The organism is Pseudomonas sp. BCA17 (assembly GCF_004519405.1).
In the GTDB taxonomy this organism is placed as follows: Bacteria; Pseudomonadota; Gammaproteobacteria; order Pseudomonadales; family Pseudomonadaceae; genus Aquipseudomonas.
The window spans coordinates 1,488,489-1,603,831 of record NZ_SGWI01000001.1; the positions used below are offsets into that span (position 1 = coordinate 1,488,489).

The window sequence follows — 115,343 nt, forward strand, 5'->3', positions numbered from 1 at the left end:
CTTTGGAAAAGCCGGAATGCCGGCCCAGCCCAAAGTAACCAAAGGGCTCTTGCCCCACCACTCGGCACCTCGCTCAGGCTCGGTGTGCCCGAACACAGACTTGAATCCGTGGGCCGCAGCGTTTTGCTTTCCTGTGGGAGCTGGCTTGCCTGCGCTACACAGAGTATCTACACAACTTTGGTGCGGCCATGAACCTGTGGCGAGGGAGCTTGCTCCCGTGACGGCTCGGAAGCCGGCGACTAACCCTTAGTGGCCGTGGCTTGGATAACCGATATGTCACGATCAACCGGACACTCAGATCCCCCGATACCGCTCATTCAACGCATACAGAACCGCGCACGTTTGCGCATCTAGAAACCCGCAATAATCCTGCGGCCGAAAGTGCATCTGAAACGCCCGGGTTCGTTGTTCGAATGCCCGGCGATTTTTCGCCGGTGCGTATCCGTAGCGCTGGAAAGCCCGTTCCACTTCCACCTCCGGCGGCAGCCCGAGGCAAAACCGGCGTTGGTACATAGCCCGCGTGGCCTCGTCGAACCAAGCGCCGATGCCCGCTTCGTACAAGCGCCGCCAAGGCAATTGCGGCCCAGGGTCGCTTTTGCGCCAATACGCCACATCCGAGTGGCCAAGCACGTCGGTCGGCCCGATCTGTGGGTAGCGACCCAGAATGTCACGAAGCAGGGCAACCAACATGTCGACCTGCGCCTCCGGGTACGCCGGAAAGGTGAACACGCCCCCAGCATCCCGCGCCAGGTTGACGATCTCGATGCCGATCGCCCGGCCGTTGAGATTGTCTCGCCCCTCCCAATGGCTTGTACCGGCGTGCCAGGCGCGCTTGTCTTCGGGCACCAGGCGAAATACCCGCAACTCAAGATAACCGCCGGCGCGATAGGCCGGCTCATTCGGATCCGGCAACAGGTAGTGCGCGCTGACGCCGCCCTGGGTCAGCGTATTCAGGGATGAGGTGAACGGCGCGGCGGTGTAATGCAGCACCACCTGCCGCACGGGCTCGCCGTTACGTTCGTTGAAATCGCTGGAAGGAAAACTGCTATCGATGACCAACATAAGGACCGTCCTTTTTCAATACAGGCCGAATCATTCAACCCGTTGGAGCACAAAAAAATTACCGCCATCCTGAAGCGCGCACGTTCAGGTTGGCGGTAACTATTTGGTCCTTGAAAAAGAAGGCTCAGTTGAAGCTTTTTGTAGAGCGAGCTTGCTCGCGAAAAACTCACAGGCGCCGCGCCCATTCAGGCAACACGCGTTATCGTTGAGGTTTTTCGCGGGCAAGCCCGCTCCTACAGATGGCCGCTCAGCGCCGCAGTGGCATCCCGAGGTCCACCCGCAGGCCGTCCGGCCGGCTGTCGAACTTCAGCGAGCAGGAACAACGCTGGACGATGGCCTGCACAATCGCCAGGCCCAGGCCGCAGCCCTCGCTGTTGCCGTTGCGCCAGAACCGTTGCGTCAGGTACTGCAGGTCCTCGCTGGAGATCTGCTTGCCATGGTCACGGACCCGGAAGACTACGTTATCGGTCGCGGTCAGCACGCTCAGTTCCACCCGCGTATCCGCAGGGGTGTGACGCAGGGCGTTGTCCAGCAGGTTGCGCAGCGCCGCGACCGCCAGGCCCACCGGCATTTCAACCGGGGTGGCCGAGAGGTTGTCGGGCAGGATCAGGTCAATACGCCGGTTGTCCCCCGCGTTGGCATCCTGGATCGCCAGGCGCGCCACTTCCTCGGCCGTGGAGTGCAGGCCGTCATCGAACGACAGGTTGCCCTCCACCCGCGCCAACAGCAGCAATTGCTCCAAGGTCCGGTGCAGACGGTCGGCACCTTCCTCGGCATGCGCCAGGGACTGGTCGCGGGCTGCACCTTCGGTCATGCGGGCCACTTGCAGGTGGGTCTTGATCGCCGTGAGTGGGCTGCGCAGTTCATGGGCGGCGTCGCCGGTGAGGCGGCGTTCGCGCTCAATGGTCTTGGCAATCCGTTGCAGCAGCTGGTTCTGGGTGTCGAGCAGCGGCTTGAGTTCGCTGGGCAACGGGTGGATCTGCAGCGGCTCAAGGGAGTCGGCACTGCGCCGCATCAAGGCATCGCGCATGCGATTGAGCGGCACCAGGCTCTGGCCGATGCCCAGCCACAACAGGCACAGGCAACCCAGCAAGGCCACGCCCACCGGCACGGACGCCGCCAGCAGGATCGACAGGTTCAACGCTTCGCGCTCCACCTGGCGGTCGGCGGTGGTGATCAGCAAATCACCACGGGACAGGGTGAAACTGCGCCAGCCCACTCCGTCGATGACCTGGTCGCGAAAGCCGCTCTTGCGCGACTCCAGCCCTTCCTCCGGGGTGGTATGGCTGCGAGCCAGGATCTCGCCGCGCAACGAGCTGACCTGACAGGCCATGCCGCCCGGTACGTTCAGTTGTTCGGTGCGCAGGTGCGCACCGCCACTCACACTGGCCAGGCCCGGCATCTGCTCGGTCAGCCCCGCCACCATGCGTGCCGACGCGACCAGGCGTTGATCGAGGGAGAACATCATCTGGTTGCGCAAGTCGTTGAGCATCCAGGCGGCCGCCAGGGCCCAGATCAACACAAAAGCGGCGCCCAACTTGAATGTCAGGCGCAGGCGCAGGCTCATCACGAAGCGTTCTCTGCGTCATCCGCCGTGCCCAGGCGATAGCCCAGGCCGCGCACGGTCTCGACGATGCCATTACCCAATTTGCGCCGCAGGTGATGGATGTGCACGTTCAACGCGTTGCTTTCCAGTTCGTCGTTGAAGCCGTAGACGCTGTCCTTGAGTTGTTCGCTGGAGAGCACGCGGCCCTTGTTGTGCAGTAACGCTTGCAGCAGCGCCTGCTCGCGACGGGACAGGTCCACCGGCTGGCCGCCCAGGAAGGTCTCGCGGCTGCTGGGGTCGTAGGTCAGGCGGCCGTGTTCGATCAGGTTGACGCTGCGCCCCGCTACGCGCCGCAGCAGGGTTTGCAGGCGGGCGGCGAGTTCGCGCAGGTCAAAGGGCTTGAGCAGGTAGTCATCGGCACCGGCCTGCAGGCCGTCGACGCGGTTGGTCACGGAGTCCCGTGCCGTGAGGATCAGCACCGGGATTTCCAGGCCCTGGCTGCGCTGTTGCTGCAACAGTTTGAGGCCGTCTTCATCGGGCAGGCCGAGGTCGAGCACCATAATGTCGAACGTCGCGGCCTTGAGCATCGCCCGCGCGGCTGCGGCCGAGGCCACGCGCTCGACGGTAAAGCCTTGGGCGGTCAGGCCGGCCACGATGCCGCTGGCGATCAGTTCGTCGTCTTCACAGACCAGTACGTGCATGCTGAACCCTTCATGAAAGATGGGGAGATTAAAGGTTGGCCGGATTAAGCGCAGATTATGCCGTGAAAAGAGACGCGCCCAGACTTTCCCTACACTCTAGAATAGCGCCGGTTAATCATCGGTTAATCAACGCCACACATTGTGTGCCTCACTTGCATCGAACTAAGGCTTGACCATGCGGCATCTGTTTACCTTTTTGCTGGTGTTGTTCGCGGGGTTCGCCCAGGCCGCGCCAGGCAACCCGTTTGAGACCAAACCTGATTTCCTTCCGGTGGGCAAAGCCTTCACTTTTACCTCCGAGCGCCTGGAAAGTGGCGAGACCCAGCTGTACTGGCAGATTGCCGACGGTTATTACCTGTACAAGCAGCGCATGAAGTTCGATGGCCTGGCTGAAAAGCCCGCGCTGCCGCAAGGCGAGGCCCATAGCGATGAGTTCTTCGGCGATCAGGAAGTGTATCGCCAGGGCCTGGAAGTGAAGATTCCGGCCGGAGCCACCGGCCAGGTCAAGCTGGGCTGGCAAGGCTGTGCCGACGCGGGCCTGTGCTACCCGCCGCAATCGATCACCGTGGACCTGGGCGGCAACCCCGCCGTGGCTGCCACTGCTGAAGCCCAGGACCAGAGCCTGGCCAGCGGCCTGCAACAGCGCAGCCTGGGCTGGAGCCTGCTGGTGTTCTTTGGCTTGGGCCTGTTGCTGGCCTTTGCCCCCTGTTCGCTACCGATGCTGCCGATCCTTGCCGGCCTGGTAGTCGGCAGTGGCGCCAGCCCACGTCGCGGTTTTGCCCTGGCCAGCAGCTATGTGGTGTGCATGGCCCTGGTATATGCCGCACTCGGCGTGCTGGCCGCGCTGCTCGGCGGCAACCTGGCGGCGCTGCTGCAAACCCCTTGGATCCTGGGCAGTTTTGCCGCGCTGTTTGTGATCCTCGCCTTGCCGATGTTCGGTTTCTTTGAACTGCAACTGCCGGCCTTCCTGCGCGACCGCCTGGACAACGTCAGCCGCCAGCAAAGCGGTGGCAGCCTGGTGGGCGCGGGGGTTCTCGGCGCACTGTCCGGCCTGCTGGTGGGCCCGTGCATGACCGCCCCCCTGGCTGGCGCCCTGCTCTACATCGCCCAGAGCGGCAATGCACTGCACGGTGGCCTGATCCTGTTCGCCATGGGCATTGGCATCGGCGTGCCGCTGTTGCTGCTGGTGACGGTGGGCAACCGCTTCCTGCCCAAGCCGGGTACCTGGATGAACGTACTCAAGGGCATCTTCGGCTTCCTGTTCCTCGGTACCGCCGTGTTGATGATTCGCCCGGTGGTCGGCGAAAGCCTGTGGCTCGGCCTGTGGGGCGCACTGGCGTTGGTGATGGCCTACTGCGGCTGGACACTGGCCCGCGAATACGGGCTGGCCGCCAAGGTGTTTGGCGCCGGCTCCCTGGTGCTGGGCCTGTGGGGCGCGGTACTGGTGGTGGGCGCAGCCGGTGGCAGCGATGACCTGTGGCAACCGCTGAAGGTGTACAGCGGCTCGCGCGTCTCCGCCGCAACGACTGCCCACGATGCGTTCATGACCATTAACGACCCGGCCGTGCTGCAAAGCCAGCTCGACGCCGCCAAGGCCCAGGGGCAATGGGTACTGGTGGACTACTACGCCGACTGGTGCGTGTCGTGCAAGATCATGGAAAAGCAGGTATTCGGTAAACCCGAAGTCATGGATGCGCTGAAAGACGTGCGCCTGCTGCGCCTGGACGTCACCGCCGACAATGCCGCCAGCCGCGAGCTGCTCGGCCGCTATAAAGTCCCTGGCCCACCCAGCTTCGTGTGGATCGGCCCCGACGGTGAAGAGCGCCGTGCCCAACGCATCACCGGCGAAGTGGATGCCGCCGCCTTCCTGCAACGCTGGACGCAAACCCGGAACGCGCTCTGATGCTGACCCTGACCATCGGTACCTTCGCCATTGCCCTGAATCACATCCTGCTGATCAGCGCGCTGATTCTCGCCACGTTGGTGGGCTGGCGCGTGGCCAGGCGTGGCGGGGAAAACCCGGAATCGGTGCTGTTCAGCCTGTTCCTGCTGGGCATGCTGGTAGCACGCCTCAGCTTTGTGCTGATGTACTGGAGCGAGTACCGCAACGACTGGCTGCAGATGGTCGACCTGCGTGACGGCGGCTTTCTCGCCTGGCCCGGCGTGATTGCGCTGGTACTCGGCGCGCTGGCCTACGGCTGGCGTCGCCCTGCCCTGCGCAAGCCGCTGAGCGCCGGGGTGATCACCGGGCTGGTGTTCTGGAGCATGAGCAGCTTGTCCCTGAGCCTGTACGACAAGGGCTCGCAATTGCCCGACATCACCTTGCGCAACGCCAATGGCGAGGTGGTGCAACTGGCCGATTACAAAGGCGGCCCGCTGGTGATCAACCTGTGGGCCACCTGGTGCCCACCGTGCCGGCGGGAAATGCCGGTGCTGGAACGCGCCCAGCACCAACGGCCCGACGTGACCTTCCTGTTCGTCAACCAGGCCGAAAGCATGCAAAGCGTCAGTACCTTCCTCGCCACCCAAGGCCTGACCCTCGACAACGTGTTGTTTGACGCCAGTGGCCGCCTCGGCCAGGCCGTAGGTTCCATGGCGTTGCCGACCACCCTGTTCTACCAAGCCGATGGGAGGCTGATCAACAGCCACCTGGGCGAGCTGTCCCAGGCCAGCCTGGCCCGCGCCATGGAACCCTTCGACTCCGCTCCCGCCGCCACAAGGAAACCGACATGCCAAGCCTCCGCCACCTGCTGACCCTGCTGCCACTGACCCTGGCCGCTACCCTGGCCCAGGCCGAAGACTGGCCGGCGCCGATCAAACAGATCGAAGCCAAGGGTGCCAGGATCCTCGGCAAATTCGACGCGCCCAGCGGCCTCACCGGCTACGCCGCCCAGTATCAGAACCGTGGCATGGCGCTGTACCTGACCGCCGACGGCAAAAGCGTGCTCGCCGGCAACCTGTACGACGCCCAGGGCAATGACCTGAGCAGCGCGCCCCTGGAAAAACTGGTGTACGCGCCGATGGCCAAGGAAGTCTGGGCCAAGATGGAACACAGCAACTGGATTCAGGACGGCGATAAAAACGCGCCGCGCATCGTCTACCTGTTCAGCGACCCCAACTGCCCTTACTGCAACATGTTCTGGGAACAGGCCCGCCCGTGGGTGAAAGCCGGCAAGGTGCAACTGCGCCACATCATGGTCGGCATCATCCGCGAGGACAGCCCGGGCAAGTCGGCCGCGCTGTTCGCCGCCAAGGATCCGCAAAAAGCCCTGGAAGAACACGAAGCCGCCGGCAAGGGCAGCAAGTTGCAGGCACTGGACAAGATCCCGGCGGATATCGAGGCCAAGCTCGATGCCAATATGAAGTTGATGGATGAGTTGGAGTTATCGGCCACCCCGGCGATTTTTTATCTGGATGAAAAAGGTGGGCTGCAGCAACAGCAAGGGGCGCCTTCGCCGGAGAAGTTGGGGAAGATACTGGGAGCGAAATAAAAATAACCTCAATGCTTTAATAGGTAAGCCGCAACTTTTTATTAATAGAAAGTGCCACTGCGAGGCAGTGGCACTTCAAACTAGTTAAGCCAAAACGTAAAATTATCCAACCCAATCCATTCCGCCGTTGTAGTAGTGACGATTATCGAGGAAATACGCCCTCCAGAAGGGGCAGTAAAACTCACCCACTGGTCAACGTCCCCCCCCATCGCTTGACCATAGCGAGTGAAACTGCCCTGCAAAATATCTTGTTCGTCATAAAAAGAAAATTTTACGTCTGCGTCCAGCCACACCATACCGAATAAGGTGCGTACACAGCTGAACTTTAAGTTCATCCGTATCACCTGTGGGCCGGTGGTGTTGTATCCAATCATTAAACCAGGAGGAACATACTTATCCGGGCTCGCCTGATAGGGATAGTTCGCGATGCCAGACGTTCCCGCACCGCTGACATGCGAGATCGACATCCGTGGCGTTTCTATACGTCCACCTGCATAAACCAATTATGGGAAAGGAGTATCACTAAAATTCTCGTAGATTATTTTAGGAGGTAAAACGACTGTCAATTCCAATGATGGGAAACGCACTGCGTCCGTCGCACTTGAACTGCCGTCAGTCGTGACATCGCAAAAAACAGCCAACGAGCTGTGATTTTTCAATTTTTCTAATTCAGATCGAAGCAGTACTGCCGACAATCCATTGTAGACTTCATCTGAAGTTACGCGTGGGTCTATACGCACGTTGATCGTATAGGAGACACCGGTTTCGAGAGTCCCGACAGCACGCAGCCAAGCATTTTGCCCCTCAAGAGCAAACCACCACGCTTTGTCGAAGTTTGCGTCATACACGGTGATATGCGCCTCACCTGTAAAAGTCTGCAGATCTAAAACCCCGCCCTGGGTAGCCGGTGGAGTCGCCTCCGGCACCACCGGCGTTGGAAGTCTCGTCGGCACGCTGATCTTCAATGCCAACGTCTTCGACGGCGCCAGCTTACAAGTACTGGTCACTATGTAATTGATCGGGATGGTTTTACCTGCGCCCTGAATCACCGCTTCACGCGGGATCGCAAAATCCACATAGCCCGGATCGCTGTTGCCCGGTTTTGATTCCAACGGCAGGCTCGTGCCGTCCGCTCTGATCCACTTCAGCTGGATCGAGTGATGAGGGCTGATCCGTTCATACGCCACCCGCACCGTCACGCCATCCTGGCCGTTCCAGATCGTCAGTTGATCATCCACCGCTTCAAGCACCGTTGGGTGAGGCAGTACCCAAGCCTCTTGCTCGATGTTGAAAATCCGCACAGGAAACTCGATGGCCGTCTCCAGCGTGCGCTGGCCATCAAAGTTCACCGCGAAATGCAGCCTAAACTCGCTGCAATCGGCCAGTTGTTGCAGCTTGGCCCTGGAGATCGGTGTATCGACTCCATCGTGTAACCAGGCGGCTGTCAGCGGCTTGCCCTCCAACACATCAAACTTATAGGCGCTGCCATCCTCAAGGGTGCCGGTTACCCACATCCAGCAGCAGTTCCGCTCTATGGCGTAATCCCAGATGGGCACCACACCTGTTGCGTCATCGCTGAAGGTATTGAGATCCACCTTGTTGCCAGTGGCCTCTTCAATGCCCGGTCTGGTCAGTTGAGGCGCAAGTACCTTGATCACACGATCCGGAGAATGTTGGGGTTCGTAATTGTTGAATTGAAGGCTGTATTTCAGCGTCAATGTCTTATTAAAAAGGGTGGCGATGATTTCCGGGGCAACATCAAATGACAGGCTCGTTTCGCCCGTCTTCACATCCTTGCAACCGAGTGCCACTGGCCCGTAATTCGGCCCTGAGGCGTAGGCACACACGTGATCACCCTCGAACATGCCTTCATAACCCACAATGGCGTGCCCGCCATTGACCGTGTTGACAGGGTTGACCTGCCAGTGACCAGCAGGTTGCTCTACCGATTCGCGCAAGTGCGGCGGGTTCAGATCCTGTGCCGGATCAACCTGCAGCAACGAGGTGGTGCGCAGGTGGAAATCCTCGGCGTTAACAGGAAGCGGGTTTTCTAAAAGTGGATCGCCTGGCTCAGGGTACACAGGCTCTGTCGTATCCCAAATCACACCCAGGTGGGTGGTGATCGCCGAATAGTCTTCCAGCCTGGACAACCAGCCTCGCGCGAGAGCAAACCTGAAAACGTGGTCTGCATGAGCCTCATGTGCCTGCACCACATGATCCAACGCTATCCATATAAAGCGGTAAGGCGCGATATGCTGGTTACCGGCAACGGTGACAAACAGACGCTGGCCCTCGTAGATCATCGGCCAAGCCTTGATCTCGACAATTTCATCGCCGGTGAAGCTCTGCATCCTCAGCCACCAGGTGTTCCACTCGTTCTTGGAGTGAACAAATACCGGCCTCGATACAACCAAGTCTTGCTCGCTGATTTGCTGGACTTCCAACTCCAGCGTCAGGGATTTCTGTACACGGCCTCCAGCGATGGCCGTGTACTCGAAGAGCACCGTGTGCCCGATGCAGTAACTGATCAACTGCGCCGGAATATCGACGACGTCAACGCCATCCGCCACGGAAACAGGCTCGAAGACTGGCGCGGCCTGCCCCTTGATAGCCATGTAAAACATGACCCCGGAGGCCCCCGCCGGCAGTGTCAGTGTCGCAGACGTGCCATCGATAGCGTCGATGGGATAAAGCACACTGTTGTTCGCTGCGAACTTGATAACTGGGTAAGGCAGCTCTGCTTCGACCAATGTTTCTGTTGGCAGGGGGGACGTAACGCTTAAGGCTCGCGCGGAGGGTGTGCGTTTGGGGGTCGGTTTTTTAGACATGATAAGACTCCTGTCCAGCGTTAGATAACTATCGGGGTTGGCCATGAGGCCAGAAACTCGACTTATCAGATGCTTGGAGCAGGCGCCTGCCTACTGTCAGAATTGACAGTTCCGACGCAACGTCACGCTGTATCCGACCAACGGCCGCCTCAGAATCCCTCCAATTCCGCCATCAAATCACTCAACCTATCCACCTTCTCAGCACTGATCTCATTGGCCGCCAACCCGTCGATATACTCAGCCAGCTCCGCCACCGTGCTGCACTCGAACATCGCCCGCAGCGGTACATCGCGCTGCAAGGTCTTCTGCACCCGCGAGGCAATCTGCGTGGCCAGCAATGAATGCCCGCCGAGTTCGAAGAAGTTGTCGTGCACCCCAACACGCTCGACCTTGAGCACCTCGGCCCAGATATCGGCCAGGGTTTGCTCCAGCGCGTTGCGCGCAGCCAGGTAATCCTGGCTGTGCAACTGGCCGATCTCGAGGGCCGGCAAGGCGTTGCGGTCGAGTTTGCCGTTGGCGTTGAGCGGCAGGTGGTCGAGCCACAGCCAGTGCAGCGGCACCATGTATTCCGGCAGCTCGGCGCGCAGGCGTTGCTTGATGCGGTCCAGGCGATCACCGGGCTTGAGGCTCTCATCGGCGGCCACCAAGTAACCCACCAAGTGCTTGCCGTTGACGCCCTCCTGCACGCCGACGGCCGCATCGCGCACTTCCGGTTGTTCGTGCAGGCGCGCTTCGATTTCACCCAGTTCGATGCGGTAGCCGCGGATCTTCACCTGATGGTCGATACGCCCGACGTACTCCAGCACGCCATCGCTGCGCCGACGCGCCAGGTCACCCGTGCGGTAGAGACGTTCGCCCGGTGCGCCAAAGGGGTTCGGCACAAACACCGGCGCGGTGCGCAGCGGGTCGCTGACATAACCGCGACCGACGCCGGTGCCGGCAACGCACAGTTCACCCACAGCGCCTTGGGGCACCAACTCCAAGGCACCATCGAGCACGTACAAACGATTGTTGTCGGTCGGTGTACCAATCGGCAGGTAAGTACCGCGAGTAGCCGCCACGTCGACACGGAAAAACGCCACATCGTCCGAGCATTCCGCCGGGCCATAAGCATTCACCAAGCCAATCTGCGGGTAGCGCAGCAGCCATTGGTGCGCCAGTTCCGGCGGCATGGCCTCACCCGTCGGCAGCATCCAGCGCAGCCCATCCAGGCTCATGCGCTCCTGCGCCAGCATGCCCTGGATCAGCGATGGCACGCTTTCCAGCACGGTAATGCCGTGGGCCTGAACGTGCGCCAGCAATCCCTGCGGATCATGAGCGATGGCGTTCGGTACGATGTCCACCCGCGCGCCAAACAGCGGCGCGGCGAGGAACTGCCACACGGAAATATCGAAACTCTGCGAAGCGGTTTGCGCAATCACGTCAGCGTCGCCCAAGGCCAGGTACGGCACCTTGCTCAACTGGTTATTGAGCATGCCGCGCTGCTCCACCATCACGCCTTTGGGCAGACCCGTGGAGCCCGAGGTATAGATCACATAGGCGAGGTTATCCGGGGCGCTGTAGATGCCTGGGTTTTCCCCACGTGCCGGTACTTCCTCCCACACCAGCAACTGGCAGTCGAAGCCCTCCAGCAGTTCGATGGCCAGCTCGCGGCACGCCTCGGTGCACACCAGCAGCGGTGTGCGGCTCAAGTCGATGATGCTGCGCAGACGCTGGCTCGGCAGGCCCGGGTCGAGCGGCAGGTAGCCGGCACCGGCCTTGAAGCTGCCGATGATCATGCCCAGCAGGTCGAGGCTACGCTCGGCCAGCAACGCCACCGGTTGGTCCAGGCCGACGCCTGCGGCGATCAGCGCGTAGCCCAGGCCGTTACTGCGGCGGTTCAGCTCGTCATAGGTCCAACGCTGCTCCAGGCAACTGACGACAATCCGTTGTGGATGGGCAGCCACCTGTTCTTCGAACAGCTCGATATAGCTGCGTTCCAGCGGGTAGGCCTGTTTGCTCTGGTTACAGCCCTCCACCAGGAAATCGCGCTCCTGCTCGCCAATCAGTGGCAGGTCGGCCATGTCGCCATGGAAGCCCTGCACCAGCGCCAACAGCAGGCGCTTGAATTCGCCGAGCATGCCTTGCACGGTGGTTTCATCGAAATAACGCTGGTCATAGGACAGGTGCAAACCCAGGTCATCGCCGGGGTAGCACACGGCGGTCAACGGGAAGTTGGTGTGGGTGCGGCCGGAGTCCGAAGTGGCGTTCAGGCTTTGTGCGCGGTCCAGCACCGACACTTCCACCGGGGCGTTTTCGAACACGAACAGGCTGTCGAACAGCGGCTGGCCCTTGGGCAACTCACTGTGTTCCTGGATCGTCACCAGCGGCAGGTATTCGTATTCACGCAGCTGCATGTTGCTGTCGAGCAGGCCGCTCAACCACTGGCGCACGCTGCAGCGCTGATCGTCCTCAGGCAGTTTCACGCGCAACGCAATACTGTTGATGAACAGACCGACCGTGCGTTGCATCTCCGGCATTTCCACCGGGCGACCCGCCACGGTGACGCCGAACAGCACATCACGGTCGCCGCTCAGACGGCGCAACACCAAGGCCCACGCGGCCTGGGCGAAGGTATTGACGGTGAGCTGATGGGCCTGGGCCAGTTCGCGCAGTTGTGCGCCGTCGCGGGCATCGAGCCGGGTGTAGCAATCGCCCACCACCATGCCGCCGCTATGGCCTGCGTGTTCGCGCAGGAACGGCCGGTCGCTCGGGATCGGCGTGGTGCGCTCGAACCCTTGCAGGTTCTGCTGCCACCACTGGCGTGCCTCGTTGAGGTTCTGGCGTTGCAGCCAGGCGATGTAGTCGCGATAACGCGGCGGCGTGGCCAGTTGCGCTTCGCGGCCCTCCCCCAGTGCCATATAGATTTCGAAGAAGTCATTCATCAGCAACGAGCGGCACCAGGCATCGATGAGGATGTGGTGGTTGCTCATCATGAACCAGTAGCGCTCAGCGCCGACACGGATCAGACGCAAGTGGAACGGCGCCTGGTTGAGCAGATCGAAACCGGCTTCGCGCTCAGCCTTGAGCAAGGCTTGCAGGCGCGGTTCCTGCTCCTCCTCAGGGTCTTTGCTCCAGTCCAGGTATTCAATCGGCGTGCTGCCCGGCTTGTGGATCACTTGCAGCATGTCTTCGCCGACGTTCCAGCAGAACGACGCACGCAAGGCTTCGTGACGGGAGATCACTGCCTGCCAGGCCTGGGCGAAACGCTGCGGGTCCAGGGCGCTGTTGATGCGGTAGCGGTCCTGCATGTAGTAGAGACCGGTGCCCGGTTCCAGCAAGGTATGCAGCAACAGGCCCTCTTGCATCGGCGTCAGCGGGTAGACGTCCTCGATGGCATTGGCGGGAACCGGCAAGCCATCCAGTTGTGCCTGGGTCAGGTGCGCCAGGGGGAAGTCGGACGGCGTGAGGCCACCGGCATCGTCTTTGAGGCAGTGCGCGATCAGGCTGTGCAATTCGGCCAGGTACCCATCGGCCAGTTGGCGGATGGTCTGAGGGTCGTGACGCTCACGGCTGAAGGTCCAGCGCAGTACCAGCTCCCCGCCGTAGACCTGGCTGTCGACGCTCAGCTCATTGGGCAGCGGTGCATCCGGGTCATGGGCCAGGCCGGCGGACTCATCCAGCGGATGGAACAGTGCATCGGCACCGAAGCTCTGGTCAAACTGGCCAAGGTAGTTGAAGGTGATGTCAGCGTCTGGCAATGCCGCCATGCTGCGTTTGCACAGGTCGTCCGCCAGATAGCGCAGCACACCGTAGCCCAACCCTTTGTGCGGCACGCCGCGCAGTTGCTCCTTGATTGCCTTGATCGATGCGCCCTGCTCTTCAAGCGGAGTGAGGCGCAGCGGATAGGCACTGGTGAACCAACCCACCGTGCGGGTCAGGTCGACCTCGTCGAACAGCGCTTCGCGCCCATGGCCTTCCAACTGAATCAATGCCGAATCGTGACCGCTCCAGCGACACAAAACACGCGCCAGGGCCGTCAACAGCAAATCATTGACCTGGGTGCGATAGGCACTCGGCGCCTGTTGCAGCAGTTGCCGGGTGGACTCGGCATCCAGCCGCACACTGACCGTATCAGCATCGCGGTTGCGCAGCGAACCGTGCGGGCGATCCACCGGCAACGCCACCGATGGGCCTGCCAGTTGCGCCTGCCATACACCCAATTCTTCGCGCAGGGACTCGCTGCCGGCATACGCCTGCAAGCGTGCCGCCCAATCGCGTAGCGCACTGGTCTTGGCCGGCAGGCTGACGGACTGGCCGTCGCTCAGTTGGCGGTAGACCGTTTGCAGGTCTTCGAGCAATACACGCCACGACACGCCGTCCACCACCAGGTGATGGATCGCGATCAGCAGCCGTTGTTGACCTTGCGGGCCATCCACCAGCAAGGCACGCAGCAGCGGCCCGTTGGCCAGGTCGAGGCTGCGCTGAGTGTCGGTGAACAGCGCCGTGCATTGATCCATATCGCGCACGTGCGCCTGCATCAGCACACCGCCTTCGGGTACCGCCAAGTGCTCGGCGTGCCATTGGGCATCGCGTTGGGTGAAGCTCAGGCGCAGGGCGTCGTGGTGTTCCAACACCGCCAGCAAGGCTTGCTCCAGGCGGCGCGGGTCGAGCAGTTGCAGAGGCTGGAGCAGCAGCGCCTGGTTCCAGTGCTGGCGGTTGGGAATCTCGGTTTCGAAGAACCAATGCTGGATCGGCGTGAGCCCCGAGCTGCCGGTGAGCAGGCCCTGTTCGGCGGTGATCCGCTCAGAGCGCGTGGCAACGGCGGCCAGGGTGTGCACCGTCTGGTGCTGGAACAGATCGCGCGGGCTGAAATGAATCCCCGCCTGCCGCGCACGGCTGACCACCTGGATCGACAGGATCGAATCACCGCCCAGCTCGAAAAAGTTATCGTCCAGCCCGACTGGCTGCACGTTCAATACCGCGCCCCAGATCGCCGCCAGGGTTTGCTCCAGCTCGCTACGCGGCGCTACGTACTGTTGGCGATTGGCTTCGGGGTCCGGTTGCGGCAGGGCGCGACGGTCGAGCTTGCCGTTGGCGGTCAATGGCATGCTGTCGAGCACGATCAGGTGCGCGGGCACCATGTAGTCCGGCAATTGCGCCCTGAGGTGAGTCTTGAGCGCTTCGCGCAAGCTGCCGTGGTCGGCGTCGCTGACCAGATACGCCACCAGTTGTTTGCCGCTCGGCGAGTCCAGCGCCAGCACCACGACTTCGCGCACGGCCGCGTGCTCCAGCAGGCGGGTTTCGATCTCACCCAGTTCGATGCGGAAGCCGCGGATCTTCACCTGATGATCGATACGGCCCAGATACTCCACCAGGCCGTCGGCGCGTTGGCGTACCAGGTCGCCGGTGCGATACAGGCGGCCGCCATGGGCCGCGAAGGGGTCGGCAACAAAACGTTCCGCCGTCATGCCCGCACGCTGGTGATAACCCTGGGCCAGGCCGGCACCGCCGACGTACAACTCACCCGTGGCGCCTTGGGGCACCAGGGCCAGGTCGGCGTCGAGAATGTACGCCACGCGGTCACCGATAATGCTGCCGATCGGCACGCTGGCGGCGCCCGCCTCCAACTGCTGCGGCGCCAGGCTGGCCAGCGGCATCACCACGGTTTCGGTCGGGCCGTAGGCGTTGAAGAACACCTCCGGTTGGAACGCCGCGCGAATGCGCTGCAAGTGCTCACCGGTCAGCGCTTCGCCTCCGGTGATGCACATGCGTACCGGCAAGGTCTGATGCTGGGTCGCCAGCCATTGCGCTAACTGGCTGCCGTAGCTCGGCGTGAAGCCCAGGATGTTGATGCGATGGGTGCGGATCAGCCCGCAGATTTCTTCAGCGTCCCATTGGCCTTGGGCGCGCAATACCACCTGCGCACCGCTGAGCAGCGGCACCAGCAAACGCTCGGTGGCGGCGTCGAAATTGATCGAATAAAAGTGCAGCTCACAGTCATCCGCCCGCATACCGAAACGTTCGATCACCGCCAGGCAATGCATGGCGATTTCGCCGTGGCACACCACCACGCCTTTGGGCTTGCCGGTGGAACCGGAGGTGTAGATCAGGTACGCCTGATGCTGTGGCAGGCTGATAAATGGCAGCTCGGTCGCCGGATAGTTGGCCAGCACTGGCAGGTCCTCTTCCAGGCACCAGCACGCCACCGTGGCCGGCAACTCGCCCAGGGCCGCGAACATCGCCGCATCACTGAGCAACAGGCCAATGCCGCTGTCTTCGATCATGTAGTGCAAACGGTCCAGCGGGTATTCCGGGTCCAGCGGCACATAGGCGCCACCGGCCTTGAGGATCGCCAGCAGGCCGACGACCATTTCCAGAGAACGTGGCAGCGCAAGACCCACGCGCACCTGCGGGCCAACACCGCGCTCGCGCAGCATCCAGGCCAGGCGATTGGCACGCTCATCCAGTTCGCGGTAGCTGAGGGTCTCCCCGGCAAAGGTCAGCGCGGGCGCATCGCCGCGCACCGCCGCCTGCCGGCCGAACAGGCCGTGGAGGCACTGGTCGAGACGGTGCTCGCCAGCCTCACGGCCCAAGCTGCCCTGCAACGCACGCTGCTCGTCAGCGGTGAGCAGCGGCAGCTCGCTGAGGCGCTGTTGCGGATCGCCGATCAAGGCTTCCAGCAAGTTGCGCCAATGCTCGGCCATGCGTGCAATACGCGGTTCGTCGAACAGGTCGGTGCTGTAGGTCAGGCAGCAACCCAAGCGCTGGTCGAGGTCGGTGACTTCCAGGTTCAAGTCAAACTTGGTGGCACGGGCATCGTTGGCCAGGTACTCGACAGTCATGCCGGCCAGTTGGCGGCTTTGCTGGAATTCCCAGCGCTGCACGTTGCACATCACCTGGAACAGCGGGTTGTATGCCGCGCTGCGGGTGGGTTGCAGGGCTTCCACCAGATGGTCGAACGGCAGGTCCTGGTGGGACTGGCCTTCGATCACGGTGTGGCGCACCTGCTCGAACAGCTCGCCGACACGCATCTGTCCATTGAGTTGGCAACGCAGTACCTGAGTGTTGAGGAACGCGCCGATCAACCCTTCGCTTTCCGGGCGGATACGGTTGGCCACCGGCGCGCCAATGCGCAGGTCGGTCTGGCCGCTGTAGCGGTAGAGCAGCACGGCCAAAGTGGCGGTCATGGTCATGAACAGGGTGAGGCCGCGCTCGGCATTGAACGCACGCACGCGGGCGGCCAATGCGTCGCTCAGGTCGAAGCGGTATAGCTCGCCCTGGTGACTTTGCACGGGGGGTCGCGGACGGTCGGCGGGCAGTTCGAGCAATGGATGCTCATGGCCCAGTTGCGCAATCCAGTAATCCAGCTGACGCTGACGCTCGCCGGACTCCAGCCACTGGCGCTGCCATACGCTGTAGTCCAGGTATTGCACCGGCAACGGCGCCAGTGGTGAATCGCGCTCGTCGATAAAAGCTTCATAGAGCGCGCTGAGTTCACGGGCAAAGATGTCCATGGCCCAGCCTTCGGTGACGATGTGATGCAGGGTCAGCACCAGGTAGTGTTCCTGCTCACCGGCCTTGACCAGGCATGCACGCAGCAACGGCCCGGTTTCCAGGTTGAAGGGGGTGTGGGCTTCATGGTCGGCCAGTTGCTGCAGGCGTTGCTGGCACTCGGCGGGAGTGAGCGCCGAGAAATCCCGCCAATCCATGCGCAGGCCGGTCTGGCGCGAGACCTTCTGATACGCCACGCCATCAACACTCGGGAAGGTAGTGCGCAGGGTTTCGTGGCGCATGACCAGGGCTTGCAACGCCGCCTCGAAACGCCCCACGTCCAGCACGCCACGCAGGCGCGCCATACCGCCGACGTTGTAGGCCGGGCTGTCCGGTTCCATCTGCCAGAGGAACCACATGCGTTGCTGGGAATAGGACAACGGCACGGGCGCGCTACGGTCGGCCCGGGTGATTGCCGCTTGCTGGTTGCGTTGGCCCGCCGCTTGGATCAGCCCGACTTGCTCGGCAAAAGCGCCCAACTCACTGGCTTCGAATAAAGTACGCAGCGGCAACTCGACGTCACACGCCTGGCGGGTGCGGGAAATGATTTGCGTGGCCAGCAACGAATGGCCACCTAGGGCGAAAAAGTCATCGCGCAGGCCGATACGGTGCAGGCCCAGCACCTCGCGCCAGATCGCGGCGATTTGCTGCTGCAGCGGGGTTTCGGGTTCGACGTGCTCACGCACCTGCCACGCCGGCTCCGGCAGTGCACGACGGTCGATCTTGCCGCTGGGGCTGAGTGGCATCGCGTCCAGGCGCATCAGCAGCGCGGGTACCATGTACTCCGGCAGCTCGGCGGCCAGGGCGCTTTTCACGGCCTGCTCGTCCAGCCCGGCCGGCGCGGTGTAGTAACCGATCAGCTTGGCGTCACGTACCAGCACCACGGCCTGGGCGATGCCATCAAGGGCCAGCAGGCGCGCTTCGATTTCTTCGGGCTCCACACGGAAGCCGCGCAGTTTTACCTGCTGGTCAAGCCGCCCCAGGTATTCCAGCACACCCTCGGCGCTCCAGCGGGCGCGGTCACCGGTGCGATACAGGCGGGTGCCCTGATGGTCCGCAACGAAACGCTCAGCCGTCAGCCCGGCGCGACCGAGGTAACCCCGGGCCAGGCCGATACCGCCGATGCACAACTCACCCGGCACACCCAGCGGCACGGAGTTGAACTGTTCATCCAATACGCGACAGATCACGTTGCCCAACGGCCGGCCAATCGGTGAGCGCTCGCCGTCTTCCACATGGCAGTGCCAGTGGGTGACATTGATCGCGGTTTCGGTCGGGCCATAGCGGTTGTGCAATTGCACGGCCGGCCATTGCGCCAACACGCGGTTGCGCAGCTCGGCGGACAACGCCTCGCCACCGGAGAACAGGCGACGCAGGCTGGTGCATTCAGCGGCGAGCGGCTCGTCGATAAACAGCTGTAACAGCGGCGGCACAAAGTGCAACGTGGTCACGCCGTGCTCTTGCACCAGTTGCGCAATGCGCTGCGGATCGCGATGTTCGCCCGGACCGGCCAGCACCAACCGGCAGCCGGTGATCAGTGGCCAGAAGCATTCCCATACCGACACGTCGAAACTGATCGGCGCCTTTTGCATCAGCACGTCGGTATCATCGAGTGCATAGGTGGCCTGCATCCACTGCAAGCGCTCGGCCAGGGCCGCATGGGTATTCCCCACGCCTTTGGGCTGGCCGGTGGAGCCTGAGGTGTAGATCACATAGGCAAGGTTGTCGCCGTGCAGGTGCAAGCCCGGCGCCTGGGTCGGCCAACTGTCGAGGTGCAGGCTGTCCATGGCGATCACACAGACATCGTCGGCCACCGGGAGTCGTTCGAGCAACGCCGTTTGGGTCAGCAACAAGTGTGCGCGACTGTCCTTGAGCATGTAGGCCAGGCGTTCGGCGGGGTAATCCGGGTCCAGCGGCACATAGGCGCCACCCGCCTTGACGATCGCCAGCAAGCCGATCAGCAGTTGCGGTGATCGTTCGGCGGCAATGGCTACGCACACGTCCGGACCAACGCCTTTGTCACGCAGGTAATGGGCCAGGCGGTTGGCCTGGGTGTGCAGTTGGGCGAAGGTCAGGCTGCCGTCCTGCCAGACCAGCGCCGTGTTGTCCGAAACCTGTTGATTGAGCCGTTCGGGCAGCCACTGTGTGGCCGGGGCGCACGGCGCTTCACTCCATGGAGCCTGCTCGTTGCCTTGCATCAGCTTCAGGTCGCCGATGGCTTGCTGTGGTTGCTCGCACGCGGCGCGCAGCAGGTTGATGAAGTGCTCGGCCAGACGCTCGATGCTGCGGCTTTCGAACAGTTCATCGGCGTAGTCGAACGACAGGCTCAGGCGCCCGTTGCGGTCTTCTTCGCTATGCAGTTGCAGGTCGAACTTGGCTTCGCGACTGTGCCATGGCAACTCATCGGCGAGCATGCCCGGCAGACGGCGCAGCGCGCTCAAGTCGCGTTGCTGGTGGTTGAACATCACCTGGAACAGGCCCTGCTCGCGGGCTTGAGGGAAGGCTTCGAGCAGTTGTTCGAACGGCAGATCCTGGTGGGCTTGCGCGCCCAGCGCCGATTGGCGCGTGGCAGCCAGCAATTGATTGAAAGGCAGGCGCCCGTCCACCTCGGCGCGCAGCACCAAGGTGTTGATGAAGAACCCGATCAAGCCTTGGGTTTCCTGGCGTGGGCGGTTGGCATTCGGCACACCGATGCGAATATCGCGCTGGCCACTGTAGCGGTAAAGCAGGCTTTGGAACGCCGCCAGCAACACCATGAACGGGGTCGACTCATTAGCCCGGGCGGTCCGGCGAACCGCCTCGCTGAGGTCCGCACTCAGGCGCACGCTATGGCGCGAAGCGCTGTGATTGCGCTGCGCCGAACGCGGATGGTCGGTGGCCAGGCTCAGGGCCGGATGCTCCTCACCCAACTGCGCCCGCCAGTACGCCAGTTGTCGCTGGCCTTCGCCCTCGTCCAGCCATTGGCGCTGCCAACTGCCGTAGTCGGCGTATTGCAGGGCCAGTGGCGGCAATTCCAGGGGCTGGCCCTGAGTCGCGGCAGCGTACAGGCGTGAGAATTCGTCGATCAGGATGTTCAGCGACCAGCCGTCGGCGATGATGTGGTGCAGGGTCACCCACAGTTGATGGTCTTCGTCGTCCAGGCGTACCAGGGTCACCCGCAGCAGCGGGCCCTTTTCCAGATCGAACGGAGTGCGCGCTTCGTCTTCACGAATCTTTCGGGCACGGGATTCCCGCTCGGCAACCGGCAGGTCGCTGAGGTCGATGATTGGCAGATCGAAATCGATGGTGTTATCGACACGCTGGAACGCCTGGCCCTCACGCTCGTAAAAGCGTATGCGCAGGGCTTCGTGGCGCTGGATCAGCTGCCGGAAGCTGAAACGCACGGCGTCTTCATCCAGCTCACCGCGCAGGCGCAGGGCGCCGGGAATGGTGTAGGCACTGCTTTGCGGGTCCAACTGCCAGGTGATCCACAGGCGGTTCTGTGCCAGGGATTGGGGCAGCTCGTCCTGACGCGACAGCGCATGAATCGCGCCTTGGGCTACGCCGCCGTCCTCTTGCAATTGCGCAACGTCGGCGGCAAACGCCGACAGGGTCGGCGCTTCGAACAGCATGCGCAGGTTCAGTTCCAGGCCCAGGGTTTCACGCAAACGCGCGACGACCTGCGTGGCGGTGATGGAGTTGCCGCCGAGCAGAAAGAAATGGTCGTCAGCCGCGACCGTGGCCACCTGCAACTGCTCGCACCAGATCGCCGCAATCTGCTTTTGCAGTTCCGATGCCAGTGCCGCATGGCTGGCTTCAGCTTGCACATCCGGGAACTGCGCATAGCTGTCGAGGCTGCCGTCGGCATGGCGAAGGGCGCACGCCGCGCGCTGCACCTTGCCGCTGGAGGTCTTCGGCAAGCCACCAGGATTAAGTAGCACCACCACGCTGGGCGCTTCTTGACAGGCCTCGGCCACGGCTTGGCGAATGGCTTTGATCAAAACTTCGGGCGGCAGGATTTTCTGCACGCTGCGGCTGATTTCTGCAGCGATACCGATGCCTTCCAGGCCGTGGTCCTGCACCGCGAACGCGGCGACCCGCCCCTTGCGCACCCCTTCAACTTCACGCTCGATGTTCTGTTCGATGTCCTGGGGATACAGGTTGTGGCCGCGCACGATCAGCAGGTCCTTGAGGCGGCCCGTGATGTACACCTCGCCGTCGCGGATAAAACCCAGGTCGCCGGTACGCAGCCAGGTACGACCGGCATGCTGCACAAAGGTCTTGGCGGTGGCTTCTGGATTGCGCCAGTAACCGTGGGCGATGCTCGGCCCGGTGGCCCAGAGTTCACCGATACAGTTATCAGGCAACTCGCTCAAGCTCTGCGGATCGGCGATCAGCACTGCATGTTCCGGTTGGCTGGTGCCGCAACTCATGATCGCACTGCCCTGCCCCGGCGCGGCGCGGTTGGCGGCCAGGGCCTGTTCATCCACACGCAAGGCCGGGATGCCGTGACCACGCGTGCCGCCGGCCACAAACAGGGTCGCTTCGGCCAGGCCGTAGGACGCGAAGAAACTGTCCGGGGTAAAACCGCAGGCCGCGAACTTCTCGGCGAAGCGTTCCAGGGTGTCGAGACGGATCGGTTCGGAGCCTGAATACGCCACGCGCCATTGGCTCAAATCCAGGCGTTCCAGGGCCGAGTCGCTGACCCGTTCACTGCACAGTCGATAGGCGAAATCCGGTCCGCCGCTGATGGTGCCGCCGTATTCGCTGATCGCTTCCAGCCAGCGCAATGGCCGCCCGAGAAAGTACGCCGGCGCCATCAATACGCAGGGCACGCCGCTGAAAATCGGTTGCAGCAGCCCGCCGATCAGGCCCATGTCGTGATACAGCGGCAGCCAGCTGACAATCACGTCGTCCGGGTTCAGGTCGATACCGAAACCGCGACGGATCAGTACTTCGTTGGCAACGAGGTTGCCATGGCTGACTTGCACGCCCTTGGGCAATGCGGTGGAACCTGAGGTGTATTGCAGGAAGGCAATGTCGTCAGCCTGCAGCTCGGGCTCAATCCAACGATCAGCGATAGCCGTGTCCAGGCTGTCGACGCTTAACACAGGCGGCGCGTTGTCGATCTGCGCCAGGCCATCGCCAAGGCTGGCGATGGTCAACAGCAGACGCGGCTCGGCGTCCTTGATGATCGACAGCAAGCGCTCCTGGTGATGCCGACGCGTGGACTCCGGCGGGTAGGCGGGCACCGCGATCACTCCGGCGTACAGGCAACCAAAGAACGCCGCGACGTAATCCGGGCCGCTGGGGAACAGCAGCACCGCACGGTCGCCCATTGCCGCATTGGCTTGCAAGGCAGCGGCGATGGTGCGGGCACGCTGGTCCAGGTCGCGGTAGCTGAGCACAACACAGTGCTCGGCGGATTCGGCGAGGAAGCGCAGGGCGACCTGGTCCGGGGTCTGCGCGGCGCGACGTTGTAGGGACTGAACCAGGGTGCGGGGAAGTTCGAAGGCGTCCATCATGGGGTTCCTGCCTGAAATCGGCTTACGGGAAAATCGGAAATTGGAAGGCGTTCAGCCGGCGATCCGCTGCCGCGCCGCGCCAGTGCGCCAGCGGGCCAGGTGCTCATCGGCATAGCGACGCAGGCAACGCAGCACCGCGCTTTCGTGCTGCACGAGAAAGAAGTGATGGCCGTCGAACATGTCCAGGGAGAAACCACTGGCGGCATCGATCTGCCAGTCCAGCAACTGGTCGGCACGCACGCTGTCTTGCTTGCCGCCGAACACATGGATGGGCATGCGCAGCGGCTCACGCTCGCCATAGCTGAAGCTGCCGCACAGCAGAAAATCGGCGCGCAGGATCGGCAGCATCAATTGCATCAATTCAGGGTTGGCCAGGGCTTCTTCGGCGGTGCCCTGCAGTTCTCGCAGGCGGGCGATCAGTTGTTCATCCGTCTTTTCGATGGCGTATTCGCTGACATCGCGACGGGCCGGGCCAGCCGTGCCGGAAGCGAACAGCGCCAGCGGCGCGGGCACATCGCGCAGGCTCAGTGCATGGGCCAACTCAAAGGCCAGCAGGCCACCGAGGCTATGACCGAAGAGCGCATAGGGACCGTCCAGGCTGCGGCTGATTTCATCGGCAAGCTGGGCCGCCAAGACCTTGATGTCACGCTGCAACGGCTCGTCCATGCGCATGCCGCGCCCTGGCAATTCCAGCGGGCACACGTGCAACCAGTCCGGCAAGGCGCGGCGCCAGCGGGCGTAAACCGAGGCGCTGGCACCCGAGTGGGGCAGGCAGAACAGGCGTAGACGGGTGGGCGTGCTCATGGTTTTAGGACTCCCCACTGAAACACGCTGCTTGCACGGTAAAAACCCATCTCGCCCTCCTGCGGGTGTTGATCCCTGGCCGTTTCGCTAACGGACCTGTCACCCATGAGAACGGACGGTGTCTTCAAATAATTAGTCCCCGAGGACGAGCGAGACGCGGTTCACACCTTGCAGATGAGCATAAGATTAGTTCTTCCTCTCATTTGACAATAATTATCATTAAGCATAATTTGTTGCCCGATGTGTAGGAGGCTTCAGCACGGACGCCCTCCCCTAACCTCTTTTGCGACAAGGTGATTTCCATGACGGAACAAGTATCCACAGGCAGGTGCGACTCACCGCTTCTCCAGGCGTTCGTCGACAATCGGCTGATCCTGGTGAAGATTGCGGCGCGAATTACCGGGTGTCGCTCCCGCGCTGAAGACGTCGTGCAAGACGCCTACTTTCGTCTGCAATCGGCGCCGACGATCACCTCATCGTTCAAGGCGCAACTGAGCTATCTGTTCCAGATCGTGCGCAACCTGGCGATCGATCACTACCGCAAGCAGGCGCTGGAACTCAAGTACTCGGGACCGGAAGAGGAAGGTCTGAATGTGGTGATTCACGGTGCATCACCCGAAACCTCCCACATTAATTTCAACACCCTGGAAAACATCGCCGACGCCCTGACCGAGTTGCCGCAGCGCACCCGCTATGCGTTCGAGATGTACCGCCTGCACGGCGTGCCGCAAAAGGACATCGCCAAGGAGCTGGGCGTGTCGCCGACCCTGGTGAATTTCATGATTCGGGATGCGCTGGTGCACTGCCGCAAGGTATCGGGCAGCCACAGCGATACGTTCGCTCGGCGGGTGTAGCTTCAGGGCACCGGCATCACATCAATGCGATACGGCTCGAAAATCTTCAGCATCTGGCCGTTATCGCGCAACTGCTTGAGCAACGCGGCGAACGCCTCCCCGGTGATCGGCGCTTTCGGGCGCAGCAAGGCGTAGTGGTGATACACCTGGTCGATGCGTTCCGATACCAGGAATTTCCCGGCCATGTCCGTGTTGCGCACCATGAAATCGCTCAGGTACGAACGCGTCACCAACGCAATATCGGCACGCCCACGCACGACCATCAGCAGGTTGCTGTCATGGGAATAGGTCAGCGTCGCATTGAAATGCTCGGCCAGGTATTTGGGGTCGGCGTTGAAGTTGGCGAACGCGTAGTGATAGCCGCTGAACACGGCCAGGCGTTTGCCGGCCAGGTCGGCGAAATACTGCTGGTCGCGATCAGGCTCGCGCTGGGCGACGAAGATTTCCGCGTCTTCCAGGCCCATGTCGACGCTGGTGTGGGCAATGCCCTGCCAGCCCCAATCGGGATTTTCGAAGATCGCCATGTCGACCCGACCCTGCTCGAAATCCCTGAAACGCCGTGGAATAGAGGTAGGCACCAGTACAAACTGGTAATCGCTTTGCAGCGTGTTCAGGGCTTCCACCAATTGCGGCAGTATGCCGGTGTCCGCCCCTTGTTCGGGACGCACGGTGTAGGGCGGAAAATGCGCAGCACCGATCCTCACCAATTGCGCAGCGGATGCCGGCATCCACCCTACGGTGCCCACTGCCCATAATGTAAGTCCTGCAGCCAGCCGCCATGGCGAAAACATCGAGGCACACACCGTTCAACACTTTGATGGCGATAAGCTAGGCGTTTTTCCCAGGCGAGACAACTTTCGGCGCCAAATTAATAGCTTGCGCCTCAATCGGCCTTCAGCACCATCAGCAGGGCTTCTTCAGCCAATTGCTCAAGCGTCAGGCTGCCCTGGGCACGAAACCACGTGGTGGTCCAGGACAACGCGCCGGTCAGGAAGCGCCGCGTAATAAACACATCGCCCCTGATATAACCGGCGGCCTTCGCCTCCCCCAGCACTTGCAGCCAGATAGCTTCGTACACATCGCGCAGGGCCAGCACCTGGGCCTGGCCTTCGGCCGACAACGAGCGCCATTCGTACACCAGCACCGCCATGGCCTCACCACTGCCCCCCATGATCGACTGCAATTCGCAGCGGATCAGCGCCAGCACGCGTTCGCGCACGTTCGTCGCGTCTTCAAGGGATGCACGCATCATCGCGGTGTTGTAGTGAATGGTTTCCTCCATCACCGCACGCAGGATCTCGTCCTTGCTCTTGAAGTGATGAAAGATGCTGCCGGACTGGATACCCACGGCGCTGGCCAGGTCGCGCACGGTGGTGCGTTCAAAGCCTTTGTTGCGAAACAGGTGAGCCGCGGTTTGCAGCAACTTGCCCCGGGCACTGTCGGGGTCGGTCAATTGGCCGCCATCGACCATGGTGCGCATCACCCGTTGGGCTTTGTGCTCATCCATGCTGCTCTCCTTCACTTCTACTGACGTCTTGGGCGGCAATTTAGGCTGTGACCGCCACCCAAGCAAGCGCTTGGGTAAAACTTGTGTCGAGAGTTTACAAACCAAGCGCTTGCTTGGTAGTCTCGACGTCAGCCATTCGAGGAAGGATTTCTCATGAGCAACACGGTTCGTATCGGCTGTGCCAGCGCTTTCTGGGGCGACACCAGCACTGCTGCCGCCCAGTTGGTGCAGGGCGGCGCGCTGGATTACCTGGTGTTTGACTACCTGGCGGAAGTCACGATGTCGATCCTCGCCGGGGCGCGAATGAAAAACGCCCAGGCCGGCTACGCCACCGACTTCGTCGACGTGCTCACGCCACTGCTGGCCGACATCCAGCGCCAGGGCATCCGCGTGATCAGCAACGCCGGTGGTATCCATCCGCAAGCGTGCGCCGCTGCCCTGCAAGCGGCCTGCGATAAAGCCCGGGTGCCCTTGAAAATCGCTGTGCTGCTGGGCGACGACCTGCACCCCCAGCTCAAACAGCTGCGCGGCATCACCGACATGTTCAACGGCGCGCCCCTGCCGCCAGCCTGTGTGTCCGCCAACGCTTATCTCGGCGCCCCGGGCATCGTCCAGGCGCTTGATCTGGGTGCCGATATCGTCATCACCGGCCGGGTGGTCGACAGCGCCGTGGTCAGCGCAGCGCTGGTGCATGAGTTCGGCTGGTCCTGGCAGGATTATGACCGCCTGGCCCAAGCCGCGCTGGCCGGGCACATTATCGAATGCGGCGCGCAGTGCACCGGCGGCAACTTCACCGATTGGCGCGACGTGCCGGACTACGAACACATCGGTTTCCCCATCGTCGAGGTGAGCGCCGACGGTCAGTTCACGGTGAACAAAGTCGACGGTACGGGCGGCTTGATCAGTGAACTCAGCGTGGCCGAACAACTGTTGTATGAAATCGGCGACCCGCGTGCGTACCTGTTGCCCGATGTGATCTGCGATTTCAGCCAGGTCCGATTGCAGCAACAGGGCAAAAACTGCGTCCGCCTGCACGGCGCCAAGGGTTTGCCGCCCACTGCGCAGTACAAAGTCAGCGCCACTTACCTCGACGGGTTCCGCTGCACCGCCAGTTGCCTGCTCGCCGGGATCGATGCGGTGGCCAAGGCCGACCGCGTCAGCCAGGCAATCATCCAAAAGACCTCGGAGCTGTTCATCCAGCGCGGCTGGGGCCCCTACAGTGAAGTGAATATCGAACTGCTGGGCAGCGAAGCCACCTACGGCGCCCACGCCCAACGCCACGACAGCCGCGAGGTGGTGGTGAAGCTCGCCGTACGGCACCCGAACAAGCAGGCGCTGGAGCTGTTCGCCCGTGAAATCGCCCAGGCGGCGACGGGCATGGCACCAGGCTTGACCGGTATCGTCGGCGGGCGGCCTTCGGTCTATCCGTTGATCCGGCTGTTTTCGTTCCTGATCGATAAAACGGCGTGTGAGCCGCTGATCGAGTTCCAGGGCCAGCGCCACGCCTGCGCGTTGCCGCCCGCTCATGCGCTCGTCACGCCCACCGCGCCGCTCGATCCGCCCAAGCCTCAGGGCCGTGCAGACGCCAGCGTACCGTTGGTGAAACTCGCCGTGGCGCGCTCCGGCGACAAGGGCAACCACAGTAATATCGGGGTGATCGCCCGTGACCCCGAATACCTGCCGTGGATCGCCGAAGTGCTGACCCCGGAGGTGATCGTCGATTGGATGGGCCATGTGCTCGACCCACTCCACGGCCGCGTCGAGCGCTGGTATTTGCCCGGCAGCCACAGCCTGAACTTCCTGTTGGAAAACGCTCTGGGCGGCGGCGGTATTGCCAGCCTGCGCATCGACCCGCAAGGCAAGGCGTTTGCCCAGCAACTGCTGGAAATCCCCATCGGCGTGCCGCAGCACATTGCCGACCAACTCAGCTAAAGGAGCGTTGCCGTGGCCTTCGACTCGATCTTCAAAGCCGACCTCTTCCAGGGGCAAACCGTCATAGTCACGGGAGGCGGCAGCGGCATAGGTCGTTGCACCGCCCATGAACTGGCGGCCCTGGGCGCCAACGTGATACTCATTGGGCGCAAACCGGAAAAACTGCAGACGGTGGCGGCGGAAATTGCCGAAGACGGCGGCAGCGCCCATTGGCTGGCTTGCGATATCCGCGATGAAGAGGCGGTGAAAACCCGGGTCAGCCAGATCATCGGCGAGCACGGCCCGATCCACGGGTTGGTGAATAACGCCGGCGGCCAGTACCCTGCGCCGCTGGCGTCGATCAACCAGAAAGGCTTTGAAACCGTACTGCGTACCAACCTGGTCGGCGGCTTTCTGATGGCCCGTGAAGTGTTCAACCAATCCATGAGCAAGCACGGCGGCGCCATCGTCAACATGCTTGCCGACATGTGGGGTGGCATGCCCGGCATGGGCCACTCCGGGGCGGCCCGTTCGGGCATGGATAACTTCACCAAGACCGCCGCGTTCGAATGGGGTTACGCCGGTGTGCGGGTCAATGCCGTCGCGCCGGGCTGGATCGCTTCCAGCGGCATGGACACCTACGAAGGTGCGTTCAAGGCGGTGATCCCGACGCTGCGCGAACATGTGCCGCTCAAGCGCATCGGCACCGAGTCGGAAGTCAGCGCCGCCATTGTGTTCCTGCTCAGCCCCGCCGCCGCCTTTATCAGCGGCAGCACGTTACGCATCGACGGCGCCGCCAGCCTGGGCAGCCGAGCCTGGCCGCTGAACAAGGCACAGCCACCCAGCGAGCCGTTCAATGGTTTTCACCGTGCGTATGTGCCCGATGTGCTCAAGGCGGAGCAATAAACCATGCCGGTGATCGAAACGCTGATCGACATCCATAGCCCGCAATTCGCGCAAAACCGTGAAGCCATGTTGACGAGTCTTCAGCAGTTGCGCCAACTGGAACAGAACCTGCTGAGCAAAGCACAGGATGCCAAGCCCAAGTTCGACAAACGCAACCAACTGCTGCCCCGCGAACGCCTCAACCTGCTGCTGGACCCTGGCGCACCGTTTCTCGAACTGGCCAGCCTGGCCGGCTACAAACTCCACGACGACAAAGACGGCAGCGCCGCCGGGGGCGGATTGATCGCCGGCATCGGTTACGTCAGCGGTGTGCGCATGCTGGTAGTGGCCAATAACAGCGCGATCAAGGGCGGGACTATTTCCCCCACGGGCCTGAAGAAGTCCCTGCGCCTGCAACAGATCGCCATGGAGAACAAACTGCCGGTGGTGACCCTGGCGGAAAGTGGCGGCGCAAACCTCAACTACGCTGCCGAGATTTTTGTCGAAGGGGCACGCAGCTTTGCCAACCAGGCGCGCATGTCGGCCATGGGCTTGCCGCAGATCACCGTGGTGCACGGCTCGGCCACGGCGGGCGGAGCCTATCAGCCGGGGCTGTCGGATTACGTGGTGGTAGTGCGCGGCAAAGCCAAGCTGTTCCTGGCCGGGCCGCCGCTGCTCAAGGCCGCCACCGGCGAAGTGGCGACCGATGAACAATTAGGTGGCGCCGAAATGCATGCGCAAACCGCCGGCACGGCAGAGTACCTGGCGGAAAATGATGCGGATGGCGTGCGTATCGTGCGCGAAATCGTCGACCTGCTGCCGTGGAATGATCGTCTGCCGCCCGCCTCGAAACGGCCTTACACAGAGCCGCTGTATCCCATCGACGAACTGCTGGGACTGATCCCCGATGACCCGAAAAAGCCCTACGACGTGCGTGAAATCCTCGCGCGCCTGGCCGACGGTTCGGCTTTCCTGGAATTCAAGGGCGAGTTCGATGCCCACACCGTCTGCGGCCACTTGCACATCCAGGGTCGTGCCGTTGGGGTGATCGGCAATAACGGCCCGATCACGCCCAAGGGTGCCAGCAAAGCGGCGCAGTTTATCCAGCTGTGCGACCAGAGCCGCACACCGCTGCTGTTTCTGCACAACACCACCGGTTTCATGGTCGGCACCGAATCGGAACAGCAAGGCGTGATCAAGCACGGCGCGAAGATGATTCAGGCGGTGGCCTCTGCGCGGGTGCCCAAGCTCACGATTGTGGTCGGCGGTTCCTACGGCGCCGGCAACTATGCCATGTGCGGCCGCGGCCTGGACCCGCGGTTCATCTTCGCCTGGCCCAACAGCCGCACGGCAGTGATGGGCGGCGCACAAGCGGGCAAGGTGCTGCGCATCGTCACCGAGGCCAAGCAATTGAAAGACGGCCTGGTGCCCGACCCCAAGGTGCTGGACATGCTGGAACAGGTGACCGCGCAGAAACTCGACAGTCAATCCACGGCACTGTATGGCAGCGCCAATCTGTGGGATGACGGGCTGATAGATCCCCGCGATACGCGCACGTTGCTGGGGCTGCTGCTGGATATCTGCCACGAAGCCGAGGTCAGGCAGTTGCAGCCCAACAGTTTTGGTGTAGCGCGTTTCTAACAGGAGAACAAACACGATGATCCTCACTCAGGAACACCAGGAACTGCGCCGCACCGTCCGCGCTTTTGTCGACCGCGAGATCAACCCTTACGTGGATGAATGGGAAAAAGCCGGGCGCTTTCCCATCCACGAGATCTTCCGCAAGGCCGGCAACCTCGGCCTGCTGGGCATTTCCAAGCCGGAGAAATTCGGCGGCATGGGCCTGGACTACAGCTACTCGATTGTCGCTGCCGAAGAATTCGGCACCATTCGTTGCGGCGGCATTCCCATGTCCATAGGCGTGCAAACCGACATGTGCACCCCGGCCCTCGCCCGCTTCGGCTGCGATGAACTGCGCGACGAATTCCTGCGCCCGGCCATCAGCGGCGAGCAAGTGGGCTGTATCGGCGTCTCGGAAACCGGCGCCGGGTCCGATGTGGCCGGGTTGAAAACCCATGCGCGCAAGGACGGCGGCGATTACGTGATCAACGGCAGTAAAATGTGGATCACCAACTCTCCCAGCGCCGACTTTATCTGCCTGCTGGCCAACACCTCCGACGACAAACCGCATATCAACAAATCGCTGATCATGGTGCCGATGAATACGCCCGGCATCAGCGTCAGCCCGCCGCTGGAAAAACTCGGCATGCACAGTTCCGAGACCGCCCAGGTGTTCTTCGACGACGTGCGCGTGCCCCAGCGCAACCGCATCGGCCAAGAAGGTGCGGGTTTCATGATGCAGATGCTGCAATTCCAGGAAGAACGCCTGTTTGGCGCGGCCAACATGATCAAGGGCCTGGAGTACTGCATCGACAGCACTATCGAGTACTGCAAGGAACGCCAGACGTTCGGCAAGGCCCTGATCGACAACCAGGTGATCCACTTTCGCATGGCGGAACTCGCCACTGAAATCGAATGCCTGCGTGCTCTGGTCTACCAGGCCACCGAGCAATACATCAAAGGCCAGGACGTGACGCGCCTCGCCTCCATGGCCAAGCTCAAGGCCGGGCGGCTGGGCCGCGAAGTCAGCGACAGTTGCCTGCAATACTGGGGCGGCATGGGCTACATGTGGGACAACCCGGTGGCCCGCGCCTACCGTGACGTGCGGCTGGTGTCGATCGGCGGCGGTGCCGATGAAATCATGCTGGGCATCATCTGCAAACTGATGGGCACCTTGCCCGGTAAAAAGCCATGAACACCCTGCTGCTCGAAGCCCATCACGGCGTGCTGCACATCACCCTCAACCGCCCCGAATGCCGCAATGCCATGAGCCTGGAAATGGTCAATGAACTGCGCACGGTGCTGGCGGGGTTGGACAGCCAGGTGCGCGCACTGGTGATCAGCGGGACCGGTGGGCATTTCTGTGCCGGTGCGGATGTAAAGGACATGATCCATGCCGGCGATCGATTACAGGCGCTGAATCGAGCGTTCGGCACGCTGCTGCAGGAGGTTGAAGCGGTGCCGCAGGTGGTGATCGTGGTGTTGCAAGGCGCAGTGCTGGGCGGTGGGTTTGGCTTGGCGTGTGTGAGTGATATTGCGATGGCTGATCATCAGGCGCAGTTCGGTTTGCCGGAGACCAGCCTGGGCCTGCTGCCGGCGCAGATTGCGCCGTTTGTGGTGAAGCGGATCGGGCTGACCCAGGCACGACGGTTGGCGCTGACGGCGGCACGGTTTGACGGGGTGGAGGCCGAGCGGTTGGGGGTCGTGCATTTTGTGGAGACGGACTCTCAGGCGCTGGCGCAGCGCTTGGACGAGGTGTTGGAGCAGGTGCTCAAGTGTGCGCCCGGGGCGAATGGACGCACAAAAGCGCTGTTGCTGGCCAGTGTCGATGAGCCCCTTGAGCGTGTATTGGATCGGGGCGCGCAGTGGTTTGCTGAGGCGGCGACCGGCGTCGAAGGGCTTGAGGGAACGCAGGCGTTTGTACAAAAGCGTAAGCCGGGGTGGTGCAAATGACGCCATCGGGAGCAGACACCCCATCAGCCGAGGGATAACTCAATGCCGCCATTCAGCAAAATCCTGATCGCCAACCGCGGCGAAATCGCCTGTCGTATCCAACGCACCGCCCAAACCCTGGGCTACCGCACCGTGGCCGTCTACAGCGACGCCGACGCCCAGGCCCTGCACGTCCAAATGGCCGATGAAGCCGTCAACATCGGCCCTGCGCCGGTACAACAGTCCTACCTGAACATCCCGGCCATCCTCGATGCCGCCAAAAAAACCGGCGCCGACGCCATCCACCCAGGCTACGGCTTCCTCTCCGAAAACGCCGCGTTCGCCAAGGCCTGCCTCAACGCAGGCCTGACCTTTATCGGCCCAAGCCCCGAAGCCATCGAACTGATGGGCAGCAAACGCCTGTCCAAACTCGCCATGCTCGATGCCGGCGTGCCCTGCATCAAGGGTTACCAAGGCACCCGACAAGACGACGCCACCTTACAGCAGGAGGCCAACCGCATTGGCTACCCCCTGATGATCAAAGCCAGCAGCGGCGGCGGCGGGCGCGGCATGCGCCTGGTGCACGATGCCGACGCCCTGCTGGAAAATCTCCACACCGCACGCTCCGAAGCAAAAAATGCGTTTGGCAGCGATGAATTGATCCTCGAACAAGCGCTGATCGACCCGCGTCACGTCGAGATCCAACTGTTCGGCGACCGTCATGGCAACCTCATCTACCTCGGCGAGCGCGACTGCTCCATTCAGCGCCGCCATCAGAAAGTCATCGAAGAAGCCCCCTGCCCCGTCATGACGCCCGAGTTGCGCCAGGCCATGGGTGAAGCCGCCCTCAAGGCCGGGGGCACCGTGAATTACGTCGGTGCGGGCACCGTGGAGTTTTTGCTCGACCGCGACGGCCGTTTCTACTTCCTCGAGATGAACACCCGCCTGCAAGTGGAACACCCGGTCACTGAACTGATCACGGGCTTGGACCTGGTGGACTGGCAGTTGAAAATCGCCGCCGGTGAACCGCTGCCGCTGAAACAGGTCGACGTGCTCCTGAGCGGCCATGCCATGGAAGTGCGTCTGTACGCCGAAGACCCGGCCCAGGGCTTTCTGCCGCAAACCGGCGATGTGCTGCGCTGGGAGCCGGCTGCCGGTGTGCGCATCGACCACGGCGTACTGCAGGGCCAGCGCATCAGCCCGTTCTATGACGCGATGCTCGGCAAGATCATCGCCCACGGCGCCACCCGCGAAGAAGCCCGACGCAAACTGCTGCGTGCGGTTGAGGACACCGTGCTGCTGGGAGTGACCACCAACCAGCGGTTGCTGGCCGATATGCTCAAACATTCAGACTTTATCGCGGGCGATTTCAGCACCGGCTTTGTCGCCGAGCATTTCAGCCAAATCCCGCCCCAGCCAGCGTCGCAAGAACAACTCGCCCTGGCCGCCGCGCTGTTTTATCAACACAGCGCCATCGCGCACTCACCTGGACTGGCGGGGTGGAGTAATAATGCACATGGCACTGCCACCGCGCCTTGGGCGTGCCGCCTGGAGGTCAACGGAGAAATCCATGACGTCAGTACCACGTCCCTGCACGTCACCACCGACGGCCAGCATGCCACCCTGGAATTCAATGGCATCCGCCGACGTATCGCCTACCACCTCAATGGCAACCGGTTGTGGCTGCCGGGCCTTACCATCACCAACTGCACCCAGCAAGTCGCCAGCCGCCAAGCCGGTGCCAGCAGCGGTACCGTCAAGGCGCCAATGGACGGTGCCATTGTCGACATACGTGTGAGCGTTGGCGAAACCGTCAGCAAAGGCCAACTGCTGCTGGTGCTCGAAGCCATGAAAATGGAGCATCCACTCACGGCCGGCATCGACGGTGTGATCAAGGGCCTGCAGGTCGTTGCTGGCGATCAGGTGCGCAATCGCCAGGTTCTGCTGGAGATCGAGTAGAAGCAGCCCTGGGACTTAATGCCAGTCAGCTAAGGGTGAACACTGTATGTGTGGCGAGGGAGCTTGCTCCCGTTGGACTGCGCAGCAGTCCCGGCTTTGTAAACACAAAGAGCGGGGCCGCTTCACGGCCCAACGGGAGCAAGCTCCCTCGCCACAGGTTACTTTTTAGCCTTACTCCTTTGACTGACTGGCACTAGCCTTGGGACTCAATGAAAAAGCAGCGCGGAACTACAAGGTCACGCTACGCTCTATCCCCATCAGGAAACGAAGAGTACGGGAACCTGCGCGATGCCTCATTGGCTGATTATTGACCTTGAAGCCACAACGGATGAAGGCGGCTGGCCCGTGACGGAAATGGAAGTCACCGAGATCGGCGCAAGCCTGGTCAACCGCCAGGGCCGCGAACTGGATCATTTCCAGCGCTTTGTGCGGCCGCTGCGTCGCCCATTGCTGACGCCCTTCTGCCGCCAGTTGACCCATATCACCCAGGCCAACATCGACGCTGCCGCCCCGTTCACCGAAGTGTGGTCGCTGTTCGAACGCTGGCTGGGCCAGCATCAAGCACGTCTGGAAAGCTGGGCCAGTTGGGGGGATTACGATCGTGTGCAGCTGGAACTGGAATGGCAGCGCCATGACCTGACCAGCGCCCTGGCGCAAACGCCCCATATCAACCTCAAGCAACGCTTCGCCAAGGCGCGGCGCCTGGACAAGCCGCTGGGGCTCAATGGTGCCCTGCAATTGGCGGGGATGCAGTTCCATGGCCAGCAGCATCGCGCGCTGGAAGATGCGCGCAACACCGCACGCCTGCTGCCGTTGATTTTACCGGTCTAGGCAGCTCCTCCGGGCTTGGGCATACTGGCCGACCTTTCCAGACCCTTTTCCGAGGATTCACCCATGTTTAAAGTCAATGAGTACTTCGACGGCACCGTCAAGTCGATCGCTTTCGGCACCGCAGAAGGTCCGGCGACTATCGGCGTGATGGCCCCGGGTGAATACGAATTCGGCACCGCCCAGAGCGAAATCATGCACGTGGTATCCGGCGCCCTGACGGTCAAACTGCCGGACGCCGGCGATTGGGAAACCTTCGCCGCCGGCAGCCGGTTCAACGTACCGGCCAACAGCAAGTTCCAGCTGAAGGTGGCGGTGGACACCGCTTACCTGTGCGAATACCGCGGCTGATTTTTCTGCCCGTCAAAAAAATGCCCGTCTCGCAGGAGACGGGCATTTTTTATTCCAGGATCATGACCGGCATGCCCACCTCGAGGTGGCCAATGCCGTCGTTGACCAGGTTCTGGCCGAACATCGCACCGTTCTCCGTCTTGCGATAGGAGTCGAGCGTGGCGAAAGGCTCGCGGTCAGCACTACGCTCGCCGGTTGCGGGGTCGATCGTGGTCAGAATGCAGCGTGAGCACGGCTTGACCACGCGAAACTCGACGTCGCCAATACGCAGGCGCTTCCATCCGTCCTCTGCGAAGGCTTCGCCTCCTTCGATCACCAGGTTGGGGCGAAAACGCAGCATCTCCATCGGGCGGCCAACGTGTTGCGAAAGATCGTCCAGCGACGCCTGGCCGATCAACAACAGCGGGTAGCCGTCGGCAAAGGCCACTTGGTCGTCATCCTTGCCGAAACCAGCCTCGGTGGTACGTGCCCGCGCCAGCGGCATCTGCACCAGCCGCGTGGGCTTGCCGATAAACTCGCTGACCCAGGCCGCCGCCTCATCCCCGGCATCCGGCACGCGCAAGGTGTCGCGCCAGAGGGTCACGCCACGCAACTCGGCGTCATTGCCGGGCAAAGCCACCGCAAGCGGCGCAACGCCTGGGGTGCTGAGGGTCAAGCCACCGGCAGCATTCCACAGCGCCGATAACTGGCTCATCTTCGCCACCGCCCGCTGCGTCAGGAAACGCCCGCTGGCTTCGTCCACCAGCATCCAGCGTCGGTCCCCTGCCAACCCCAGTTTATCCAGGCCGATCTGCTGCAAGACCTCGGCCTTGCCGGACTTCAAAGGGTAACGGTACAACGCGCTGAGACGAAGCATGGGCCTGCTTTCCTGGGGGGATAGAGCGCCACCCTATACGAGCAAGGCCACGGAATCAAAAACCATGGCTTTGTTTATGGTCAACGGGCCTGCCCCGCTCACTGCGCATCCAGCATCAAACGTTGGCGCACCACATCCACCAGTTTGTCCGGCTGGAACTTGGACAGGAAGTTGTCGCAGCCGACCTTCTTGACCATCGACTCGTTGAAGCTGCCCGACAACGAGGTGTGCAGCACCACGTAGAGCCCGCGCAAGCGTGGGTCGTTGCGGATCTCGGTGGTCAGGCGGTAGCCGTCCATCTCGGGCATTTCGGCGTCGGTGAAGATCATCAGCAGCTTGTCGGTCATCACCTGACCGCTGTCGGCCCACGCCTTGAGCATATTCAGTGCCTTGAGCCCGTCGCTGGCGATGTGCATCTTCACCCCGAGCTGCCCAAGGGTGTCGCGCAGTTGCGAAAGGGCTACGTTGGAGTCATCCACCAGCAGTACTTCGCGGCCACGGGCGCGTTCCAGCACCGGGTCTTCGAGTTTTTCACGGGAAACCTTGGCGTTGTACGGCACGATCTCAGCGAGGACTTTTTCCACGTCGATGATCTCCACCAACTGATCATCGACCTTGCTGATGGCGGTGAGGTAATGCTGGCGCCCGGCGCTGGTCGGCGGAGGCAGGATGGCTTCCCAGTTCATGTTGACGATGCGGTCCACGCCGCCCACCAGGAACGCCTGCACCGAGCGGTTGTACTCGGTGACGATTATGGTGCTGTTGGGCCCCGGCACCAGCGGGCGCATGCCGATGGCCTGGGATAGGTCGATCACCGGCAGCGTCTGGCCACGCAGGTTGACCACGCCGCACACGAATGGATGGCGCTGGGGCATCAGGGTCAACTTGGGCAGTTGCAGGACTTCCTGCACCTTGAACACATTGATCGCGAACAACTGCCGCCCGGCCAGGCGAAACATGAGAATCTCCAGGCGATTCTCACCCACCAGTTGCGTGCGTTGATCTACCGTGTCGAGAATGCCGGCCATTAAAAGCTCCTGATGTGCGCGCTTGATTCACGCTGAGAGAGTATGCAGCTCAGTTAAGTCTAGTTATCGGCGGCAAACGCCAGACCTTGACCCCCCCGTAAAATGCCATGTAAATCAGTTGATGTCACACTGACATCATGCTTTACTGAATCGCGCCTTCATGCGCCTTGCCGCAACGCCGCGCGACATCCAAATCGGCGCGGGGTTCCGCTGCGTAAGGGATTCCCCTATACGCAATCAGGTCCAACCTGATATTCGCGATATCTAATAGCCATTAATGTGACGCCATTCTCATTGCATGAATGGAGTCAGGCTTTTGTTTGCCACACCAAGCCCAAACCCCACGGGTCTTCCAGGCACTCTGTTGGCGGCAACTAACGTTGTGCAATTGCCCCGGACAACGCGGGTCACGCGCGGCTTTCGTGGTCAATTCAATAACGGTCCTACTGAAATCTCAGAACCGACCTACAGATCCCAGTCATATTTCAGCGGTAGTTTTACGCCATTCACCCGGTGCGACATCTCATCACCCGACCTTATGTTGTGGAGACTTACATGATGAATAGCGCAAACGAATGGCAAACTGCACTTCCCGAATTCCTGCTGGAAGCCGAAATGCTTCTGGCCAAATCGGAAGAGTGCTTGAGCCACCTGCATTTGATTCGCAACGACAGCGATGCCATCGACTGCATGAAAGCCAGCCTCGCCAAGCTGGCGGAAAAAGCCGAAGGCCTGGCACTGCAGGCAATCAGTGAATTCTCCAGGCATATCCAATACCTGATCGCCAACGCCGTGAACCCCATGCAATTGCATGATCAGGCCCTGGACGCCCTGCATGACTGCCTGACGTTGCTGGCCTGGCAATTGGAATTGATCGACACGCGCACCGGCGAACTGACGCTGGATGAAAGCGAACAAACAACATTGATCGCGACGGTCACCCTGCAAATCCCACAGAAAGACTTCGGCAATAAGCCGCAACAACGACTGCACCACAGGGTTTGAGCAATGATCAGGTCGTATTTAATACGTTAGTTATCTAAAAACGACCCTTTTGTTAGTCGCTCGAGACGATCTTGCGCGACAGATATGTCACTTAGCCATGTATGCAATAACGTTACAAACCAACTCTATTAGTACAACTACTCACTCACTTTGCACTCTGGGCTTATCACCTGGAATGTTTGCCTGGTTAATAAGCCTGCCGAGCAAGGCGCCAGGCGACCGACGATAACAGTGGTGGTACTATGCCCCGCTCGAAGTGGCTCAACTTCATCATGTCTACAAACGATTCGGCACCGTATTCCAAACAAGGGCCTGTCAGCCGCCATGACCGGCCTTCCCGCACCGAACCTTCATTGGCTCCATCCGCTATGTACGCCAGCCTCAAGTCACTCATCACAAGGTCCGTGTCCCGCAGCAATGCCCACCGCCTGGTCCTTGCCTTGTGCCTGTGCTCATCGTTGGTCAGCCTGTGGGCCTATATCGGCCGTGTGCCGCTGCCTTTATCGATCCTGTTGCTAAACCTGACCACCTTGATCGTGGTGGGTGTGTGGCAGTGGAACTCGCGCAAATCCATCAAGCTCCAGCCCCAGGAGCTGGCCGACCGCTTGCTGCAAGTCCAGGAAAACGAACGTCACCGGCTCAGCCGCGACTTGCATGATGATATTGGCCAGTTGCTGACCGCCGCCAAACTGCAAAGCGAATGGCTCAAGCGCCGACTGCCGGACGACCTGCAAAGCCAATGTGCGGTGCTGTGCAATACCTTGAATGAAACCCTGGCCAAAGTGCGCGATGTTTCGGCGATCCTCAATCCACGCCAGTTGGCCAGCCTGGGGCTGGAAGCCAGCCTGCGCGCGCACCTGCTCAAGACCCTGGAAAACACCCCGGTTCACTGGAGCCTGGAATGCCAGCAACGGTTGACCGGCATCCCCGAGGAAATGGCCGTGGCCGCCTTTCGCATCACCCAGGAAGCGGTGACCAACATGCTTCGCCATGCCCAGGCGCAGAACCTGCTGGTGCGCCTGCAACGACTCCCCGAAGGCTTGTCGCTGATGATCTGTGATGACGGCCAGGGCTTTTCACCGGCGCCCAACCCGGGCCTGGAAGGCCAGCGGGGTATGGCCGGCATGTCCGAACGGATCGATCAACTGGGAGGCTCCTTGTCCGTCAGCAGCCGGCCCGGCAAAGGCACGCGGATCGATGCACTTTTCCCCTGGGCGCCCCGCGCCCTCGAACGGGCCAGCGCCCCTAAGGCTGTTGAGTGACTTGCAAATTACTTCTGGTGGATGACCATGCCCTGATCCGGGCCGGCGTGCGCGCGCTGATCCTGGATATCCCCGGCTACACCGTGATTGGCGAAGCCAACGATGGTGCGCAACTACTGGAGGCATTCAGCACCCAGCAGCCGGATATCGTGCTGCTGGACCTGTCGATGAAACACACCGGTGGCCTGGACGCTTTGCAGCAACTCAAGGCGGCCTACCCCAAGAGCAAAGTGTTGATCCTGTCGATGCACACCGACCCCGAGCTGATCATGCGTGCGCTGGAGTCCGGCGCCCATGGCTACCTGCTCAAGGACACCACGACCAACGAGCTGGAACACGCCCTGCAGGCCCTGCGCAACAATGAGCGCTACCTGAGCCCCGCCATTGCCCACACCGTGATCAACCAGGCATTGATCCGCAGCCAGGGGCCGGCCTCGCCCGTCGCCCACAACCACACCCTCACGGCGCGCCAGCTGGAGATCCTGCGCCTGATCGTGCGCGGTAAATCCACCCGGGAAATCGCCCTGGGCCTGGGCTTGAGCATCAAGACCGTGGAAGCCCATCGCTCGCAGATTATGAAACGCCTGCAGATCTACGACGTCGCCGGCCTGGTGCTATTCGCCGTGCGCGAGCAGATCATCAGCCTGGACGACTAGGGGCGAACCCGTCGGCAAGTGCACGCGCAAGGCCTTGGGCAACGCACTGAAACGCAGGTCGTCGCCCTGCAGCGGTTCGCCGTCCAGGTTGATATACAACCCCTCGGCCACCTTGATCTCGACCCAGGGCAAGCGTGCCCGCACAAACATGTTATCCAGGCCCCAGCCGTCGCTCATCAGGGTGAGCAAGGTGCCGACCACCTCCTGGGGCGCCGGCAGGATGCTGATATCCAGCAAGCCATCATCGGCCAACGCGCCAGGGCACAGCACATGCCCACCGCCCGCTTGGCGGCCGTTGCCGATACCGAGCGCAAGCAAATCGCCTTTCCAGTGAAAACCGGGGCCTTCCAGCTCACCATACGCCGCCTTCAATTCGCTGAATCGCGTCAAACCGGTGAACAGGTAGGCGGCGCCGCCGAGGACTTTTTTCAGGTCTTCCGAGGTATTGGCGGTGACCTGGCTGCCGAAGCCGCCGGTGGCCATGTTGAGGAAGATTTGCCCGCCGACCTCGCCGAGGTCGATCGCCCGCGGTGGCACGTCCAGCAGTGCCAACGCTTGGGCGGGTTCCAGCGGCACGCCGGCGGCGCGGGCAAAGTCGTTGGCGGTGCCGAGGGGCATCAGGACCAGGCTGGCGTCGGTCTTGGCCAGGGCCATGGCTTCGGCGACGTCACGCAGGGTGCCATCGCCACCGCCGGCGATGATGTGGGTGTAGCCGTCGGTGAGGGCTTCGTTGACCAGGCGTTGGGCGTCGCCGCCTTCCCATGTGACCCGCACGGCCAATTCTCCACCCTGCTCGCGCCGGGCCTGTACGGCGGCGCGCACGTCCTCGTTCAGAGCTTGTTTGCCGTGGAGGATCAATAGTGCTTTAGGGGTGGTCATGGGTGGGTGACTCCGGGGGTTGAGGGTTCCTGAAGGATGTGGACATTGGGTCGGGGGGAAAAAGTCATTGGGGGGTGGAAATTAATTGGCCGGTTTATCGAGTACATTGGACTTGCCCCAGCACTCGGCACCTCGCCCAGGCTCGGTGTGCCCGCAATCCGACATTGATTTGGGGCGCCTGAGATCAAGATCAAAAGCGGCTCGCTTCGCATCGTGATGTGTGTAGACAGCCATGCTGTGCTGCAGCTTTTGCTTTCTGTGGGAGCTGGCTTGCCTGCGCTACACAACTTTGGTGTGGCCATGAACCTGTGGCGAGGGAGCTTGCTCCCGTGACGGCTCGGAAGCCGGCGACTATTCAACTGGCCCTCCGCGACGGGGTTCGCCCCCGTTGAGCCGACCAGGATGTTGGAGTGCAATGAGTACATATCCATTGCTGCGGTAACGACGGCTTAGGGTTCCGCCCTTACGGCGGGTCACTTTGGAAAAGCCCCAAAGTAACCAAAGGGCTCTTGCCCCACCACTCGGCACCTCGCTCAGGCTCGGTGTGCCCTCACTCCGGCTTGAATCCGTGGGCCGCCGTCATGGGCCATCCCTGGCCCAGGACGGCTAACCCGGCGTCCTGCCGGGTTACCCACGGATTCAAGCCTGCGTTCGGCCAGCGTGGTTTAACGGGGCGCCCAAGATCAAGATCAAAAGCCAGATCAAGAGCCAGATCAAGAGCAGATCAAGAGCAGATCAAGAGCAGATCAAGAGCAGATCAAGAGCAGATCAAGAGCAGATCAAGAGCAGACTGATGAGACCAGATTGTGGGAGGGGACAGTCAAATAGCTCCACTGGCGCCCTGCCCCATTTATAACCGAGTACATCGGTCAAAACCCCGGTCGGCTCTAAGGCCGCCGCGCTCTGGCTTTTGATCTGGGGCGCCCCGTCAAACACGCTGGCCGAACGCAGGTTTTGGAGCGTGGGTAACCCGGCAGGACGCCGGGTTAGCCGCACTGGGCCAGGGATGGCCCATTGCGGCGGCCCACGCTCCAAAGCCTGGGTTCGGGTACACCGAGCCTGGGCGAGGTGCCGAGTGTTGGGGCAAAGCGTTTTTGGTTACTTTTTGCGCTCTTCAAAAAGTGACCCGCTGTAAGAGCGGAACCGCCAGCCGCCATTACCGAAGAAACGGATATACACACAACCCCGAAAATCAGCCCTTGTGCAACTTACTCATCAACTGCGCCTCAGCCTGGGTCAACCCACACGACTGCGTCAGCTCATCCACCGTAGCCCCCATGCCCACCAACTTCGCCGCCTGAGCAAACGACAGGCTTGTCGGGTCACGCTGTTCAATCTGCGCCAGCTTGTCCGGCAACGGCCCGAGGATCGCGCGCAATTCATGCACCTCATCCCCCACCTTCACCGCACTTTTCTGGAAGTGGTCAACACGCTTGACCAGATCGATGATGCGTCGGTCACGCACAGCATCGCGCTCAGCCTGCTGCTGGGCCAATTCCCGTTGCTGGCGCATGTAGCGCAGCAGAAAAGTCAGAGTCCCGGCCCACAACAGGGCCAGGACTATCACCGCCGCCTCAAAGAACAATCAGATGCTCTCCAGTTCCGACCACTCTTCTTCGCTCATCATCTTGTCCAGCTCAACCAGAATCAGCAGTTCGCCGTTCTTGTTGCACACACCCTGGATAAACTTGGCGGATTCTTCGTTGCCCACGTTCGGCGCGGTTTCCACTTCCGATTGGCGCAGGTAAACCACTTCAGCCACGCTGTCGACCATGATCCCGACCACTTGCTTGTCGGCTTCGATGATCACGATGCGGGTGTTGTCGTTGACTTCGGTCGGTACCAGGCCGAAACGCTGGCGGGTGTCGATCACCGTCACCACGTTGCCGCGCAGGTTGATGATACCCAGCACGTAACTCGGCGCACCCGGCACCGGGGCGATCTCGGTGTAGCGCAGCACTTCCTGCACGCGCATGACGTTGATGCCATAGGACTCGTTGTCCAGTTTGAAGGTTACCCATTGCAGGATTGGATCATCCAAACCTTGTGCGGACGCTGACTTGTTCATTCTTCGGACCCCTTCAAATGCCGCTTTACCCGGCGTGTATGCTTCGCTGACCGCATTCGCATGCGGGCCTTATTGTTCAATCAACTGCGTTGGTTCTGCGCCATCAACTTCACGGCGCCGCTGGCGATCAACTCGGCCAGTTCGGCGACGTCGAGCAACGCGCACATATGCTCGATCACGGTGCCTGCCAGCCAAGGCCTTTGGCCACGGTGGCTGCGCCATTTGATTTCGTTCGGGTCCAGGCGCAATGAGCGGCTGACTTGATGCACCGCCAGCCCCCATTCATAACCCTGCACCGAGATCACGTACTGCAAGCCCTGGCGGAAATCGTCGCGGTAGCGGTCGGGCATCACCCAACGAGCGGTATCCAGGACTTTCAGGTTACCGGCCTGGCTGGGCAGGATGCCGAGGAACCACTCCGGTTGCCCGAACAGCGGCGTCAGTTCCTGGCCTTCCAAAGAATAGATCGAACCCAGGCAAACCAGCGGCACCGCGAGGGTCAGCCCGGCGACATCGAATAACAGGCATTCAAATGGCTCGGCGGCCCAGGATGGGCGGCCATCACCGGTTTCCGGCGGCGGTGTGATGCTTGGGGGCAGGTGCACGTCCGCAATGGGCTCAACCACTACTGGCTCGACCACGGCCAGCGCGACCGGTGCCACGATCGGCACCGCAACAGGGGCGACGACCACATGGGCATCACGCGCCTGCTCTTCCAATACGGCCAACTGGAATTCATCCAGCGCACTGTCCACTGCTATGACCGGTTCAAGTTCCAGAACCGGCTCCGGCAATTCTTGCGCGGTCGCATCCTGCAGCAAGGCATCCAGGTAGGATTCCAGCGCCAGTTGCGGCCGGGTCTTGAGTTTGACGGGACGGGTCATCAAGCCACCTGCGCCACAAGCTGCTGGGACAGCAGATGCTTGAGCAACGCGCGATAAGACAGCACGCCGCGGCTTTTGCCATCGAACTGCGAAGGTGTCAGCCCCGCGCGGCTGGCGTCACGCAGGCGCGTGTCCACCGGGATGTAGCCATTCCAGATGGTGTCCGGGTAGGCGTCACGCAATACACGCAAGGTGCCGAGAGACGCCTGGGTACGGCGATCGAACAAGGTCGGCACAATGCAGAACGGCAGCGCCTGTTTACGCGAACGGTTGATCATCGCCAGAGTGCTGACCATGCGCTCCAGGCCTTTGACTGCCAAGTGCTCGGTCTGCACCGGGATCACCAGTTGCTGGCTGGCCGCCAAGGCGTTGACCATCAGCACGCCAAGCAACGGTGGGCTGTCGATGATGGCGTAATCGAAGTCCTGCCACAGTTGCGCCAGGGTCTTGGCGATCACCAAGCCTAGACCGCTCTGCCCCGGCGACTGGCGCTCAAGGGTGGCCAGTGCGGTGCTGGACGGCAGCAGAGAGATGCTTTCATTGCTGGTGGGCAGCAGCAATTGCCCGGGCAAGTCGCTGGGTACGCTGCCCTTGTGCAGGAACAGGTCGTAACAGCTGTGCTCCAGCGCATCCGGATCGTAGCCGAAATAGCTGGTCATGGAACCATGGGGGTCGAGGTCGACCACGACCACACGCTTGCCCGCCTCGGCCAGCAAGCCGGCTAAGGCGATGGAGGTGGTGGTCTTGCCGACTCCACCTTTTTGATTGGCAACTGCCCAGACTCTCATTCGGTTGGTTCCTCCCGGTGGGCACAAGCGCGACCGAGACATTGCATACGTTATTGAGCCAGTGACGGGGAATTGACGCTACCCTGCCGAACCGGCGGCTTAACCACGGGCGGTGCAGTTTGTGTGCCAGCCCGCCTCAATGCCGCATCCGGTGTTGCATTAGCCGTCCCCGTGCCGGTCAGGCTACGGCGTACGTCCAGGTTGCGCGACACTACCAGTACCACACGACGGTTGCGTGCGCGCCCTTCTGCGGTCGCATTATTGGCCACCGGCTGAAATTCACCATAGCCTACCGACGCCAGGCGACCAGGGTTCACGCCCTGCATGGCCAGCATGCGCACAATACTCGCGGCACGGGCTGATGACAGCTCCCAGTTGGTCGGGTACTGCGCGGTATTGATGGGGAAGTTGTCGGTAAAGCCTTCGACGTGGATCGGGTTTTCAAACGGTTTGAGAATTGCCGCCACCTTGTCGATGATGGTGAACGCCTGGTCGCTGGGCATGGCATCGGCGCTGGCGAACAGCAGGCTGGAATTGAGCTCGATCTCCACCCACAGTTCATTACCGCGCACGGTCATCTGGTTCGAGCTGATCAGGTCACCGAACGCGGCGCTGATATCGTCGGCAATGCTTTTCAGCGGGTCACTGGTGCCGCCGATGCCGGCGGCGACTTCATCGCTGTCTTTGACCAGCGGCTTGGCCGGCGTCACAGTCTTGGGCCGCTCATCGCCGATGGGAATGGGCTTGATCGAACGGTCGGTGTCGTTGAACACCCCGATCAGCGCCTGGGAAATGACCTTGTACTTGCCTTCGTTGATCGACGAGATGGAATACATCACCACGAAAAATGCGAACAGCAAGGTGATGAAGTCCGCGTAGGACACCAGCCACCGCTCGTGATTGACATGTTCTTCAGGCTCGCGACGGCGACGGCTCACAGGCAGACACCTCTCTGGCCAGGATTGACCGCTTCATTGTGATTGTGGCGAGCGAGCTTGCTCGCGCTGGGACGCGAAGCGCCCCCAAAACCAGGCAACGCGCTCCATCTGAAGAAACATGTAGGCTGTATCGGGGCTGCTTCGCAGCCCAGCGCGAGCAAGCTCGCTCGCCACAGGTTGATAGCCATGGCCATTAATCCATGAAGCCTTGAAGCTTCAATTCGATGGAGCGCGGGTTCTCACCCTCGGCAATCGACAGCAAACCTTCCAGCAGCATCTCGCGGTAACGGGATTGGCGCATGGCTATCGACTTGAGCTTGCTCGCCACCGGCAACAGCACCAGGTTGGCACTGGCTACGCCATAGATGGTGGCGACGAATGCCACGGCAATGCCGCTGCCCAATTGCGACGGATCGGCCAGGTTGCCCATCACATGAATCAGGCCCATCACCGCACCGATGATGCCGATGGTCGGCGCGTAGCCGCCCATGCTTTCAAAGACCTTGGCCGCGTTGATGTCGCGGCTTTCCTGGGTGTAGAAATCCACTTCGAGGATGCTGCGGATCGCTTCCGGTTCGGCACCGTCCACCAGCAACTGCAAACCTTTGCGTGCGTAGCTGTCGGGCTCTGCATCGGCCACGCCTTCCAGGCCCAGCAGGCCCTCCTTGCGTGCGGTGAGGCTCCAGTTGACCACGCGATCGATGCCGCCGGGCAGGTCGACACGCGGCGGAAAAATGATCCACACCAGGATCTGCATGGCACGCTTGAACGAGCTCAGGGGCGATTGCAGCAACGCCGCGCCCACGGTGCCGCCGATCACGATCAACGCCGCCGGGCCGTTGGCCAAGGCGCCAAGGTGGCCGCCTTCGAGGAAGTTGCCGCCGATGATCGCGACAAACGCCAGGGTGATGCCGATCAAGCTCAATACATCCATCAGAGGCACGCCTCCGCCAGATGCTTGCCGATGTCGTCCAGGCTGTACACGGCGTCGGCCAGGTCGGCCTTGACGATGGCCATGGGCATGCCATAGATCACGCAACTGGCCTCATCCTGGGCCCAGATCGTGCTGCCACCCTGCTTGAGCAGACGGGCGCCTTCGCGGCCGTCGGCGCCCATGCCGGTGAGTACCACCGCCAGAACTTTGTCGCTGTAGGACTTGGCCGCCGAACCAAAGGTGATATCCACACACGGCTTGTAGTTCAGGCGTTCATCGCCCGGCAGGATTTTCACCGCGCCACGGCCATCCACCATCATCTGCTTGCCGCCTGGAGCCAGCAATGCCAGGCCAGGGCGCAGGATGTCGCCGTCTTCGGCTTCCTTGACGCTGATGCGGCACAGCTTGTCCAAGCGTTCGGCGAAGGCTTTGGTAAACGCCGCAGGCATATGCTGCACCAGCACGATCGGCGCCGGGAAGTTGGCCGGCAGTTGCGTCAATACGCGTTGCAGTGCAACCGGGCCGCCGGTGGAGGTACCGATAGCCACCAACTTGTAGGCCTTGCGCTTGGGCGCAGGCGAATGAGCGCTCGACGCCGGGGCGCGCGCCGGCGCCACGGCAGGTCGCGCCACAGGCGCAGGCGCCGGACGCGCAAACGAGGAAGTTGTCGGCGCAGGTGCCGCAACCGGCGCGGGCGCAGGCGTGCTGAACAGGCTACGACGGTTACTGCGGGAAATGCTGTGCACCTTCTCACACAGCATCTGCTTGACCTTCTCGGGGTTGCGCGAGATGTCCTCGAAATTCTTCGGCAGGAAGTCCACCGCCCCTGCGTCCAGCGCATCCAGGGTCACCCGGGCGCCTTCGTGGGTCAGCGAAGAGAACATCAACACCGGAGTCGGGCAGCGTTGCATGATGTGACGAACTGCCGTAATGCCATCCATCATCGGCATCTCGTAGTCCATGGTGATCACGTCCGGCTTCAACGCAATGGCTTGATCAATCGCCTCTTTGCCGTTGGTGGCCGTGCCGACTACCTGAATGGTTGGATCGGCGGAAAGAATTTCCGAGACGCGGCGGCGGAAGAAACCCGAATCGTCCACCACCAGGACCTTGACTGCCATAAACACTCCGTTAGGTGGGGCGGACAAGTCGCCCAAGCCCCACCAGAATCAAATACGCCGAGCGGCGTAACGCTTGAGCATGCTCGGAACATCGAGAATCAGCGCGATCCGACCGTCACCGGTGATGGTCGCACCCGACATGCCCGGGGTTCCCTGCAGCATTTTGCCCAAAGGCTTGATGACCACTTCTTCCTGGCCCACCAGTTGATCGACCACAAAGCCGATACGCTGGGTGCCCACGGACAGAATCACCACGTGGCCTTCGCGCTGCTCTTCATGGGCAGCCGATGCAACCAGCCAGCGCTTGAGGTAGAACAGCGGCAGCGCTTTATCGCGCACGATCACCACTTCCTGCCCGTCCACCACATTGGTACGTGACAGGTCGAGGTGGAAGATCTCGTTGACGTTGACCAGTGGGAACGCGAACGCCTGGTTGCCCAGCATCACCATCAGGGTCGGCATGATCGCCAAGGTCAACGGCACCTTGATCACGATCTTCGAGCCCTGGCCCTTGGTCGAGTAGATGTTGATCGAGCCGTTGAGCTGGCTGATCTTGGTCTTCACCACGTCCATGCCCACGCCACGACCGGACACGTCGGAAATCTCGGTCTTGGTCGAGAAGCCCGGAGCGAAGATCAGGTTGTAGCACTCGGTGTCGGTCAGGCGGTCGGCCGCATCTTTATCCATCACACCGCGCTTGACCGCGATATTGCGCAGGATGGTCGGATCCATACCCTTACCGTCATCGGTAATCGACAGCAGGATATGGTCGCCCTCTTGCTCGGCCGCCAGAATCACTTTGCCGCCGCGGGACTTGCCCGAAGCTTCACGTTCTTCAGGGGTTTCGACGCCGTGGTCGACCGCGTTGCGCACCAAGTGGACCAGCGGGTCGGCCAGGGCCTCGACGAGGTTTTTGTCCAGGTCGGTTTCTTCGCCCACCAGTTCCAGGTTGATCTCTTTCTTGAGCTGCCGCGCCAGGTCGCGTACCAGGCGTGGGAAGCGGCCGAAGACTTTCTTGATCGGCTGCATCCGCGTTTTCATCACAGCGGTCTGCAGGTCGGCAGTAACCACGTCGAGGTTCGACACGGCCTTCTGCATCGACTCGTCGCCACTGCTCAGGCCCAGGCGCACCAGGCGGTTACGTACCAGCACCAGTTCGCCGACCATGTTCATGATGTCGTCCAGCCGCGCCGTGTCCACACGCACGGTGGTTTCGGCTTCGCTGGCAGGCTTTTCGGCCACCGGAGCAGCGGCGGCACGCGCAGGGGCCGGCGCCGCTGCAGGGGCCGGGGCGGGCTTGGCAGCAGGTGCGGGTGCAGCAGCAGGTGCGGGTTTTGCCGCTACGGGAGTCGCGGTCGCGGCAGCCGCCGGGGCCACTTCGCCGAACTTGCCCTTGCCATGCAACTCATCGAGCAAGGCTTCGAATTCGTTCTCGGAAATCAGCCCGTTGCCGGCGGGCTCCGGGCTGGCAGCGGGCGCAGCAGCCGTCGCCGCGACTTCCGGCAGGGCTTCGGCCACAAACGTGCCTTTGCCGTGCAGTTGGTCGAGCAACGCTTCGAACTCGTCGTCGGTAATGTCGGTGCTGGCCGAGGCCGCAGGCGCTACAGGGGCTGCGGCAGGTGCCACGGCGTCGGCAGCGAACTGGCCCTTGCCATGCAACTGGTCGAGCAGGGATTCGAATTCGGCGTCGGTGATGTCTTCGCTGGTCGGTGCCGCGACAGGGGCCGCAGGCGCTTCAGCTTCGGCCTTCACGGCGCTGAGGGAATCGAGCAGTTGCTCGAACTCGCTATCCGTCACATCGGCCTCAGGCTCGGCAACCGGTTCCGGTGCCGCTTCCACAGCCGGCGCGGCCGAGGTGTCGGCAGGTTCCGCGTAGCGCGCCAGGGCGGCCAGCAGTTCAGGGGTGGCGGCAGTAATCGGTGCACGATCACGGACCTGGCTGAACATGCCGTTGACCGCATCCAGTGCTTCGAGAATCACGTCCATCAACTCCGAATCGACGTGACGCTCACCCTTGCGCAGGATGTCGAACACGTTCTCGGCGATGTGGCAGCACTCCACCAGCTCATGGAGCTGGAGGAAGCCGGCGCCCCCTTTTACAGTGTGAAAACCGCGAAAAATTGCATTGAGCAGGTTCGCATCATCCGGGCGGCTTTCCAGCTCGACCAGTTGCTCGGACAGTTGCTCTAAAATTTCGCCGGCCTCTACAAGGAAATCCTGAAGGATCTCTTCATCGGCGCCGAAGCTCATGTGGGTGCTCCTGTAGGTCCTGATAACGGCAAATGGCAGATCGCGCCCCGCAAGGCGCAAGCCGTCGTTATTCGTCGTTCATTTGGAAAAACCAAACCTCTCTCCTCATGCCTGGCCTTGCACCTTGCGGGGCGTGGCGTGACCGTCATTTGCCGTTATCAGGACCTAAAAGCCTAAACTGGACAGCAAATCGTCTACGTCATCTTGACCGGATACGACGTCTTCACGTTTATCGGCATGAATCTGCGGACCTTCACCCTTGGCGAGGTGTTTTTGTGGATCTTTTTCCGAAAGGATCGCTGCGCGGTCATGTTCGATACCGGCAAAGCGGTCGACCTGGCCGGCCATCAGCACCAATTTGAGCAAATTGCTTTCCACTTCGGTGACCAGTTGGGTCACCCGCTTGATCACTTGACCGGTGAGGTCCTGATAATCCTGGGCCAGCAGAATGTCGTTGAGGTTGCTGGAAACCGTGCGGTTATCCTGCTCACTGCGCGACAGGAAACCTTCAACCCGACGCGCCAACTCACGAAACTCTTCCGCGCCCACTTCCCGGCGCATGAAGCGGCCCCAGTCAACGCTGAGGGCCTGGGCTTCGTTGGCCATGCCGGTGACCAGAGGCGTGGCGTTTTCCACCAGGTCCATGGTGCGGTTGGCCGCCGCCTCAGTCAGCTTGACCACATAGGACAGGCGTTCGGTGGCATCGGTGATTTGCGAAATCTCTTCGGCCTGGGGCATGTGCGGGTCGATCTGGAAATTGACGATCGCACTGTGCAGCTCTCGCGTCAGCTTGCCCACTTCCTGATACAGGCCGCGGTCACGAGTCTGGTTGAGCTCATGGATTAACTGCACTGCGTCGCCGAACTGACCTTTTTCAAGGCACTCGACCAACTGAAGAGCATGCTTTTTCAGGGTCGACTCAAAGTCTCCCTGTGACGTTTCATTTTGCTCCATAGCGCCCCCGTGGCAGCATCAATGACCGATGCGTTCGAAGATTTTTTCGATCTTCTCTTTCAAGGCCAATGCGGTGAATGGTTTGACCACGTAACCGTTGACCCCGGCCTGGGCGGCTTCGATGATCTGTTCACGCTTGGCTTCAGCGGTCACCATCAGCACAGGCAGGCTGCGCAGTTTTTCATCGGCGCGCACGTGGCGCAGCAGCTCGATACCGGTCATGCCCGGCATGTTCCAGTCGGTTACCAGAAAGTCGATGGCCCCACTGTTGAGGATCGGAATCGCAGTCAGGCCGTCATCCGCCTCGATCGTGTTGGTGAACCCAAGGTCACGCAACAGATTTTTTATGATCCGCCGCATCGTTGAGAAGTCATCAACGATGAGGATTTTCATGTTCTTGTCCAATTCGACCTCCAAGCAGTCTTAAACGCGCCCAGCACCTGGACGCGCCATTTCAATCAACAGGCGTTACACAAAAAAGGACTGCCCAGGGCACCACGGCACGACCCCGCGAAAGCCTTCGACTTTCGCGGCGCGTCTGCAGTGTCCCCACACTGCCTGTCAGCGCGCGCGCCACTCTCCCAATCGCCCCCGCAAGCGGGCTGCGCACTGGCTATGCAGCTGGCTGACACGCGATTCGCTGACCCCCAGGACCTCACCGATTTCCTTGAGGTTCAGCTCTTCGTCGTAGTACAGCGCCAACACCAGTCGCTCACGCTCCGGCAAATTGGCAATCGCGTCCGCCAACGCCCCCTGGAAACGCTCATCTTCCAGGTCGCGCGACGGTTCGAGATGTGCACTCGCGCCGTCCTCGTGCAGCCCTTCGTGTTCGCCGTCCTGCAACAGGTCGTCGAAACTGAACAGGCGGCTGCCCAAGGTATCGTTCAAAATCCCGTAATAATCATCGAGACTCAATTGGAGTTCGGCCGCAACTTCATGATCTTTAGCGTCGCGACCGGTTTTTGCTTCAATTGCGCGAATTGCGTCACTGACCATTCGCGTATTGCGGTGTACCGAACGCGGCGCCCAATCCCCTTTACGCACTTCATCGAGCATCGCACCACGGATACGGATACCCGCATAGGTCTCGAAACTCGCGCCTTTGCTCGCGTCGTATTTGGTCGACACTTCGAGCAGGCCGATCATGCCGGCCTGGATCAGGTCCTCCACCTGCACACTGGCCGGCAGACGCGCCAGCAGGTGGTAGGCGATGCGCTTGACCAGGGGCGCGTAACGCTCGATCAATTCGCCTTGACTGTCACGCGCCGATTTTTTGTAAAGGTTGTAGCCGCTGGATGTCATAGCACCGGTCCTGCGCTCGTCTGATGCACCAATCGCTCGACGAAAAACTCCAGATGCCCACGCGGGTTGGCGGGCAACGGCCAGGTATCGACCTTCTGGGCAATCGCCTTGAACGCCAGCGCGCACTTGGAACGAGGAAACGCTTCATAGACTGCACGCTGCTTTTGCACAGCCTTGCGCACCGACTCGTCGTAGGGAACTGCGCCAACGTATTGTAAGGCCACATCGAGGAAACGGTCCGTGACCTTGGTCAACTTGGCGAACAGGTTTCGGCCTTCCTGCGGGCTTTGGGCCATGTTGGCCAGCACCCGGAAGCGGTTCATGCCGTAGTCACGGTTAAGCAGTTTGATCAGGGCGTAGGCGTCGGTGATCGAGGTGGGTTCATCGCAGACCACCAGCAACACTTCCTGCGCGGCGCGCACGAAGCTGACCACGGATTCGCCGATCCCGGCGGCGGTGTCGATCACCAGCACGTCGAGGTTGTCGCCGATATCACTGAACGCCTGGATCAGGCCGGCATGCTGCGCCGGGCTCAGGTGCACCATGCTCTGGGTGCCCGAGGCGGCCGGCACGATGCGAATGCCACCGGGGCCCTGCAGCAGCACATCGCGCAGCTCGCAGCGGCCCTCGATCACGTCGGCGAGGGTGTGTTTGGGTGTCAGCCCCAGCAGAACGTCAACGTTCGCCAGACCCAGGTCAGCATCCAACAGCATGACGCGACGGCCAAGCTCTGCCAGGGCCAGGGACAAATTCACCGACACGTTAGTTTTCCCGACGCCACCTTTGCCGCCGGTCACCGCGATCACCTGTACAGGATGCATGCTGCCCATTTTATTTCTTTACCTTGTCTTGCTTAGACGCAGGCTACATGGCGTGGTCGCGCGAATCGCTTGCAGACCATCAATGTAGATACATTTCACAGTGCTCATCATGCCTCACCCCACCCGTTTTGCCGGGTTGTGGTAAAGGTCGGCGAACATATCAGCCATCGCTTCCTCGCTAGGCTCTTCTTGCATTTGCACACTGACAGCACGGCTGACCAGCTGATGACGACGCGGCAGATGCAAATCATCTGGAATCCGCGGCCCGTCGGTCAGGTAGGCGACCGGTAATTCATGCCCGATAGCCAGGCTCAACACCTCGCCCAGGTTTGCAGTTTCGTCGAGTTTGGTGAGGATGCAACCGGCCAGGCCGCAGCGCTTGTAGCTATGGTACGCAGCGGTAAGAACCTGTTTCTGGCTGGTGGTTGCAAGCACCAGGTAATTTTTCGACTTGATGCCACGCCCGGCCAGGCTTTCCAGCTGCATGCGCAGCGCCGGATCGCTGGCTTGCAGGCCGGCGGTATCGATCAACACCACGCGCTTGCGCAACAGCGGGTCAAGGGCGTTGGCCAGGGACTGGCCCGGGTCGACGTGGGTCACCGGCACGTTCAGGATACGGCCCAGGGTCTTGAGCTGTTCCTGGGCGCCAATGCGATAACTGTCCATGCTCACCAGTGCGATGCTCGAAGCACCGTACTTGAGGACATAACGGGCGGCCAGCTTGGCCAGGGTGGTGGTCTTGCCCATGCCGGCGGGGCCGACCATAGCGATCACACCGCCCTCTTCCAGGGGCTCGAGCTCCGGGGTGACGATCATGCGAGCCAAGTGGGCCAGTAACATGCGCCACGCCTGGCGCGGCTCTTCGACTTCGGCAGTCAGCGCCAACAGGTCGCGGGACAACGGCCCCGACAGGCCGATACGCTGCAAGCGACGCCACAGGTTGGCTTGTTGCGGCTTGCTGCCTTGCAGTTGTGTCCAGGCCAATGAACCCAGCTGCACTTCAAGCAGTTCACGCAGACCATTGAGTTCGAAGCGCATCGAGTCGAACACACGCTGATCGACAGCAGCAGCCGGGGCTGGCGCGGCGGGACGTGGCGGTTCGACGAAAGTCGGCTCGACCAGCGGCTCAGCGGCTGTCAGCGGCAGGCCGGCGAATAATTGGCGATTGGTGGAAGCATCGCTGTCGCTGCGCATGCTCAGTTCAGCCTGGGCCGACACAATGCGCGAGGCGGTCTTGCGCAGCTCGTCTTCCAGTTCCATGTTCGGCACGCGCGGCGCCAACGCCGAGGGGGTGTAATCCAGGGCAGCCGTCAGCTCGACACCGCCGGCAATGCGACGGTTACCGATAATCGCGGCATCGGCGCCCAGCTCATCACGGACCAGTTTCATGGCCTGACGCATATCGGCGGCGAAAAAACGCTTAACTTGCATAACCCACTACCCTCAGCCGTTGGGCCCTACTGTCGCGACGATAGTCACTTGCTTATTGTCAGGAATTTCCTGATAAGCCAAAACGTGCAAATTCGGTACTGCCAGGCGTCCAAAGCGCGACAACATCGCTCGAACCGGGCCAGCCACCAGCAGAATTACCGGATTGCCCGCCATTTCCTGACGCTGCGCCGCTTCGATCAACGAGCGCTGGAGCTTTTCAGCCATGCTTGGCTCCAGCAGGACGCCCTCTTCCTGGCCTTGTCCGGCCTTCTGGATACTATTGAGCAATATTTGTTCCAACCTTGGTTCCAAGGTGATCACAGGCAGCTCGGACTCAATGCCTACAATGCTTTGCACGATGGCGCGGGACAAGCCGACGCGCACGGCCGCCACCAGAGCGGCAGTATCTTGACTCTTGGAGGCATTGTTGGCGATGGCCTCAGCGATGCTGCGAATGTCGCGCACCGGCACCTGTTCGGCGAGCAGCGCCTGCAGCACCTTGAGCAATTGCGACAGCGACAGCACACCCGGCACCAGCTCTTCAGCCAGTTTCGGCGAGGCTTTGGCCAGCAACCCCATCAATTGCTGGACTTCCTCATGGCCGATCAGCTCATGGGAGTGCTTGTACAGAATCTGGTTGAGGTGGGTAGCGACCACGGTGCTGGCGTCCACCACGGTGTACCCCAGGGATTGCGCCTGGCTGCGCTGGCTGACTTCGACCCACACCGCTTCCAGGCCAAAAGCCGGATCTTTGGCGGTAATGCCATTGAGTGTGCCGAACACCTGGCCAGGGTTGATCGCCAGCTCACGGTCCGGGTAGATCTCGGCTTCGGCGAGGATCACCCCCATCAGGGTCAGGCGGTAGGCGCTGGGGGCCAGGTCGAGGTTGTCACGGATATGCACGGTCGGCATCAGGAAGCCCAGGTCCTGGGACAGCTTTTTGCGGACCCCCTTGATGCGCGCCAGCAATTGGCCGCCCTGGTTGCGATCCACCAGCGGGATCAGGCGGTAGCCCACTTCCAGGCCGATCATGTCGATAGGGGTCACGTCATCCCAGCCAAGTTCCTTGGTTTCCTGGGCGCGGGCCGGGGATGGCAGCAGCTCCTGCTGGCGGGCGATTTCCTGCTGAGCCAGGACCTTCACCTGGTTCTGCTTGCGCCAGAACAGGTACGCCGCACCGCCCGCCATGACCGCCATGCTCAGGAACGACACGTGCGGCATGCCCGGCACGAGGCCCATGATGGCCATAATGGCTGCGGCTACCGCCAGCGCTTTAGGCGAGGCGAACATCTGGCGACTGATCTGCTTGCCCATGTCTTCGGAGCCCGAAGCGCGGGTAACCATGATGGCTGCAGCTGTAGATAACAACAGTGATGGCAATTGCGCCACTAAACCGTCACCAATGGTCAGCAATGCGTAGACCTTGCCCGCGTCACCGAAGGTCATGCCGTGCTGGAAGATACCCACCGCCATGCCGCCGATCAGGTTGATGAACAGAATCAGCAGACCCGCAATGGCGTCACCCCGCACGAATTTGCTCGCACCGTCCATGGAACCGTAGAACTCGGCTTCCTGGGCGACTTCCGCACGGCGGGCCTTGGCCTGGCCCTGGTCGATCAGACCGGCGTTGAGGTCGGCGTCGATGGCCATCTGTTTGCCAGGCATCGCATCGAGGGTAAACCGCGCACTCACCTCGGAAATCCGCCCGGCGCCCTTGGTCACCACCACGAAGTTGATGATCATCAGGATCGCGAACACCACGATACCGACCACGTAGTTACCGCCGATCACCACCTCACCGAAGGCCTGGATCACCTTACCGGCGGCGGCGTGGCCGTCCTGGCCGTGCAACATGACCACGCGGGTGGACGCCACGTTCAGCGCCAGGCGCAACAGCGTGGCAATCAGCAGGATCGTGGGGAAAACCGCGAAATCCAGTGGCCGCAGGGCGTAGACGCACACCAGCAGTACCACGACCGACAGGGCAATGTTGAAGGTAAAGAACACGTCCAGCAGGAACGGCGGCATCGGCAACATCATCATTGCCAGCATCACCAGCAACAGCAATGGCACACCCAGATTGCCCCGTGAGAGGTCAGTCAGGGTGCCACGGGCCGTGCTGAGCATTTGAGAGCGATCCACCGGTATTCCTCGTGTCCCTTGAAGCAAAGTTTTGACGCCCGCAGGCGCCCTGAAGGCCGGGTTGCAAGAAGCCTTCCAACTTTTACTTCAAGTAACAGATAGGCCCTGCAAGGGCCTGTTACCGGATGCTCTTTTACGCGGGGCGTACCTTTTCGGCCTGAGGGCCTTTCTGCCCCTGGGTTATCTCGAACTCCACCCTGCTACCTTCTTCAAGGGTCTTGAACCCGTCACCTTGAATCGCGGAATAGTGGACGAACACATCAGTTCCGCCACCGTCCTGAGTGATGAATCCAAAGCCTTTTTCCGCGTTGAACCACTTCACCGTACCTACTGCCATTGCCGTTCTCCTGACGTCTGATACGCACACTTGCATGGGCGTCGCTAGATTCGCTTGACGCTGGTGGCGAATATTCCATCGGGACGGTGGATTCTTTCGAATAACACCCTCTGGCCTTGCGCAAGCCGCACGCCAACCGACCCTTGAAGATCCACCGGTACGTTTTCTCCCTCACCGTCCGGCGCAATCAAGCCACTGCCTCTGTCCAGGTCATAGACCTTGATCGTCCCTTCCGCTACCGACTGCATGCCCCTCTCCCTGCCTCTGGTTGAACCACCTGCGCGCAGCGTAGGACGTCATGGAAGCGCGATAGCGGGAAGCTGGCTACTGTCAAAGTTGACAGGTAGACAAAAGTTGGTGACGAGCGGTAATGCCCCGACAAATCTTAGTCAAAAGAAAGGTGATGGTTTGCAGATCAGGAATCCCGACGCAATTCCGGCGGAATCGGCAGGTCCTTGAGCGGGTCCGGACGCTTGCCCTTGCCCGCGCGGTATTGGCGGATCTGATAGACATACGCCAGCACCTGGGCCACGGCCAGGTACAACCCTGCGGGGATTTCCTGGTCGAGATCGGTGGAATAAAAGATCGACCGGGCAAGCTCCGGCGATTCGAGCAGCAAAATATCGTTGGCCACGGCGATTTCGCGGATTTTCAGGGCAGTGAAGTCGCTGCCCTTGGCCAGCAGCATCGGCGCGCCGCCCTTCTCCGGGTCGTACTTGAGGGCCACGGCGTAGTGAGTCGGGTTGGTGATGACCACGTCGGCATCGGGCACCGCCGCCATCATCTTGCGCTGGGACATTTCACGCTGCAGTTGCCGGATACGCTGCTTGACCTCGGGACGCCCTTCCTGGTCCTTGTGCTCGTCGCGCACTTCCTGCTTGGTCATCAGCAGTTTCTTGTGGCTTTCCCACAACTGGATCGGCGCGTCCACCGCCGCGATAATGATCAGCCCGCAGGCCATCCACAAGGTACTCCAGCCCACCACTTGCACGCTGTGGATGATGGCCGACTCCAGCGGCTCGTGGGCAATGCGCAGCAAGTCGTCAATGTCGGATGACAACACCGTCAGCGCCACGAACAGAATCAGGATGAATTTGGCCAGCGCCTTGAGCAGTTCCACCAACGCCTTGCCGGAAAACATACGCTTGAGCCCAGGCCCCGGGTTCATCCGGCTGAACTTGGGCGCCATGCTGCCTGCGGCAAACAACCAGCCGCCCAAGGACACCGGGCCGATCAGCGCCGCCAGCAATAACGTGATCAGTACCGGCTGCACCGCCAGGAGAGCGATCTTGCCCGAGTGCAACAGGTACAGGCCCATGGCGCCGGGGCTCAGCAACACCTCACGCGGCAGGACGAAGTTGAGTTTCATCAACTCCATCAGGTCCAGCGCCAGGCCGCCACCGTAAATCAACAGGCCACCGGCGCCGGCCAACATCACCGCGAGTGTATTGAGCTCTTTGGAGCGGGCGATCTCGCCCTTTTCCCTGGATTCCTTTTTACGTTTATCCGTGGGGTCTTCTGTTTTGTCCTGACCACTCTCGCTCTCGGCCATGGCTCAGCGCGCCCGTGCCAGATCACGTAAGAACTGCAAGGCTTCGGTCGCCAGCGGTTGATACTGATTGAGAATGTCAGCCATGCCGACCCAGAAAATCCCCATGCCCAGCACCAGGGTCAAGGGGAAACCGATCGAGAAGATATTCAACTGCGGCGCCGCACGGGTCATCACGCCAAACGCGATGTTGACCACCAGCAAAGCGGTGATAGCCGGCAACACCAGCAACAGCGATGCACCCAGTACCCAGGTGAGGCGCCCCACCAATTCCCAGAAATGGCTGACCACCAAGCCCGAACCCACCGGCAAGGTGGTGAAACTCTCGGTCATGACCTCGAACACCACCAGGTGGCCGTTCATCGACAGGAACAGCAACGTCACCAGCATGGTCAGGAATTGCCCGATCACCGCCGCCGACACGCCGTTGGTGGGGTCGACCATGGACGCGAAGCCCATCCCCATCTGGATCGAGATGATTTGCCCGGCAATCACAAACGCCTGGAAGAACAATGTCAGCGAGAAGCCCAGCAGCGCGCCGATCAGGATCTGCTCGGCAATCAGCAACAACGCGCTGAGGTCCAGCGCATTCACCGGCGGCATCGGTGGCAGCCCGGGAACGATCACCACGGTAATGGCGAAGGCGAAATACAGGCGAATACGCCGCGGGACCAAGGTGGTGCCGAACACCGGCATGGTCATCAGCACTGCGGTTACGCGAAACATCGGCAAGATGAAAGACGCCACCCAGGTGCTGATCTGGGTGTCGGTCAACGCCAGCACGGACTGCATGGGGGGTCAGCCGATCAACTGCGGAATACTGCCGTACAACTGCAGGATGTATTCCATGAAAGTGCGCACCAGCCAAGGGCCGGCGACGATCAGCGTGATCAGCATCACCAGCAGGCGCGGCAGGAAGCTCAACGTCTGTTCGTTGATCTGGGTGGCGGCCTGGAACATCGCCACCAGCAGGCCGACCAACAGGCTCGGCACCACCAGCACGGCGACCATCATGGTGGTCAGCCACAACGCCTCACGGAACAGGTCGACGGCAACTTCTGGCGTCATCGCGCTATACCCCTCCGAAACTGCCGGCCAACGTGCCGATGATCAGCGCCCAGCCGTCCACCAGCACAAACAGCATGATCTTGAACGGCAGCGAGATGATCAGCGGCGACAGCATCATCATCCCCATGGCCATCAACACACTCGCCACCACCAGGTCGATGATCAGGAACGGGATGAAGATCATGAAGCCAATCTGGAACGCGGTCTTCAATTCGGACGTGACGAACGCCGGCACCAGGATGGTCAACGGCGCCTGATCCGGGGTGGCGATATCGGTACGCTTGGACAACCGCATGAACAACTCAAGGTCGCTGGAGCGGGTTTGCGAGAGCATGAAGTCTTTGATCGGCCCCTGGGCCTTGTCGATCGCGTCCTGGGCGCTGAGCTTTTCCGCCAGATACGGCTGCAGGGCTTGCTGGTTCACCTTGTCGAACACCGGTGCCATGATGAACAGCGTCAGGAACAGGGCCATGCCGGTGAGGATCTGGTTCGACGGCGTCTGCTGCAGACCCAGGGCCTGACGCAGGATCGAGAAGACAATAATGATCCGCGTGAAGCTGGTCATGAGCATGACAAACGCCGGGATAAAACTCAGCGCCGTCATGATCAGCAGGATCTGCAAGCTGACCGAATACTCCTGTGCCCCGGCGGCGTTGGTGCCCAGCGTGATCGCCGGAATCGACAACGGGTCGGCGGCCCACGCCAATGGCGCAGCCAGCAACATCATGAGCGTCAATAAAACGCGCATTACTTCTTATCCTTCTGATCCTTGCCCAGCAACTCCATCAGGCGCTGGGCGAATTCTGGCGTGGCAGCCTCGGTGCCGGCCACTTCCACCGGCTTCTTGAGCACATGCAGCGGGGTGATGCGGCCAGGAGTAATGCCCAGCAGAATCTGCTCCTCGCCGACCTGCACCAACACCAGACGATCACGCGGGCCAAGGGCGCGCGAGCCGATCATCTCGATGACCTGGGCATTTCCCGGGCCGATGCGCTGCACTCGGCGCATCAACCAGGCCAGCACGAAAATCAAGCCGACCACCAGCAACAGTCCCAGCACAAGCTGAGTCAACTGGCCGCCGACACTGCTGCTGACCACGGGGGCCGCCGCCACTTGCGCGACCGGCTCGGCCGCCATGGCGCTCAATGGCAGCGCCAGAAACAGTCCCGCCATCGAATACTTCATATCAGCGCAACTTCTTGATGCGTTCGCTCGGGCTGATCACGTCGGTCAGGCGGATACCGAACTTCTCGTTGACCACCACCACTTCGCCGTGGGCGATCAATGTGCCGTTGACCAGCACGTCCAGCGGCTCACCCGCCAGGCGGTCGAGCTCGATCACCGAACCCTGGTTGAGCTGCAACAGGTTGCGGATGTTGATTTCGGTGCTGCCCACTTCCATGGAAATCGATACCGGGATGTCGAGGATCACGTCCAGGTTCGGCCCGTCGAGGGTCACCGGTTCGTTGTTCTTCGGCACGCTGCCAAATTCTTCCATGGGCAGGCGGGAACCGGCCGACGAGGTCGCGGCGTCGGCGGCCAGCAGCGCATCGATATCGTCCTGGCCTACATCGCCGGTCTCTTCCAGGGCTGCTGCCCATTCGTCAGCCAGGGCCTGGTCTTCGGCGGAAGTGTTTTCGTGTTCGGTAGCCATTACATGTCCTCGGCGGAGCAAACATTCATCAATAAATTAGAGCGGATCAGCGACGGGTGATCGGCTCGATCACTTGCAACGCCAGGTTGCCCTTGTGGGAACCGAGCTTGACCTTGAACGATGGCACGCCATTGGCGCGCATGATCATTTCTTCCGGCAGTTCCACAGGAATGACGTCTCCCGGCTGCATGTGCAAAATGTCACGCAAACGCAGTTGGCGACGGGCCACAGTGGCGCTCAGAGGTACGTCGACGTCCAGCAGGTCTTCGCGCAGGGCCTTGACCCAGCGCTCGTCCTGATCGTCCAGGTCGGATTGGAAACCGGCGTCGAGCATCTCGCGCACCGGCTCGATCATCGAGTACGGCATGGTCACGTGCAGGTCGCCGCCACCGCCATCGAGTTCGATGTGGAAGGTGGAGACCACGATGGCTTCGCTGGGGCCGACGATGTTGGCCATGGCTGGGTTCACTTCCGAGTTGATGTACTCGAAATTGACTTCCATGATCGCCTGCCAGGCTTCCTTCAAGTCGATGAAGGCCTGCTCCAGCACCATGCGCACCACACGCAATTCGGTAGGGGTGAATTCACGGCCTTCGATCTTGGCGTGACGCCCGTCGCCGCCGAAGAAGTTGTCCACCAGCTTGAACACCAGTTTGGCGTCAAGGATGAACAGCGCGGTGCCGCGCAACGGCTTGATCTTGACCAGATTGAGGCTGGTGGGCACGTACAGCGAATGTACGTACTCGCCGAATTTCATCACCTGCACCCCGCCCACCGCCACGTCCGCCGAACGGCGCAGCATGTTGAACATGCTGATACGGGTGTAGCGGGCGAAACGCTCGTTGATCATTTCCAGGGTCGGCATGCGTCCACGGACGATGCGATCCTGGCTGGTCAGGTCGTAACTTTTGATGCTGCCAGGCTCGGCAGCCATGTCGGTCTGTACCAGACCATCATCGACGCCATGCAGCAGCGCATCGATTTCATCCTGGGACAGCAGGTCTTGCACGGCCATGTCGTGATCCTACTGCAATACGAAGTTAGTGAAGAGCGCCTGCTCAACCACGACTTTGCCGAGTTCTTTCTGGGCCACTTCCTGCACGCTGGCAGTGACCTTCTGACGCAGCATTTCCTGGCCGACCGGGGTGGCCAGGGTGTCGAAATTCTGTCCGGAGAACAGCATCACCAGGTTGTTGCGGATCACCGGCATATGCACCTTGAGGGCATCCAGATCCGCCTGGTTACGCGCCAGCAAGGTGATGCTCACCTGCAGGTAGCGTTGACGACCGTTCTGATTGAAGTTGGCGACAAAGGCTGGAAGCATCGGCTCGAAGATTGCCGGTTGCTTGACGTTAGTGGCGGTCTCGGCGGCGGGAGCCGGTTTGCTGGCACTGCTGTGCATGATGTACCACGTGCCGCCCACGGAGGCGCCAATGGCCAGGAGCAAGCCCAGCACAATCACCAGGATCAGCTTGAGCTTGCCTTTACCTTTGCCAGCGGGGGGAGTTGCTGCGTCGTCGCTCTTCGCCATGCCAATAATCCGTCACTATTCGGGAATTCATAGATCTACGGAAAGGCAAGAGCAAGTGTTATGCCAGAGTTGTCTGGCACGCAGGCAAGGCCAATCAAACAGGGGAGCGAGCCACTCCCACATGGGGTCGGTGCAAAGCACGAATCAGGCGTAATAATCGACCGCACTGGAGCCGATTACCGTAGAGGTGACCGGCGCCACCGCTTCAGCCACGTCGACGTGCCCACTGCCCTCGCCGCTGTCCCCGCGTCCGCCGCTACCACTCACGCGTGCCTGGGCCTGAGCCTGAGCTTGTTGCTGCTGCTCCTGGCCTCGGGACTGGTCGGAGACGTTGACGTCCACTTGCCCCATGCCCTGCTGGGCAAACATCTCCCGCAGGCGTCCGGACTGGCTTTCCAGGGCTTCACGCACCACCGCATGGCCACTCATGAAGTGGACCTGAGCCTGTTGGTCCGGCGTCATATTGACCTTGATATCCAGGCGCCCCAGCTCTGCCGGCTGCAACTGGATCTCGGCCGACTTGAGGTTGGCGCTGGACAGGTACATCACGCGGTTGACCACGTCTTCGGTCCAGCCGCTCTGGTGCATGGCCAACGGCGCGTTGGCAACCGACGGTAAGGCGTTCGCGGTTTTCGGCGTGGCGGCCTGGGTCAGCGCAGCCAGGCGGTTGGCGAAATCATCGACGCGAGTATCGCTGCTGGCGTCTTTCAAATCCTTAAGGCCACTTTCGATCAGCCCGCTGAAGGCTTTGTCGCCGCCGTCGGGGCTGTGCTTGGCAGTCTGCTGATCGACCATGTTGGCCAAGCCAGCCGCAAAATTCTGCGCGGCGGTCGGCTGATCCAGGTTCGACGCAGGCGCAGTTTTCTGCGGTGTCTGGCTGCTGGCCGATACGTGTCCGCCCTGCTCCATCGCCAAACGCACGGCCGGCATCGAATCCAGAGGGTCGGCCGACGGATCGAAAGGTGGTTGGTTGGCGTCATCGGTCGCCGCGACCGGTGCGGCAACAACCGGCTTGGCCTTGTCATCCTTCGCCTTGTCATCCTTGGTCGCGGCAGCAGGTACCGGTGTCTCCACGGGAACCGGCACAGCCACCGGTGTGACGGCTGCAATCACTGCAGGGTCGACCACGGGTGCGACGGGAGGTTGCTGAGCCAGGGCCGGGTCAGTGGGCTTGGTATCGTCACTGCTGGCGCTGTCGTCGGACTTGGCCGGCGGGTTGGCAGGCAAGGGATTGCCGCTATCGGCAACCGCTGGCTTGCTGGCGGCAGGCTTGTCGTTGTTGTCGGCAGACTTGGCGCTGGTATCGGCAGGCTTGTCACGGGTGGATTTAGTCGGGGTGTCGTCGGTCTTCACCGCCGGCTTCGAGCCTTGGCTGGCAAACACTTGAGCAAAGCCAGGGCCCTTGTCCTGCTGGGCCGCAGCCGCCGCCGGAGGTGTAGCGGCGGGCGCTTGGGGCTTGGCTGCGGGAGCAGCCTGAAGGAGCGAATTGGGGGCGACTGGCATAGGTAAAGGTCTCCACTGCACAGGGGTCGAGAGTGCTGTGCTGGGAGGTGGAGCAAGAGTTGGGCCAAGTTTGTGCAGGAGCGAGCTTGCTCGCGAAAAACGTCAACGATAACGCGGTGTCCTGGAGGAGCGCGGCGCCTGTAAGTTTTTCGCGAGCAAGCTCGCGCCTACAGGCGTCCACGTATTCTTCTTCAACAACTAAACCCCGAACCTCTGCCTCTCCGACTCATACAAAGGCCGAACCAGGGCGAACTCACTGTCAATCTGATCCACCAGCGCCCCCAGGTCCGCGGCAGCCCCGACTGACTCCACTTCCAGCCGCTGACACAACTGCGCCAACCGCACAGCCCCAAGGTTGCCGCTGCTGCCCTTGAAACTATGGGCAATCCGCCCCAGCGCCTTGGCATCATCCCGCGCCTTGCGTAGCGCTTCGACGCGCTTTTGCGAGTCGTCAAGAAAGGTTTCCAGCAACTTGGGGTACTCATCTTCCATGACGTCCTGCAAACCCGACAGCACCTCGGGGTCCAGATGAATCTCAGCCACTTGCTCGCTCCTTGATCAAGAATCAGCGGATTATGCCAGAGCCGTCCAGCAAAACTCCACGCAGACACTGCGCCCGCCGTCCGTCCAGCGTACATCGCTGCTCAACTGGCGCACCAGGCTCAAGCCTCGTCCAGACAGACGGTCGATATCCGGCGGCCGCGCCAGTACCTGATCCACATCGAAACCTGGACCACTGTCTTCGACGCGCAAGATCAACTTGCCGCCCTGGGTGGTCGGCACCACCTGCATATGCACCCGCACATAACCGCTGTCCAGTTGCGCCAGCCGCTCATTGCGCTGTCGGTAGTAGTCGGCAAAGCCCTGGGCATTGCGCTTGAGCTGCGAGTCCAGGCCCAGCACACCGTGCTCCAATGCATTGGAATACAGTTCGGCCATCACGCTGTAGAGCGCCCCGCTCTGCTCGCGCAGCCCCTGGATCTCCAGCAACAATTGCAGCAGATAGGGCAACGGGTTGTAGCACTTGAGCGTCTGGGCGCGATATTCGAAGCTCACCGACCAATCCAGAGGGCACGCCTGGCTGCCGTCGGTGTACGCAGGCTCGGACACACGCAGCGGCTGGCCGGGCTGCAAGGTGATTTCCACCATGCTGACGTCATCCCGTGCTTCACCACGAAAGGCCGCCAGAGCCTGCTCGATCTCTTCGAACAGGCGGTCGGGCTCGCAGTTGGCGGCGAACACCTGCTGCAAGCGCTCGGCGCCGAACAACTGGTCGTTGGCGTCAGCGGTCTCCAGCACACCGTCGGAGAGCAGAAATACCCGATCGCCAAGGGCCATGGGCAAAACGTCGATGCTGTCATCAAACGCCTCCATCGACAGCACACCCAACGGCAGATGCCGTGACTTCAACGGCGTGCGCTTGCCCGTAGCGACCTCATGCACATAACCCTCCGGCATGCCGCCATTCCATACCTCTACCACACGTCGCTGGGGGCTCAGGCACAACAGGGTGGCGCAGCAGAACATGTCCACCGGCAGGATGCGCTTGAGCCTGGCATTCATCTCACGCAGGGTCTGCGCCAGGTCATAACCCTTGGCGGTCATCCCGTAAAACACGTCAGCCAGGGGCATGGCACCAATCGCGGCGGGCAGGCCATGGCCGGTGAAATCGCCGAGCAGCACGTGCATGTCTCCAGACGGCGTATACGCCGCCAGTAACAGGTCGCCATTGAACAGCGCATAGGGTGATTGCAGATAGCGAATGTTCGGTGCGGCATTGATGCAGCCCGAATGGGCGACCTTGTCGAACACCGCCTTGGCCGCACGCTGCTCTTGCAGCAGGTATTCATGATGCCGGGCGATCTGATCGCGCTGCTGAAGGACCGTGGCCTGCAGACGCCGCAAACGGTCCATGGCATTGATCTTGGCGGCCAGGATCAGTGGGTTGTAGGGTTTGGGCAGAAAATCATCCCCACCGGCATCCAGGCACTCGGCCAGGTCGGCGCTTTCGCTGAGGGACGTAAGAAAGATCACGGGGACCAGCGCCTCCCCCGCCAATTGCTTGATCCACCGCGCGGCCAGGAAACCGTCCATCACCGGCATCATCGCGTCCATCAACACCAGTTGAGGTCGCTCACGCGCAAACACCTCAACGGCTTCCTCGCCGTTGGCTGCGGTGAGCACGTGATGCCCCTGGCGCCGCAAGATAGTCGCCAGCAGCAGCCGGTCGGTATCGCTGTCCTCGGCGATCAGGACAGTCAGCGGCTCGGACATCGGGGCCAGTACTCTCAATTGATGTCGAACAGCTTATCGAAGTTAGAGATGGCGAGGATCTTGCGCACGTCGGGACTGCAGTTGATCAGCGTGACCTGCGAGTCGTCACCGCCTGCGTGGTCACGCAACAACAGCAGCATGCCCAAGGCCGAGCTGTCCAGGTAGGTGGCTTCTCTCAGATCGACGGTGTAGGCGTCAGGGACCTTGTAGAAACGCTCGTAAGCCTCACGGAAATGCTGGTGGCTGCCGAAATCGAACCGGCCCTTGATTGCGATCGTCAACTTTTTCCCATCCAGGGATACTTCTGATGTCACCGACATACGACTGCTTCCTTGTCATTGGCCATGTGTAACAAGGTTTAGCAGGCGAACCCGATCTCGGCAAATGTGGGAACAGCCCCACACCTAATACTGCGACTGACGGGGCAGACGTTGTGACAGCTCATCCAGCAGCTTTTGCTCGCGTTTGTCCTCAATTGCCCGCGCTTCGTCGATATAGCGCTGTACCAGTTTGCGCAGCCCCTCGACCCGGGCAAACGCCTGCTGCCAGCTTTCGCGGGCCTTATCGAGGTTGTTCTGGTGCCAGGCCAGGCTTTGGCGCTGCTGGGCGACCGCCGTCTCCAACTGGTTGAGAAAGCCCTGATAGCCCATCAACCACTGGCCGGAAACGCCCTGGCTGCCGCGCTCGATCCACTGTTGCTGGTACTCGCCGCGAAAACGCTCCAGGTCGCCCAGCTTGCTTTCCGCCAGGCGGACCTGGCCTTGAAAATAGCCCAGCCGCTGGGCAGCGGTCTTTTCGGCCTTTTCGGCCATGTCCACCACCGGGGCCAGGCGCGAGGAGCGGGTGCTGGCCATGGCTTAGCCGCCTGGCGCCGGGGCGAAGATCGAGGCAAGGTGCGCTTCGCTTTCGCCCATGCTGATTTTGTCGTTGAGCCCCTGACGCAGGTACGTCACCAGTTGCGGCTGCAGGGCGATCGCCAGGTCGGTCTCACGATCGCCGCCGGCCACGTAGGCACCGACGCTGATCAGGTCGCGACTCTGCTGATAGCGTGACCACAACTGCTTGAAATGCTGCGCTCGCGCCATGTGCTCCGGCGTGACCACCGCCGGCATCACCCGGCTGATCGACGCTTCGATATCGATGGCAGGGTAGTGCCCCTCCTCCGCCAGGCGCCGTGACAAGACGATGTGGCCGTCGAGTACACCCCGCGCCGAGTCGGCAATCGGGTCCTGCTGGTCATCGCCTTCGGACAACACGGTATAGAACGCAGTGATCGAGCCACCCCCGGCCTCTGCGTTACCGGCACGCTCCACCAGCTTGGGCAGCTTGGCGAACACCGATGGCGGATAACCTTTGGTGGCAGGTGGTTCGCCGATGGCCAGGGCGATTTCCCGCTGGGCCTGGGCGAAACGCGTGAGCGAATCCATCAGCAACAGGACATTCTTGCCCTTGTCGCGAAAATACTCGGCGATACGTGTGCAATACATCGCGGCGCGCAAACGCATCAAGGGCGCGTCATCCGCTGGAGACGCCACCACCACAGAGCGCTTGAGACCTTCCTCGCCCAGGCTGTGCTCAATGAATTCCTTCACCTCGCGGCCCCGTTCGCCGATCAACCCGACCACGATAATGTCGGCCTCGGTAAAGCGCGTCATCATGCCCAGCAGTACCGACTTACCTACACCGGTACCGGCGAACAGGCCCAGGCGCTGACCGCGGCCGACCGTCAATAAACCGTTGATGCTGCGAATGCCTACGTCCAGCGGCGTGCTGATGGGGTTACGCTTGAGCGGGTTGATGGTGGGGCCGTCCATCGGTACCCAATCTTCGGCCTTCATGCCGCCCTTGCCGTCCAGGGCGCGGCCGGCGCCGTCCAGCACACGACCGAGCATGCTCATGCCCATGGGCAAGCGGCCGGTGTCGGCGAGCGGCACCACGCGAGCGCCGGGGGCGATCCCCGCCAGGCTGCCGACGGGCATCAGGAAAATCTTGTTACCCGAAAAGCCCATAACCTCAGCTTCGACTTGCACCGGGTGATAGCTGTCGTCGTTGATCACCATGCAGCGGCTGCCCATGGCGGCGCGCAGGCCTTCGGCTTCGAGGGTCAGGCCAACCATGCGCAGCAGGCGCCCTTCGAGGATCGGCTGGCCGGGCAACTCAGTGGCCTGGGCGTAGCTGCCCAGGCGCTTGGCGAAGCTGGTGCGATCAAGGCGCATCGGGGGCGTCCAGGTCAACGCTCAGGTCAGGTTCGGCCGGATTCAGGGCCTGCTCATGAAGTTGGTCGAAGAGCTTGGCCATGATCTGGGTGATACGGGTTTCCACCGTCGCATCGATACGGCTGTGTTCGGTTTCGACCCGGCAACCGCCAGGCTGCAACGCCGCGTCTTCGACGATGCGCCAGGTTTCTTCATGGCGCTCGCGCAGGGCTTTGACCTGCTCGAAATCCTGCGGGTTGATGTACAGCCGTACATTACCGACGCCCAACGGCAGCAGTTTGAGGGCTTCGCGCATCACACTTTCGATATGGCTGGAGTCGAGCACCAATTCGCGCTGGATCACTTGGCGGGCGATGTGCTCCACCAGGCCGACCATGGCTTTTTCAAGCTGGGAATCCTGTTCGGCGATGGGGTCGAACAGGCTGCCCATCAAGCGCTCCAGGCTGGCGAGCTTGACGCTCAGCGCCGCCTCGGCTTCCTGGCGCACTTTGAGGGTGGTACTGCGGAAACCGTCCTTTTCCCCAGCGGCGAAGCCTTCGTTGTAGGCCTCCTGGCGGATGGCTTCCAACTCTTCGAGCGTCAGTGGCTGGACGTCCTCCAGCGGCACCTCTTCCATTTCCGCAGGGGGTTCTTCGACCGGCGCGGGTTCAGGCTCCGGTACATGCGGATCGAAACTGGGCAATGACCAGATATCGAACGCACCGACATCCCGCGCGCGAATCAGATCGCTGGGCGTCTCATCTTTGTTCGACATGGGACGCGCCTTAGATCATTTCTTCGCCGCCCTTCCCGCCGAGAACGATTTCTCCGGCTTCGGCCATACGGCGGGCAATGGTGAGGATTTCCTTCTGGGCGGTTTCGACGTCGCTCACACGCACCGGGCCTTTGGCCTCCAGGTCGTCGCGCAACAGTTCGGACGCACGCTTGGACATGTTCTTGAAGATCTTCTCTTTGACGTTTTCGTCGGAGCCCTTGAGCGCCAGCACCAATACGTCCGAGGACACTTCGCGCAGCAACGCCTGGATGCCACGGTCGTCGACATCGGAGAGGTTGTTGAACACGAACATGAGGTCTTCGATCTGGCCGGACAGGGTGTCGTCGATCTCGCGGATCGAGTCCATCAGTTGGCCTTCCATCGAGCTGTCGAGGAAGTTCATGATGTCCGCCGCGCGCTTGATACCGCCCAGGGTGGTCCGCGAGGCATTGGAGTTGCCCGAGAACTGCTTTTCCAGAATCGTGTTGAGTTCTTTCAGTGCTGCCGGCTGCACGGTGTTCAGCGACGACACGCGCAGGATGATGTCCAGGCGCACTTTATGGTCGAAGTGACCGAGCACTTCACCGGCCTGGTCGGGGTCCAGGTAGGCAACGACGATCGCCTGGATCTGCGGGTGCTCGTAGCGGATCACGTCGGCGACCGCGCGCGGCTCCATCCATTTGAGGCTGTCGAGGCCGCTGGTGTTGCCACCGAGCAGGATGCGGTCGATCAGGCCGTTGGCCTTGTCTTCGCCCAGGGCCGAGGTGAGCATTTTGCGGATGTAACTGTCGGAGCCGACGCCCAGGCTGGTCTGGTCGCCGACGATCTCGACGAACTCACTCATCACCTGCTCGACTTGCTCGCGGTGCACGTTACGCATCTGCGCCATGGCCACGCCGACGCGTTGAACCTCTTTGGGGCCCATGTGGCGCAGCACTTGGGCAGCGTCGGTTTCACCCAGGGACAGCAGCAATACGGCGGCTTTGTCGACCCGGGAGAGCTTGGCAACAGCGGCTCGATTATCACTCATCTGCGTTGATCCACTCTTTCACGACCTGGGCCACACGGCCCGGGTCTTCTGCCACCAGACTTTTGATTGCGTTCAACTGAGCGTCATAACCTTCGCTCGGGCTCGGCAACAGGATGCTTTGCGGGCCGCCCAGGCTGACGCGGTCGTTGGCCAGTTCGCCATCCAGGCCGCCCATGCCACCCAACTCGACGTCGCTGCCACCGAAGGCCGCCAGTTGTTTCTTGCCGTGGCCGGTGATGTTGTTGAGCACCGGACGCAGCACGCCAAACACCAGCACCAGGATGAACAACACGCCCAGCACTTGCTTGACGATGTCCCAGAACCACGGCTGAGTATAGAACGCCGGGTCGGCGATCACTTCGCCACGCTCAGCGGAGAACGGCATGTTGATCACGCTCACACTGTCACCACGGCTGGCGTCGAAACCGACGGCGTCCTGCACCAGGCGGGTGAAGCGTGCCAATTCGTCGGCGCTCCACGGGGCGCGGGTTACCGCACCGTCAGCCGGGTTGACCTTGACCTGGTCATCGACCACTACCGACACCGAGAGACGATTGATTTTGCCCTGTTGCTGCTTGGTGTGGCTGATGGAACGGTCGAGTTCGAAATTCTTGGTGGACTGGTTACGCTTGTCCGCCGGGTACGGGGCGAGCATCGGCTGGCCGGTGGCCGGGTCCATGATCTGCTGACCATTGGCATCCAACAGCGGCTGGCCAGGTTGAATCGCGCCGGCAGTCGCGGCAGCGCCACCGGTGGTTTGCGGCGCCGACGCCGGGGCTGGAGGCTGGTTGCTCAGGGCGCCCGGCACACCTTGCGGGCCATTGCTGGCGGTGCGTTGTTCGCTGGTGGACTGCTCGCTGCGCAGCGCAGGCTGGTCGGGATTGAACTGCTCGGACGTCGACTCGACGGCACTGAAGTCCACATCGGCGGACACTTCAGCCTTGTAGCGGTCATTACCCAACACCGGTTGCAGAATGTTGTGCACACGTTGGGTGAGCATGCTTTCCATGCGGCGGCTGTAATCGAACTGCTTGCCGGCCTGGGTCAACGCGGAGTTTTCGGCCTGGTCGGACAGCAGGTTGCCCTTCTGGTCCACCACCGTAATTTGCGACTTGCTCAATTCAGGAACGCTGGTAGCCACCAGGTTGATGATCGCGAGGACCTGGCCAGGCTCCAGGGAACGACCGGCAAACAGCTCGACCAATACCGAAGCACTCGGTTTGCGTTCGTCACGCACGAATACCGAACTTTTTGGAATCGCCAAGTGCACACGGGCGCCCTTGACGTTATTCAGGCTGGAGATGGTACGTGCCAGCTCGCCTTCAAGGCCGCGACGGTAGCGGGTGGCTTCCATGAACTGGCTGGTACCCAGGCCCTGGTCCTTGTCGAGGATTTCAAAACCGATGTTGGCATCGGACGGCGTCACACCGGCGGCGGCCAGCTTCATGCGCGCACGGGCTACGTCGTCGGCCTTGACCAGCAGGGCCCCGGAGTTGGGCTCCACGGTGTAGGTAATGTCGGCGGCGGCAAGGGTTTCCATGATCTGCTTGGAATCCATGCCCGCCAGGCTGCCATACAGCGGGCGGTAATCAGGTTGCTGCGACCACAACACCACGGCAAAACCAATCGCCACGCTGGCTGCCAGGCCGACCATAAGGCCTACCTGACGCAACATGGTCATTTCGGAAAGGTTTTCCAGGAACGACAGGCCAAACAACGGCGGCTTGCCGTCTGCCTTGGCGGGTGCGTTGTCCACGACTGCTTCTGCCATGACTTAAATCTCGTCCTTAAACCGGCATCTGCATGATGTCTTGATAAGCCTGAACCAGCTTGTTACGTACTTGGGTCAAGGCCTGGAAGGACACGCTGGCTTTTTGCGAGGCGATCATCACGTCAGTGAGGTCCACGCCGCTTTTACCGATCTCGAAGGCGGTGGCCAACTGGTTCGATGCTTGCTGGGTATCACTGACCTTGTTGATGGCCTGACCGAGCATGTCGGCGAAACTGCTTTGGCCCAATCCCGGCGCTGGCGCGACGGATTTCGGTTGAGCCATGGCATCCATTTGCATGGAGCGCATATCCAACATCAACCGATTGAACTCAATACCCTGGCTCATGACCTTCTCTCTCTGACGACCCGCAATTTTTTGACACTATGCAGCGGTTACTACAGGTGGTAGCAACAAGGGTGCCAGATCCGTGGCGACTCGTAAGAAAAGGCGACAAACCATGTCGACCTACACGTTTGTCAGGTAGCGAAGAGATACGCTTCCACATCCATCCCGGCGTCACGCATCTGCGCCAGCTTGTAGCGCAAGGTGCGCGGGCTGATGCCCAGGCGCTCAGCCGCCTCTTTGCGACGGCCACGCTCGGCACGCAGGGTGTCGATGATCATCTGGAATTCGCGGCGCCGCAGGTCATCCCCGAGGGCGCCAGCCGATTCAGCTTCGGCAGTCACTGGCGCGGGCGCCAGGGTTGGCAATGGCGCAGCCGCACTGCCCATGGCCAGGCAGAAGTCCTGCGGCTGGATCACCCCGCCCTGCTGCAAAATCAGCGCACGCTGGATCGCATTGTCCAACTCCCGCACGTTACCGGGCCACGGATAAGCGATCAGGCAAGCCTGAGCTTCAGCCGACAGCCTCGCCTGGGCATGCTTCATTTTTTTGACGTGGTTGTTCAGCAGGCGCTCGGCCAGCGGGATGATATCGGCCGGGCGCTCACGTAACGGGCGCCAGGCCAGCGGGAAGACCGAGAGCCGATAGAACAGGTCTTCCCGGAAGCGCCCCGCCGCCACTTCGCCCGCCAGGTCGCGGTTGGTCGTGGCGACCACGCGGATATCCAGTTGAATCGGCTTGCGTGCGCCGACCCGTTCCACTTCACGCTCCTGCAAGACCCGCAGCAGCTTGGCTTGCAGGCCAAGGGGCATTTCGGAAATTTCGTCGAGCAAGATGGTGCCGCCATCGGCCTGTTCGAACTTGCCGGCCTGGGCCGCGATGGCACCGGTGAACGAGCCCTTTTCATGCCCGAACAAGGTGGCTTCGAGCATGTTGTCCGGGATGGCCGCGCAGTTGATCGCAATAAAGGGTTGCTTGGCACGGCTGGATTGTTGGTGGATATAACGCGCCAACACCTCTTTACCGGTGCCGGACTCGCCGGAAATCAACACGGTGGAATCGCTGCGCGCCACCCGTGCGGCCAGTTCGAGCAATTGCGCACTGGCCGGTTCAAAGGCTATCGGGCCTTCGCCTTCGGCGGCAGGCATCACCCCCAGGGCGTGCCGGGCAACCAGCTCCATCAAAGCTTTGGGCTCGAAGGGCTTGACCAGGTAATCGGCCGCGCCCTGACGCATGGCGTCCACCGCCCGCTCCACCGCCCCGTGAGCGGTCATCAGCAACACCGGCAGTTGCGGCTGGCGTGCGCGCAGCAGGCTGAGCAACTGGTGACCATCCATGCCCGGCATGTTGACGTCGCTGACCACCAGGCTGAATGCCTCTTGCTCGACCGCCTCCAAGGCTTCCTCGGCAGAACCGACCGCCCGGTAGTCATGGCTCGCCAACAGCAGCGTATCAGCCAATGCTTCACGCAGGGCGCGATCGTCTTCCACCAATAAAACCTTGATAGCCATAGTCCTTTTACTCCGCGCTTGCCGCGCTGGAAAACAGCGGCAAGGTCATCAATGCACAGGTGCCACGCCCCAACCGGGAACGCAGCTGCAATTCTCCCTGATGGGCACGTGCCACTGCCTTGACCACGGTCAGGCCGAGCCCGGTACCGTTGGTCTTGGTGGTAAAAAAGGGCTCGCCCATACGTTGCAGCACCACAGGATCGATACCGCTGCCACTGTCGCTGATGCACAAGCGCAGGTTCTGGTCGCGACGGTATAAGTGCACCTTGAGCCGCGCATTCGGGCCACTGGCCTGGATGGCGTTTTCAATCAAGTTGAGCAAGGCGCCTACCAGGGTGTCCCGATTGCACAGCAATTCGCCGAGGTGACTGTCGCACTGCCAGCGCACATTGACGTCCTGGATATGGGTGGCGGCCGACGACTGCAAGGATTGCATCAGTTCCGCCGGCGTGACGCGGTCGGTCATCGGCAATTCGCCACGGGCAAACACCAGCATGTCGCGCACCTGGTGCTCCAACTCGTGCAGACGCTCCTTGAGGCGCCCGGCAAAGCGCTGGTGAGTGGCGGCAGGCAATTGTTCATCAGTCAAATGACTGGCGTAGATCAATGCCGCCGACAAGGGCGTGCGGATCTGATGCGCCAGAGAGGCGACCATTCTGCCCAGCGACGACAAGCGTTCATGACGCGCCAGCTGGTCTTGCAGGTGACGGGTTTCCGTCAGGTCGTTGAGCAGCACCAACTGGCCGGGCTCGGCGTCAAGGGACCGAGTGGCAATGGACAGGCGGCGCCCGTCTTTCAAGGAAATTTCGTGGCCGTCGTCTTCACGCGGGGCAAAGCAGCGGGTGATCACTTCTCGCCATAACTCGCCTTCCAGCGGCAGGCCAAGCATCTCGCAGGCGGCCGGGTTGGCTTCGCGCACACGCCCCTGGTCGTCGATGACGATCACGCCACCGGGCAACAAGTCGAGGAGGTTTTGCAGACGGTTGGCCAGGCGCTCTTTCTCGGCCAATTCTTCCATGCGCTGGGCACTGACCACGGCCAGCTCGCCTTTAAGCTCGGAAACCCTGGCCTCCAGCAGGCTGTAGGAGTCGGTCAGTTGGCTGGACATCTGGCTGAACAGCGAAAACGCCTGCTCCAGACCTTGCCGGCTCTGCTGCTCTACAGACGGGACGCCCCCTATAAGATCTGGGGACGGAGATAGTTGGGCGGCGTGGGGCATCATGCTCTCTCGCTTGGCTGACCGTCAGTTAAACGGAACGTTGCGAGTGCTGTAGCAATACCCGTGCCGAAAAAAACCGCGGTGCCCGACTTCACCAATACAGTTCCGTTTTGACGAGTGACTGTTGCTGTCAGACAAGGCGCCGCGACGACTCATAGCTCGCTATGGGGAGGAGCGGCAACGCAGTATGACGGCAATAGGCGCCGTCATAACGGGACAGTATTGGTGAAGTCGGACACCCCAAATCAGCGGTTTGAAAAACAGGCGTCAATCATCCGCCTGTTCGTCACCTTCTTTGCGACTCATGCCGTACTTGCGCATCTTCTCTACCAGGGTGGTACGACGGATACGCAGGCGCTCGGCGGCGCGGGCGACGATGCCGTTGGCATCGTCCAGAGCCTGTTGAATCAGGCCTTGTTCCAGGTTGCCGAGGTAGTCTTTCAAGTCCAGCCCTTCCGGCGGCAGCATGGCAGTGGCACCGAAGTCCGGAGTATGGCCATTAATGGCCACGCGCTCCTCCATGTCACTGCGCAGGCTGTCCACCATCTGTTCGTCTTCATCGTCGACGTAGCGGAATTTTTTCGGCAACTCGACCACGCCGATCACACCGTAGGGGTGCATGATCGCCATGCGCTCTACCAAGTTGGCCAGCTCGCGCACGTTACCCGGCCAGCCATGGCGGCACAGGGACATGATTGCTGCGGAGTTGAAGCGTATCGAGCCGCGCTTTTCATGCTCCATGCGCGAGATCAGCTCGTTCATCAGCAACGGGATGTCCTCCACGCGCTCACGCAGCGGGGCCATCTCGATCGGGAAGACATTGAGGCGGTAGTACAGGTCTTCGCGGAAGCTGCCCACCTCGATCATGCTTTCGAGGTTCTTGTGGGTGGCCGCGATGATGCGCACGTCGACGCTCTGGGTCTTGTTGCTGCCCACGCGCTCGAAGGTGCGCTCCTGCAATACGCGCAGCAGCTTGACCTGCATCGGCAGTGGCATGTCGCCAATTTCGTCGAGGAACAGGGTGCCGCCGTTGGCCAGTTCGAAACGCCCGGCACGGCTGGTGATAGCCCCGGTGAACGCGCCCTTCTCGTGACCGAACAATTCGCTTTCGAGCAGCTCTGCCGGGATCGCCCCGCAGTTGACCGGCACGAATGGCCCGTCGCGGCGCTTGGAGTGATAGTGCAGGTTGCGCGCGACCACTTCCTTGCCGGTGCCGGACTCACCCAGGATCAGCACGCTGGCGTCGGTGTCAGCCACTTGCTGCATCATCTGGCGCACGTGCTGGATCGCCCGGCTGGTGCCGACAAGGCTGCGGAACAGGTTGGGTTCGCGGTGACGGCCGCGCTCACGGGCCTGGTCGTACATCTCGCGATAGACCTGGGCACGGTGCAGGGAATCGAGCAATTTGCTGTAGCTGGGCGGCATTTCGAGATTGGAAAGCACACGACGGCGCTGGTCTTCCGGCAGGTCCACAGAAGAAATATCGCCCATCAGCAACACCGGAAGGAACTCATCCCAGGTTGACAGTGTCTTTAACAAGCCCAAAACAGCGCCAGGAGCGTTTACCGTCCCGATCAGCACACAAATGACTTCACGGCTCGACGCCAACGAGCTGACAGCCTGCTGCCAATCATGGCTGCCGCAGGGCAAATTTTCTTCGCCAAGAAAATTCAAAATCACCGCTAAATCGCGGCGGCGGACGCTATCGTCATCAATCAGCAGAATTTTGGTTTCACGCCACATGCAATAGCAACTTCCCTAGTAAAACTTCCTGCCCCGGAATGAGAGCAATCAAGACGTCTGTAAGATTTATTACCTACTAGACGTCTGAAATCTGAAAACAGCACTAGTTAAGTCAAAAATGCTGGCACAGTCAAATATATGACGCGCCGTTCGGACCAACTGAGCCCCTGATCAGCCGAACAGATGGTAAACCTTTGATGCACTTTCCGCTCGATTGATCTGCGACATCTCTTCGAAAATCGCCTGGCGCTCCCCAGTCGTCACCTCAAGCAGCTGCTGATAAACCGCCAGCAGGCTCTCCAGTTTTTCCCGCAAGGCATCCTCGTCCACCGGCGCATTGTGGAGCGCCTCATCGATGACCGCACGGCAACCCATATCCAGCTCACCAATGGCATCCCAGTTACGCTCGGCCAATGCATCGACCAAAGCTTCGCGGGTCTCGTCAATCCGTTGCAGGGCGTGGCTCATGACATCATCCTCAGGCCCAGAGGCCTACAGTGTTGCAATACCGTCCCAGCCTTCCTTGAGCGTAATCATCAGGCCGGCTACTTCATCGATCATGGCGACATCGCTCTTGCTATTGGCTTCCAGCAGGCGCGTAGTCATATAGGCGTACAGATTATCAAGTTGCTGCAACGCGGCCGGATCGTCGGTTTTCTCCGGGTTCAGGCCGTCACGCAAACCGATCAGAATGTCGATCGCCTTGCCCAGCAGCAGGCCTTTTTGCGCGATATCACCACGAGCCATGGCGCCCTTGGCCTGAGCCATGCGATCCAGCGCGCCTTCCATCAGCATCTGGACCAAACGGTGCGGGCTGGCCTCGGAGACCTGGGCATGGGAATTGACCTTCTGGTATTGGCGAAGGGCTCTCATGGGATTCATGTTTCTACCTCGTGACAGGCAACAGCTAAAAAGAATGGGCTCTGATTATTATGTCGACGGCGTCGCAAAAAACTTTAAGCCGATGGTCTGGCGAAGGGTACGCCCGAACAAGGTAATCACCTTGCCGGGCGACCTCAGTGAGGATCAACTGGTCTTCGGATTATTCAGTGCGTTAAGCGTGGTCATGACGCTGGAGCGCTGGCTGGTGAGCTGGGCGACCAGGTTGTTCATCGTGGTGTACTTGGCCGTCAGGCTCGTCTTCAATGCCGCCATGCGCGCGGTCAAGGTGTCCTGCTGGCTTTGCAGGTCCTTGATGTTTGCCGACAGCGTCGATGTACGCGTAGCGAGAACCCCGGTGCCACTCAGCGCGTAGCTGTCGGTCGCGGACTTCATCCGAGCCAACAACCCATTGTCACCGTTGAAAATACCGCCAATGTCAGTGGGATTGGTCGCAATTGCCGCGCTGAACAACTTATCGTCGATGCTCAGCTTGCCGGTCTTCTGGTCAGTGTTCACACCAAACTGGGCCAGGGATTTCAACGAGCCCGTGCCACCCAATGCGTTCAGTTCGCTACGAACGGCCGAGGTCAGAGTACGCAGAGTGGCGTCGCCCGTCAGCGCAGCCGACGTGATGGAACCGTCGGCATTGGTGGTCACCGCGGTCTCCGTGTTGATCGCTGTCATCAGGGCGTTATAGGTGTCGACAAAGCCCTTGACCGAACTCTTGAGGGTGTCGGTGCTTCGCGCGATGGTAATGGTCGAACTCAGACGCTTAACGGTTGAGTCAGCGGGTAGCGGATCTGTAGAACCGGCAGGCAGAGGCGACACTGCCGTCAACTTGATGCTCACACCACTGATCGCGTCACCCAGGGTATTGCTCTTGGATTCCTGAGCGGTACCGTCAATGGTGTACTTCGCGTTCTGCGGCGGGGTCACGACAGAGGTTCCGGCTTCCAGGCCGGAGTTACCGCCGAGGGTAATGTCGGTGCCGACGCCGGTATTGGTCGACGTCATGACCAAACGGGAACCGGTGGCGTCAGTCAGGATGTTGGCACTCAAGCCAGCACTGCTGTATTGCGCGTTGATCGAGTCACGCACCTGCTGCAACGTCGCACCTGGCGGAACGCTCACACCATAGCTCTTGCCCGACTGGGAGATCTCCAAGGTGGTCGACGTAGTGCCGGTATTGACGACAGCCTTCGCCCCGGCTGCAAAAGTCTGGGTAGCGACCTTCGAGGCCGTCGCCAACTGATTGACCACCAACTGGTAGCTGCCCGCGGAGGCACCGGCGCCCAGCGTGATGGCCGATACGTTGTTATCCGAGGTCGTTGCCGACAAACCGCCGATACTGGCGTCTTTGGCCATGTTGTCCATAGCGCCGCGGAACGCATCCAATGCCGCTTGAATCTTGCCGATCGAGGACAGCTGGGCGGTCGACGTTTGCGTCTGCTTGTTGATCTGCGACTGCTTGGGTGCCTGTTCCGCGTTCACCAATGCCGTCACGATAGCTTGGGTATCGATGTTCGTAACCGGGCCGCTAACCGATATATCACCCATGACTGTTCTCCTGATCCGGGGCTGGCGCTTTCTTGACGGATGACGCCTTAAGAAGCGACAGCAACAAAATTCATGCCAGCTCAGACTTTCGCGTCAAACAGCACGCTACTGGCGTCGTGAAGGCTTTGTGCGAGCTTCAATGCGGCCTCCGAAGGGATCTGACGGATCACTTCACCGCTGTCGGTCGCAATGACTTTGACCACCACTTGATGGGTAGAGTCGTCGATTGAGAATTCCAGGTTGCGCTGGGCATCCTGAACAAATTTGCGAATATCCGCCACCGCCTGTTTAAGGTCGGACGGTTTCGAGTCCTGCTGGGTTTCGACCGCGGCAACCGCAGGCTTAACCTTGGTTGTCTGCGAGTCGTTGCTCACAGGGGCAGGCGCGCTCTGCGGCGGCGCCGCAGGATAAGACAGGTTCAACTTGACGCTCATGTCCATGTCCAGTCACCTCATCACGCAAAAGACAAAAGGGCACGTAAACGCGCCCTTCCGTCAGTCATCTGCCATTGGCTATTACTGAAGCAGCTTCAGTACAGCGCTTGGCAGTTGGTTGGCCTGGGACAGGATCGCAGTGGAAGCCTGCTGCAGGGTTTGTTGCTTGGTCAGCTGAGCAGTTTCTGCAGCGTAGTCAACGTCCTGGATCTGACCGCGAGCGGCGCTGGAGTTGTCTGCAATGCTCTGCAGGTTGGCAACGGTGTTGTCGAAACGGTTTTGTACAGCACCGAGGCCGGCACGCTGGGAGTCGATGTCCGAGATCGCCTGGGTGATCACGTCGATCGCGTTTTGCGCGTTGGCAGCGGTAGTAACGTCGGTGTTGTTGACGGTGGTTTTGGTGGAGTTGGCAGCGGTAGCAGCACCGGCAGCGAACACACCGGCTACACCAGCGCCGTTCAGCGCGTAGCTGCTGGAGGAGTTCAGCGAAACAGCACCGGTAGCAACGATAGCGGTGGCGGCCAGTGCAGTAGCAGTACCGTAGGTACCGTTGCCGTCTTTGGTTGCAACCGAGATACCAGCAGCACCGCCGTCACCAGCGTTGAAGGTCAGATTCTCACCGGTGTCGGACTTGACCGACAGAGCGTTGGTCGACGAATCGTAGTTAACGCTGATGCCCAGCTTGGCAGCGTTGGACGCCAGTTGGCTAGCCAGGTCGGAAGTGCTGGTCACGCCAGTGAACTGAACGGCTGCACCGCTGCCCACTTGCAGGGTGAAGTTAGCGTTCGGAGGAGTAGCAGCACCAATGGTAGCCGCGTTCACGGTGAACTGAGCTTCGGTGCTGGCGCTAGCAGCCAGGCCGCCGACGGCGCCGTTCATTTGAGCAGCGATCTGCTTGGCGGAAGCGCCAGCTGCCAGGGTAACGGTTGCAGACTGGCCACCACCGGTAACGGTGATCGCGCCACCAGCAATACCTGTTGCCGAAGGCGTCAGGGATTGGGTTTTCAGCTGCTGCGAACCAATGTTGTTGGCCGCAACGTTACCGATGCTCATGTCGATAGTCTGGTTAGCGTTAGCACCAACCTGGAACGAAGTAGTACCGAAAGAACCGTCCAGCAGGTTCTTGCCACCGAAAGTAGTGGTGGTAGCGATACGGGTCAATTCAGCGGTCAGAGCAGCGTATTGAGCCTGGTTCGACTTACGGTCTTCAGCGCTTGGCGAGCCGTTGGCGGATTGCAGAGCCAGGGTACGCATGCTTTGCAGGATGTTGGTGGACTGCTGCATTGCGCCTTCAGCGGTCTGAGCAATCGAGCTACCGTCGTTGGCGTTTTTGATCGCAACGCCCAGGCCGTTGATCTGGCTGGTCAGACGGTTGGAGATTTGCAGGCCGGCCGCATCGTCTTTGGCGCTGTTGATACGCAGGCCGGAGGACAGACGCTGCATGGAAGTTTGCAGGGCGCCGGAAGCCTTATTCAGGTTGTTCTGAACGGTCAACGAAGCAAGGTTAGTGTTTACTGTTAATGCCATGACGAAATCCTCGTGGGTGGTGTACTGCGGCTTCCGGCCCTGGCAACCGCCGGGTGTGGCCTAGAGAACCTTCGTAATAGTTATCGTCGTGAATGCAGGTCTCTTGAGGACTTTTTTGATTTTTTTTACTAGCACGAGGCCACCCCTTGCAATTCAAGCATTTACGATAGCCCAAAGCCCAGCAATTGCTGGGTTTTCTGACGTCAAATAAAAAACGCCCAGGTTCTTTCGAGCCTGGGCGTTTTTGTGTGCGGTGTTACCAGGGCATCACGAACGATGGAGAATCGCCGAACCCCATGACAGACCCACACCAAAGCCACTGATGGCGACACGCTTCCAGCTGCCGTCCATCATGTGCTTTTCCAGCAGCAACGGAATGCTCGACGACACGGTGTTGCCGGTCTCGACCATGTCCTTGATGAATTTCTCTACCGGTGCATCTTCAAAACGACGAGCCACGGCATCGACAATCGCCGCACTGCCCTGGTGAATGCAGAATGCGTCGATCTCGTTGGCCTTGAGGTCCGATTCGTTGAGCAGCTCGTGCAAATGTGCCGGCACCTTGAGCAACGCGAAGTTGAACACCTGACGACCGTTCATGAAGAACACGCCATCGCTGACCTTCAAGTGCGGTGCGCCGGAACCGTCGGTGCCGAACTTGGACTTACCCAGCAACCACGGCGCGTCTTCGCCCATCCAGGTGGCGGTGGCAGCGTCGCCGAAGAGCATGGTGGTGTTGCGATCTTCCGGGTCGACGATCTTCGAATACGGGTCGGCGGTGATCAACAGGCCGTTTTTCAGGCCCGTGGCCTCCATGAAGCCCTTCATCGCATAGATGCCGTAGACATAGCCGGAGCAGCCCAGGGAGATATCGAACGCGGCCACATGAGTGGGCAGGCCCAATTTGTCCTGGACGATGGCTGCCGTGTGGGGCAAGCCCTCTTCGTCGCCGTTCTGGGTCACGACGATCAGCGCGTCGATGGATTCACGCTTCAACTGCGGGTTGTTGGCAAACAAAGCGTTGACCGCCTCGACGCACAGGTCGGAGGTTTCCTGCGTAGCGTCCTTGCGCGGCAGGAACGCCGACCCGATCTTGCCAATGATGAAATCTTCATCCTTGGCGAATTTGGCGCCCTGGGCGTAGTTATCCACCCCGTCTGCCGGCACGTAACTGGCGATGCTTTTTATGCCAATCATTGTGGCTTCCCAATACTAAATAGCTGGAGAACACCCCTCGGACTGCGCCTGGAGTGCTGACAATAAAGGGGAAAACCCCGTAAAAATTTCGCTGAAAGCCGCCCTGCAAGGACCCTGTGACGACTTATCCTTTTCACACGATACAGTGAAGATGCGCTTTATGACTCACAGGTCACTCAATTTTGTGCGCTTTATGCAAAACCCGGCAACATTCCAGGCCCCAGAAACGACAACGGCCCACCCTGTTTGCCAGGGTGGGCCGTTTTTTCCAACACTGATTACATGCGGCTGAACAGGCTCAACTGAGAGATTTTCACGAAAGCCAACTGCGAGGCTTGCAACATGGTCTGCTGCAGCGTCAGGTTGATTGCAGCCTGCCCCATATCGATATTCGCCAACGACGACATAGTAGAAGTATTCGCCAGGCTCAGGCTGGTGTTCTCATCGCTCTGGATATCCAAGGCATTCTGGCGTGCCCCGATGGAACCGCGCACCTGGTCGATCTGTGCCGTGGCATTGGCGATATTCCCGATGCTGGTGTTCACCACGTCCTTGAGCTGGTTCATGGCAACCTGATTGCCATCCACCGGCGTTTCCAGAGCCTTGCGCAGCTGACTCAAGGTATCCAGCGCATTCATATTCTTGTTACTGGTGGCACCGACCGAAAACTGGTCGCCGGCACCCGGCGTACCACTAATCCCAAACGTCACCCCGGCGGTGGTGATCGAAGTCGCGCCAGCAGCGATGGTGCCACTGGCAATAGCCTTGCTGTTGGCACCATAGGGCTGGGCGAACACTTGATAATCGGTGCCGCTGGTGAATTTAATGACCGCACCCGCGTTGGGAAAGGTGCTGGCATAAGCGGCCTGGTCCGTGACGCTGCCACCGCTCAGTTGTGCCGTAGATGCATTGCTGGCGGTGCGCGAAACACTGAAGGTATCCGGCTTGCTTTCCAGCGTGAACGCCTTGCCGACCACCAGCGCGTCCGACGCGGCACCTGGCGCTACATTCGAGCCCAGGTTCAGGGAAATGTCGAACTTGACCCCGCGCAGGTTGACGCTTGAACCGCCTTCCTTGCTGGCGTCAAACGTGCCGTTACCGGTGATCTCGGACGTCACGTCGTTGCCGTCCTTGTCGGTTACGCTGTACTGGGTGCTGCTGGCGAAGGTCAGCTTATACGGCTGGCCGTCGGCAAAATTATTGATGTAGTTGGTGCTGGAGGTCACCAGCCCCGCTGAAATCGCCACCGTGCCGTCATTGACCGCCGGCGGCAGCAACGTGGCCTGGGTGCGTCCAGTATTGGACGAGCTTTCGAGCAACGCCTTACCGGTATCACCCGCGGCAATCGACAGGTTATTCGACACCTGCAGGCTCAGCGGTGTCTCGTCACCCTGGTAGGAGTAGGTTCCATCGTTATTGCGGCTGTAGGGCGGCGTGTCAGTCTTGGCCCCGGAGAACATATAGTTGCCACTGGAGTCCTTGCTGTTGAGCAAGCTCAGCACATGATCCTCAAGCGCACCTACCTGGCTGGCGAGGGCCTTGCGGTCATCATCACTGAGCCGCTGGTTCCCGGCCTGCAGCGCCAGGCCGCTGGCTGTGCCCAACGCCGTATTGATGCTCTGCAAGACGCTTTCTTCGTTGGTCAGCGAGTTTTGCAGGCTGGTGATGTTGCCGCCGTACTGCCCCAGCATGTCTTTCTGCTGCTGCAGCAAAAGGAGCTGGGCTGCCGCAACGGGATCGTCCGAAGCGGTCTGCACGCGCACACCGGTAGTCGCCTGGTCCTGGGCCTTCACCACACCTGAATAATTATCCTGGTACTTGGTAGAGCTGGTATCGAAATACTGCTGTGTAGAAATACGCATAGTCCCAGCCTCCTTTAAAGGGCGTTAATCAATGTGCTGAAGGTTTCCTGCGCGGCCTTGATGATCTGCGACGACGCGGTGTAGTACTGCTGGAACTTGATCATGTCGCCCGCTTCTTCATCCAGGTTGACCTGGGACACCGAGTTGCTGGCTGCCTTGTTCGCCGCCAGCAAGGCGCCGGTGGCGGCGCTGTCGGTATTGGCCTGGGCTGCCTTGGAACCCACTTGGGAAACCAACCGGCTGTTGGCACTGACCAGGCTCACGCCTGCGTTGCCATCCACTGCGCCGACCGTCGCCTTGGTCTGCAAACCCAACAACTGCTGGGCGTTGCGGCCATCAGAGGTGGCACCGCTGTTGAAGGAGAACGTCGTGCTGTCGCCGTTGGCAGGCGCGCCGGACACGGTGGTGTCGAAGCCAAAGCTCTGGCCGGGAATCAACGCACCACTGGCGTCACGCATCGGCACGTTGACGGTGATCTTGTTGCCCTGGCCCGGGATGATGCTGCCCGTACCGATAGGATTGCCTTGGGCATCGTTGACGGTATAAGGCTGCGTGCCATCCGCGGCAGGCTTGCCGAACACCATCTTCACCGGCATTGAGTTTTCGATCCCGGTGCGCAATTGCGCAGTCGCCGCCCCGCCATTGATATCGATCGGCACGGTCAATGTCGGCTGGGTGAACACGCCGGTACCGGTGTTGGTCTTGCTGGCGTTGCCTGCCAATGGCCCGGCAAACGCGAGCTTGTTCGGGTCCTTGAGGCTGATACCGATGTTGCTGGCACCGGTGGCGGTAGGGCTGACCTTGAAGCTGTCCCCCGCAGCCATCGGCCCCTGACCATCCAGCGCCAGAGTAAAACCATCAATCATCGGCGGCGGCGTGGTGGTGGTATCGAACGACCCCATGGCCTTGCCATCGGAACGCACCACGTTGTACTGGTTGCCGCTGGTGAAAGTGACCTTGTAGTCGAAGGTCGACAGCTTGCTGCTATCGGCAATCGTTACATTCAGGTTGCCCGAGCCCACGCTGTTACCCGAAGCCGCCTGGCTGCGCTGGGAAATAGCTGCCGCGCTGTTGATATCGCTGAATAGCGAAGAACCGAAATCACCGTTCAGGTCCAAGCCCTGCCCCAACTGGCTGTTGACGCTGTCAGCGGTGGCAATGGCAATGCGCCCCAAATCGTTAATGGCCGGCATCAGCGCATCACTGCGATAACGCAACAGGCCGCCGATAGAGCCACCACTGACCACATTGCCGATATCCATCGGCGTGTCACCCATATTGAGCTGGATGGTGTACTGGCTGTTGTCGGTCTTGCTGGGCACAGCCGAAATGGTATTGGCGATATTGCCCTCTACCAGCGATTGCCCCGTACCGGTGGTGATACTGAACTGGCCGTTCTTCTCGGTGGCAGTGACACCGATCAGCTCATTGAGCGAGCGAACGGCCTCGTTGCGTGCATCCAGCAAGTTGTTCGGCGCACTGGTCGACGAACCTTGAGCGCTGGTAATTTGACTGTTCAGCGAGGCAATCGACGACGTCAGCTTGTTAACCTGATCACTGAAAGTGCCCAACTGGCCGTTGATGGTTTCTTTCTGCTGGGTCAACTGCGTGGAAATCGAGTTGAAACGGTTGCTCAGGGTCTGGGCACTGGTCACCAGAAGTTGCCGGGCGGACACATCGCTGGGCGTGGCGGCAGCGGTCTGCAGGGAGGCAAAAAAAGCACTGAGCGCAGCCGACATGCCGGTGGTCTTGTCCGACAGGGTCTTGTCGATGGCCGCAGCCTGGCCCGCGTAGGCGGCGGCGTCGCTGTTGAGCGCGGTACTGCTCTGATAGGCCGCACCCAGGAAATCGTTATAGATGCGCCGCACATCGGCCAGGGTCGTGCCGCTGCCAATGAACACTCCACCGTACTGATTGTTGGCGCTGGCGTTCTGAGTGGTCTGCTGACGCGAGTATCCCGGGGTATTGACGTTGGCAATGTTGTTACTCAAGACCGACAACGACCCTTGAGCGGCATTGAGCCCTGACATCCCGATACTGAGCAAACTCATGATTCAGACCTTATAAATGAGTGGTCGCGCCCGCGGCGGCGTAATTCTGATAACTGTTCATCGTTTTCGCGATCTGCGAAATCTTGCTGGCGTAGTCCGGATCGGTGGCATAACCGGCTTTTTGCAACTCGCGAACAAAGCGTTCCGGGTTGTCGGCTGATTTCACAACTTCTTTATAGCGATCATTGCTTTGCAGCAATGTCACGAGGTCATGGAAGCTGTCCTGATAGGAGTTATAGGAACGGAATTGCGCCGTCTCCTTGACCATCGCCCCATCACGAAACTCGCTGGTGATCGCACGCGCCTGACCGCCCTGCCAACTCTGGCCGGCCTTGATACCAAACAGGTTATGGCTGCTGCTGCCGTCTTCGGCACGCATCACCGATTTACCCCAACCGGTTTCCAGCGCGGCCTGGGCCACCAGGTACTTCGGATCGATACCAATACGCGCAGCGGCCGCCTTGGCCATCGGCAGCATGGTGGCGACAAATTCATCCTGCGAACTGAAGGCTTTCTTCGCCGGCGCCAGTGGCGGCTGGGCAATGGCGCGACCATACACCTGCATACGCCCGCTCGGCACGGCAAAGCTGTGGGCGGCAGTGTTGATCACATTGTCCTCGGCGGCGCTGTTGCGCAGCGGCGCGGTTTTGGCGGCGGCTGTGGCATCCGTGGTCGGCACAATGCCCGCCAGCAGGCGATCGGTCAGCTTGCTCGGTACCGCAATACGGCGCTGGTTCATCAGCTCCATATCATTGGCGTGGGCATTGTTGCCTTCCGGCACCGCCACACGATAAGCCCACAACGGACGCTGGCCGTTGGAGCGACCCAGCGGGCCATCCGCTTGAGTACCTGCCGCAATTTCAGTCGGCACATCGACTTTCTTGACCGGTGCATCCGCTGCCGGGCCTTGCAAGGTGGCCGCCTGGGCGTCCACCGGTTTGTTCTTCTGCATCTGGCGCATGAGCACGTCGGCCAGGCCGATACCGCCGCCTTCGCGCGACATCGAGACTGCCAGCTGCTGGTCGTACATTTCCTGATACTGCTTGGCAGCCGGCGTGTTCAGCGGGTTGTCCTCGCCCAGGGCGTCGGTGGCCGAGCGCATGGACTTAAGCATCTCGCTCAAGAACAGCGACTCGAACTCCTGCGCCACTTTGCGCATATTGCCGTCGCTGTTCTTGTCGCCGACCTTGAGCTGGTTAAGCCGATTCAGGTCGGAGTACGCCCCCGAATCCGCTGTGCTGCTGATCCCGCTCTTGCGCATATCCATGGCCATGGCCTCAGATCACGATCAGGTCGGCTTGCAAGGCGCCGGCCTGTTTCAGAGCTTCGAGGATCGCCATCAAGTCGCCGGGCGCTGCGCCCACCTGGTTCACCGCGCGGACAATCTCGTCCAGGGTGGTGCCGGGGCCGAACTTGAACATCGGCTTGGCTTCTTGCTGAGCATTGACCCGCGAACGGGGTACCACCGCCGTCTGGCCATTGGACAACGCCCCAGGCTGGCTGACGATCGGGTCTTCGGTGATGGTCACGGTCAAGCTGCCATGGGTCACGGCCGCCGGCGAAACCTTGACGTTCTGACCGATCACGATGGTGCCGGTACGCGAGTTGATGATGACTTTGGCGACCGCCTGGCCTGGGTCGACCTCAAGGTTTTCCAGGATCGACAGGTAGTCGACGCGCTGGCTCGGGTCCAATGGCGCCGTCACACGGATCGAACCGCCATCGATGGCCTGGGCCACGCCGGGGCCGAGCATGTCGTTGACCTTGTCTACCACACGCTTGGCGGTGGTGAAGTCGGAACGGTTGAGGTTCAACGTCAGGCTGTTGCCCTGGTTGAAACCGCTCGGCACCGTGCGCTCGACCGTGGCGCCACCCGGAATGCGGCCGGCCGACGGTACGTTGACCGTGATCTTGGAACCGTCGCGACCTTCGGCATCAAAACCACCCACCACCAGGTTGCCCTGGGCGATGGCGTAGACGTTGCCGTCGATACCCTTGAGTGGCGTCATCAACAATGTGCCGCCGCGCAGGCTTTTGGAGTTGCCGATGGACGATACGGTAATGTCCACCACCTGCCCCGGCTTGGAAAACGCCGGCAAATCGGCACTGATGGACACCGCCGCAACGTTCTTCAATTGCACATTCCCCGAGCCAGCCGGCACCTTGATACCGAACTGCGAGAGCATGTTATTGAACGTCTGCAGGGTGAACGGCGTCTGGGTGGTCTGGTCACCCGTGCCATTGAGCCCGACCACCAGGCCGTAACCGATCAACTGGTTGGAGCGCACGCCGGAAATACTGGCGATGTCCTTCAGACGCTCGGCCTGGGCGACTGCACTCAGGGACAGCAACAGTGCTGCCGCCATCAGCTGTTTGAGTTTCAAAATGATCACCTAGAAAGGGAACAGCGGGCTAAGGAAGAAACGGTCGAACCAGCCCGGCTGACTCGCATCAGCAAACGAACCCGTACCCGAGTAGGTAATGCGCGCATCGGCAATCCGCGTCGATGACACGGTGTTGTCGGTGGAAATATCATCGGCTCGCACCATACCCGCAATGCGCACCAGCTCGTCACCGGTGTTGAGGGTCATCCATTTCTCACCCCGTATGGCAATGATGCCGTTGGGCAACACATCGGCCACGGTCACAGTGATCGAACCGGTCAAGCTGTTGCCCTGCCCCGCCGCACTCTTGCCGTTGGTGGCACGGTCACCGGAATAACCAGCGTTCAAGCTCAGGTCGCCACTGCCCAATGGGTTGTTGGTATTAGGCACACCACCGAACAAAGAGGTCAGGCCGATGCTGGTCTTGCTGGTCTTGCCCACCTGCGAGTTGGCGTTCTTGCTGGCCTGGGTCTTCTCGTTCAGGGTGATGGTGATGATGTCACCCACGCGGAACGCTTTGCGGTCGCTGTACAGGTTCTGTTCAAAACCGGCCTGGTAGATCGAGCCATTGTTGGCCGCCGCCGGTAACGGTGTACGTGGCAACACCGGCGCATAGTACGGGTCATTGGGTTTTGGCGTCGGGGCGACACAGCCCGCGAGCACGGCGATCCCACTCAATGCCAGAACAGAAACGTAGCGATTCATGACCCTTACCTCACGGTGCTGCAGGCGCCCTCAAGAGCGCCCCATAGACTTGATTACAGATTCTGCGTAACGAACGAAAGCATCTTGTCGGCAGTGGAAATCACCTTGGAGTTCATCTCGTAGGCGCGCTGGGTGGTGATCATGTTGACCATCTCCTCAACGGTGCTGACGTTGGAGGTTTCCAGTGTGCTTTGCAGGGTGGTGCCAAAGCCGTTCAGGCCCGGAGTGCCGATTTGCGGCGCGCCGCTGGAAGCGGTTTCCAGGAACAGGTTGCCACCTATGGCCTGCAAGCCGGCCGGGTTGATGAAGTCTGCGGTTTGCAGGTTGCCGATCACCTGCGACGCCGGGTTGCCGGCCACGGTGATGGACACGGTGCCGTCGTTGCCCACGGTGAAGGTCTTGGCATTGGCGGGAACCACCACGGCCGGCTCCAGCGCGAAACCGTTGGCGGTGACGATCTGGCCGTTGGAATCGAGGTGGAAGGTACCATCACGGGTGTAGGACGTGGTGCCGTCGGGCTGCAGGATCTGGAAGAACCCACGGCCGTTGATGGCCATATCCAGTGGCTGACCGGTTTGTTGCAGGTTACCGGCGTTGAAGTTCTTCTGGGTGCCCACGATCTGCACACCGGTACCCAGTTGCAGGCCCGACGGCAGTTCGCTGTCCTGGGTCGATTGAGCACCCGGCTGGCGTTTGATCTGGTAGAGCAAGTCCTGGAACTCGGCGCGATCACGTTTGAAGCCCGTGGTCGACACGTTGGCCAGGTTGTTGGAAATGGTGGTCAGGTTGGTGTCCTGGGCGGACAGACCTGTTTTGGCAACCCATAGAGCCGGAAGCATGTTGTTCTCCTTCGTGCGCCTGTTTGTTGGCGCCGCGTTGCAAAATTAGTCGTCGGTCGTCGCCGGCTTCAGCTCATCGACAGAACGCGAGTCATGGCCTGATCGTCTTCCTTGGCGCTGTTCATCATCTTGATGTGCAGCTCGAACTGTTTGGAAAGCGCCAGAACCGAGGTCATTTCTTCCACCGCATTGACGTTGCTCGCCTGCAAAAAGCCCGAGGTCAGCCTGACGTTCGCGTCGGCCTGGGCCGGCTTGCCGTCTTTGGTGTGGATGGTGCCATCGAGGGTTTTGGTCATGTTCTTGAGGTCGGGATGAACCAGCTTGATACGGTCCACTTCGGCCATCACTCGCGGGCCTTCGCCCATGGCACGGATGCTGATGGTGCCATCAGCGCCTACTTCGATTTTCTGCTGGGGCGGCACGGCAATCGGGCCACCGTTGCCCATGATCGGCATACCGTTGCCGGCACGCAGCACGCCCAGCGCATCCACATTCATGCTGGCGCTGCGCACGTAGGCTTCGCCGCCGTCCGGAGTTTGCACGGCCATCCAGCCGTCGCCGCTGACGGCCACATCCAGGTCGCGGCCGGTTTCAATCATGGCGCCCGGGGAAAAGTCGGTGGCAGGTCGCTCAGTCAATGCGAACGCCCGCGCGGGAAAGCTGTCACCGAACACCGGCATCGAACGCGCCTGCTCCAGGTCACGCTGGAAACCGTTGGTGGAAATGTTCGCCAAGTTGTTGGCATGGGCCTTCTGCGCCAGTGCATTCTGGCTGGCGCCGGTCATTGCCACATAAAGGTACTTGTCCACGCTCTTTCCTCTTTCTGACGGACGCTTGCCGCCCACCGCTGTACTGAGGAGGCTTAAGCAATTTGCGAACCAACTTTTAAAAAGAACAGAAAGTCCAGGCGGGGCGGGGGTTTTCCGGGGGGACTTGAAAATTCAAGGTCAGGAAATAGTCGAAAAAACGGCGGACTACTGCCGCCCGCGGCAAACCCCAGCTTGCCTGATGCCGCCGGCTAAGATCTTCTGTAGGAGCGAGCTTGCTCGCGAAAAACGTCAGCGATAACGCGTGCTGCCTGAATGAACGTGGTGCCTTTGGGTTTTTCGCGAGCAAGCTCGCGCCTGCACACGGTGGCATCAGGACTTGAGGATTGCGTAATCGCGCAATTTATTGGCGATGGTGGTGTGGGACACGCCCAACCGCTTGCCCAATTGCCGACTGCTGGGGTGCTCGGCATACAGGCTTTCCAACACCGCTTTCTCGAACCGCCCGACAATCTCCTCCAAGCCGCCCTCTAGGGAAAAATCGCCAAGCGGCTGACGCACGCCGTAGTCCGGCAAACGAATGTGTTCGGCTTTGACCGTGCCGCCCTCGCACAACGACACCGCCTGGAACAGCACGTTTTCCAACTGACGCACATTGCCTGGCCAATGGTAGTGACTCAGACGATCCATCGCGGCGGGGGCCAGCTTGGGCAAGGGGCAACCGATCTGCCGGCTGGCCTGATCGAGGAAGTGATCAACCAACGGCGCCAGGCCGTCGAGGCATTCGCGCAGCGGTGGAATGTGCAGGGACAGCACGTTGAGACGGTGGTAAAGGTCCTGGCGGAATTCGCCACGGGCACACAGCTCGGACAAGTCCAGTTGGGTGGCGCAGATCACGCGTACATCCAGGTACACCTCTTCATCACTGCCTACGCGGCGGAAGCAACCGTCCTGCAGAAACCGCAGCAGTTTCACCTGCAAGCGCGCACTCATTTCCCCCACCCCATCGAGAAACAGCGTGCCGCCCGCGGTCAGTTCCAACAGCCCCAGCTTACCTTCGGCCCGTGCGCCTTCAAACGCGCCAGGGCCGTAGCCGAACAGTTCGGTCTCGGCCATCGACTCCGGCAGGCCTGCGCAGTTGAGCGCCATCAGCGGCGACTGACCACGCGGGCTGGCCAGGTGACAAGCACGGGCGAGCAGCTCTTTACCGGTGCCGGTTTCCCCTTCTATTAATAGAGGCGCATCCAACGGTGCCATGCGCCGGGCTTCACGCACTACAGCCGCCATGACCTTGGAGCTTTGGAAAATACTGTCGAAGCCGCGCAGTTCCTGCTTGCGCACGTTGTAGATACGCTCACCGACACGGTCGGCGCGGTGCAAGGTCAACACCGCGCCGGCCATGGCCTCGCTGTCATCATGCTCGGACGATTGCAGCGGCGCGATGTCCGCCAGAAACACGTCGCCCTTGACCTTGACCCGCAGGCCGTTGATCCGCGACTTGCTGGCGCGCACCAACTCCGGCAAATCGAAGTCTTCGGCGTAACGCGACAACGGTATGCCCGGTACCTCGTCCACCCGCACCCCGAGCAACTGCGCAGCGGCGCGGTTGGCGGCGACGATGGAGCCGCCCATGTCGATCGACAACACCGGAAACTCAAGGGCACCGAGCAGCGCATTGAGCTCCATGTGCCGCCGCTCGCTGGGCATCAGCCCAACCCGCTTGACGCCAAACACCCCGGCAATCGCTTCGAATTGGGGACGCAGCGCCTGGAACTGCATGTTCACCAGGTTCGGGCAAAACAGATAAATCGCGTTGCCCTGCTCACCGCCGACCTCGCCCTTAGCGACGTTGACGCCGTACTCCACCAGCAGGTTGAGAATGTCCCGCAGAATGCCGATACGGTTTTGGCAGTGCACTTTGATACGCATGAAAAGGCCCGAAAAGTGGGAAGGCGCCGCGTCTTTTTGTCGCTCGGCGTAGATAGTCGTCAAGATTATGTGACAGCTTGCGCGCATTTCACAGCCCAGCGTACAGATTGGCCTTACAGGCGTAACGAATACTTTACGAAAACCAGTATATTTTCCTACACACTACCGCTGGAGGTAGATGGAATCCGGCGCGCATCGGGTTATCAATAAGCTCATCGCAGGACATAACAAGAACGAATGCCTAGCAGGAGAGCCGTATGAAGCAGACGCAATACGTGGCCCGCGAGCCCGATGCGCAAGGTTTTATCCACTACCCGCCGGAAGAACACGCGGTGTGGAATACCCTGATCACACGCCAGTTGAAAGTGATCGAGGGCCGCGCCTGCCAGGAATACCTGGACGGCATCGACAAGCTCGGCCTGCCGCTGGATAGGATCCCGCAACTGGGTGAGATCAATACCGTGCTGGCCGAAACCACCGGCTGGCAAGTTGCACGCGTGCCGGCCTTGATCCCCTTCCAGACCTTCTTCGAACTGCTCGCCAGCAAGCAGTTTCCGGTCGCGACCTTTATTCGTACCCGCGAAGAACTGGACTACCTGCAAGAGCCGGATATTTTCCACGAGATCTTCGGCCACTGCCCGCTGCTGACCAACCCTTGGTTCGCCGAATTCACCCACACCTACGGCAAGCTCGGCCTGGCGGCCACCAAAGAGCAACGGGTGTACCTGGCGCGCTTGTATTGGATGACCATTGAGTTCGGCCTGGTGGACACGCCCCAAGGTCGGCGCATCTACGGTGGCGGCATTCTGTCTTCGCCCAAGGAGACGGTATACAGCCTGTCGGACGAGCCCGAGCATCAAGCCTTCGACCCGCTGGAAGCCATGCGCACACCGTACCGTATCGACATCCTGCAACCGCTGTATTTTGTGCTCCCCGAACTCAAGCGCCTGTTCGAAGTAGCGCAGGAAGACATCATGGGCATGGTTGAACGAGGGATGCAGCTTGGCTTGCACGCGCCGAAATTTCCTCCCAAACCAAAGGCTGCTTGAACCGTGCCTTTTTAGGCCAGGTGAGTCTGTTCCCTGGCCACGCGTTGCTTTAGGGTGACGCCACTGACGACCGTTTTTTTCAAACTCGAATTCAGGACACTTACATGACCACCTTGAACCAAGCCCACTGCGAAGCCTGCCGCGCCGACGCCCCGCAAGTCAGCGATGAAGAGCTGCCGGTACTGATCAAGCAGATCCCCGACTGGAACATCGAAGTGCGCGACGGTGTGATGCAGCTGGAAAAGGTTTTCCTGTTCAAAAACTTCAAATTCGCCCTGGCCTTTACCAATGCCATGGGTGAAATCTCCGAAGCTGAAGGCCATCACCCAGGCCTGCTCACCGAATGGGGCAAAGTCACCGTGACCTGGTGGAGCCACTCCATCAAGGGCCTGCACCGCAACGACTTCATCATGGCCGCACGCACTGACGAAGTGGCCAAGACCGCCGAGGGCCGCAAGTAATGCACTTCGATGCGATTGGCCGCGTGCCCGGCGACCCGATCCTGGGACTGATGGATCTGTACGCCCAGGACACCCACCCGAACAAGTTCGATCTGGGCGTGGGCGTCTATAAGGACGACCAGGGCCTGACGCCGATTCCGCACTCGGTAAAACTGGCCGAGCAACGCCTGGTGGACACACAGACCACCAAAACCTACATCGGCGGTCACGGTGATGTCGCGTTCGGCAGGTTGATCAGTGAACTGGTGCTTGGCCCCGATTCGACGCTGATCCGCGAACACCGTGCCGGGGCCACGCAGACCCCAGGCGGCACCGGCGCCCTGCGCCTGAGCGCCGACTTTATCGCCCAAGCCCTGCCCGGCCGCGGCGTGTGGCTGAGCAACCCGACCTGGCCGATCCACGAAACCCTCTTCGCCAAGGCCGGGCTCAAGGTCAGCCATTACCCCTATGTGGGAACGGACAATCGCCTGGATGTGCAGGCAATGCTCGCCACCCTGTCTACCGTGCCGATGGGCGATGTGGTGCTGCTGCACGCCTGCTGCCACAACCCGACCGGTTTCGACCTGTCCCAGGATGATTGGCGCCAGGTGCTGCAAATCGTGCGCGAGCGCCAGTTGCTGCCGTTGATCGACTTCGCCTACCAGGGCTTTGGCGACGGCCTGGAACAGGACGCCTGGGCAGTACGACTGTTTGCCGCCGAGCTGCCCGAGGTGCTGATCACCAGTTCCTGTTCGAAGAACTTCGGCCTGTATCGCGACCGCGTCGGCGCGTTGATCGTGTGCGCGGCGGATGCCGAGAAGCTCACGGACGTGCGCAGCCAACTGGCGAATATCGCGCGCAATCTGTGGTCGACGCCACCGGATCATGGTGCGGCAGTGGTCGCGACCATCCTGGGTGATGCCGAACTCAAGAAGGTGTGGAGCGGCGAGGTCGAAGCCATGCGCTCGCGGATCGCGCAATTGCGCGCAGGCCTGGTAGAGGCGTTGGCGCCCCATGGCCTGGCCGAACGGTTTGCGCATATTGGCGCCCAGCGCGGGATGTTTTCCTACACGGGCTTGAATGCCGAACAGGTAAAGCAATTGCGCGAGAAACACAGCGTTTACATGGTGAGTTCGGGGCGAGCCAGCGTTGCCGGGATTGATGCAACACGCCTGGCGCTCCTGGCCGAAGCCATCGCCGACGTCTCCAACTGACGATACCGAATCAAAACGATGGGAGCGGGCACTACCTTTCAGCCCGCGACCATTTCCGCTTTCAGCAGTGCCTCTTTCGCCTGCGCATCCGCCAGCCGATACAACTCGATACTTCCATCCCAGTGCTCGATCAACGCCGTGCACGACTCCACCCAGTCCCCGCAGTTGAGGTAATCCACCTCGCCCACCTTGCGAATCTCGGCATGGTGAATATGCCCGCACACCACGCCATGCAGCTCGCGCCGGGTGACTTCATGGGCAATCGCTTCTTCGAAATCGCTGATAAAGCTCACCGCCGTCTTGACCTTATGCTTGAGGTACGCCGACAACGACCAGTAGCCATAGCCATACCGGGCACGCCAGTGGTTGAGCCAGCGGTTCAGGGTGAGGGTAAATTCGTAGGCCGAGTCGCCGAGGAACGCCAGCCAGCGGTGGTAGCGGGTGATTACGTCAAACTGATCACCGTGGATCACCAGTAGGTGACGGCCATCAGCGGTGACATGCACTGCTTCATCCACCAACTGGATATTGCCCAGGATCAGCTTGGAATAGCGACGCAGGAATTCGTCGTGGTTGCCGGTGACATAAATCACCTCGGTGCCGCGCTTGGCCATGGTCAGCAAGCGACGGATCACGTTGGTGTGGGCCTGGGGCCAATACATGCCACCGCGCATTTTCCAGCCGTCGATGATGTCGCCAACCAGATACACCTTGTCAGCGTGATACCCCTTGAGGAACTGCGACAGGTGTTCCGCCTGGCAATCCCGGGTGCCCAGGTGCACGTCGGAAATCCACAGGGTACGAACCCGTTGTTTGCGGCTGGGCTTGGCGGACTCGGCACTGGTCATGGGCTTCCCTCGACGGTGTTTTCGCGAGCTTGCGCCCTGGCGATTAATAGCCCATGACAGCTTTGCGTCAATCTGATGACAGCGCCAGGTAACTGCGAAGCGTTGTAGACTGCGGGCTTGTTGCCCTGGAGACCGCGATGAGACCGACCCTCACGCTGCGCCACTACCTCGAAGCGCCCCTTGCCCATAGCCATGATCATGCGCAGTTGGTGTTCGGCCTGTCCGGGCATCTGGACCTGGAAGTGGATGGCCGTGGCAGCCAGGTGCGCGAAAGCAGCGTGATGATACTGCCCTTCAACACCCATCACGCCTGCGTCAGTCGCGATGGCAGCCACTGCCTGGTGCTGGATGTGCCCACCGAACACTGGCTGCGGCAATCCTTGGGCGAACACGCCGATGCCAGCCGCCGCCTGCTGGATCAACCCATGCGCCTGGCGCTGGACGCACGGCAACACCAGTTGGTTCAATGGCTGGCCCACAGCCCGGTGGATGACCCGTTGATCGTCCAGCAAGGTGCAGTGTTGCTGCTCGCCTGCCTCAATCATTGCCAGGACCAGCCATTGCCTGGCCGACGCCTGCCGTATGCCGCGTTCAATGCGCATATCGAACGGCACGTCGCGCATCCTTTGCAAGTAGCGGACCTTGCGCAGATCGCAGGCCTGTCAGCCGCGCGCCTGCATGCGCGCTTCATGGCCGAATGCGGGCAGACGCCCATGGACTACATCCGCAGCCACCGCCTGCGGATGGCCTTGAAGCTGCTGCGCGAGACCGCCTTGCCCATCGGTGAAATCGCTGACCGCGTCGGTTACAGCTCACAAAGCGCATTTGCCGCCGCGATGCTACGGGAGTTCGGCGCATCCCCTGGGATGTTGCGTCGCTCAACGTAGGAAGAGCCTCGCGATAAAAATCGCGAGCCGCACGACAGACGCCCTCCTCTGCAACCCTCTAGACTGCGTTTCTGTTACCCGTTGGTTCAAAGGATCGCAATGACTCCCCGTTCAGCCCTCGGCGCCCTGCATATTGGCGCATTGATGTTTGGCCTTACCGGCGTTTTCGGCAAACTGGCGGCCGCCTCGCCGGCCATCATCGTGTTTGGCCGCGCAGTGTTTGCGGTGATCGCCCTGGCGGTCTTCGCACGGTTTGCCAGCAACAGCGCCTGGAAAAGCCTGGAGCTGCGCGACTGGCGTCGCCTACTGGTCAGCGGCGTGTTGCTGGCCGCGCATTGGGTGACCTTTTTTATTGCGGTCAAGGTTGGCGGGGTCGCCGTTGCGACCCTGGGGTTTACCGCATTCCCGGCTTTTACGGTGATTCTCGAAGGGCTGATTTTCCGCGAGCGTATTCGCGCCAGTGAAGGGGTGCTGGTTGCACTGGTCAGCGTCGGCCTGGTGCTGGTGACGCCGGACTTCAACCTCGCCAGCGAAGCCACCGGTGGGTTGCTGTGGGGCATCGCCTCCGGCCTGCTGTTTTCGCTGCTGTCACTGAATAACCGCGCCAGCTCCGGGCGGATTCCCGCGGTACAGGCGGCGCTGTGCCAAAACGTGGTAGTGGCCGCCTGCCTGTTGCCCGCGGCAGCGCCAGGGCTGGCGGATGTGCGCGCCATCGACTGGCTCTGGATCGCACTGTTGGGCGTGTTCTGTACCGGCCTGGCCCACAGCCTGTTCGTTGCCAGCCTCGCCGTCATCAAGGCGCGCACCGCCTCGGTGGTGTTTGCCATGGAGCCGGTCTACGGCATCACCATGGCTTGGCTGCTGTTTGCCGAAACCCCAACGCTGCGCATGCTGCTGGGCGGCGTGCTGATCATCGCTGCCATCGTGCTCTCCGGGCTGATGGGCAGTGCCAGCCAGGCCAAACAGCCCGCGACTGCCTGATCTATACTTTAAACATCCGCAACAGTCGGTAGTCGTTCAACGGATAAAAGCCACCTCAACGACAGCCATGGCCTTTTCTGAAGTTGCTGCACGCGAGTGGTCACTCCCTTTACGCGATGCAGGGCTTCATCATGGAAATGTTCATCAGTTTGTTGGTTCAGCTCATCAGCGGTGCCATCGGCGGCAACCTGGCCGGCATGACCCACCAAAGCCTGGGCACCACCGGGCTCAATTCAATGGTTGGCGGCTTGGGCGGGCTGGTGCTGGGCCAGCTTCTCTCCTGGCTCCTCGGCGCACCCGCAGGCGACGCGCTGAATGTTGCGGCGCTCGGCAGCAACATCATCGGGAGCGGCGTCGGCGGCCTGGTGCTGACGTTTATCGTCGGTTTCATCAAGAACAAAATGGCTGCCAGGTAGCCACGCCCCTGGGTCACCGCCCCTGAGGGGCGGTGGCCTTATTCAAGGTGTCCGATCGTTATGACCCAGGTCGCGTTGCGGGTCGATCTGATCGCGCACGCGCTGCTTCAGCACCTTGGCCTCCGGGAAGCCCCCATCCACCTTACGCTCCCAGATCTGCACACCTTCACAGGTAATGCGGAACGCGCCGCCGGTGGCCGGCTCCAGCACCACGCGCCCCAGGTCGTCGGCGAAGGTGCTCAACAACTCCTGGGCCAGCCAGGCCGCACGCAACAGCCACTGACACTGGGTGCAATAGGTGATGACGATCTCGGGTTTGCTTGCAGACATAATTTGAGAGGTTCCTGGCGTAACGAGCTCGGAGGATCGAGTGGCTATAATACCGGCCTTTATCGCTCAGCCTCGAGATTCATGATGCGCCGCCTGCTGTCTTGCCTGTTTCTGTGTCTGCTCCCTCTTCTTGCCAACGCCGTTGAGACGCCACGCCCCAAAGTCGGCCTGGTGCTGTCCGGTGGTGCCGCCCGCGGGCTGGCGCATATCGGCGTGCTCAAGGCGCTGGAAGAGCAAGGTATCCAGATCGATGCGATTGCCGGCACCAGCATGGGCGCAGTGATTGGCGGGCTTTACGCATCAGGTTATAAAATCGATGAACTGGAAAAGCTCGCGCTCGATATCGATTGGCAACAGGCGCTGTCCGATGCACCACCACGGGAAGATGTGCCGTTTCGACGTAAACAGGATGACCGTGATTTCCTGGTCAAGCAGAAACTCAGTTTTCGCGACGACGGCAGCCTTGGCCTGCCACTGGGCGTGATCCAGGGCCAGAACCTGGCGTTGCTGCTGGAAAGCATGTTTGCCCACACCAGCAACATCCGCAATTTCGACAAGCTGCCGATTCCTTTCCGCGCCGTCGCCACCGACATCACTACCGGCGAAAAAGTGGTGTTCAACAAAGGTCACCTGCCTCAGGTGATACGCGCCAGCATGTCGATCCCTGCGGTGTTCGCCCCAGTGGAACTGGATGGCCGGCTACTGGTGGACGGCGGCATGACCGACAACATCCCGTTGGATGTGGCGCGGGAAATGGGCGTCGACATCGCCATCGTCGTGGACATCGGCACCCCGCTACGCTCACGCAAGCAACTGGCAACCGTAGTAGACGTACTCAACCAATCCATCACGCTGATGACTCGTCGCAATTCCGAGGAACAACTCAAGGCCCTGCATCCCAAGGATGTACTGATCCAGCCGCCGCTGGCGGCCTATGGGGTCACGGATTTCGGTCGTGCCAAGGACATGATCGACGCCGGCTACCGCGCCACCCGCGCTCTCGACATTCGCCTGGCCCACCTGCGCCCCGCAGCGCCCGTGGATCCGCAACTGGTGAGTGCGCGCACCCCGGGCGAACGCACGCCGGTCATCACCGCGATCCAAGTGGAGAACGACTCTAAAATCAGCGACGACGTGATTCGTTACTACATCCGCCAAGCCTTGGGTGAACCCCTGAATCTTGGCCGCCTGCAAGCGGACATGGGCACGTTGTACGGCCTGGACTACTTCGAGCAAGTGCAATATCGCGTGGTCAAGAAAGGCCACGACAACACCCTGGTGATCAGCGCACGGGGCAAGCGCAGCGGTACCGACTACTTGCGCCTGGGCTTGAACCTGTCGGATGACATGCGCGGGGACAGCGCCTTCAACCTCGGCGCCAGCTATCGCATGAATGGCATCAACCGGCTCGGCGCCGAATGGCTGACACGGGTGCAGATCGGCGACCGCCAAGAGTTGTACAGCGAGTTCTACCAGCCGATGGACACCGGCTCACGCTATTTCATCGCGCCTTATGTCAGGGCCCAGGCGCAGAACGTTGAACTGACTCTGGACAACGACCCGATCTCCGAATACCGCCTGGAGCGTTACGGTTTCGGCCTGAACCTGGGGCGACAGATCGGCAACAGCGGCGAGATCCGCTTCGGCGTCGGGGAAGCCTGGGGCAATGCGGACGTGCGCATCGGTGACCGCGACCTGCCGAGCATAAGCTTCAGCGAAGGTTTCTATGAACTGAAGTACTCGTTCGACTCCCTGGACAACGTGTACTTCCCTCACTCCGGCGAAGACATCAGCCTGGCCATCCGCGAATTCGAGCCCGGCCTGGGCTCCGACCAACGCTACCGCCAGTGGGAGTTGAAGCTGGACAAAGCCATGAGCGACGGCCCGGACACGCTGATCCTGGGTGGACGTTACGGACGTACCCTGGATAAATCCGACGTAGTGATTTCCAGCTTCCTGCTGGGGGGAGCACGGCAATTGTCTGGCTTTCGCGAGGATGCAATCTCGGGCCAGAACGTCAGCCTGATGCGTGCGGTGTATTTCCGCCGCCTGACGCCACGCTCGTACCTGCCGCTGGACTTCCCGCTGTACCTCGGGGCGTCAGTGGAACGTGGCCGGGCGTGGAACAACGACAACCAGTTCGACAGCGGGTATATCAACGCCGCGAGCGTTTTCCTCGGGTTCGATACGCCGCTGGGGCCGCTGAACTTCAGCTATGGGTTCAATGATGACAAGCAGCAGGCGGTGTACCTGAACCTCGGGCAGACCTTCTAGCTGGCAGGTCAATGACCGTCAATCAAGCGATAGAGCGGACGACGGATAACTTGTGGCGAGGGAGCTTGCTCCCGTTGGACTGCGCAGCAGGCCCAGTTTTTTCAAACCAAAAGCTGGGGCCGCTTCGCGGCCCAACGGGAGCAAGCTCCCTCGCCACAGTGACAGCGCTGAACTTTGGCTGGCATTAGGGCAACGCTCGCGGGAAGTCAGGATTTTTCCAGGTTCGCCAGGATGTGCCCATGTACGCGCATGCACACGCGCATATCTTCCTCATCGACGCCCACAAACAGCTCATGGCGCAGGGCCGTGGCGATGGTTTCGATCTGGTCGATCAGAGGCCGGGCGGTATCGCACAGCAAGATGCGCTTGGCGCGACGGTCTTCCACCACGGCTTGGCGCTGGACCAGACCCTGGCTTTCCAGGCTGTCGAGCAGGCGCGCCAGAGTCGGCCCTTCCACGCCGACACTTTGTGCCAGTTCGCGCTGGGTGGGTGCTTCTGCGAAACGGGCCAGGTGCAACAGCACCAGCCAACGTGCCTGGGATAAACCCAGCCCCGCCAGGCGACGGTCCAGTTCGGCGCGCCAACCTCGGGACATTTGCGCCAACTGCATGCCAAAACGGTGTTGATCGGTTAACGGCATAAAAAACTCATGATTTAGACTGAAAATAAAGTATGGCTAATTATTAGTCAGCTAAGCATGAGCCATGTCAGTAGGCAAGCCTCGCTATGTACTGATTCGTTACATTGTCGCAATTGGCACACTAAATCTCGAATTCAGACTGCAAAGCGGCACGCACACAGTACAGAACACCCTCCGGAACACGCCCGGTAAACAGCGGCGCAATCTCAGTAACCAATGGCAATTCGCCTTCACCGTCCAGGAAAGCGTCCTGGATTTCACTTAGCAGATCTTCCGGCAAATCAAGGGCCTGCTCCAATGACAGCTGCTGCTTGCCGATGGACTCGGCGAGCAAGGTATAGACGTTCTTTTCCGAGCACTGCAATTGCCCGGCGATCTGAATCGGGGTCATCCCGGCACGGGCCAGGCTGATCAGTTCGTGGCGGATATCGGCAACTTCCTTCGGCGCTTCAGCCTGACCACCGAGCACCTCGAGGAACGCCTGGCCATAACGCTCCAGCTTGCGCGCACCTACGCCACTGACCCTCGCCATTTCGGCCAGGGTGGTGGGTTGCTCACGCAGCATTTCCAGCAAGGTGGAGTCGGGGAAAATGACATAAGGCGGCACGCTGTGTTCCTGCGCCAGTTTGCGGCGCAGGGCACGCAAGGCTTCCCATTGCTCGCGCTCCTCGCCACGCACCAGTTGGCTGGCCTGGCTGGTACTGCTCTTGGCGGTGGCCTGCGGCTTGAGGTCGCGGCGCAGCTCCAGGCTCACTTCGCCCTTGAGCAAAGGCCGGCAGCTGTCGTTCAAACGCAGGCCGCCGAAGCCTTCAATGTCGATGTCCACCAGACCCCGTGCAACCATCTGACGAAACAGCGAACGCCACTCGCCTTCGGCGCGGGCTTTGCCGACACCGTAGACCGAGAGCTTCTCGTGTCCGAAGCTGCGCACCTTTTCGTTGTCCTTGCCCAGCAACACATCCACCAGATGACCCACGCCATAACGCTGACCGGTACGGTAGATGGCGGACAGGCCCTGGCGCGCCGGTTCGGTGGCATCCCAAGTCTGCACGCCATCCACGCAGTTGTCGCAATGGCCACACGGCTCAGGCATGTCTTCGTCGAAATAGGCGAGCAGCGTCTGGCGGCGGCAACGGGTCTCTTCGCACAGCGACAGCATGGCGTCGAGCTTGTGTTGCTCCAGACGCTTGTGGCGTTCATCGCCTTCGGAGTTCTGCAGCATCTGCTTGAGCATCACCACATCTTGCAGGCCGTAGACCATCCAGGCATCCGCCGGCAGGCCGTCACGGCCGGCGCGACCGGTTTCCTGGTAATACGCCTCGAGGGATTTGGGCAGGTCCATATGGGCCACGAAGCGCACGTTGGATTTGTCGATGCCCATGCCGAACGCAATGGTGGCCACCATGATCAGGCCCTCCTCGTTGAGGAAGCGCTTCTGGTGGTAGGCACGCAACTCGTTGGGCAGGCCGGCGTGGTACGGCAGCGCCGGGTAACCCTGCTCACACAGGAACGCAGCCACCTCATCGACTTTTTTGCGCGACAGGCAATAAACGATGCCTGCATCGCTGCGCCGTTCGGACAGGAACGCCAGCAACTGCTTGCGCGGCTGCTCCTTGGGCACGATGCGGTAGAAAATATTCGGCCGGTCGAAACTCGACAGGAAACGCTCGGCGTTCTGCAAGTGCAGACGCTCGACGATTTCTTCACGGGTACGTTTGTCGGCGGTGGCGGTCAGGGCGATACGCGGCACATCGGGGAACAGCTCGGCCAATTGGCCCAACTGCAGGTATTCGCGGCGGAAATCATGACCCCATTGCGACACACAGTGAGCTTCATCGATGGCGAACAGGGCAATTTCCAGGCTCTGCAGGAAAGCCAGCATGCGCGGCTGCACCAGCCGCTCGGGAGCCAGGTAGAGCATCTTCACTTCGCCACGCCTGATGCGGGCCGCCAGGTCGCGCTGCTGTTCGGCGCTGAGGGTGGAGTTCAAGGCCGCGGCGGCGACGCCGAGCTCTTCGAGCGTGGCAACTTGGTCATCCATCAGGGCGATCAACGGCGAGACCACCACCGCCAGGCCATTGCGCAACAGGGCCGGCACCTGGAAGCACAGTGATTTGCCGCCACCGGTCGGCATCAGCACCAGGGCGTCACCGCCATTGGCCACGCGCTCAATGATCGCACCCTGGCGGCCACGAAAACTTTCGTAGCCGAAGATGTCCTTGAGGACGCGTTGAGCCTGCTCGAGCATGTAAAACTCCAAAATAGTGCCGAAACCCCTCTGTACAGGCTGGCCGAGAAAATACGATTTCACGGAAAATAATCCGTAAGCGAAGTTTTCTCGGGTGGGCGCTTGGCCTGCGGGGCATCACAAAACGCGGCAGTATACCCGAGCGTCATCCGGCAAAGGGGGTGACTGACGAATAGACACATCGCTCTAACCCGGCAGCTAAACCCGGTAAATATGGCGTTGCGGCTGGCCTGGGCGCTCAAGAAGGCCTAGAATTCAGCATCGTTTATTCCCAAGGTAGTCTTTCAATGTCCTTCGCTGAGCAACTAACCCGCCTGCAAGCCTTCCTCGACGCCGATGAGCTGCATGACGAGGCGCTGGACTACGTGGCCGCCCACGGCTACCTGACCGCCCTGTCGATCTGCGCCGATGTCGTGCCTGAGCGTGAATGGATCGACGCGCTGTTCGCCGAAGAGCCGCACTACGCTGACGACGCTCAACGCGAAGAAATCGAATCCACCCTGATCGCCCTCAAAGCCCACATCAGTCGCCAACTGGCCTCCGACGAAGAGTTCGAGCTGCCATGCGATCTGGACCTGGGCGAAGAGCCGGATGACTCCGAGCTGCGCGGCTGGTGCATCGGTTTCATGGAAGGCGTGTTCCTGCGCGAAGCCGCCTGGTTCGAGACGGCCGAGGAAGAAGTCAGCGAAATGCTGCTGCCGATCATGGTCGGTTCCGGGCTGTTTGAAGAAGAAGCCGAGTTTTCCGACATCGCCGCTGACGCCAACCTGATGGACGACATGATCGTACAGATTCCGGAAGCCCTGACTGCCCTGTACCTGCTGTGCAACGCACCTGACGAAAAACCGGCGATCCTCAAGCCACGTCACCATTGAGTCGTTTGCCCATGCCCCCCATGGGCAATCGCTCCCCGCTCCTGCGCTACGCGCTGCTGGCCATCGGCTGGCTCAGCGTAGCGTTGGGAGTGATCGGTATCTTCCTCCCGGTGTTGCCGACCACCCCCTTCCTGCTCCTCGCCGCCGCCTGCTTCGCCCGAAGCTCCCCGCGTTTCTACCAGTGGCTGGTGGAACACCCACGCCTGGGCCCGTGGATTCGCGACTACCTGGACGGCAACGGCATACCGCTCAAGGGCAAGGTCTACGCCATCGGCTTGATGTGGCTGAGCATCGGTTTTTCCTGTTACCTGGTGCCGCTGCCCTGGGCACGCGGTTTCATGCTGACCAGCGCGGTGCTGGTGACGATCTATATCTTGCGTCAGAAGACCCTGCGCACGCGCGATGACGAGCCTTAGCGCCAGCGCGGATGGTTCACCGCGACTTAGCGTCACGGCGCAGCGCCGGCATTGCCACATCGACAAGGCTCGACAGCGCCCACACGACCTTGGTCGACACTGACTAACCCCAAACATCATGCGAGACTGTCCAACCGGGCCTGGAATGCCTGGGTGTTCTTATGCTCGGAGTTACCATGACGCTGTCCAGCGGGCTGATCGCCGCAGTTGCCCTGGCCTATATGGCCATTATGTTTGCCATCGCTTTTTACGGTGACCGCCGCCATGCGCCGCTGCCGCCACGTATGCGTGCCTGGGTGTACAGCCTGTCGCTGGCCGTTTACTGCACCAGCTGGACGTTCTTCGGCGCCGTAGGCCAAGCCGCCGAACAGCTGTGGGCGTTTCTGCCAATCTATCTGGGACCAGTGCTATTGCTGGTGCTCGCACCCTGGGTGCTGCAGAAGATGATTCTGATCAGCAAGCAGGAAAACATCACTTCCATTGCCGACTTTATCGCCGCCCGCTACGGTAAATCCCAGTCCCTGGCGGTGGTTGTCGCACTGATCTGCCTGGTCGGCGTACTGCCCTATATCGCCCTGCAACTCAAAGGCATTGTGCTGGGCGTGAACCTGCTGATCGGCTCCGGCCCCGACACCACAGGCACCCGTGCCCAAGACACCGCCTTGGTCGTATCGTTGGTGCTGGCGCTGTTTACCATTGTGTTTGGTACGCGCAACCTCGATGCCACCGAACACCACCGTGGCATGGTGCTGGCAATTGCGTTTGAATCCCTGGTCAAGCTGTTCGCTTTTCTCGCGGTCGGCGCGTTTGTGACGTACGGCCTGTACGACGGTTTCGCTGACCTGTTCAGCCAAGCGGTACTCGCCCCACGTCTGGAGGAGTACTGGAAAGAGACGGTCAACTGGCCGTCGATGGTGGTGCAGACCGGCGTAGCCATGATGGCGATTATCTGCCTGCCGCGGCAGTTCCATGTAACGGTGGTGGAGAACATCGACCCACAGGATCTGCGCCTGGCCAAATGGGTGTTTCCGGCGTACTTGATCCTCGCCGCACTGTTTGTGATTCCCATCGCCCTCGGCGGCAAGATGCTGTTACCCGGTTCGGTATTGCCGGACTCCTACGTGATCAGCCTGCCCATGGCCGAAGCCCACCCGGCCCTCGCGGTACTGGCGTTTATCGGCGGTGCATCAGCCGCCACCGGCATGGTGATCGTCGCCAGCATCGCCTTGTCGACCATGGTCTCCAACGACATGCTGCTGCCATGGCTGCTGCGGCGCGCCAGTGCCGAGCGGCCATTCGAAGTGTTCCGCCATTGGATGCTGTCGGTGCGCCGGGTCAGCATTGTGATCATCCTGCTGCTGGCCTATGTGAGTTATCGCCTGCTCGGCTCCACCGCGAGCCTGGCCACCATCGGCCAAATCGCCTTTGCGGCCGTCACTCAACTGGCCCCGGCGATGCTCGGCGCGCTGTACTGGAAGCAGGCCAACCGGCGTGGCGTATTTGCCGGGCTGGCAGCGGGTACGTTCCTGTGGTTCTACACATTGGTCCTACCGGTTACCGCGAAAAGCCTGGGTTGGTCGCTCAACCTTTTCCCGGGGCTGACGTGGATGCATTCACACCCGCTCGGCTTGTCCGTCACCTCGCTGACCCTGGGCACCGTGTTTTCCCTGGCAGGTAACTTCACATTGTTCGTCTGGGTCTCGATGCTGTCGCGCACGCGGGTTTCCGAGCATTGGCAGGCGGGGCGATTTATCGGCCAGGAAATCAACCAGCGCGCCAGCACTCGTTCCATGTTGTCGGTGCAGATCAGCGACCTGCTCAGTCTCGCTGCGCGCTTTGTGGGCGAAGAACGCGCCCAGCAGAGTTTTATTCGTTTCGCCTATCGCCAGGGCAAGGGCTTCAACCCCAACCAGAACGCCGACAATGACTGGATTGCTCATACCGAACGTCTGTTGGCGGGTGTGCTTGGCGCCTCTTCAACGCGCGCTGTCGTAAAGGCCGCCATTGAGGGCCGAGAAATGCAGCTGGAGGACGTAGTACGCATCGCTGACGAAGCCTCCGAGGTCTTGCAATTCAATCGGGCATTGCTGCAAGGGGCGATTGAAAACATCACCCAGGGCATCAGCGTGGTAGACCAGTCGCTGAAGCTGGTGGCCTGGAACCGCCGTTACCTGGAGTTGTTCAACTACCCCGAAGGCTTGATCAGCGTCGGCCGGCCGATTGCCGACATCATTCGCTACAACGCCGAGCGCGGCCTGTGCGGACCCGGCGAGGCGGAAGTCCATGTGGCGCGACGCCTGCACTGGATGCGTCAGGGGCGTGCGCATACGTCCGAACGCCTGTTTCCCAATGGTCGGGTGATCGAGCTGATCGGCAACCCGATGCCCGGCGGGGGGTTTGTCATGAGTTTCACCGACATCACTGCATTCCGCGAAGCCGAACAAGCCTTGACCGAAGCCAACGAGGGCCTGGAACAACGGGTGACCGAGCGCACCCATGAGTTGTCACAGCTCAATGTCGCGCTCACTGATGCCAAGGGTGTGGCTGAATCCGCCAGCCAGTCGAAAACCCGCTTCCTGGCGGCGGTGAGCCATGACCTGATGCAGCCGCTGAACGCTGCACGGCTGTTCTCCGCAGCCCTCTCCCACCAGCACGAAGGCCTGTCCACCGAAGCCCGGCAACTGGTGCAGCACCTGGACAGTTCGCTGCGCTCCGCGGAGGACTTGATCAGCGACTTGCTGGATATCTCACGCCTGGAAAACGGCAAGATCAATCCGCAGCGCCAGCCCTTTGTCCTCAACGAGCTGTTCGACACCCTGGGCGCTGAATTCAAGGCACTGGCTCACGAGCAAGGCCTGCGTTTCCGGCTGCGCGGCAGCAGGTTGAGGGTAGACAGCGACATCAAGCTGCTACGGCGGATCCTGCAGAACTTTCTCACCAACGCATTCCGCTATGCCGACGGCCCCGTGCTGCTGGGCGTACGCCGACGCCAGGGCGAGTTGTGCCTGGAAGTCTGGGACCGCGGCCCCGGCATTCCGCAGGACAAACAAAAGGTGATCTTCGAAGAGTTCAAACGCCTCGACAGCCATCAGACACGTGCCGAGAAAGGCCTGGGCCTGGGCCTGGCGATTGCCGACGGCTTGTGCCGCGTGCTGGGCCACACCCTGAGTGTGCGCTCGTGGCCGGGCAAGGGCAGTGTGTTCAGCGTGCGCGTGCCACTGGCGCGCAACCAGGCCAGCCCGCAGATCAAGGCCACGCAGGACAGTGGGCAGCCACTGAGCGGCACGCGGGTTCTGTGCGTGGACAACGAAGAAAGTATCCTGATCGGCATGCGCAGCCTGTTGACGCGCTGGGGCTGCGAAGTGTGGACCGCCACCGACCAGGCGCAATGCGCGGCGCTGCTGGCCGACGGTGTGCGCCCCCAACTGGCGCTGGTGGATTACCACCTGGACCGCGGCGAAACCGGCACTGAACTGATGGGATGGTTGCGTGCGCAAATGGCAGAGCCTATCCCTGGGGTAGTGATCAGCGCCGATGGGCGGCCAGAAATGGTGGCCGAGGTGCACGCGGCCGGGTTGGATTACTTGGCCAAGCCGGTCAAGCCGGCGGCGTTACGAGCGCTGCTGAGCCGGTATTTGCCCCTATGAACCGCGTTTACTCCGGCAGGTGCGCAACGCCATCGGCGTCGGTCATGGCCCTCTCCAGCAAATCCGTCGGCAGGCTTTTACTGGCACGCGCACCGAGCAAGCGTAATTGTTCGGTGCGGCTGACCAGATTCCCACGTCCATCTGTCAGTTTGTTTCGGGCCGCGCTGTAAGCCTTGTCCAACTGTTGCAAACGGTTGCCCACCTCGTCCAGGTCCTGGATAAACAGCACGAACTTGTCGTAGAGCCAACCCGCACGCTCGGCGATCTCCCGTGCGTTCTGGCTCTGGCGCTCCTGCTTCCAGAGGCTGTCGATTACGCGCAAGGTGGCCAAAAGCGTGGTTGGGCTGACGATCACGATATGGCGGTCGAAGGCCTCCTGGAACAGGTTCGGCTCTGCCTGCAGTGCCGCAGAAAAAGCCGCCTCGATGGGCACGAACAACAACACGAAATCCAGGCTGTGCAAGCCTTCCAGGCGTTTGTAGTCTTTGCCGGCCAAGCCCTTCACGTGATTGCGCAAGGACAGTACGTGCTGCTTTAACGCCGCCTGGCCGATCACCTCGTCATCTGCCGCGACGTACTGTTGATAGGCAGTCAGGCTGACCTTGGAATCGACCACCACCTGTTTGTCGCCGGGCAACATGATCAGCACGTCCGGCTGGAAACGCTCGCCATCCGGGCCTTTGAGGCTGACCTGGGTCTGGTATTCGCGGCCCTTCTCCAGCCCTGCATGCTCCAGCACGCGTTCAAGGATCAGTTCGCCCCAGTTGCCCTGGGTTTTCTGGCCCTTGAGCGCGCGGGTCAGGTTGGTGGCTTCGTCCGACAGACGCAGGTTCAGTTGCTGCAGGCGCTCCAGCTCTTTAGCCAGGGAAAAGCGTTCGCGCGCTTCGTTCTGGTAACTTTCCTCGACGCGCTTTTCAAAGGATTGGATGCGCTCCTTGAGCGGGTCGAGTAATTGGCCAAGACGCTCCTGGCTGGTTTCGGCAAAGCGCTGTTCACGCTCATCGAAAATCTTGCCGGCGAGCTCGGCGAATTGCGCGCGCAGTTCATCGCGCGAACCTTGCAGATCGGCCAGGCGCTGTTGGTGACTCTCCTGTTGCTCACGCAGCTCGGCACGCAGGGCTGCCGAGAGCGCGTCGAGACGGCGCAGTTCGGTGTCCTTGGCATTGCGGTCGAGGTTCCAGGCGTGGGCGGCATCGCGGGCGTTATCGCGGTCGATCTGCAATAGCTCGACTTCGCGGCGCAGGGCGGCGAGGTCGGCTTGCTTGGCGGCATTTGCCTGGCTCAGGTCGCTGATCTCATCACGACTGGCGTCCAGTTGGGCGACAAGTCCTTCCTGGGCCAGTTGTGCGGTCGCCAGGCGCTCTTCAAGCAGTTCCCAGCCGGTCATGCGCGCCGTCAGCCGTCGCTGAATCTGCCAGCACACCGCCAATAACGGCACTGCTGCACCCGCAAGACCCAAGGCGACACTGGTCCAGTCAAAAACCATAGCCATTTCTGCCTTCACCGAAAAAAAGCAAGGTTAACCAAGCACAGGGCAGGAAGACAGCTCAGTCTTCGACTTGACCCAGTTCGCGTTGAGCACGCCGGTCACCGGCGCGAGCCGCCAGGCGCAGCAGGTCGTGGCCGATACGGCGGTCGCGGGCGTTGCCGCATTCACGGCACATCAATTGACCCAGGCGGCTTTGTGCGGCCACCACGCCTTCCCGGGCCGGCTGCTTGAGCAAGCGCCCGGCGAAGTGCTTGATATTGATGCTCTGCCCCAGGCGTGGGCTATCGAGCAGCCACAAAGCAACCTTCAAGGAGAAACGCTTGGGCGCGGTAACAGTTTGAGGGGTATCGGTAACAGAGGGTGATACTGAGCGAAACTTCATAAAGCACTGTGGGACAGAACGGAAGGCGCGCCACTCTACTCTTTTTTTCGTACAGGTAAAGCTGAAAAAAACCAGCTGGCCCGTCCTAGAGCAAGCGCTTGGGACAATCCACAGAAGCTGTGGATAACTCAGTGGACAACCTCTCTTTAATTCGCCCAAAGGCCCATGGAATGGGGGCCGCAGTCAAACTGACGATTTTTTCACCAATAAAAAAAAGCGAGATTTTTCATTGACTTAAATTTCCATTGCAGGCTGACGGGGACGCTTCGGGGCAGTTGACAAAGGGGTTACATACTTCGCAACTAATGTGCACAAGTGCCCTTCCAATGGTTATATCGAGGGTGTTTTTTGGTTCGACACCTCCTAATGATGACCGACAAGGCAGAGTCAGGTACTTTTCAAAACCCTCCCGCCTCGCCACACTGCCCGCCGACAACGCAACCGTGTAAGCATCCATGAAAGGCATTCTGTTATTCGCCATGTTGCTGCTGGCGATATGCGCGACCTCGCTGGGCATCAATGCAGCACTGCCTTCACCAGACGGCGCACTGTTTGCCAGCGCTATCCTGCTGTCGGCCGCCTTCACTGCGGCCAGCCTGTGCATCGAGCTGGGCGAAGGCAGGATCAGTGACATGCGCGACGTGATGAAAGTGATTGAGGCTGGCCAATCTCGGCGCCTGACACTGGCGGCTTACGGCTTGGGCTGCGCCTTGGCGGCCTCCCTGACGGTGCTGGTCTACCGTGGCCTGCTCGGTGGCTGATCGATTTTTTTGCGAATACGCTTCCTTTCCTTATTTCAATCCGTTACTATCCGCGGCGTTAGTACCAAGCTGAAAGTCAATTCTGGTCGAACAACTCCCTGAAAAAAATGGGATCGACCACCTCGATGGTTTCCAGGTATCACTTGCGATGACACTGCCTTTGAACGAACAAAGGGTGTCGCAACGTCTCAATACTCTGACCGAACCAACCTGCAAATTGATCAGGATCTTCACCCCGGGCCCAGAACCTTTGCCCTTGTTGTGTTGCCTGCCCTCCTAAGTACCTACCTGCCAGCCCAAGCGCGCCAAATTTATCAGCGCTTCAAACTGGCTGCTTTGTTCCAGTCGGGTTCTTCGTTTGATCAATGGTGATCAACGTTACTGGAACGTTTTAACGTTGCACGGTTCTTATCCGTGTCATTTGTAGGAACACCAATAACATGAACGCTCAAATCCACACTCAGGATGCCATTCGCACCCTCACTAATGCTTTTGCCCCAATGAACTGCCTGATCATGGCCGCTCGCAAAGGCTGCTTCAGCTTCACTCTGGTCAACGAACACGGCATCGCACGTCATAGCGAACGCCTGTACCCCGATCAATACTCCAGCGCTGAACCGCTGCAGGCTGTGATCGAGCGCACCCGTCAGGCATTGATCGCCTGATCGACCAAGGTCGCTGAAATACAAAAACCCTGTCTGATGACAGGGTTTTTTATTGCCTGAAATTCGCCAATTGAGCTTTTGTCTTAAGTTCAAATAGATATAAACGTTATAACTAAATGAAGGAAATATTTTAAAAACAGACCTTTACATCGCAAATATGACACTACACTTCAACTCAAGCGGCATGATCCGCTTTCGACGGGCCTGAGATCCGAACCACCGCTGCCAAGCCCTGCCCTCTCAGGCCTCGTCATCCACTTTCATGGATCGAGGCTTGTATGGGTATCGCCGCCAGCGAATTGTGTCGTTATGTGATCCGACCGACGTTGATGTACCTGGGCCGCCATGACCCGACAGCTGAATCCCTGCTGCTGGGCATTGCCGCCAGCCAGTCGGAACTGGGTTCAGCCCTGCATGATCGGCGTGGCCACGGCTTATACAGCATCACCGAACCTCGCCACCGCGCCCTCTGGGACGACTACCTGGCACTCGACCCCGAACGTGCCAGCCTCGTGCGCGGGCTGGCCAGCCAACATGCATTCTTCAGTGCGCCCCAGCTGGAGTTGACGGTGAACTTGCGGTACGCCACGGCAATCGCCTGGTTACTCGTCGAACAGCACAGCCCTGCCCTCCCCCCGGCAGGTGATGTATTGGCCATGGCGCGTATCTGGAAAGAAATATTTCACCCCCAAGGCCGGTTACGGGATTTCACCCACGCGTGGCAAACCTGTGTTTTACCTATGAATCAGGTCCCTTGTTGATCGGGTGTTTTGCAAGATTCGGCTAAAAACGCTGATTTTGGTCGGATTGTCCTACAAAACCGCTCTATCTCCCGGCTTACGGCCTATAGCGCTAACTCAAATTTATTGCTACTTTCCGCAGCGGTGATCACCACGGAGTTCTAATAATGAAAAAAGTAATGCTCAAGACCACACTTAGCCTCGCCGTAACCATGGCATCTTCCCAACTGTTCGCAAGCGGCTTTGCCCTGAACGAGCAAGATGTAGCCGGGATGGGTACGGGTTTCGCAGGCCGCTCTTCTTCTGCGGATAACGCAAGCACTGTCTACGGTAACCCTGCCGGTATGGCTCGCCTGGAAGGTCAGCAAATCACTGGTGGTGTTGCCGCTATCGATGCATCGACTGACATCAAAGATGCCAGCGGTCGCTCACGCGGCAGCAACAATGGCGACATGGTGCCGTTCACTGCCGTGCCTTTTGGTTTCTACACCAATAAACTCAACGACCAGTGGGCAGTCGGCTTTGGGGTTTATGCACCGTTCGGCTTGAAAACCGACTACGAACGCGGCTTCCAGGGTGCACCTTTTGGTAGCAAGAGCGAAGTACAAGTCCTCACCTTCCAGCCTACTGTCAGCTACGCTTTCAACGACAAGGTTTCGATCGGTTTCGGTCCAACCATTAACCGCATCTCCGGCACGCTTGAGTCGCAGCCAAACCTGGGCCTCCTGCCGCTTCCAGGTCTCGCCGGTACTGGTGACAACAGAGTCAAAGTCAAAGGCGATGACACTGCCTTGGGCTTCAACGCCGGTATCCTGGTGCAAGCCACTGATACCACACGTGTTGGCCTGACTTACCATTCGAGAGTGAAATACAAGCTCGAAGGTCACACCGAAGTCACTCCGGGCACTGGAGTTTCTCCTCGCTACCTAGGTGAAGGCCGCTACGACGCCTCGCTGAAAGTTGACACCCCTGAATCCTGGGACGCCTCGGTCACTCAAGACCTGAGCGACGCCTGGAAGGTTTACGGTGGTGCGACGTGGACGCGCTGGAGTCGCCTCAAAGACATTACCGTCAAGAACGAAGGCGTGACAAACGCGGGTGGTGCGCTTGCACCTTCGATCCTCGGTCAGATCCAAGAGCCACAAAACTGGCACGACACTTGGGCCTACGCCATCGGTACTTCGTATCAGGTCACCAAACAGGTGGTGCTGCGTACCGGTCTGACCTTCGACCAGTCGCCGACCAACAACACTGACCGCTCGCCACGTATTCCTACTGGCGACCGGACCATTTTCAGTGTCGGTCTGGGCTACGCGGTAATGGATAACATGACCGTCGATCTGGCTTACTCCTACCTCAAGGAAGAGCCGATCAAGGTGAACAAACAGAACGCGCTGGGCCAGTCCTATGCGGCCAAGTACGAAAACAGCGCCAACGGCTTCGGCCTGGGTGTAACGTACAAGTTCTGATTCATCGCTATACAAAAAGCCCCGCTCTCCTGCAAAGGAGGCGGGGCTTTTTCATGGCCAAAGATCAGGGTTTAGATGCCAGCGCCTGCTCAACCGCCTTGATCAGATCCGGGCTGTCCGGCTTGGTCAAACTGGAAAAGTTGCCGATCACCTTGCCCTGTCGGTCGACCACGTACTTATAGAAATTCCACTTCGGCGCGCTGGTCTGTTGCGCCAGGATCTTGAACAGGTGCACCGCATCCGGGCCTTTGACTTTCTGCGGTTCGGTCATGGTGAAGGTCACGCCGTAGTTCACGTAG

Annotated in this window: 99 protein-coding genes (1 of these 99 only partly in view); 29 read left to right on the plus strand and 70 right to left on the minus strand. The window is 60.8% G+C overall.

Going from position 1 to position 115,343, the window contains the following annotated elements:
• Positions 1-294: 294 nt before the first annotated feature.
• The 3 genes from EXW71_RS06910 to EXW71_RS06920 all read right to left on the minus strand — a co-directional run bounded on the left by EXW71_RS06910 (position 295) and on the right by EXW71_RS06920 (position 3,309).
• On the minus strand, positions 295-1,062 hold the full coding sequence (locus EXW71_RS06910; RefSeq protein ID WP_134656860.1) for an N-acetylmuramoyl-L-alanine amidase: 768 nt from the start codon (positions 1,060-1,062) through the stop codon (positions 295-297).
• A 247-nt stretch (positions 1,063-1,309) separates the two neighbouring features.
• Positions 1,310-2,629 (minus strand): ATP-binding protein, encoded by a 1,320-nt coding sequence (locus tag EXW71_RS06915; protein ID WP_134656861.1) that lies wholly within the window; start codon positions 2,627-2,629, stop codon positions 1,310-1,312.
• Complete coding sequence (locus EXW71_RS06920; protein ID WP_123717549.1) at positions 2,629-3,309, minus strand: response regulator; 681 nt, start codon at positions 3,307-3,309, stop codon at positions 2,629-2,631. The genes EXW71_RS06915 and EXW71_RS06920 overlap by 1 nt, the downstream gene beginning before the upstream one ends.
• A gap of 175 nt (positions 3,310-3,484) precedes the next feature.
• Between EXW71_RS06920 and dsbD the strand changes: the two genes are divergently transcribed.
• Genes dsbD through dsbG form a run of 3 tightly spaced genes read left to right on the plus strand, consistent with a single transcriptional unit; the run spans position 3,485 to position 6,800 of the window.
• Complete coding sequence (gene dsbD, locus EXW71_RS06925) at positions 3,485-5,212, plus strand: protein-disulfide reductase DsbD (RefSeq protein ID WP_134656862.1); 1,728 nt, start codon at positions 3,485-3,487, stop codon at positions 5,210-5,212.
• Positions 5,212-6,063, plus strand: coding sequence for a TlpA disulfide reductase family protein (locus EXW71_RS06930; RefSeq protein WP_134656863.1), 852 nt, complete (start codon positions 5,212-5,214; stop codon positions 6,061-6,063). The genes dsbD and EXW71_RS06930 overlap by 1 nt, the downstream gene beginning before the upstream one ends.
• The gene (dsbG, locus tag EXW71_RS06935; protein ID WP_134656864.1) at positions 6,039-6,800 is read left to right on the plus strand and encodes a thiol:disulfide interchange protein DsbG; all 762 of its coding nucleotides are present in this window, start codon (positions 6,039-6,041) and stop codon (positions 6,798-6,800) included. Before EXW71_RS06930 ends, dsbG begins: the two co-directional genes overlap by 25 nt.
• An 80-nt stretch (positions 6,801-6,880) precedes the next feature.
• On the opposite strand, the gene EXW71_RS06940 is transcribed toward dsbG, so the two are convergent.
• From EXW71_RS06940 to EXW71_RS06955, 4 genes are all read right to left on the minus strand, one after another.
• On the minus strand, positions 6,881-7,267 hold the full coding sequence (locus EXW71_RS06940; protein ID WP_134656865.1) for a hypothetical protein: 387 nt from the start codon (positions 7,265-7,267) through the stop codon (positions 6,881-6,883).
• Positions 7,268-7,303: 36 nt separating this feature from the next.
• Entirely contained in the window at positions 7,304-9,628 is a 2,325-nt protein-coding gene (locus EXW71_RS06945; RefSeq protein ID WP_256657091.1) for a hypothetical protein, read from the minus strand.
• Positions 9,629-9,777: 149 nt separating this feature from the next.
• Complete coding sequence (locus EXW71_RS06950) at positions 9,778-22,665, minus strand: non-ribosomal peptide synthetase (protein ID WP_134656866.1); 12,888 nt, start codon at positions 22,663-22,665, stop codon at positions 9,778-9,780.
• Positions 22,666-22,716: 51 nt separating this feature from the next.
• The gene (locus tag EXW71_RS06955) at positions 22,717-23,469 is read right to left on the minus strand and encodes a thioesterase II family protein (RefSeq protein ID WP_134656867.1); all 753 of its coding nucleotides are present in this window, start codon (positions 23,467-23,469) and stop codon (positions 22,717-22,719) included.
• Positions 23,470-23,771: 302 nt separating this feature from the next.
• Here EXW71_RS06955 and EXW71_RS06960 point away from each other — a divergent pair, with 302 nt between their 5' ends.
• Positions 23,772-24,323: an RNA polymerase factor sigma-70 gene (locus tag EXW71_RS06960; RefSeq protein WP_034117025.1), complete on the plus strand. Its 552-nt coding sequence runs from the start codon at positions 23,772-23,774 to the stop codon at positions 24,321-24,323.
• 2 nt (positions 24,324-24,325) lie between these two features.
• Here EXW71_RS06960 and EXW71_RS06965 read toward each other — a convergent pair whose 3' ends face one another.
• Positions 24,326-25,114: an ABC transporter substrate-binding protein gene (locus EXW71_RS06965; protein ID WP_134656868.1), complete on the minus strand. Its 789-nt coding sequence runs from the start codon at positions 25,112-25,114 to the stop codon at positions 24,326-24,328.
• Positions 25,115-25,206: 92 nt separating this feature from the next.
• Positions 25,207-25,830, minus strand: a complete 624-nt coding sequence (locus tag EXW71_RS06970) for a TetR/AcrR family transcriptional regulator (protein ID WP_123717541.1) — start codon at positions 25,828-25,830, stop codon at positions 25,207-25,209.
• A gap of 153 nt (positions 25,831-25,983) precedes the next feature.
• Between EXW71_RS06970 and EXW71_RS06975 the strand changes: the two genes are divergently transcribed.
• From EXW71_RS06975 to EXW71_RS07010, 8 genes are all read left to right on the plus strand, one after another.
• The gene (locus EXW71_RS06975) at positions 25,984-27,762 is read left to right on the plus strand and encodes an acyclic terpene utilization AtuA family protein (protein WP_134656869.1); all 1,779 of its coding nucleotides are present in this window, start codon (positions 25,984-25,986) and stop codon (positions 27,760-27,762) included.
• 12 nt (positions 27,763-27,774) lie between these two features.
• Positions 27,775-28,647 (plus strand): SDR family oxidoreductase, encoded by an 873-nt coding sequence (locus tag EXW71_RS06980; RefSeq protein ID WP_134656870.1) that lies wholly within the window; start codon positions 27,775-27,777, stop codon positions 28,645-28,647.
• Between the two features lie 3 nt (positions 28,648-28,650).
• Positions 28,651-30,267: an acyl-CoA carboxylase subunit beta gene (locus tag EXW71_RS06985; RefSeq protein ID WP_134656871.1), complete on the plus strand. Its 1,617-nt coding sequence runs from the start codon at positions 28,651-28,653 to the stop codon at positions 30,265-30,267.
• 16 nt (positions 30,268-30,283) lie between these two features.
• A complete protein-coding gene (gene atuD / locus EXW71_RS06990; RefSeq protein ID WP_134656872.1) occupies positions 30,284-31,441 on the plus strand; it encodes a citronellyl-CoA dehydrogenase in 1,158 nt (385 codons plus the stop codon).
• Positions 31,438-32,199: an enoyl-CoA hydratase/isomerase family protein gene (locus tag EXW71_RS06995; RefSeq protein ID WP_134656873.1), complete on the plus strand. Its 762-nt coding sequence runs from the start codon at positions 31,438-31,440 to the stop codon at positions 32,197-32,199. Before atuD ends, EXW71_RS06995 begins: the two co-directional genes overlap by 4 nt.
• A 42-nt stretch (positions 32,200-32,241) precedes the next feature.
• Complete coding sequence (locus EXW71_RS07000; RefSeq protein WP_134656874.1) at positions 32,242-34,137, plus strand: acetyl/propionyl/methylcrotonyl-CoA carboxylase subunit alpha; 1,896 nt, start codon at positions 32,242-32,244, stop codon at positions 34,135-34,137.
• A 288-nt stretch (positions 34,138-34,425) separates the two neighbouring features.
• Positions 34,426-34,968 carry an exonuclease domain-containing protein gene (locus tag EXW71_RS07005; RefSeq protein ID WP_134656875.1) on the plus strand — a complete coding sequence of 181 codons (543 nt, stop codon included), beginning with the start codon at positions 34,426-34,428 and terminating at the stop codon, positions 34,966-34,968.
• Between the two features lie 63 nt (positions 34,969-35,031).
• Positions 35,032-35,316 carry a pyrimidine/purine nucleoside phosphorylase gene (locus tag EXW71_RS07010; RefSeq protein WP_134656876.1) on the plus strand — a complete coding sequence of 95 codons (285 nt, stop codon included), beginning with the start codon at positions 35,032-35,034 and terminating at the stop codon, positions 35,314-35,316.
• A gap of 49 nt (positions 35,317-35,365) precedes the next feature.
• On the opposite strand, the gene EXW71_RS07015 is transcribed toward EXW71_RS07010, so the two are convergent.
• Both EXW71_RS07015 and EXW71_RS07020 read right to left on the minus strand, forming a co-directional pair.
• Positions 35,366-36,172 (minus strand): MOSC domain-containing protein, encoded by an 807-nt coding sequence (locus tag EXW71_RS07015; protein WP_134656877.1) that lies wholly within the window; start codon positions 36,170-36,172, stop codon positions 35,366-35,368.
• 98 nt (positions 36,173-36,270) lie between these two features.
• Complete coding sequence (locus EXW71_RS07020; RefSeq protein WP_123717531.1) at positions 36,271-37,200, minus strand: chemotaxis protein CheV; 930 nt, start codon at positions 37,198-37,200, stop codon at positions 36,271-36,273.
• 555 nt (positions 37,201-37,755) lie between these two features.
• On the opposite strand from EXW71_RS07020, the gene EXW71_RS07025 reads away from it, so the two are divergent.
• The 3 genes from EXW71_RS07025 to EXW71_RS07035 all read left to right on the plus strand — a co-directional run bounded on the left by EXW71_RS07025 (position 37,756) and on the right by EXW71_RS07035 (position 40,123).
• On the plus strand, positions 37,756-38,205 hold the full coding sequence (locus EXW71_RS07025) for a hypothetical protein (protein WP_177421564.1): 450 nt from the start codon (positions 37,756-37,758) through the stop codon (positions 38,203-38,205).
• 368 nt (positions 38,206-38,573) lie between these two features.
• The gene (locus tag EXW71_RS07030; RefSeq protein ID WP_134657867.1) at positions 38,574-39,467 is read left to right on the plus strand and encodes a sensor histidine kinase; all 894 of its coding nucleotides are present in this window, start codon (positions 38,574-38,576) and stop codon (positions 39,465-39,467) included.
• The gene (locus EXW71_RS07035; protein WP_134656878.1) at positions 39,464-40,123 is read left to right on the plus strand and encodes a response regulator transcription factor; all 660 of its coding nucleotides are present in this window, start codon (positions 39,464-39,466) and stop codon (positions 40,121-40,123) included. Before EXW71_RS07030 ends, EXW71_RS07035 begins: the two co-directional genes overlap by 4 nt.
• On the opposite strand, the gene yegS is transcribed toward EXW71_RS07035, so the two are convergent.
• The 52 genes from yegS to EXW71_RS07305 all read right to left on the minus strand — a co-directional run bounded on the left by yegS (position 40,082) and on the right by EXW71_RS07305 (position 93,272).
• Positions 40,082-41,002, minus strand: a complete 921-nt coding sequence (yegS, locus tag EXW71_RS07040; RefSeq protein ID WP_134656879.1) for a lipid kinase YegS — start codon at positions 41,000-41,002, stop codon at positions 40,082-40,084. The genes EXW71_RS07035 and yegS overlap by 42 nt on opposite strands.
• 1,192 nt (positions 41,003-42,194) lie before the next feature.
• Positions 42,195-42,587 (minus strand): DUF2802 domain-containing protein, encoded by a 393-nt coding sequence (locus EXW71_RS07050; RefSeq protein WP_123717528.1) that lies wholly within the window; start codon positions 42,585-42,587, stop codon positions 42,195-42,197.
• Positions 42,588-43,070 carry a chemotaxis protein CheW gene (locus EXW71_RS07055; protein WP_010564003.1) on the minus strand — a complete coding sequence of 161 codons (483 nt, stop codon included), beginning with the start codon at positions 43,068-43,070 and terminating at the stop codon, positions 42,588-42,590.
• An 80-nt stretch (positions 43,071-43,150) separates the two neighbouring features.
• Positions 43,151-43,954, minus strand: coding sequence for a CheW domain-containing protein (locus EXW71_RS07060; RefSeq protein WP_134656880.1), 804 nt, complete (start codon positions 43,952-43,954; stop codon positions 43,151-43,153).
• Positions 43,954-44,742 (minus strand): ParA family protein, encoded by a 789-nt coding sequence (locus tag EXW71_RS07065; protein WP_123717526.1) that lies wholly within the window; start codon positions 44,740-44,742, stop codon positions 43,954-43,956. Before EXW71_RS07065 ends, EXW71_RS07060 begins: the two co-directional genes overlap by 1 nt.
• Positions 44,743-44,792: 50 nt before the next feature.
• On the minus strand, positions 44,793-45,680 hold the full coding sequence (motD, locus tag EXW71_RS07070; protein ID WP_123717525.1) for a flagellar motor protein MotD: 888 nt from the start codon (positions 45,678-45,680) through the stop codon (positions 44,793-44,795).
• A 193-nt stretch (positions 45,681-45,873) separates the two neighbouring features.
• The gene (locus tag EXW71_RS07075; RefSeq protein ID WP_123717524.1) at positions 45,874-46,614 is read right to left on the minus strand and encodes a flagellar motor protein; all 741 of its coding nucleotides are present in this window, start codon (positions 46,612-46,614) and stop codon (positions 45,874-45,876) included.
• Positions 46,614-47,735, minus strand: coding sequence for a chemotaxis response regulator protein-glutamate methylesterase (locus tag EXW71_RS07080; protein WP_134656881.1), 1,122 nt, complete (start codon positions 47,733-47,735; stop codon positions 46,614-46,616). Before EXW71_RS07080 ends, EXW71_RS07075 begins: the two co-directional genes overlap by 1 nt.
• Before the next feature lie 48 nt (positions 47,736-47,783).
• On the minus strand, positions 47,784-49,985 hold the full coding sequence (locus EXW71_RS07085) for a chemotaxis protein CheA (RefSeq protein WP_134656882.1): 2,202 nt from the start codon (positions 49,983-49,985) through the stop codon (positions 47,784-47,786).
• 165 nt (positions 49,986-50,150) lie between these two features.
• Positions 50,151-50,939, minus strand: coding sequence for a protein phosphatase CheZ (locus EXW71_RS07090; protein ID WP_123717522.1), 789 nt, complete (start codon positions 50,937-50,939; stop codon positions 50,151-50,153).
• Between the two features lie 18 nt (positions 50,940-50,957).
• The gene (locus EXW71_RS07095; RefSeq protein ID WP_167659641.1) at positions 50,958-51,332 is read right to left on the minus strand and encodes a chemotaxis response regulator CheY; all 375 of its coding nucleotides are present in this window, start codon (positions 51,330-51,332) and stop codon (positions 50,958-50,960) included.
• 168 nt (positions 51,333-51,500) lie between these two features.
• The gene (gene fliA, locus EXW71_RS07100; RefSeq protein ID WP_065909829.1) at positions 51,501-52,241 is read right to left on the minus strand and encodes an RNA polymerase sigma factor FliA; all 741 of its coding nucleotides are present in this window, start codon (positions 52,239-52,241) and stop codon (positions 51,501-51,503) included.
• Positions 52,238-53,071 (minus strand): flagellar synthesis regulator FleN, encoded by an 834-nt coding sequence (fleN, locus tag EXW71_RS07105; RefSeq protein WP_105523152.1) that lies wholly within the window; start codon positions 53,069-53,071, stop codon positions 52,238-52,240. The genes fliA and fleN overlap by 4 nt, the downstream gene beginning before the upstream one ends.
• 105 nt (positions 53,072-53,176) lie before the next feature.
• On the minus strand, positions 53,177-54,493 hold the full coding sequence (flhF, locus tag EXW71_RS07110) for a flagellar biosynthesis protein FlhF (protein WP_123717520.1): 1,317 nt from the start codon (positions 54,491-54,493) through the stop codon (positions 53,177-53,179).
• 12 nt (positions 54,494-54,505) lie between these two features.
• Entirely contained in the window at positions 54,506-56,620 is a 2,115-nt protein-coding gene (gene flhA, locus EXW71_RS07115; RefSeq protein WP_372241319.1) for a flagellar biosynthesis protein FlhA, read from the minus strand.
• Positions 56,621-56,768: 148 nt separating this feature from the next.
• Positions 56,769-56,972, minus strand: coding sequence for a cold-shock protein (locus EXW71_RS07120; protein ID WP_123715593.1), 204 nt, complete (start codon positions 56,970-56,972; stop codon positions 56,769-56,771).
• A gap of 44 nt (positions 56,973-57,016) precedes the next feature.
• Positions 57,017-57,220, minus strand: coding sequence for a cold shock domain-containing protein (locus tag EXW71_RS07125; RefSeq protein WP_134656885.1), 204 nt, complete (start codon positions 57,218-57,220; stop codon positions 57,017-57,019).
• Positions 57,221-57,387: 167 nt separating this feature from the next.
• On the minus strand, positions 57,388-58,524 hold the full coding sequence (gene flhB, locus EXW71_RS07130) for a flagellar biosynthesis protein FlhB (protein WP_123715592.1): 1,137 nt from the start codon (positions 58,522-58,524) through the stop codon (positions 57,388-57,390).
• A gap of 3 nt (positions 58,525-58,527) precedes the next feature.
• Positions 58,528-59,313, minus strand: a complete 786-nt coding sequence (gene fliR, locus EXW71_RS07135; RefSeq protein ID WP_123715591.1) for a flagellar biosynthetic protein FliR — start codon at positions 59,311-59,313, stop codon at positions 58,528-58,530.
• A gap of 6 nt (positions 59,314-59,319) precedes the next feature.
• Positions 59,320-59,589: a flagellar biosynthesis protein FliQ gene (gene fliQ / locus EXW71_RS07140; RefSeq protein ID WP_071486515.1), complete on the minus strand. Its 270-nt coding sequence runs from the start codon at positions 59,587-59,589 to the stop codon at positions 59,320-59,322.
• A 4-nt stretch (positions 59,590-59,593) separates the two neighbouring features.
• Entirely contained in the window at positions 59,594-60,337 is a 744-nt protein-coding gene (fliP, locus tag EXW71_RS07145) for a flagellar type III secretion system pore protein FliP (RefSeq protein ID WP_134656886.1), read from the minus strand.
• Positions 60,337-60,774 (minus strand): flagellar biosynthetic protein FliO, encoded by a 438-nt coding sequence (gene fliO / locus EXW71_RS07150; protein ID WP_123715589.1) that lies wholly within the window; start codon positions 60,772-60,774, stop codon positions 60,337-60,339. Before fliO ends, fliP begins: the two co-directional genes overlap by 1 nt.
• Position 60,775: 1 nt before the next feature.
• Complete coding sequence (gene fliN, locus EXW71_RS07155) at positions 60,776-61,243, minus strand: flagellar motor switch protein FliN (RefSeq protein WP_123715588.1); 468 nt, start codon at positions 61,241-61,243, stop codon at positions 60,776-60,778.
• Positions 61,244-61,289: 46 nt separating this feature from the next.
• Positions 61,290-62,258 (minus strand): flagellar motor switch protein FliM, encoded by a 969-nt coding sequence (gene fliM / locus EXW71_RS07160; protein WP_123715587.1) that lies wholly within the window; start codon positions 62,256-62,258, stop codon positions 61,290-61,292.
• A 9-nt stretch (positions 62,259-62,267) separates the two neighbouring features.
• Complete coding sequence (gene fliL, locus EXW71_RS07165; protein WP_134656887.1) at positions 62,268-62,774, minus strand: flagellar basal body-associated protein FliL; 507 nt, start codon at positions 62,772-62,774, stop codon at positions 62,268-62,270.
• 144 nt (positions 62,775-62,918) lie between these two features.
• The gene (locus tag EXW71_RS07170; RefSeq protein ID WP_134656888.1) at positions 62,919-64,277 is read right to left on the minus strand and encodes a flagellar hook-length control protein FliK; all 1,359 of its coding nucleotides are present in this window, start codon (positions 64,275-64,277) and stop codon (positions 62,919-62,921) included.
• Between the two features lie 198 nt (positions 64,278-64,475).
• Positions 64,476-64,820 carry an Hpt domain-containing protein gene (locus tag EXW71_RS07175; RefSeq protein ID WP_134656889.1) on the minus strand — a complete coding sequence of 115 codons (345 nt, stop codon included), beginning with the start codon at positions 64,818-64,820 and terminating at the stop codon, positions 64,476-64,478.
• Between the two features lie 30 nt (positions 64,821-64,850).
• A complete protein-coding gene (locus EXW71_RS07180) occupies positions 64,851-66,569 on the minus strand; it encodes a fused response regulator/phosphatase (RefSeq protein WP_134656890.1) in 1,719 nt (572 codons plus the stop codon).
• Entirely contained in the window at positions 66,566-66,871 is a 306-nt protein-coding gene (locus EXW71_RS07185; protein WP_134656891.1) for an STAS domain-containing protein, read from the minus strand. Before EXW71_RS07185 ends, EXW71_RS07180 begins: the two co-directional genes overlap by 4 nt.
• 84 nt (positions 66,872-66,955) lie before the next feature.
• On the minus strand, positions 66,956-67,405 hold the full coding sequence (gene fliJ / locus EXW71_RS07190; protein ID WP_134656892.1) for a flagellar export protein FliJ: 450 nt from the start codon (positions 67,403-67,405) through the stop codon (positions 66,956-66,958).
• A 3-nt stretch (positions 67,406-67,408) separates the two neighbouring features.
• Positions 67,409-68,767: a flagellar protein export ATPase FliI gene (fliI, locus tag EXW71_RS07195; RefSeq protein ID WP_123715580.1), complete on the minus strand. Its 1,359-nt coding sequence runs from the start codon at positions 68,765-68,767 to the stop codon at positions 67,409-67,411.
• The gene (fliH, locus tag EXW71_RS07200; protein WP_134656893.1) at positions 68,757-69,521 is read right to left on the minus strand and encodes a flagellar assembly protein FliH; all 765 of its coding nucleotides are present in this window, start codon (positions 69,519-69,521) and stop codon (positions 68,757-68,759) included. Before fliH ends, fliI begins: the two co-directional genes overlap by 11 nt.
• Before the next feature lie 10 nt (positions 69,522-69,531).
• A complete protein-coding gene (gene fliG, locus EXW71_RS07205) occupies positions 69,532-70,551 on the minus strand; it encodes a flagellar motor switch protein FliG (protein ID WP_123715578.1) in 1,020 nt (339 codons plus the stop codon).
• Positions 70,544-72,322: a flagellar basal-body MS-ring/collar protein FliF gene (gene fliF / locus EXW71_RS07210; protein WP_134656894.1), complete on the minus strand. Its 1,779-nt coding sequence runs from the start codon at positions 72,320-72,322 to the stop codon at positions 70,544-70,546. Before fliF ends, fliG begins: the two co-directional genes overlap by 8 nt.
• A 16-nt stretch (positions 72,323-72,338) precedes the next feature.
• Positions 72,339-72,668: a flagellar hook-basal body complex protein FliE gene (fliE, locus tag EXW71_RS07215; RefSeq protein ID WP_123715576.1), complete on the minus strand. Its 330-nt coding sequence runs from the start codon at positions 72,666-72,668 to the stop codon at positions 72,339-72,341.
• Between the two features lie 131 nt (positions 72,669-72,799).
• A complete protein-coding gene (locus EXW71_RS07220) occupies positions 72,800-74,176 on the minus strand; it encodes a sigma-54 dependent transcriptional regulator (protein WP_134656895.1) in 1,377 nt (458 codons plus the stop codon).
• A gap of 7 nt (positions 74,177-74,183) precedes the next feature.
• Complete coding sequence (locus EXW71_RS07225; protein ID WP_134657868.1) at positions 74,184-75,395, minus strand: PAS domain-containing sensor histidine kinase; 1,212 nt, start codon at positions 75,393-75,395, stop codon at positions 74,184-74,186.
• 267 nt (positions 75,396-75,662) lie between these two features.
• A complete protein-coding gene (locus EXW71_RS07230) occupies positions 75,663-77,138 on the minus strand; it encodes a sigma-54 dependent transcriptional regulator (RefSeq protein WP_123715574.1) in 1,476 nt (491 codons plus the stop codon).
• A gap of 171 nt (positions 77,139-77,309) precedes the next feature.
• Positions 77,310-77,606: a flagellar protein FliT gene (locus tag EXW71_RS07235; RefSeq protein ID WP_123715573.1), complete on the minus strand. Its 297-nt coding sequence runs from the start codon at positions 77,604-77,606 to the stop codon at positions 77,310-77,312.
• A gap of 24 nt (positions 77,607-77,630) precedes the next feature.
• Positions 77,631-78,020, minus strand: coding sequence for a flagellar export chaperone FliS (gene fliS, locus EXW71_RS07240; protein WP_053257313.1), 390 nt, complete (start codon positions 78,018-78,020; stop codon positions 77,631-77,633).
• A 144-nt stretch (positions 78,021-78,164) separates the two neighbouring features.
• Positions 78,165-79,577: a flagellar filament capping protein FliD gene (gene fliD / locus EXW71_RS07245; protein WP_134656896.1), complete on the minus strand. Its 1,413-nt coding sequence runs from the start codon at positions 79,575-79,577 to the stop codon at positions 78,165-78,167.
• Positions 79,578-79,657: 80 nt separating this feature from the next.
• Positions 79,658-80,017, minus strand: a complete 360-nt coding sequence (locus EXW71_RS07250; protein WP_060756047.1) for a flagellar protein FlaG — start codon at positions 80,015-80,017, stop codon at positions 79,658-79,660.
• A 75-nt stretch (positions 80,018-80,092) separates the two neighbouring features.
• Positions 80,093-81,538 carry a flagellin gene (locus tag EXW71_RS07255; protein WP_134656897.1) on the minus strand — a complete coding sequence of 482 codons (1,446 nt, stop codon included), beginning with the start codon at positions 81,536-81,538 and terminating at the stop codon, positions 80,093-80,095.
• 267 nt (positions 81,539-81,805) lie between these two features.
• Positions 81,806-82,735, minus strand: a complete 930-nt coding sequence (locus EXW71_RS07260; protein ID WP_134656898.1) for a ketoacyl-ACP synthase III — start codon at positions 82,733-82,735, stop codon at positions 81,806-81,808.
• Between the two features lie 278 nt (positions 82,736-83,013).
• Positions 83,014-84,597 (minus strand): flagellar hook-associated protein 3, encoded by a 1,584-nt coding sequence (locus EXW71_RS07265; RefSeq protein ID WP_134656899.1) that lies wholly within the window; start codon positions 84,595-84,597, stop codon positions 83,014-83,016.
• Between the two features lie 14 nt (positions 84,598-84,611).
• Positions 84,612-86,648, minus strand: a complete 2,037-nt coding sequence (gene flgK / locus EXW71_RS07270; protein WP_134656900.1) for a flagellar hook-associated protein FlgK — start codon at positions 86,646-86,648, stop codon at positions 84,612-84,614.
• A 10-nt stretch (positions 86,649-86,658) separates the two neighbouring features.
• On the minus strand, positions 86,659-87,921 hold the full coding sequence (flgJ, locus tag EXW71_RS07275) for a flagellar assembly peptidoglycan hydrolase FlgJ (RefSeq protein WP_134656901.1): 1,263 nt from the start codon (positions 87,919-87,921) through the stop codon (positions 86,659-86,661).
• 4 nt (positions 87,922-87,925) lie between these two features.
• Entirely contained in the window at positions 87,926-89,035 is a 1,110-nt protein-coding gene (locus tag EXW71_RS07280) for a flagellar basal body P-ring protein FlgI (RefSeq protein WP_134657869.1), read from the minus strand.
• Positions 89,036-89,041: 6 nt separating this feature from the next.
• Complete coding sequence (flgH, locus tag EXW71_RS07285; protein WP_060756053.1) at positions 89,042-89,737, minus strand: flagellar basal body L-ring protein FlgH; 696 nt, start codon at positions 89,735-89,737, stop codon at positions 89,042-89,044.
• Positions 89,738-89,790: 53 nt separating this feature from the next.
• Positions 89,791-90,576 carry a flagellar basal-body rod protein FlgG gene (gene flgG / locus EXW71_RS07290; protein ID WP_123715567.1) on the minus strand — a complete coding sequence of 262 codons (786 nt, stop codon included), beginning with the start codon at positions 90,574-90,576 and terminating at the stop codon, positions 89,791-89,793.
• 68 nt (positions 90,577-90,644) lie between these two features.
• Complete coding sequence (locus EXW71_RS07295; RefSeq protein ID WP_123715566.1) at positions 90,645-91,385, minus strand: flagellar basal body rod protein FlgF; 741 nt, start codon at positions 91,383-91,385, stop codon at positions 90,645-90,647.
• 330 nt (positions 91,386-91,715) lie between these two features.
• The gene (locus EXW71_RS07305) at positions 91,716-93,272 is read right to left on the minus strand and encodes a sigma-54-dependent transcriptional regulator (protein ID WP_134656903.1); all 1,557 of its coding nucleotides are present in this window, start codon (positions 93,270-93,272) and stop codon (positions 91,716-91,718) included.
• 257 nt (positions 93,273-93,529) lie between these two features.
• Between EXW71_RS07305 and phhA the strand changes: the two genes are divergently transcribed.
• The 3 genes from phhA (at position 93,530) to EXW71_RS07320 (ending at position 95,975) form a co-directional block, all read left to right on the plus strand.
• Entirely contained in the window at positions 93,530-94,321 is a 792-nt protein-coding gene (gene phhA / locus EXW71_RS07310; protein ID WP_123715564.1) for a phenylalanine 4-monooxygenase, read from the plus strand.
• Positions 94,322-94,425: 104 nt separating this feature from the next.
• The gene (locus EXW71_RS07315; protein ID WP_003192995.1) at positions 94,426-94,782 is read left to right on the plus strand and encodes a 4a-hydroxytetrahydrobiopterin dehydratase; all 357 of its coding nucleotides are present in this window, start codon (positions 94,426-94,428) and stop codon (positions 94,780-94,782) included.
• Positions 94,782-95,975, plus strand: coding sequence for an amino acid aminotransferase (locus EXW71_RS07320; protein WP_134656904.1), 1,194 nt, complete (start codon positions 94,782-94,784; stop codon positions 95,973-95,975). The genes EXW71_RS07315 and EXW71_RS07320 overlap by 1 nt, the downstream gene beginning before the upstream one ends.
• A gap of 38 nt (positions 95,976-96,013) precedes the next feature.
• On the opposite strand, the gene EXW71_RS07325 is transcribed toward EXW71_RS07320, so the two are convergent.
• Entirely contained in the window at positions 96,014-96,823 is an 810-nt protein-coding gene (locus tag EXW71_RS07325; protein ID WP_123715562.1) for a UDP-2,3-diacylglucosamine diphosphatase, read from the minus strand.
• A gap of 137 nt (positions 96,824-96,960) precedes the next feature.
• On the opposite strand from EXW71_RS07325, the gene EXW71_RS07330 reads away from it, so the two are divergent.
• The 3 genes from EXW71_RS07330 (at position 96,961) to EXW71_RS07340 (ending at position 99,107) form a co-directional block, all read left to right on the plus strand.
• Positions 96,961-97,710, plus strand: a complete 750-nt coding sequence (locus EXW71_RS07330; protein WP_134656905.1) for a helix-turn-helix domain-containing protein — start codon at positions 96,961-96,963, stop codon at positions 97,708-97,710.
• 99 nt (positions 97,711-97,809) lie between these two features.
• Positions 97,810-98,691 carry a DMT family transporter gene (locus tag EXW71_RS07335; protein WP_123715560.1) on the plus strand — a complete coding sequence of 294 codons (882 nt, stop codon included), beginning with the start codon at positions 97,810-97,812 and terminating at the stop codon, positions 98,689-98,691.
• 131 nt (positions 98,692-98,822) lie between these two features.
• Positions 98,823-99,107, plus strand: coding sequence for a hypothetical protein (locus EXW71_RS07340; RefSeq protein WP_123715603.1), 285 nt, complete (start codon positions 98,823-98,825; stop codon positions 99,105-99,107).
• A gap of 42 nt (positions 99,108-99,149) precedes the next feature.
• Here EXW71_RS07340 and EXW71_RS07345 read toward each other — a convergent pair whose 3' ends face one another.
• Positions 99,150-99,437 (minus strand): SelT/SelW/SelH family protein, encoded by a 288-nt coding sequence (locus EXW71_RS07345; RefSeq protein WP_134656906.1) that lies wholly within the window; start codon positions 99,435-99,437, stop codon positions 99,150-99,152.
• A gap of 84 nt (positions 99,438-99,521) precedes the next feature.
• Between EXW71_RS07345 and EXW71_RS07350 the strand changes: the two genes are divergently transcribed.
• Positions 99,522-101,711, plus strand: a complete 2,190-nt coding sequence (locus tag EXW71_RS07350) for a patatin-like phospholipase family protein (protein ID WP_134657870.1) — start codon at positions 99,522-99,524, stop codon at positions 101,709-101,711.
• A 206-nt stretch (positions 101,712-101,917) separates the two neighbouring features.
• Here EXW71_RS07350 and EXW71_RS07355 read toward each other — a convergent pair whose 3' ends face one another.
• Positions 101,918-102,352, minus strand: a complete 435-nt coding sequence (locus tag EXW71_RS07355; protein ID WP_123715558.1) for a MarR family transcriptional regulator — start codon at positions 102,350-102,352, stop codon at positions 101,918-101,920.
• A gap of 121 nt (positions 102,353-102,473) precedes the next feature.
• Positions 102,474-104,600: a DNA helicase RecQ gene (recQ, locus tag EXW71_RS07360; RefSeq protein ID WP_134656907.1), complete on the minus strand. Its 2,127-nt coding sequence runs from the start codon at positions 104,598-104,600 to the stop codon at positions 102,474-102,476.
• Positions 104,601-104,887: 287 nt separating this feature from the next.
• Here recQ and EXW71_RS07365 point away from each other — a divergent pair, with 287 nt between their 5' ends.
• The 3 genes from EXW71_RS07365 to EXW71_RS07375 all read left to right on the plus strand — a co-directional run bounded on the left by EXW71_RS07365 (position 104,888) and on the right by EXW71_RS07375 (position 109,538).
• Positions 104,888-105,475 carry a YecA family protein gene (locus EXW71_RS07365; RefSeq protein ID WP_123715557.1) on the plus strand — a complete coding sequence of 196 codons (588 nt, stop codon included), beginning with the start codon at positions 104,888-104,890 and terminating at the stop codon, positions 105,473-105,475.
• Positions 105,476-105,486: 11 nt separating this feature from the next.
• Positions 105,487-105,891: a YbaN family protein gene (locus EXW71_RS07370; protein WP_134656908.1), complete on the plus strand. Its 405-nt coding sequence runs from the start codon at positions 105,487-105,489 to the stop codon at positions 105,889-105,891.
• Positions 105,892-106,067: 176 nt separating this feature from the next.
• Entirely contained in the window at positions 106,068-109,538 is a 3,471-nt protein-coding gene (locus EXW71_RS07375) for a PAS domain-containing hybrid sensor histidine kinase/response regulator (RefSeq protein WP_134656909.1), read from the plus strand.
• Positions 109,539-109,545: 7 nt separating this feature from the next.
• Here the strand turns inward: EXW71_RS07375 and rmuC are convergent, their stop codons facing one another.
• The gene (gene rmuC, locus EXW71_RS07380) at positions 109,546-111,024 is read right to left on the minus strand and encodes a DNA recombination protein RmuC (RefSeq protein ID WP_134657871.1); all 1,479 of its coding nucleotides are present in this window, start codon (positions 111,022-111,024) and stop codon (positions 109,546-109,548) included.
• Between the two features lie 61 nt (positions 111,025-111,085).
• On the minus strand, positions 111,086-111,409 hold the full coding sequence (locus tag EXW71_RS07385) for a sel1 repeat family protein (protein WP_134656910.1): 324 nt from the start codon (positions 111,407-111,409) through the stop codon (positions 111,086-111,088).
• 455 nt (positions 111,410-111,864) lie between these two features.
• Here EXW71_RS07385 and EXW71_RS07390 point away from each other — a divergent pair, with 455 nt between their 5' ends.
• From EXW71_RS07390 to EXW71_RS07410, 4 genes are all read left to right on the plus strand, one after another.
• Entirely contained in the window at positions 111,865-112,170 is a 306-nt protein-coding gene (locus EXW71_RS07390; RefSeq protein ID WP_134656911.1) for a hypothetical protein, read from the plus strand.
• A 440-nt stretch (positions 112,171-112,610) separates the two neighbouring features.
• Complete coding sequence (locus EXW71_RS07400) at positions 112,611-112,835, plus strand: hypothetical protein (protein ID WP_010208698.1); 225 nt, start codon at positions 112,611-112,613, stop codon at positions 112,833-112,835.
• A gap of 278 nt (positions 112,836-113,113) precedes the next feature.
• On the plus strand, positions 113,114-113,596 hold the full coding sequence (locus EXW71_RS07405; protein WP_123715552.1) for a hypothetical protein: 483 nt from the start codon (positions 113,114-113,116) through the stop codon (positions 113,594-113,596).
• 146 nt (positions 113,597-113,742) lie between these two features.
• Positions 113,743-115,044, plus strand: a complete 1,302-nt coding sequence (locus tag EXW71_RS07410) for an OmpP1/FadL family transporter (RefSeq protein ID WP_134656912.1) — start codon at positions 113,743-113,745, stop codon at positions 115,042-115,044.
• 64 nt (positions 115,045-115,108) lie between these two features.
• On the opposite strand, the gene EXW71_RS07415 is transcribed toward EXW71_RS07410, so the two are convergent.
• A protein-coding gene (locus tag EXW71_RS07415) for a glutathione peroxidase (protein ID WP_123715550.1) crosses the window boundary here: on the minus strand, positions 115,109-115,343 show its 3' end. It continues 314 nt past the right edge of the window; the window shows 235 of its 549 coding nt (coding positions 315-549); the start codon falls outside the window, past its right edge; its stop codon occupies positions 115,109-115,111.

What these genes read in the sequence shown, in the direction of transcription:
- flgH (WP_060756053.1), bottom strand. Translation starts at nt 89,737, where the DNA reads ATGAATCGCTACGTTTCTGTTCTGGCATTGAGTGGGATCGCCGTGCTC.
- EXW71_RS06945 (WP_256657091.1), bottom strand. Translation starts at nt 9,628, where the DNA reads ATGTCTAAAAAACCGACCCCCAAACGCACACCCTCCGCGCGAGCCTTA.
- rmuC (WP_134657871.1), bottom strand. Translation starts at nt 111,024, where the DNA reads ATGGTTTTTGACTGGACCAGTGTCGCCTTGGGTCTTGCGGGTGCAGCA.
- EXW71_RS06910 (WP_134656860.1), bottom strand. Translation starts at nt 1,062, where the DNA reads ATGTTGGTCATCGATAGCAGTTTTCCTTCCAGCGATTTCAACGAACGT.
- EXW71_RS07225 (WP_134657868.1), bottom strand. Translation starts at nt 75,395, where the DNA reads ATGCCCCACGCCGCCCAACTATCTCCGTCCCCAGATCTTATAGGGGGC.
- EXW71_RS07315 (WP_003192995.1), top strand. Translation starts at nt 94,426, where the DNA reads ATGACCACCTTGAACCAAGCCCACTGCGAAGCCTGCCGCGCCGACGCC.
- EXW71_RS07330 (WP_134656905.1), top strand. Translation starts at nt 96,961, where the DNA reads ATGAGACCGACCCTCACGCTGCGCCACTACCTCGAAGCGCCCCTTGCC.
- EXW71_RS07095 (WP_167659641.1), bottom strand. Translation starts at nt 51,332, where the DNA reads ATGAAAATCCTCATCGTTGATGACTTCTCAACGATGCGGCGGATCATA.
- EXW71_RS07065 (WP_123717526.1), bottom strand. Translation starts at nt 44,742, where the DNA reads ATGAGAGTCTGGGCAGTTGCCAATCAAAAAGGTGGAGTCGGCAAGACC.
- EXW71_RS07250 (WP_060756047.1), bottom strand. Translation starts at nt 80,017, where the DNA reads ATGGACATGAGCGTCAAGTTGAACCTGTCTTATCCTGCGGCGCCGCCG.
- EXW71_RS07350 (WP_134657870.1), top strand. Translation starts at nt 99,522, where the DNA reads ATGCGCCGCCTGCTGTCTTGCCTGTTTCTGTGTCTGCTCCCTCTTCTT.
- fliH (WP_134656893.1), bottom strand. Translation starts at nt 69,521, where the DNA reads ATGTCGAACAAAGATGAGACGCCCAGCGATCTGATTCGCGCGCGGGAT.
- fliF (WP_134656894.1), bottom strand. Translation starts at nt 72,322, where the DNA reads ATGGCAGAAGCAGTCGTGGACAACGCACCCGCCAAGGCAGACGGCAAG.
- EXW71_RS06975 (WP_134656869.1), top strand. Translation starts at nt 25,984, where the DNA reads ATGAGCAACACGGTTCGTATCGGCTGTGCCAGCGCTTTCTGGGGCGAC.
- EXW71_RS07060 (WP_134656880.1), bottom strand. Translation starts at nt 43,954, where the DNA reads ATGACCCGTCCCGTCAAACTCAAGACCCGGCCGCAACTGGCGCTGGAA.
- fliM (WP_123715587.1), bottom strand. Translation starts at nt 62,258, where the DNA reads ATGGCCGTGCAAGACCTGCTGTCCCAGGATGAAATCGATGCGCTGCTG.
- EXW71_RS07405 (WP_123715552.1), top strand. Translation starts at nt 113,114, where the DNA reads ATGGGTATCGCCGCCAGCGAATTGTGTCGTTATGTGATCCGACCGACG.
- EXW71_RS07055 (WP_010564003.1), bottom strand. Translation starts at nt 43,070, where the DNA reads ATGAACAAGTCAGCGTCCGCACAAGGTTTGGATGATCCAATCCTGCAA.
- EXW71_RS07230 (WP_123715574.1), bottom strand. Translation starts at nt 77,138, where the DNA reads ATGTGGCGTGAAACCAAAATTCTGCTGATTGATGACGATAGCGTCCGC.
- EXW71_RS07080 (WP_134656881.1), bottom strand. Translation starts at nt 47,735, where the DNA reads ATGGCAGTCAAGGTCCTGGTGGTGGACGATTCGGGTTTCTTCCGCCGC.
- EXW71_RS07365 (WP_123715557.1), top strand. Translation starts at nt 104,888, where the DNA reads ATGTCCTTCGCTGAGCAACTAACCCGCCTGCAAGCCTTCCTCGACGCC.
- phhA (WP_123715564.1), top strand. Translation starts at nt 93,530, where the DNA reads ATGAAGCAGACGCAATACGTGGCCCGCGAGCCCGATGCGCAAGGTTTT.
- EXW71_RS07370 (WP_134656908.1), top strand. Translation starts at nt 105,487, where the DNA reads ATGCCCCCCATGGGCAATCGCTCCCCGCTCCTGCGCTACGCGCTGCTG.
- atuD (WP_134656872.1), top strand. Translation starts at nt 30,284, where the DNA reads ATGATCCTCACTCAGGAACACCAGGAACTGCGCCGCACCGTCCGCGCT.
- EXW71_RS06995 (WP_134656873.1), top strand. Translation starts at nt 31,438, where the DNA reads ATGAACACCCTGCTGCTCGAAGCCCATCACGGCGTGCTGCACATCACC.
- EXW71_RS06950 (WP_134656866.1), bottom strand. Translation starts at nt 22,665, where the DNA reads ATGATGGACGCCTTCGAACTTCCCCGCACCCTGGTTCAGTCCCTACAA.
- EXW71_RS07375 (WP_134656909.1), top strand. Translation starts at nt 106,068, where the DNA reads ATGACGCTGTCCAGCGGGCTGATCGCCGCAGTTGCCCTGGCCTATATG.
- fliI (WP_123715580.1), bottom strand. Translation starts at nt 68,767, where the DNA reads ATGCGCCTTGATCGCACCAGCTTCGCCAAGCGCCTGGGCAGCTACGCC.
- fliE (WP_123715576.1), bottom strand. Translation starts at nt 72,668, where the DNA reads ATGAGCCAGGGTATTGAGTTCAATCGGTTGATGTTGGATATGCGCTCC.
- EXW71_RS07400 (WP_010208698.1), top strand. Translation starts at nt 112,611, where the DNA reads ATGAACGCTCAAATCCACACTCAGGATGCCATTCGCACCCTCACTAAT.
- EXW71_RS06920 (WP_123717549.1), bottom strand. Translation starts at nt 3,309, where the DNA reads ATGCACGTACTGGTCTGTGAAGACGACGAACTGATCGCCAGCGGCATC.
- EXW71_RS07010 (WP_134656876.1), top strand. Translation starts at nt 35,032, where the DNA reads ATGTTTAAAGTCAATGAGTACTTCGACGGCACCGTCAAGTCGATCGCT.
- EXW71_RS07020 (WP_123717531.1), bottom strand. Translation starts at nt 37,200, where the DNA reads ATGGCCGGCATTCTCGACACGGTAGATCAACGCACGCAACTGGTGGGT.
- EXW71_RS07260 (WP_134656898.1), bottom strand. Translation starts at nt 82,735, where the DNA reads ATGATTGGCATAAAAAGCATCGCCAGTTACGTGCCGGCAGACGGGGTG.
- EXW71_RS07025 (WP_177421564.1), top strand. Translation starts at nt 37,756, where the DNA reads ATGATGAATAGCGCAAACGAATGGCAAACTGCACTTCCCGAATTCCTG.
- fliQ (WP_071486515.1), bottom strand. Translation starts at nt 59,589, where the DNA reads ATGACGCCAGAAGTTGCCGTCGACCTGTTCCGTGAGGCGTTGTGGCTG.
- EXW71_RS07255 (WP_134656897.1), bottom strand. Translation starts at nt 81,538, where the DNA reads ATGGCATTAACAGTAAACACTAACCTTGCTTCGTTGACCGTTCAGAAC.
- dsbG (WP_134656864.1), top strand. Translation starts at nt 6,039, where the DNA reads ATGCCAAGCCTCCGCCACCTGCTGACCCTGCTGCCACTGACCCTGGCC.
- EXW71_RS06970 (WP_123717541.1), bottom strand. Translation starts at nt 25,830, where the DNA reads ATGGATGAGCACAAAGCCCAACGGGTGATGCGCACCATGGTCGATGGC.
- fliD (WP_134656896.1), bottom strand. Translation starts at nt 79,577, where the DNA reads ATGGGTGATATATCGGTTAGCGGCCCGGTTACGAACATCGATACCCAA.
- fleN (WP_105523152.1), bottom strand. Translation starts at nt 53,071, where the DNA reads ATGGGCAGCATGCATCCTGTACAGGTGATCGCGGTGACCGGCGGCAAA.
- fliJ (WP_134656892.1), bottom strand. Translation starts at nt 67,405, where the DNA reads ATGGCCAGCACCCGCTCCTCGCGCCTGGCCCCGGTGGTGGACATGGCC.
- EXW71_RS07015 (WP_134656877.1), bottom strand. Translation starts at nt 36,172, where the DNA reads ATGCTTCGTCTCAGCGCGTTGTACCGTTACCCTTTGAAGTCCGGCAAG.
- EXW71_RS06930 (WP_134656863.1), top strand. Translation starts at nt 5,212, where the DNA reads ATGCTGACCCTGACCATCGGTACCTTCGCCATTGCCCTGAATCACATC.
- EXW71_RS07390 (WP_134656911.1), top strand. Translation starts at nt 111,865, where the DNA reads ATGAAAGGCATTCTGTTATTCGCCATGTTGCTGCTGGCGATATGCGCG.
- fliS (WP_053257313.1), bottom strand. Translation starts at nt 78,020, where the DNA reads ATGAATCCCATGAGAGCCCTTCGCCAATACCAGAAGGTCAATTCCCAT.
- EXW71_RS07000 (WP_134656874.1), top strand. Translation starts at nt 32,242, where the DNA reads ATGCCGCCATTCAGCAAAATCCTGATCGCCAACCGCGGCGAAATCGCC.
- fliP (WP_134656886.1), bottom strand. Translation starts at nt 60,337, where the DNA reads ATGCGCGTTTTATTGACGCTCATGATGTTGCTGGCTGCGCCATTGGCG.
- flgK (WP_134656900.1), bottom strand. Translation starts at nt 86,648, where the DNA reads ATGAGTTTGCTCAGTATCGGGATGTCAGGGCTCAATGCCGCTCAAGGG.
- fliR (WP_123715591.1), bottom strand. Translation starts at nt 59,313, where the DNA reads ATGCAGTCCGTGCTGGCGTTGACCGACACCCAGATCAGCACCTGGGTG.
- EXW71_RS07410 (WP_134656912.1), top strand. Translation starts at nt 113,743, where the DNA reads ATGAAAAAAGTAATGCTCAAGACCACACTTAGCCTCGCCGTAACCATG.
- fliA (WP_065909829.1), bottom strand. Translation starts at nt 52,241, where the DNA reads ATGACATCCAGCGGCTACAACCTTTACAAAAAATCGGCGCGTGACAGT.
- EXW71_RS07125 (WP_134656885.1), bottom strand. Translation starts at nt 57,220, where the DNA reads ATGCAGTCGGTAGCGGAAGGGACGATCAAGGTCTATGACCTGGACAGA.
- flhB (WP_123715592.1), bottom strand. Translation starts at nt 58,524, where the DNA reads ATGGCCGAGAGCGAGAGTGGTCAGGACAAAACAGAAGACCCCACGGAT.
- EXW71_RS07345 (WP_134656906.1), bottom strand. Translation starts at nt 99,437, where the DNA reads ATGTCTGCAAGCAAACCCGAGATCGTCATCACCTATTGCACCCAGTGT.
- EXW71_RS07265 (WP_134656899.1), bottom strand. Translation starts at nt 84,597, where the DNA reads ATGCGTATTTCTACACAGCAGTATTTCGATACCAGCTCTACCAAGTAC.
- fliG (WP_123715578.1), bottom strand. Translation starts at nt 70,551, where the DNA reads ATGAGTGATAATCGAGCCGCTGTTGCCAAGCTCTCCCGGGTCGACAAA.
- flgJ (WP_134656901.1), bottom strand. Translation starts at nt 87,921, where the DNA reads ATGGCCATGGATATGCGCAAGAGCGGGATCAGCAGCACAGCGGATTCG.
- EXW71_RS06915 (WP_134656861.1), bottom strand. Translation starts at nt 2,629, where the DNA reads ATGAGCCTGCGCCTGCGCCTGACATTCAAGTTGGGCGCCGCTTTTGTG.
- EXW71_RS07120 (WP_123715593.1), bottom strand. Translation starts at nt 56,972, where the DNA reads ATGGCAGTAGGTACGGTGAAGTGGTTCAACGCGGAAAAAGGCTTTGGA.
- EXW71_RS07385 (WP_134656910.1), bottom strand. Translation starts at nt 111,409, where the DNA reads ATGAAGTTTCGCTCAGTATCACCCTCTGTTACCGATACCCCTCAAACT.
- dsbD (WP_134656862.1), top strand. Translation starts at nt 3,485, where the DNA reads ATGCGGCATCTGTTTACCTTTTTGCTGGTGTTGTTCGCGGGGTTCGCC.
- EXW71_RS07085 (WP_134656882.1), bottom strand. Translation starts at nt 49,985, where the DNA reads ATGAGCTTCGGCGCCGATGAAGAGATCCTTCAGGATTTCCTTGTAGAG.
- EXW71_RS06960 (WP_034117025.1), top strand. Translation starts at nt 23,772, where the DNA reads ATGACGGAACAAGTATCCACAGGCAGGTGCGACTCACCGCTTCTCCAG.
- EXW71_RS07170 (WP_134656888.1), bottom strand. Translation starts at nt 64,277, where the DNA reads ATGCCAGTCGCCCCCAATTCGCTCCTTCAGGCTGCTCCCGCAGCCAAG.
- EXW71_RS07355 (WP_123715558.1), bottom strand. Translation starts at nt 102,352, where the DNA reads ATGCCGTTAACCGATCAACACCGTTTTGGCATGCAGTTGGCGCAAATG.
- EXW71_RS07220 (WP_134656895.1), bottom strand. Translation starts at nt 74,176, where the DNA reads ATGGCTATCAAGGTTTTATTGGTGGAAGACGATCGCGCCCTGCGTGAA.
- EXW71_RS06940 (WP_134656865.1), bottom strand. Translation starts at nt 7,267, where the DNA reads ATGTCGATCTCGCATGTCAGCGGTGCGGGAACGTCTGGCATCGCGAAC.
- fliO (WP_123715589.1), bottom strand. Translation starts at nt 60,774, where the DNA reads ATGAAGTATTCGATGGCGGGACTGTTTCTGGCGCTGCCATTGAGCGCC.
- EXW71_RS07030 (WP_134657867.1), top strand. Translation starts at nt 38,574, where the DNA reads ATGTACGCCAGCCTCAAGTCACTCATCACAAGGTCCGTGTCCCGCAGC.
- fliL (WP_134656887.1), bottom strand. Translation starts at nt 62,774, where the DNA reads ATGGCGAAGAGCGACGACGCAGCAACTCCCCCCGCTGGCAAAGGTAAA.
- fliN (WP_123715588.1), bottom strand. Translation starts at nt 61,243, where the DNA reads ATGGCTACCGAACACGAAAACACTTCCGCCGAAGACCAGGCCCTGGCT.
- flgG (WP_123715567.1), bottom strand. Translation starts at nt 90,576, where the DNA reads ATGCTTCCGGCTCTATGGGTTGCCAAAACAGGTCTGTCCGCCCAGGAC.
- EXW71_RS07075 (WP_123717524.1), bottom strand. Translation starts at nt 46,614, where the DNA reads ATGGATGTATTGAGCTTGATCGGCATCACCCTGGCGTTTGTCGCGATC.
- EXW71_RS07090 (WP_123717522.1), bottom strand. Translation starts at nt 50,939, where the DNA reads ATGGAGCAAAATGAAACGTCACAGGGAGACTTTGAGTCGACCCTGAAA.
- yegS (WP_134656879.1), bottom strand. Translation starts at nt 41,002, where the DNA reads ATGACCACCCCTAAAGCACTATTGATCCTCCACGGCAAACAAGCTCTG.
- EXW71_RS06955 (WP_134656867.1), bottom strand. Translation starts at nt 23,469, where the DNA reads ATGAGCACGCCCACCCGTCTACGCCTGTTCTGCCTGCCCCACTCGGGT.
- flhF (WP_123717520.1), bottom strand. Translation starts at nt 54,493, where the DNA reads ATGCAAGTTAAGCGTTTTTTCGCCGCCGATATGCGTCAGGCCATGAAA.
- EXW71_RS07335 (WP_123715560.1), top strand. Translation starts at nt 97,810, where the DNA reads ATGACTCCCCGTTCAGCCCTCGGCGCCCTGCATATTGGCGCATTGATG.
- EXW71_RS07005 (WP_134656875.1), top strand. Translation starts at nt 34,426, where the DNA reads ATGCCTCATTGGCTGATTATTGACCTTGAAGCCACAACGGATGAAGGC.
- EXW71_RS07320 (WP_134656904.1), top strand. Translation starts at nt 94,782, where the DNA reads ATGCACTTCGATGCGATTGGCCGCGTGCCCGGCGACCCGATCCTGGGA.
- EXW71_RS07340 (WP_123715603.1), top strand. Translation starts at nt 98,823, where the DNA reads ATGGAAATGTTCATCAGTTTGTTGGTTCAGCTCATCAGCGGTGCCATC.
- EXW71_RS06965 (WP_134656868.1), bottom strand. Translation starts at nt 25,114, where the DNA reads ATGTTTTCGCCATGGCGGCTGGCTGCAGGACTTACATTATGGGCAGTG.
- EXW71_RS07305 (WP_134656903.1), bottom strand. Translation starts at nt 93,272, where the DNA reads ATGCGTATCAAAGTGCACTGCCAAAACCGTATCGGCATTCTGCGGGAC.
- EXW71_RS06985 (WP_134656871.1), top strand. Translation starts at nt 28,651, where the DNA reads ATGCCGGTGATCGAAACGCTGATCGACATCCATAGCCCGCAATTCGCG.
- flhA (WP_372241319.1), bottom strand. Translation starts at nt 56,620, where the DNA reads ATGCTCAGCACGGCCCGTGGCACCCTGACTGACCTCTCACGGGGCAAT.
- EXW71_RS07185 (WP_134656891.1), bottom strand. Translation starts at nt 66,871, where the DNA reads ATGTCGGTGACATCAGAAGTATCCCTGGATGGGAAAAAGTTGACGATC.
- recQ (WP_134656907.1), bottom strand. Translation starts at nt 104,600, where the DNA reads ATGCTCGAGCAGGCTCAACGCGTCCTCAAGGACATCTTCGGCTACGAA.
- EXW71_RS07325 (WP_123715562.1), bottom strand. Translation starts at nt 96,823, where the DNA reads ATGACCAGTGCCGAGTCCGCCAAGCCCAGCCGCAAACAACGGGTTCGT.
- EXW71_RS07235 (WP_123715573.1), bottom strand. Translation starts at nt 77,606, where the DNA reads ATGAGCCACGCCCTGCAACGGATTGACGAGACCCGCGAAGCTTTGGTC.